Source organism: Pseudarthrobacter sp. PvP004, from assembly GCF_017876035.1.
GTDB classification, from domain to species: domain Bacteria; phylum Actinomycetota; class Actinomycetes; order Actinomycetales; family Micrococcaceae; genus Arthrobacter; species Arthrobacter aurescens_A.
In genome coordinates this window covers 459,059-572,612 of record NZ_JAGINL010000001.1, presented here as the reverse complement: position 1 = coordinate 572,612, position 113,554 = coordinate 459,059, and the positions used below count along the sequence as shown (strand labels likewise).

The following is a 113,554-nucleotide window of genomic DNA, read 5'->3' as shown; positions in this document are numbered from 1 at the left end:
CATCGCCTTGAGCCGACGCAGCCGGTCCTGCCACAGGTCCGGGTGCACACGGAAGTAGTGGATGGCTCCGGCGAGGATGCGATACGGTTCACCCGAACGGTAAAGGACGGCGTCGTGGTAGCTCAGCAGGGCGTTGTTCACGTGGAACAGATTAGCTCAATTTCCAACATTTATGCACAGGTGATGATCACATGACCAATCTAGATACTTCCCCCGCCCAGGAAGTATGCCCCGCGGCGCCGGAAGGTCAAGGTCCTTGCGTTCAGCTGTGGCCCGAGCGTGAGGTTCCTTTGGGCGGGGTGCGCGCCATGAACGTCATGAGGACGCTGCCCCAGCGTGGACTGCCCACCGTGGGTGCCTGGTGCTTCCTGGACAGCTTCGGCCCGGACCGGGTGGCCATGAGCGTACTCCCCCATCCGCATTGCGGACTGCAAACGGTCACCTGGCCCATGGAAGGCGCCGTGCGGCACCGCGACAGCGTGGGCAGCGATGTAGTGGTCCGCCCTGGCGAGTTGAACATCATGACTGCAGGCCACGGGATTTCCCACTCCGAGTTCTCCGTCCTCCCGGCAACCACCGATGCCGGGTCGAGTCCGTTGGTTGAGGAAATTCCCGTGTCCCGCGGACTCCAGTTGTGGGTTGCCCTGCCGGAAGAGCACCGGCACCGTGCGCCGTCATTCGAACAAGTGAAAGACTTGCCGGTAGCAGTCGGTGAAGGTTTTACCGCCACCGTGATGGTGGGCGAGTTCGCGGGCCAGCGCTCCCCCGCCACGATGTTCAGCCCTATCGTTGGAGCCGACATCACGGGTACGGGGTCCCTTGAGCTTCCGCTGCGGCCGGACTTTGAGCACGCCGTACTGGTCCTGGATGGCCATGTAGTCATCGATGGCCAGGACATCGAAGCCGGTCCACTGGCCTACTTGGGCGCCGGAAGATCCAGCCTTTTGGTGGAAGCGCAGCCGGACACCCGCTTCATGCTCCTCGGCGGCGAACCGTTCGGAGAAGACTTGCTCATGTGGTGGAACTTCGTGGGCAGGACGCACGAGGAAGTGGAAAAGGCGCGCGAGGAGTGGGAAGCCGAAGGATTGCTCGACGACGACGCTGCCGCGACCTCGCGCTTCGGCTTCGTGCCAGGCCATGGTCCTGATGCGGGACCGGAGGCCGGCCGCATTCCCGCCCCGCCGCTGCCGGGAGTCAAGCTGCGCCCACGAACTCGAGGCTAAGTTCTAGAGTCGCTGTTCCGCTACAAGCCGGGGGACGCCGAACACGGGGTCCTGCTGAAGAATACGCACATCAGTGATGCCGCTTTCGGCCAACTTGGCTTTGAACGCTTCCTGCAGCCGCGGGACATTCATGCCGAGTCCACTGCCGAGTATCACCGGACCGTCGAGGCCAAGTTGGCGGACGGCCTGTTCGGCGAGGTCAGCCAGGTCACGACCCGCCTGGTCCACCAATGCCCGGCAGGTTTCGTCACCGGCGTCGGCGGCTTCCACCACCAACCGGGCCTGCTGTGCCCAATAGCGGCGGCCCGTATCCGGGGAGTGGAACAGTGCGATCAGCTTGCCGGGTTCGTCCACACCGACGGAGTCCAACAATGCCCGGCTGAGCCGATCAGGCTCCTTGCCTTGGTTCATCCGGCGCAGGCTGTGCCGGACAGCCTCGCGCCCCAGCCAGTAACCGCTACCCTCATCCCCCAGGAGGTAGCCCCAGCCACCGGCCCGGGCTTCCTCGCCGGCGTCGTTCTTGCCCCACGCGGCTGAGCCGGTGCCGGCAATTACTGCGACGCCTGTGTTCGCTCCCCCGGCTGCCAAAAGCAGGCGTGAATCGTGAACCACCGTAATGCGGGCACCGGGAGCATGGGGTGCGATGAGGTCGGCGAGCGCCTGTGCGTCTTCATCGGTGTCTATCCCACCGGAGCCTGCGTACACCTGGTCGATCTGACCGCCACCGATTTTGCCGAACAATTCAGCCAGGTTGGCTGCGGCTTGCTCCCGGCTGACGTTCTGGACGTTGGAACTGCCTGCATTCTCATCACGGACCGGCGTGCCGTTTTCGAACCGAACGCCGCGGGTTTTTGTGCCGCCGATGTCGAGGCCGATGACGGTACCGCTCACGGCTTCCGCGGAAGCTTGGGAATGCTGGACCGAGTCAAGATTGTTCACCGTGAAAGACTAGCTTGGAGCGTCCGGAGGAGAAACCGCACATGCCTGAATCCCTGTTTGGTACACCGTTTATTGCAGCTCCCATGGCCGGGGGAACGTCTACACCGGCGTTGGTGCAAGCAGTTCATGCGGGTGGCGGGCTGGGTTTCATCGCCGCCGGTTACAAGAGCCCCGAAGCCATGACTGCCGAAATCGCTGCCACGCGGGCACTCGACATTCCGTTTGGCATGAACGTGTTCGTACCGGACCCACGTCAGCTCCCGCCTAGCCCGGAGGCCCGGGCGCATCTGGAGGCGTACCGGGCCGAACTTGAACCGGAGGCAGCCCGCTACGGCGTGACCCTGCCTCCACTTCGGCTTGATGACGATGATGCGTGGCAGGACAAGATCGACGCCCTGCTGGCCTACCCGGTGGAGTTTGTAAGCTTCGCGTTTGGCCTCCCGGGAAAGCCTGTGGTCCGGGCCCTTCAAAAAGCCGGCAGCCAGGTCATCTCCAGTGTCACCAGTGTGGAGGAAGCTCTTGCTGCTGCTGAGGAAGGCCCTGATGCCATCGCAGTGCAACATAGCTCTGCGGGCGGACACACGGCAGCCTTTCTGCCTGGCGGACGGGAGCCTTCAGCCCGTACGACGGCGGAACTGGTAACCCAGGTGCGTGCCGCCGTCGGACTTCCGCTGATAGCGGCGGGCGCCATCATGGATAGCGCCGCGCTGCGTGATGTGCTCGCGGCCGGCGCGGCGGCCGCGCAAGTGGGTACCGCCTTGGTTCGCACGGACGAGAGCGGTGCACGGAAGCCGCACAAGGATGCCCTGGGCGACCCTGCCTTCACGGACACGGCAATGACCCGGGCTTTCACAGGACGATGGGCTCGTTCGCTGGTTAACGAGTTCCTCCGCGATCATCGTGACGCTCCGGAGGGCTATCCCGCCATCCACCACCTGACGAGCCCCGTTCGGGCTGCGTCATCCGCGGCGGGAGATCCCCACCGCCTCAACCTGTGGGCAGGGACCGGCTGGCAGCAGGCCAGGGAGGGCTCGGCAAAGGACGTGGTCAGGGAGTTCCTGAACGGGCTCTGACAAGTTCGGCGAGCAGATTCCCGCCCTCATTGACCACGAGTTCCCTGAACAGTCTGACGGCGTCCGGCTCGAAGCTTCGCTCCCGCCAGGCGATGCCGATCTGCCGGAACGCCAGGTCCGATTCGATGGCCACTTCAACGAGGCCAAGTTCGGCCTCCGGAAGGAACTGGCCCGTCCCCGATCCTGGCCCCGCCGGCGGCAGGATGCTGAACCCCAACCCGGCGGAGACCAATCCGCGCGCGGACGTGGACTCTTGGACTTCAAAGGCGATCCGGGGCCGGAAGCCGGCTTCCCGCAAGAGCGCCTCACCCAGCGCCCGCAGGCCCACCCCCTCCGGAAGTGTGATGTAGGGGTCCTGCCGGAGTTCGGAGAGGTGAACGCTTGACCTGTGCGCCAGAGGATGGCGGTAGTGCAACACTGCGCGCAAGGGTTCGCGGTACAGCGGCAGGGCGTGAATACCCCGCCCCTCCGGCGCAATCGGTGCTGTCAAAGCGAAATCCATGCTGCCGTCGGCCAGTTGCTTCAGACAATCGTCGCGGGGACCCTGCCAGAGGTCGAACACCGCGTGCGGGTGGCGGCCGCGAAAGGCGCTGATGAGCAGAGGGAGGGTCGCTTCACCGAAAGTGTGTTGAAACGAAACCCCAATGCGACCCCGGACAACGTCCGACTCATGCCGCACCCTGTCCAGCCCGGCTTGGAAATCCTCCAGCGCTGCCTCGATGTAGGGCAATAGAGTCCGGGCTGCAGGCGTAAGCCGGATCCCCCGGCCGTCGCGGATCAGCAAGTCCATCCCGACGATGGCACTGGCCCGGGCCACTGCCCGGCTCACGGTCGACTGTGGAATGCCGAGGATCTCAGCGGTTTCAGTCATGTGTTCCGTTCGGCCGAGCTCAGCAAGGACGGGCAGCAGGGGAAGAAGCTGTACGAGTTGCTGGTGGTCGGGTTCCATGAGGCTCCATTGTTCGCAGGAAGTATTCATGCACTGACGCATCAATCGTAGATGACCTATGCATTGGAACGCAGGGTCAGCTTGGTCCTAGTCTGGCTCGGTGAGCAAAGCTACCTCCATGGCCAGCACCGATTCCTGGGATGGACACGTCAAAGGATCCCGCGGCTACAGCCGCGTCCTGGCCGCTCTGGCGCTTGCCGGCGTCGCGACCTTCGCCCAGCTGTATTCCACGCAGGCCGTGCTTCCGCTCATGGCCGCCGACCTCCGGATCACGGCAGCTGAAGCTGCCCTGAGCATCTCCCTGGCCACTGTGGGCCTGGCTGTCACCGTACTTCCATGGTCCTTTGTGGCCGACAGGATAGGCCGGGTCCGTGCCATGGCCATCGGCATAGCCGCCGCAACGCTTCTGGGCCTGCTGGTTCCACTTGCGCCAACCGTGCCCGTGTTGCTGGGGCTCCGAGCCTTGGAAGGCATGGCCCTGGGCGGCATTCCCGCGATCGCTATCGCCTACCTCAATGAGGAAGTCACCAAGATTCACACTGCCCTCGCAGCCGGCACCTACGTTGCCGGAACCACACTGGGCGGTTTGGCCGGGCGGTTGGTGGCCGGCCCCGTTGGAGAACTCTGGGGATGGCGTGCCGCAGCCTTCGCTGTCTCCCTGCTGGCCACCGTATCCGCTGTCTTGTTCCTGGTCCTTGTTCCCAAGCAGCGGCGTTTCAGTCCGGCACCGGCCATAGGTTTTCGCGGGGCCCTCCGAACTTTGGGCGGGCACTCCAGCAACCCCAAGCTGTTGTCGCTGTATTTGCAGGCATTCCTGCTCATGGGTGGCTTCGTTGCCGTTTACAACTACCTCGGCTTCCGGCTGCATGCCGAACCATTTGGCCTACCCGCCACGGTTGTCAGCCTGATCTTCCTGGCGTACTTGTCCGGAACCGTCAGCTCACGTTGGGCGGCCGGGCTGACCGCCAAGTTTGGCCGGCGGAACGTCCTGCTGGCTGGTATCGCCGTCATGTCGGCAGGTTTGGCCATGACGTTGGTGGAGAACCTGACAGCCACCTTGGCCGGGCTGGTGATCTTTACGGGTGGCTTCTTCGCCGCCCATAGCGTCGGCTCCGGGTGGACCGGTGCCATTGCAACCACAGGCCGCGCTCAAGCAGCATCCCTGTACAACCTGTCCTACTACCTGGGTTCCAGCGTTATCGGTTGGGCAGGCGGCCTGGCCTTTCAGGCATTTGGCTGGCCGGCTTTGGCGTTGAGTGTCATTGCGCTGTCCATCACGACGGCGGCAGTCACTTTGATTGTTCACCGCCCACCGCGCCACTCCCGCTGATTCAAGGCGGTCTGCCCCTACAATCGGAGGCATGACACAGGTCACGAAAAACCGGGAGCTGTCGTCACCGGAGCGTTTGCAGGCGTTTACGGATGCCGTGGTGGCGATTGCATTGACGTTGTTGATCTTGCCGCTCATGGAGAGCGTGGGTGAACTGGCGGACCATGACGGCACTACGGCTGAGTGGTTGGCGGAGGAACAATACGCCCTTCTCGGTTTTGCCCTGAGCTTCATCCTCATCGCAGTTTTTTGGGTGCACCACCATAAGCTCTTTCGCAGCGTCAAGCAGGTGGACGCGGGTTTGTTGTGGTTGACCGTGGCATGGATGTTCACCATTGTGGTGATGCCCGTTGCGACGTCACTATCCACCCAGATGGAGTCTGATTGGGCACAGCCACTGGTCTATATAGGAACCTTGTTCGCCACCAGCCTGTTGCTTCTTCTGGCCCGCATCTACCTCCGGTCCCACCCTGACCTCCACGACATGGCTGACGACGACGCCGTGATGGGCATTCGAGCAAGTTGGATCGTGTCCGGGCTCTTCCTTGCAGCACTCGTTCTGGCCGTTGTCATTCCCGGCGCCGGAAACTGGCCCCTGCTGTTGATGCTGCTCAGTGAGCCGCTCCAGCGGTTGGACCGGCGGCGAGGTCGTCGCTCGCCCGCGAAGCGATAGTCACCTGAAGATTTCACGGATTAGGATGGACGAAAGGCAATTTCAGGAGGATCCGTGAGCAACCCCACGAAGAATGTTCGGTCAAGCACGGGCAGCGCAGAGCCGCTGGATGCGATCGATGAACGAATCCTCGCAGCATTGGTGGACGACGCACGGATCTCCAACAAGCAGTTGGCTGAACTCGTGGGAATCGCGCCGTCCACGGCCCTGATGCGCACCAGGGCGCTCTCTGAACGCGGAATCATCGAGGGCTTCGAAGCTGTGTTGAGCCTGCCGGCCATCGGCCGCTCTGTTCAGGCTCTCATCGCTGTTCGGCTGCGTGCCCATGACCGTGACCAAATTGACCGCTTCACTGCGCGGGTCCCCAAGCTCCCGGCGGTCATCTCCACTTTTCACACCACCGGCTCAGTGGACTACCTTCTCCACATTGCCGTCGCCAACACCGACGACCTCCGTAACTGGCTCCTGGACAACCTCGCCACGGACCCCGTGGTCGGCCACACGGAAACCACTATGGTGTTCCAGCACATCCCCGGCAACCGGGGACCGTTGCCCGAGTAAGAGCCGGGGCATCGGGTTTCAGTCCCGCAAGGCCTTCCGAAGAGACACAGCCGCGAGCGCCAGGGCTGCCGCGCCACACAAAGCCGTGAAACCCACGACGGCGGTCTGCAGGCCGAGCGCCGAGACTGCCAGTCCGAGCCCAATCACCGGAACAGCGCTCCCCAGGTACGTGATGACGTACACGGTGCTGATGACTTGTGCATGGCGGGCAGCTTCCACCTTCCCGGCCACCTCGTTGAAGACCTGCCTGAAGGCAATTCCTTGGCCCACTCCCGCTGTGATGCTGGCAGCTACCAGCAGCCAAGGGCTTGACCACGCCGCCGCAGCTCCCACCAAAACCACCGAGGCGCCCAGCACGGCAAGTGCCACGGGGACGACGAACTTTCCGCGTGCACCCAGCAACTGGCTCAAGGCCGAGGCACCCAAAGTGACACCGGCAAGCAGACCGATCAGGGGCCGTGAATCGGCGTGAACCACGCTGGCGAAGTATCCGGGTGCCAGGGAAAGGCAGAAACCGAACACCGCGAAACTCAGGAATCCGGTGGCCGCTGCCATCCAGAATGCTCCGCGTGCGTCTTGCGAGATGGACGGCTTCCGCGGGGCAAGGACCTTGAGGGGCTTGGGCCCTTCCGCGGGCGCGATGGCGGGCCTGGCTTTCAGCAACCTCAACGGAATGAGCGCTGCTATCAATACCGCCGAGTGGATGTAGTACGGAGTTCGTGTGGGGTCGGGCAAGAGCGACAAGACGCCACCGATTGCGGGACCTGCAGCAACGCCCCCGGCAGAGGAAAGCAGAGTAAAGCGGGAAGCCCAGTCGGGCCGCTGTGGCAGCAGTTCGCGCAAGGCCGCCGAACTGGCTCCGGTTGCGAGTCCTACGGCCACGCCCTGCAGCGCCCGGCCCAGGGACAACGTGACAAGCGAGTCCGCATTCGCGAAAATCACGCCACCCACCAAACCAACCAGCACGGCCAGCACCAGCGCTGCCCTCCGCCCAATGTGGTCCGACCAATGACCCGCCACCATGAGAACCCCCACCAGCGCGAGTACATAGCTCGAGAAGGCAACCGTCACTCCCAGCGAAGACATGCCGAGCCTGGCTTGCAGCAAGGGATACAAAGGCGTGGCGATGTTGGCGCCAACCAGCAGCGTAAAGATCACAACCCCGGCCAAGACCAGCCTGGCGGTGGTGGAGGCATCCCATCCCCAGCGCTCGGCTGTGGCCGGGCGCATGCGGAGTTCGCTCAAGACAGTCATTTCCATGCCTTCGGACTCGGTGGCCGGGCTGTTGGTTTCCTTGTGGGAAGCGCAGCCCGGCTAAGTATTGATGGCAATAGAATGCAGTAACTCTGATCTCAGAGAACCTTAAGGATGCGAAGATTGAGCAAAACACGCAAAGTAACACGATCCAAGTGAGCTGGAGTGACCATTTGAACACCCTTGACCCCATGGACTTGAAGATCCTCTTGGAACTCATCAAAGATCCCCGCATCCAGATCGCCGAGTTGAGCGACGAACTGGGCATCGCACGCAACACGGCCCAAAGCAGGGTCAAGCGCCTTCTCCGTTCCGGCGTGCTGCAAGCCGCCGGCCGGGAGGTAGATCTCGAAAAGGTGGGGTACGACGTCGTCGCCTTTGTGACCATTGAAGTCACCCACCGGGAACTCGACGGCGTCATCGGCGCCTTGCGCCTGATCCCCCAGGTGTTGGAGGTTCATGAAATCTCCGGCCGCGGCGATCTGTGGTGCCGGGTGGTAGCAACGGACACTCACAACCTGCAGTCTGCGTTGCGCTCGGTGCTCCGCACCAAGGGAGTCATCAGGACCGAAACAGTGCTTGCCCTGCACACCCATATCCCGTACCGCACGGAGCCACTCATCGGGAGGATGGCGGCAACACCAACACGGCCCCGGCAAGAGGGGCGGAGCACCGGCTCGGAGGCTTGAACGGACTAGGATTTTAGGCATGGATTGGCTCTCACACATTTCCCAGATCAACTGGCTCGCCATACTTCTGGCCTTTGTTGCAAGCATGGTGATCGGCTTCGTCTGGTACATGCCGGCCGTACTCGGTCGCAGGTGGATGCAGGCAATCGGCAAGACCGAAGAGGACCTCAAGAACATCGAAGGCGGCGCAAGCATTTGGCTTCCCATGATGGTGGCAGCAGCACTGACCAGCATTCTCCTCGCTGTCCTCATCAGCGCGTTGGACCTCAATACCTTCCTGGCCGGCGGTTTCTTCGCGCTGATCCTGGCCGTGATATTCCGTGCCGGCGGCCATGTGATTCACAACGGCTTCGCCGGGCGCCCATCAGCGGTAACCGTGATCGATTCCGGCCACGACATCGTGGCAATGACCATCGCGGGCGCCATCATCGGAGCCATGCAGTAGCGTTCAACCAGTGACCATTATCGACAACGCCGTATATGTAGACGGCGTCCGCACTGCCACCCCGCATAACCTCGAACAGACGTTTGAGATGCTCGCGGAACACGGCGGCATGGCCTGGATCGGGCTGTATCGTCCCACCAAGGAGGAGATGGCCGCCGTGGCCCAAGAGTTCGGGCTCCACGAACTCGCCGTGGAAGACGCCGTCTCGGCGCACCAGCGACCCAAACTTGAACGCTACGACCACAACCTGTTCACGGTACTGCGGCCGGCCCGCTACCTGGACGAAACCGAAACTGTTGAGTTCGGCGAACTGCACGTCTTCACCGGACCAAACTTCGTAGTGACCATCCGGCACGCCGAAACCGGCGGAGTTGCCCGTGTGCGCAAGCGGCTTGAGGAGCGCCCGGACCTTCTCCGCCACGGCCCGGAAGCAGTGCTCTACGCCCTCCTGGACCAAGTGGTGGACGACTATGCTCCAGTAGTTGCAGGCCTCGAAAACGACATCGACGAAATTGAAGACCAACTCTTCAGCGGCGACAGCGCCGTTTCACGCCGTATCTATGAGCTCGCCCGCGAAGTCATCCAGTTCCAGCGTGCCATTCATCCCCTGCCGGACATGATGGTGTTGCTGGAGAAGGGCTTCGAAAAGTACGGCGTCGACATCGAGCTGCAGCGCTCGCTCCGGGACGTCGAGGACCACGTCCAACGCGTGATCTCCAGGGCCAACTCATTCCGGGATCTCCTTCAGAACGCCCTCACCCTCGATGGCACACTGACTGCCAACCGCCAGAACGAGGCCAGCGCTGCCCAAAACGAGCAGGTCAAGAAGATCTCTTCCTGGGCTGCCATCCTCTTCGCTCCATCCTTCGTGGCGGGCGTCTACGGAATGAACTTCGACCATATGCCTGAGCTGCACTGGGAGTTCGGCTATCCCTTGGCTGTTGGCCTCATGTTCGGCGCCGCCTTGCTCATGTATGTCATCTTCAAACGCAAAGGTTGGCTGTGACGCCCACCTTTAAGCCCGCCTCGCGCATCTCGCGGAACCCTGCGAGGACTTTGATTGAGGGCATGGCGCACGACGCCGTGCGGTCGGGTTTTGAGCTTGAACCCAGTCAGCGGCAAGCAGCCGAGCGGTTGGCGGCCTTTGGTGCGCAGGTTACCGGCCGCCGTCGGGCGCTTCCGCGGAAGTCACCACGAAGCCTCTACCTCCACGGACCTGTGGGCCGCGGTAAAACGTGGCTGATGGACAGTTTCTACGGACGGCTGGATGCGCGGAAACGGCGGGTCCACTTCCACGATTTCTTCCGCAAGCTCCACAGCGGCACACATGGCCCGGAGGCCGGTAACGGAACAGCGATCCAGCAGTCAGTGGACGCGCTGCTGGACGGTGTGGAGGTGCTGTTTTTTGACGAGTTCCACGTGCACGACATCGGTGATGGCATGTTCATTTCCCGTCTGCTGCGGACCGCCGCGCAGCGTCGTGTCCTCCTGGTGGTTACGTCCAACTACGCCCCGGATGATTTGCTGCCCAATCCCCTGTGGCATGACCATTTCCTGCCCACCATCGAGGCCATCAAGGAGATGATGGACCTCGTGGAGATCAATGGCGCCTCGGATTTTCGTCGCTATCCGGTGAGTGATACCGGCCCGGGTCATGGTGCTTTCCGGTCGGGACGCATCGTCTCCCCCGGTACACCGCGGCAGCTGGGACGTCTCGGCCTCTTCCGGCCCCCGCCCTCACAAAGCCGGGTGTTGAATCCCACCACCCAACCAATCGTGGTCAAGAACTCGGACCCGGAGCTCCTGTGGGTCGGTTTTGAGGAGCTGTGCAGCGGGCTGACCTCGACGGCGGACTTTCTGGCGTTGGCCGAAACGCACAAAACGTGGGTCATTGACGACGTCCCCGTCCCAGCGGAAGGTGATGCTGCATCCGCGCCGGCCTGGCAGCGGTTCAGCAACGTGGTGGATGTGCTCTACGACCAGGACATCACCTTGTTCCTGATAGGAGAGGGACCACTCGACTGGGACATTGACGCAAGCGACGGCGTCCTGCCGGTGGATCTGGCACGCATCGCCAGCCGTTTATCCCTGCTAGGCCGCTCCGATGCGGACACAAGCATGGAAAGCGAAGAGGCCGCCGGAAGCTAAGCATCCAGCGGCCTCTTGTAGTGAAGTGCCCGAGGCGGGCAGTTAGATGACGCCGCCCGCGGCGGATGGGGCGCCTGCGTCGTGTCCGCCGTCGCCTACGGTTTCGCGGGCAACGTAGTTCTCAATGTCGAAAAGGTTCTCTGCCCGTTCGGTGATGTTCAGCAGCGTAGTCATGGAAGCGACTTCCTCAACCTGCTCCTTCAGGAACCACAGCATGAACTGCTCACCCAAGGCATCGCCCTCTGCGCGGGCAACGCGGAACATTTCCTCGATGTTCCGGGTAACTTCTTTTTCCTGCTCCAAAGCGAGCGCGATGGGTTCCTTGGCATTGGCGAAGTTGTTGCGGACCGGATTGATGCCCGGAATCTCCACGTGCACGTTCCGGTCCAGCATGTACTGGACCATCATCATGGCGTGGTTGCGCTCTTCGAGTGACTGGCGATAGAAGTGACGGGCCAGCTGCGGCAAATCTTCGCCATCAAAATACACAGCCACGGCGATGTATTGCTGGGAGGCCGCAAACTCATTGGCGACCTGGGCGGACAACAGCTCATTGAAAGTCTTCTTAGCCATGGCTCGATCCTACAGCCGGCCCATGACACTTTTGGTGGTGAGGTTGGCCACTGCTCACGGCAGCAGAAGGCTGATCCCCACACCGGCCGCAGCGGAAAGAACGCTTGCTGCCATGGATCCCAATCCATTGATGAGCGCCAGGCCAGTCCTTCCACTTTGAATCAGCCGGATGGTCTCCAGGCTCGCCGTACTGAACGTGGTGTATCCGCCCAGGAAGCCTGTGCCCAGGATCAAGAACAGGGATTCGGCCGCTTGGCCGCGCATCACCAGTCCGGCGAGGAACCCAAGCGCCAACGAACCTGTGACATTGATCAGGATGGTTCCCCACGGGAGGGCAGTCTTGAGGCGTTGCCTGACAAAACCGTCCACCATGAACCTGACCGCTGCGCCGACTCCGCCCGCGAGTGCAAGGAGTATGACGGTCACGACTTGCCCGTTGCGCGGCGATGATGCCACGCCCCCAACCATATGCCCGCGGTAGTGGCCGCGGCTCCGCCGAGCAAGCTCGCTGCCAGGTAGCCGGCAGCTCCAAGTGCTTCATCCGCCGTGAAAAGGTGGACTGCGTCCAGAGCCAGGGTGCTGTACGTCGTGTAAGCGCCCAGGAACCCCGTACCCAAGGCGAGCCGCAGAACCCGGCGACTGCCGACGTCGAGCCCTCTGCGGGAGAGTCCCTCCAGTAAGGCGCCCAGCGCCAGCGCGCCGGAGAGATTGATGGCCAAGGTAGGAAGCGGCCAGGCATTCGGCGCTGGTATCACCAGTCCAAGGCCGTACCGGGCGAGCGCTCCAAACACCCCGCCGGCCGCCACTATGCCGATGAAACCCCAGTGAAGATGGATCGGTTTCTTTGCCTCAGTCGTCGTCATCGTCGTCCGGGACCCGAGGGTTCACGGGGACAACGAGCACAGGCACCTCTTGGCGATGGAACAGGTGCCGGGCCACGGAACCCGACGTCAGCTCTTTGAGCGCGGCCGTCAGCTTATGCTCCCGTGTTCCCACCACGATCATGGAGGCACCAATTTCCGCGGCCAGACGTGCCAAGGCGCGTGCGGGCTCGCCCGCAAGCGGCACGATGGACCAACCTATGTCTTGGCCAGCCAGTTGCTCGGCAATGGTGCCCGTCAGTGAATCCGGTATCCCTTGTGCTCCGGCAACGCCATCCGGATCAATCGGGGCTGCCTGCCCGCCAGTTGTCCCATCGACGGGGTACACCGTGACATCCGAATATGCGCAGACCAGCGGCAAGCGCGCGCGGGCGGCCACGTGTGCTGCCTGCTCGACGACCACAGGCTGTTGCCCGGGCATCACGCCTACCAGGATGGGGCCGGACATGCTGCCGGAGGCCTCGGGACGTGGTGCGGGGATCTCAGTCACAGGGCAATTCTACGTCGCCTCTTGTCAGCGGCTCCGGCGCCCGGACCACAAGCCGTAGAGCAAAGGAACCACTGACGCGATCATCAATACATTTCCGAGCACGGTGTCGTCGGTGCGGATCACGGAGCCGGCAATCAGCATCGCTCCGAAGATCACAGCACCCACGGCTCGCCGCGCTATGCGAATGAGCCGCGCAATCTGTCGCTCCAAGCGCCGGTTGTCTACCTGAAGTGACCCTTCCTCGAGTCGGGTGACCAGCCCGTCCAGCCGTTTCGGCAGGCGCAAGGCGACCGCGGCGGCGTCGAACGCCTGGGATGCCACATCATTGATGAGATTACCGCGCTCGTCGCGCAGCAACTGTGCTGCATAAGGTTCCACCGAGTCCCACAGGTTGAATCGGGCGTCCAGTGAGCTGCACACCCCCGACGTCAGCGACATGGCGCGGATGATGAGCAGGAAATTCTCCGGCAACTGAAACGGAAGCGACCTGATCACGCTGCCGAACTCTGCCCCAAAGTCACGGAACTCCCGCGGGTCCACATCGCGAAGTTCGGCAAAGCCCATGCCCCCAAAGCGAGCGAAGAGTTGCGTCATGGCCCGCTCCAACTCAGCGGTGTCAGCCGAAGGCATGAGGACGCCAACATCGCTGATAGCGGCTACGAGACCTTTTCCATCCCTCGAAGCAGCCGCAATCAGTAGCTTCCGCAGTCCCCTTCTGGTCTTCGCAGGGACCTCACCCATCATTCCAAAGTCAATGAACGTCAGTTTCCATGGACGTTCGGATGAGCCGGCATGAGGTGTGACAAAGATATTGCCGGGATGCGGATCGGCATGGAAGAAGCCGTTGGTGAACAACTGGTCAAACATCACCGAAGCGAAGACAGGGGCAACCGACGCCGGGTCAATCCCGGCCATCCGAAGCGACTCCGCATCTGTAATCTTGATGGCTGTGACATCTTCCAGCGTGAGCACCCGGCGCGTGGTCCGTTCCCAGACCACCCCCGGCACCGTCACCCTGGCGTCATCGACAAAGTCAGCAGCAAAGCGCTCCGAATTTGCTGCCTCGTTCAGGTAGTCGATCTCCTCCAGGCTGGTCTGCGCAAACTCCTTGATCAGAGCGGGCACATCTGCGCGGTGCGAAACGATGCGAATACGGCTCAGCCAGCCTCCCACGCGTCGCAGGGCGGCCAGATCGACGTCCACGATGGTATCGATGCCCGGCCTTTGCACCTTGAAAACCACGCTGCTGAGGCCCGTGTCCTCCGCGTTGCCGGGGAGGAGTTTCGCTCGGTGGGCCTGCCCGAGGGATGCTGCTGCGATGGGCGTTTCCTCGACCGACGCGAACACAGCTTCCAAGGGAGCCCCCAACTCCGCCTCGGCGAGAGCGCGTATGGCAGGGAACGGAACCGGCGGCACTTCGTCCTGAAGGCCCTCCAGTTCGGCAGTAATCTCCGGCGGGAGCACATCCAACCGGGACGACATGAACTGGCCCACTTTGATCATCAGGCCACCAAGCTCCACGGCGAGCCCGTGGAAACGCTGCGCGAAGCGTCGCATCCTCGCGGGTCGATTGCGTTCGGTAAGCCTGCGCAAACCCAGCCGAGGCAGAAACAGCTCAAACCACCACGTCTGGGCCAACTGCCACGCCGCAAATCGTAGGATTCGACGGTAACGGGCTCGGGCTTCCCCTGCCAGGGGATCCGTCCGGTCGCGTTGTACCGACGTCACCCCTTTCAGTCCTGGGCGAGGATCGAGTACAGCCGGCGGCGGGCGTCTTCCAACACTGTCACAGCCTCCTGCACCTGCTTAGGCGTTCCCGTGCGCCCCACCTGGGCCGCGGCCTGGGCAAGCTCCACCCCGGCCTTCGGCAGCGCAGCGAAACCGTGGGTGCCGGCTCCGGACTCCCATGGCGCTGCCGTTTCGGCACTTGCAACATCCTCTCGGCCCGCTTCCGTCAGGGAGTAGATTTTGCGGCCATTGGATTCCTCCGTGCTGACAAAACCCTCATCTGCCAGCAGCTGAAGGGTGGGATAGACAGAGCCTGCGCTTGGCTTCCAACTTCCACCGCTCCGCTCCTCAATTTCACGGATGATCTGATAGCCGTGCATGGGGCGCTCAGCGAGGAGGGCCAGAATTGCTGTCCTCAGCTCGCCCCGGCCGGCCCGGGTGCCGGAGCGCTTCTCGAACCGTGACCTAAACTCCTCCACGGCCTGCCACATGCCGTCAAGGTTGTTTCCCATAAATCCGTTTGCGGGGAATGAATTATGCATCAGGCTCACCTCGGTATGTCGCGAACGATACTGAACGATAGTTAACGATATACAGGCTCGAGCCAGGAAACAATGGACGCTGGACTCGCGGGCGGCGGCTAGTCAAAGGCAGCTATTAATGTTTCACTAATACTATGTCCAGAATTCAGGCACAGCAGGATGCGCAGATGGTGCGTTCGGTCCTGCCACTACTTACGCTCACCTTGATCGCCGAGGAGGAATCCTATGGGTATCAACTGGTCGAGCGGCTTGCCGACCTGGGCCTGGATGTCACAACCGGTTTGGTCTATCCAGTCCTCAGCAGGCTTCAGCGCGACGGCTTGGTCAGCACCAGGATGGTCGCATCAACCAACGGTCCGCCACGGAAGTACTTTGCCCTGACAGGCAACGGAAAAGCATCACAAGCATCCGCCCGGAAGCAGTGGCAGCTCGTAGCGTCTGCCGTCCAGAAAGCCACAGAAAAGGATTCCCCCACGACATGAAAAACTTGGTATCTGCCGCATCGCCCCGCAGGTCACTCCGCGACCGGATACAAACCGATATGTACCTCACCCGCCTCGACTGGCACCTTGAAGCAGTCTTAACAGGCAAGGAACGCCGGGCAACGGTCAAGGAATTGCGGCAGGCACTAGCCGGTGACCCCCGGGATACACCATCCAGCCTTCGAGATCTGGGGTCGCCCAAAACGCTCGCCCGGCAATACGCCGTCGACGATGACCGCCGGCCGTTGTGGTCCATCGGCATCATCACCGCCGGGTTGGCCCTGCTTGTCTATTCCGCCCTGTTCCTGGCTTTCACCTTCGGCATGGTTGCCGCCGTCGATGCGAATACGCCCATGGAAGCCCATGCCACATTCTTTTTCGTCGACGTCACCGCTTTCTCCTCACCCGATTCTGTAGGCATGGGATGGACAAGCAGCTGGGCTTGGCTCATCGTCCCCGCCATCATCGGCGTCGTCGCGCTTCTCCTCGGTGCACGATCCTGGCGGATTTTCAATCGTCGATGATTCTGATCAGTTCAAAGAACCGGAATCAGACCCGTTAGTTGATGATTTCGCCGCGTTCGTCCGCAACGATTGCCGCTAGGCGCTCCCGCCACTCTTGAAGCGCCTCAGGAGTCAAACGAGTCCAGTCGGTCACTTCACCAATGACCTTCAGCGGGGCGCTGCTGCGAAATGACCGGGTAGGGTTGCCCGGGAATTTCTTGTCGGTCACGTTAGGGTCGTCCTCGAATGAGCCGGTGGGCTCAACCGCGTAGACACGCGGTTCCCCGTCACCGGCCGCAAGCTCGGCAGCCAGTCCCGCACCGTCCCGAAGAGCGGTGAAGTAGATATGGTTCATCACGACCTCGGGACGGTAGTTCGACCTGAAGCCTGGCCTCAGCAGTTCGCCGTCCCGAAGATCAGCTTTAGTGCCGTGAAAGAACGGGCCCTCGTCCACTGGTTGACTCACGGCTACAGCCTACTTCCAGGACAGCGGGTATTGGCGGGGGCATCCTTTCAGATCCGGGTGATTTTCCAGGCCCTGACGTAGAGCCACATCGCCACTGTTGCAGCCGTTACCAGGAAAGGCAGCCACAGAAAGAACATACCGGCTCCTGTACTGACGCCGACGATCGCGATCCACCAACTGAGTGCTGCTGTGAAGCTCATGAGGATCAGCACGGACTTGCTCTGCGCTCTCAGAGCACTCCTGCCGTTCGGAGCCGGCATGCCGAGGTGGCGGGCCGGCGTACGTCTGCGCCGTTTGGCCACGACAACAACAACTCCGAGGGATACCAGCGCCGGGACTGTCAAGAAAATAACACCAGCGGGACTGTTGACGATTCCGAGGAGTGCGATGCACCAACTGAGTGCGGCTGTGAATACCGTAAGGATGAGGACGCTTGAGCGCAGCGAATTCCGCCGTGGTGTCAGTGGTTCACTATGACTGCTCACGGCCGCTCCCCCGGGCTAAATCCTCGACTCCCTGAGTCTTCCATGAGAGCACATTCCACAGTTTTTTAGGAGAGTTCAGAACAGGATTCTGCCGGTGCGGGAGTCTTGAGGGTTTCCTGAGGAACTGTTGACCGAACACAGGATTGGTTCTTGATCCGGGCCCGGCACAGTAGTTCTTGTCAGCCAGAGAGGCTGAAAATGAACGGCCGGCCGGACCCGCGGTGGCCTCCCGAAAGGACCATACTCAGATGGCCATCAGCCTCAAGACCACCTCCGGCAAGATCCTCGCTTCCGTCGCACTGGTCGGCACCGCAGCCGCCGTCGCCGGCATGGGCACCTACGGCGCGTTCACCTCCTCCACCTCCGCCTCCCAGGCCGTCACCGCAGGCACCGTCACCATCGCCCTGGGCGCACCCGGCCCCGCGAACACCCTCAACGTCCCCGTCACGGGCCTGCTGCCCGGCGACAAAGTCGAAAAGCTCGTCACCCTGGCCAACACCGGCAACTCGGACCTGAACAACGTCACCCTCACCACCTCCGCCGGCGCCACCGCCTCCCTGCTCACCACCGATGTGACCAACGGCCTGCAGCTGACCATCGAAAACTGCTCCGTAGCCTGGACCGGCGCCGCTGCACCCTACAACTGCACCGGAACCAAAACCACCGTCCTGGCCTCCGGCCCGGTCATCGCAGCGAACAAGGTCCTGAACAACCTCACCTCCCTGACCTCGGCCAAAACCGACAACCTCAAAGTCACCACCGCGTTCCCCACCACCGCGAACAACGACTTCCAAGGCGCCGCATCCACCATCGCCTTCGCCTTCACCGGCACCCAACGCACCGAAACCACCAAGTAAGCACTGCCGCAGAAACAGAAGGAGCCCTGGAGCTCCTCCAAGGCCCCGGGGGCCGGCCTGTTTGCCCTTCAGGCCGGTCCTCGGTCCATTTCCTGAGCAAGTCTTGAGACCCTACCGCAGCTTCCCTTGAGCCGAACCGCACAAACTAAAAGCACAACGAAATTGAAAGGAACGCCAGGCATGAGCGCACTGAGCACCATCTCAACTCCCGCAGTCCATGGCCGGCGTTCCGCCGGGAAGGTTACTGCCGCCGTCGTGATCCCTACGGAAGCTGCGGCCGCAACAACAGCCAACGGCAAACCGGGTGCATTCCGGCGGGTCGCCGGCAAGGTAGCCAGGGGAATTGGTGCGGGCATGCTGATCCTGGGCGCAATGGTGTTCCTGTTCCTGGCGATCGGACCACGGATCCTGGGCTACCAAACCTCAACCATGCTCACCGGCTCCATGGCGCCGCTGATCAACCCCGGCGACGTCGTCGTGACCGTCCCCGCCCCCGTCACGGACATCAAGGTGGGCGACGTCATCACCTACCACATCCCCGTCGAAGACCAGCGGGTGGAAACCCACCGCGTCACCGAGATCACCACCACCGCCGACGGCGGAGTAGCAGTCCAAACCAAAGGCGACGCCAACAACGGCATCGACCCCTGGATCGCCACCCTCCAAGGCAAAACCGTGGACAAACAAATCGCCACCATCCCCTACGTCGGCAACGCCATCCGCACCCTCCGCGAACCCATCGTCATGAACACCCTCATGTACGGCGCACCCGCCATCCTGGTCATCGGAATGCTCGCCTCCATCTGGACCAAAGACCCCAGCAAGTCAGCGCCGGAAAGCACGTTAGGGGCCAGGGATGAAGCCACCGCGTAAGCTCGCCCCCAGCGAATGGGACTTGAGCAGAATCCAGTCCCTCGCCGACGAGCTAGGAAACCCGCAACCTGCACTGCGGTTCTTGGCGAAGTACCTTTCGATGCTCCCGCAACGGGTGGAACGGATCGTGCACGCACTGGACGATCGAGACGCGGCAGAGACCACAACGGCGCTTCTCAGCCTGAAGATCAGCTCCGCCATGGTCGGCGCCCTGGAAACAGAGCACCAATGCCGTGCCATCGAATCAATGATCCGGGAAGACCACTTCGACGACGCCACCCAAGCGCTCCCTGCCCTGCAACAGACAACCGACCGGTGTTTGGCATCACGGTCCAACCTCATCCGCGCAGCGCATGTTTCGCTCAGCCGACATGGTGGATACTTCCGCGGATTCTAGGGCCTAAAAGTGTGGAGCTAAGGGGATTCGAACCCCTGACCTCTTCGATGCGAACGAAGCGCTCTACCAACTGAGCTATAGCCCCTGAACCGAGCCTCAACTGCCCGACCAGTGTCCCTAGGCTACAAACTTTCCCTGCGCTTTTCCAACCACGACACGAACGTCTCCTTGCCGTACGGCGGCTCTGAAGTTAGGTTGTGGCCAGCGCGAAGGAAATCACCCATCGGCCCGGGCAAGGGCAGCTCAACGATCATGCCCCGCTCGCCCGTTACCATCTTCCAGGACTCCGCCATCTGCCGCATGGTGAGGGCTTCCGGACCCGCTATTGTCACCACGCGATGCTGCTCGGCGTGCCCATCACCCGCGGCTGCCTCAAGTAACGCCGCTGCAACATCTACAGGCGAGATCGACTGAAACCTGGCCCCGTTGAAAGTGGGGACCAGCCGCACCTTTGCACCGGCCGCGAAGATCATCGCCACCAGGCTATGGAACTGCGTCGCCCGGACCACCACGGTTTGCAATGACGACTCGTCGTATTTCCGTTCCTTGCCAGCTTTGGAGGCGTAGTAGGCAGAGGAGCTCAGGTCACAGTTGATGATGGACAGCGCCACAGCCTTACGAACACCAGCGAGATGGGCTGCAGCAAGGAGCCTGGCGCCACCACCAGCGAATTGCTTCCGGGCTTTACCGAGCTGCCCCTCAAGGCAATCAATGACGACGTCGGCACCCGCCACCGCGGCAGCCAAACCGTCTCCCGTGGTGACGTCGCCCGCAAAGTAAGTGACGCCGTCGTTATGCTTCGCGGAGCCGACAGGCGGCACATGACGGCTAAGGACCGAAACCGGGTGCCCTGCAGCTAAGGCAAGCCGGACAACCTCACGGCCTACCTGGCCCGTGCCACCTGCTACGCATAGCGCAGTCATGGGTTGTTAGGCGCGGCGACGCTGGAGGACATCGTCCAAGTTGCTCAGGGCACTGTGGCCCTTTGCGGATGCCACCACAGCAGTTGAAGTCTCCGCCTGGTCAACGTTTTGCTTCAAGACAGGTTTGCCCACCGGCTTTGGTGCCTCGGGCAGATCCAGGGGCTCAGGAGCTGGACGGGGCGCTTTGGCTGCAGCGACGTACGTGGGTTTCGGGACCTCGACGGGTTGCCAACTGGCACCCTTCGAATCCTTGGCAGCTTCAGCGGATTTGTCTCCCGCGGCAACGGCAACGGCCAGCGCTGCTTGCCGTAGTTCCACCGCGGACAAGCGAGCAGCCTCACGGCTGGTGGCTTCGGCGTCGAAAACCGTAGTTTCCTTCGATTCCACGGCAGGTTCCTTCGGCAAGTACCGCGCAGGAGTCGGGATGGGCGAGGCTTGCGCAGCACGACGCGCCCGCCGTTCACGAAGATCCCTCAGGGCAAGCTTCCGCAAAGTCACGACGGCGAGTACCGCACCAATGATGGACACCAGCGGCAACCAGACTGAACCGATCCCAAGAATTCTGAGAACGCCGGAAACCGCTGCAGTGATCAACAACGCAAGGCCTGCCAATGCCAGCGTGACCCGGGCGTAACGGATAGTAAAGGGAGTCGTTGGCGCATTCGCCAAGGAAGGCTCGGCCGCACGGGATTCCTGGGGCGACGCCGGTGCTTTGCTGTGCATGGTCTCCATCGGTTTCTCCTGCTGAGGTGCCAAAGTCAGTACCACCCCTGCCTGCGTTTCGTCTGGTTCGTCATCAAATGCCTCTGCTGGAACAGCGGCCGTTTGGACTTGTTGCCGCCTGTTCCGCAAAACGTAGGGCGCCACCCAGACCATCCACAGCGCGACAGTGACCACTAGTATCACCGAGCTGCTGAGAGGGAAGTCCACATTCAAAACCGTAGAAGCAAATCGCCGGGTGCAGCGGCATTGCGGCCGGTGTGTCGTCGGCGAGTCCGCAAATGACTGGAGATACGTGCAAAAAGGCCGATGACCTGCCGGTTTATCCTCGGAGCCACCTGCGCAGGAGTCCCTCTGGAACTTCATCGGCGGTCAGTGCAAAGGAGCGGTGATCAGCCCATTCGCCGTTGATGTGCAAGTAGCGCTCCCGGTAGCCTTCGTCGCGGAATCCAAGCTTCTCCACCACCCTCAAACTCGGTGAGTTCTCCGGACGGATGTTGATTTCCATTCGGTGCAATCCCAGCACCCTGAAGCAATGGTCCGTTGCCATCGCAACCGCAGTTGGAGCAATGCCGTGCCCGGCGCGGTCCTTGTCGACCCAATAACCCAGGGTGGCCATCATGGCCGATCCCCAGACGATGGAGGACACCGTAAGTTGCCCGACGATCCTTGGTTCCCGAAAGCCCTCGGTCCGCTCAACAATGAGAAAGGGCAGTGCGGATGACTGACGGGCCTGTTCATTCAGGGAACCCACCATTTGGCGGTAGCTGGGGAGGCGCCCACCCGGAGCCGGGTTGGACGCCTCCCACGGCGCAAGCCATTCACTGTTCCGCGAACGGACCTCGGACCACTCCCGCTTGTCGCGGTAACGGATAGGCCGAAGCAGCAGGTCTCCGCTTTCCAGCGTCACCGGCCAGATCGCAGAGCCGTACATCGTGGGTTATTTGGGAAGTGCGGCGGTGAAGTTGGGCAGCCACTCACGAAGTTCAGGACCGAGGTCTTCACGTTCGCAGGCAAGCTCGATGCAGGCCTTGAGGTAGCTGAGCTTGTCACCGGTGTCGTAGCGGCGGCCGCGGAAGACAACGCCGTAGACGCCATAGCCTTCGCCTTCCCCGGCGGCAAGCACCTCAAGGGCGTCCGTCAGCTGGATCTCTCCACCGCGACCGGGGGCGGTCTTCTCCAAGACTTCGAACACGGCCGGGTGCAGGACGTAGCGTCCGATCACGGCAAGGTTTGACGGTGCTTCTTCGGGGGAAGGCTTCTCAACGAGCTGCTTGATGCGGACGTAGCCGTCCTCGCCGTTGTCCTCAACATCGGCGCAACCATAAGCGCTGATCTTGGAGGGCTCCACCTCGATGAGGGCAACCACGGAACCGCCGGTCTTCTGTTGAACGGCGATCATTTCGCTCAGCAGGTCTTCGCGGGCGTCGATCAGGTCATCGCCAAGCAGGACGGCAAAGGGCTCGTAACCTACGTGCTGCTTCGCACGAAGGACAGCGTGGCCAAGACCATTCGGGTCGCCTTGCCGGACGTAGTGAATGTCACCGAGGTTGGTGGCGGACTGAATGGCTTCAAGCTTGGCGGTATCGCCCTTTTCCGCCAAGGTGGCCTCAAGAGCCGGGACACGGTCAAAGTGGTCTTCCAGTGCTCGCTTGCTGCGTCCTGTGATCATCAGGACGTCATGCAGGCCTACCTTGACCGCTTCTTCGACGACATACTGGATGGCAGGCTTGTCCACTACGGGCAGCATTTCCTTCGGCATCGCCTTCGTGGCGGGAAGGAACCGGGTGCCAAGGCCCGCTGCGGGAATGACGGCCTTACGGACAGCGTTGTTTTCTAGAGTCACCGGACTAATGTAACGGACGGAACACATCAACCGCTAAACCCCTCGCCGCGCTGATAGCACTTTTGATTTCCGGAATGGACAGCCTCCGCTGATTAGCTGTTATGCAAAGACCTTACGAATGGACACAGATGCCCTCCAAGGAAGACATCCGGAGCAGCCGGCGGCTGCACAGGCGAACCCTCACTCCGGAGCACATAGCAAGTGCAGGTGAGTCCCTTGCGCGGCACGGGATAACCTGGGCAGCAAGGGTCTCCCCGGGCACTGCCGCGACCTTCGCCGTGTATCTGGGTGTAGCTTTCGAGCCACCCACCCTCCCCCTCATCCGATCGCTGCACGAGGCAGGGCACAGGGTTTTGTTGCCCGTTTGCGAGCCCGGCCGGCAATTGAGTTGGGTTTACTGGACACCTTCCACGGCATTTGTCAGGTCCTCTTATGCGCCCATAGACGAGCCCGAGGGTGAACGCCTTGAAAGTTCAGTGATAGCCGGAGCCGCGGGAATCTTCATGCCCGCCACGGCCGTGGACCGGGACGGCAACCGGATTGGCCAAGGCGGCGGTTACTACGACCGCCTTCTTCAAGGCCTCGACGCTTCCGGCGGGCGGCCTCCCACCATTGCGGTACTTTACGACGACGATTTGTTACCTTCGGGATCCATTCCCGCCGAGGCGTTTGATCGCCCCGTGCGGCAGGTGTTGACCCCGTCGGGCATCGTCCAACTCCACGACGCCGCGAAGCCCGGCTGACGCTCCGGCCCGCCATGTGAACCTTGGCACATCCGCTGGTACGTGCCGCCTGGACCGATGATAGAATTGGCACTCAGGCCCTGCGACTGCTAAAGAGGAACTTCTCCGCTGATGCTGCACAGGACCTGAACTTTGTCCTAAAGGAGGAACTCAGTGCCCACATACGCATACGCCTGCAAAGACTGTGACCATGCCTTTGACATCGTCCAGTCCTTTTCTGACAGCTCCTTGACGGAGTGCCCCGAATGCAATGGTGCGCTTCGTAAGAAGTTCAATAGCGTCGGCGTCGTTTTCAAGGGCTCCGGGTTCTACCGGACAGACTCGCGCGACGCCAAGGGCAGTACGGTTTCGGCCGCACCAGCCGCCCCGGCTGCCACCGCAGCAGCACCGGCAACCGCAGCCGCAGCCAGCTAGGCGCTTTTCCACATAGCGCACCGGACCACTGTTTGCGGGTCCGGGAAGCTGGCTAACGTGGCGGCATGCCATCTACGTCACGCAGCGCTCTTCTCTCCCGCGCCGAGCGTTCAGCAGCAGCCGGCAATTGGCCACCACTGAACCGTTCGCCCAACCGCCTGTCCCGGGCCCGTGCCGGGAATACTGCGCGCTTCAGCCGCAATCGTCCCGGAGATCGTGCTGGTCAACGGGGCCAGCGGGCCGGATTTGGCTCCTGGATCACACGAAACCGCCGTTTGGCAGTAGCGCTTCTGCTGTGCGTGGCTGCCGGCATCGCAGTCCAGCAGCTCACTCCCGCATCGGAGCAGCGTGTGAGCGTCGTAGTCGCAGCTCGCGACCTCCCAACGGGTACCAGCCTCACTGAATCCGATCTCACCAGCATTGGGGTGCCACCTGACCTCGCACTTAGCGGAGCTTTGAATAGCATCGGCACTCTTGTCGGCCGCCAGCTAGCCTCCCCTCTCGGCAAGGGGCAGATACCTACGGAGTCGAGCCTGCTGGGTCCGGGCCTCCTGACGGGAGCTCCTGTGGGCACGGCAGCGGTCCCACTCCGGATGGCCGACCCCTCGTCCATCCAGCTCCTCTCTCCCGGCCAGTTGGTCACGGTGGTCCTCACCGCAGCGGGCTCCTACGACGAGTCCAGGCAAAGCCAAGTCCTCGCAGGCCCGGTGCCCGTCCTCTGGACATCGGCACAGGGCGGCAAGCCGGGCGAATGGCTGGGGACAGGTGACACCGATGGCCTGGTAGTGGTGGCGGCCGATCCCCAACAAGCAGAAAAGCTCGCCGGCGCATCAACGCAAGGCAAGCTCTTCTTTGTTTTGGTCAGCCCCTCATGAGCTGCTCAGTCATGGCCAGCTGTTCAGCCCCAGTGTGGCGGTTTCTGTTCCTTCAGCCACTGCTCATGGTCGTAGCCGGAATCGTCACCCCATCGCCGAGGATCATCCTCAGCGGCCTTTGTAGGAAGAATGCCGCTGGAGCCCGTCTTGGCTGCCGTGGTCTTTGGATCCGCAGCCTCTTCGGCTTCAGTATTGCCCGGCTCACCGGATTCCTGCGAAGCACGGTCTTCTGTGCCTGTGTCTTGATCCATCAGTGGTGCTTCTTTCACATCTTCTGCAGAGCTGTTTATCTCGGCAACGTCATTTGCCTCACGGACATCGGCCTGAAATTCGCCGTCTGCACGGTCCACCGAACCGGAAGGAAACGGCAGCTGTGCATCGCCCGCATTCAATTGTTCACCATCGGAGTGCAGGAAACCATGCTGGGCGGAGGCCGACTGGGCGATGTGGTTCTCCAGCCCCAGGTACGAACCAATCCTGTCCGCGCAAGACGAAGGATCCGTGAAGACCTCAATCGTCCAGAGCGACATGTAGCGCCAGCCCATGCGCTCCAGCAGTTGCGGCCGCAACCGGCTCCGTTCACGGACGCTCATCCGCCGGTAGCGTTCAGTACCATCGGATTCGATGGCAACGGGGGTGGGGATTTCAGCACCCTCCCGGCCAATGGTATGGACGGGGTCGGCCGCCGCTGCTATATCCAGCACGCCGTCGTAGAGATGCCAGACTCGGGCTCCGCGGGCACGCAGGCGTTCTCCAAGGTCGGCCACCAACGGATCCTCACCAAGCGCCTGCTCACTGGCTACAGCGCGGGAGGCGGGTGTTCCGAGGTTGCTGTTCCCGGAGAGCTCCCGGTCCAGGAGTTCATAGAAGTCCACTGCACCATGGGCCAAGCGATCAAGGTCGAGATCCTCGGGCCGGAAGCACGTCAGGACGTGCATGGAGCGCCGGGCCCTGGTCATCGCCAGGGCAAAGCGGTTCCGCCCCCCATCGGTGGACAGCGGGCCGAAGGAATGAAGCGCACGGCCGTGCGGAGTGCGTCCATAACCCAGCGAGAAGATCACGTGGTCACGCACCAAGCCCTGGGCGCGCTCAAGGTCCACCACGCGGAAGGACTCGGGTCCGGCTCCGAAGAAGGTGGACAACAGAGGGTGGTTGGGCAGCTGGAGCCTGATGGCCTCGCCAATCCTGGCAGCATGGCGCAAGCTTGCGGTCACTACGGCCAAGGAAGTACGGGGCCGGAGCCTGGCATGTTCGAACACAAGGTCCACTACGCGGTTAACCTCGGCGGTGACCGACTCGACACCCTCGTGATCCGCCCCGGGAAGCCCCGTACCATCCGGTATGTACTCGACGTGGATCGAACGGTCCAGGCCGGTGACCGAGTTGCCGTCGGGCAGTCGCCGCAGACCGCCGTCGTAGTAGTTCTTGCTCAACTGGAGGATCAAATCCTCGTCCACCGCGCGATAAACCCAATTCAGCTGCCAAGTGGGAAGGACCCTGGCCAAGGCTTTGAACGCACTGTCCACGTTCTCGTGGCTGGCCACCCCGGCAACCGGCGGTTCCACGGCGACGCTGAAAGTGCGCGCATTGGCAATTTTCGCATCACCGAAGGCAATCACCTGCTGTGCTCGGGCAATCGCAGGGAGAACAGCTTGCAGAGAAGTGGATTCGGCGTCGATAACCACCACAGCGTCGAATTTCTGCTCGGCCGGAAGAACGCCGGTGAGCAGGTACGGGCTGACGGACCAAACAGGGACCAACAAGGGCACGAGATCCGGCGCTTGGGCGCTCAGGGCCGGCAAGGTCACACGTCCGTCCTTCAACAGGGCACGGAGCAACTCCGCCTGCCTTGGGTGCTCAAGAAGCCCTTGACGCCATTTTTCGGCCAGCTGCCAACGAAGGCGGGCGGCGCCGCTGGCAATGTGTGCCTGATCGGCAAGGCGGTATTCCGCTTCGAGGCGGCGCAACGAATCACCGTCAGACATGGCGAGGTAGTCATCACCGCTGATCATGGCTTCCAAGGCCGACTGCCACCAGGCCAGGTCCAGTTCAGCGGCTACGGACGACGCCGGGACTTCCCTGGCAGCAAGGTCGGCCAGCAACTCGCCGAGTCCGTGCTCGCGCATTTCCTCAACCAAGAGCGTCCGCTCGGGAAGGGTTTCCAGTGTGGCAGTATCTGCGACGAGCCGCTCGAGCCGTTCCATGAGTTGCAGATACGGTGTCTCGTGCAACGAACCGGCATCGGAGGTGTGCTTGAGCGCATCGCCAAGGCGGCGGAGCTCGCCATCAAGCTCCCGGTAGAGCGCACCGAGGTCGGCAAGGCCGGAGGGCACCGCCGGGTGTCGCTGGGTTGTTGCGTAGCCTGCCCACAGAGCCCGCTGCTCCTGGACCAGGACCAAGGAACTGTGGAGGTCCGCGATGTGGACACCGGGCCGGACGTACTCCTTGGCCACACGCCGCAGTCGGGAGCGCTGCATGGAAGGCATCTCAAGGTTCCGCTCACGGCGCCAGGCAGAGCTGGCCGTGGCGGAGATGAGGTCATGCACCGGCCGGTCGAAGATGTCCGGAGTGAACTTGTCCAAGCTTCCGCGCACGGCGATCAGCAGTTCAAGCTGGGAACCCCACTCGGTGAAGGTTTCGCCCAATCGAATCTCGGCGTGGTCGGAAACCTGCTTCATTCGATCCCGCAGGACCGGGAGTTTCTCCTCGGCCGAGCGGGCCAGCTGCTGCGCTTCCTCGGTCTCCTTGCGGGTGACCAGGCGGGCGCCATACCAAGGGCTGGAGGTGGAGGCCCGGCTGAAGCTGCCAAGCTCGGCAGCGCGGCGCAGGCGGCCCGCGAGCTCTTCACGGTCCTTGATGTTGTCCAGGACGCTTCGCTTCAAGCGCACCGTCGTGGAGGGCGCCGGGTGGATGGATGTCAGCTCAGCGAGCGATTGCATTGCCTGGTAGGGCGAGCAGCCCCAGCGTTCACGGACATTGTGCAGCGAGGCCACATGGTCCATCAGGGCATGACGGTGTCCGGTCAATGTCTGGTGAAGGTTGCCAAGCTGCGGTTCAAGCGCCTTCTCATTGCGCATGATGGCCCTGACCAGCTGACCCTTGAGTTGCTGGGGAGTGGTGCCGTTACCAGGCTTGAAGAGCATCGACTCGAGGCCAAGCGATTCGAGGTGGGCGGAAAGACCCGCGAGACTGGATTGCCTGTCCCCCACCACCAGCACGGACTTGCCTTCACTGACCAACGCGCCGATGGCATTGATGGCGGTCTGCGTCTGCCCGCTCCCGGGCGGAGTGCTGACAACCAGTGAGTCCCCGGCGCGAACGGCGTCCACCACGTACTGCTGGTCCGTATCGGCATCGAGCAAAAGAAGTTCATCCGCCGGATCGCGAAGGTCCAGGCTGGGGAACCTGCCCGCCTTGATGGGCTCCGGCTCAATGTCGCCGCCGTTGGCAGCAGTGGAGAGGGCCGCGACCGTGGGGTTGTTCATATTGATCCACGGATCATCAAGGTTGCCTGAAAGGTCAGCCAGCGTAGTGACCAGCAGGTTGAACTCCACCTCTGCACCATGAATCGGCTGAATCAGCGTGGACAAACGGTCCAGAACCGGCTGGGGATCAAGCCGGGCGGTGTTGTACGCCATGCGAGCCACAGCGTTGACGTCAAAGACGATGCCATGAACTGTCTTCAGATGGCGCACCAGAGCGGGGTTCATGCGTGCCTGCTCTGTCAGCTGCAGTTCAAAGTCGTCTTCGCCCGGCCTGACCGTGAGGACGATGGACGTGAGCATCACAGGAGCGGAGACGCGCTGCGGCTTGCCTCCCACGGCCGAGGTCCACACCACAGTTCCGGCGGACAGGTACCCGGCCTCGATGCCGCGGTCGTTGCTGAGCTCAAAGATTTTGGAACGGATGTTGCGGGCAGCCCTGGCGGCCACCAAGTACTGTTGGCGGTCCCTGATGAGCGTGGACAGGCGTGTTCGGCGCCCTGCCAGCAACTGTGCCAGCCCGGAAGGGTGAGCGTTGCTGAGATCGATGGCGCCTTCAGGCGTCTTGACGAAGCGCAGCATCGTGTCTGCCCCGGTGACCGGTTTGAGACCAGACAGCCATTTGCGGAGCTCTTCGGAGCCCTCTTCCTGGCCTTGACCTACTGACACGACTTCTGCCTTCTTTTCTGTACTAGCTTTAGACGCCTTGGACCATACCGGCATACTTTCGAGGGTAGCGGGAATCCTCGGTCAGGCTGCTCCGCAACGCTGTTCCAACGCGAAATTCGCCGTCATTTCACAGGTGGCCGCAGTTGCGTCCAAGAAGTATCCCAGGTTCAAACACAGTGGCCGGCCTCCCGAAGGAAGCCGGCCACTCAAAATGCTATTCCCACTCGATGGTTCCCGGGGGCTTGCTGGTGACGTCCAGTACCACGCGGTTAACTCCGTCCACCTCATTGGTGATCCTGTTGGAGATCCGGGCAAGCAGGTCATACGGCAACCGCGACCAGTCTGCTGTCATGGCGTCCTCGGAGGAGACCGGACGCAGCACGATCGGGTGACCATAGGTCCGACCGTCGCCCTGAACACCTACGCTGCGGACATCAGCCAGAAGGACTACCGGCATCTGCCATACGTCATTGTCCAGACCGGCAGCTGTCAGCTCGGCGCGGGCGATGGCATCGGCCTTGCGCAGCAGGTCCAGGCGCTCCTTGGTCACTTCACCCACAATGCGGATTCCCAAACCGGGGCCGGGGAATGGCTGGCGGCCAACGATTTCCTGCGGGAGGCCGAGTTGGGCACCAACAGCACGAACTTCGTCCTTGAACAGAGCCCGCAGCGGCTCAACGAGCTCGAACTGCAGGTCTTCCGGGAGCCCGCCCACATTGTGGTGGCTCTTGATGTTTGCAGCGCCCTCGCCGCCGCCGGACTCGACGACGTCCGGGTACAGCGTGCCTTGGACAAGGAACTTGATCTTTTCACCCTCGGCAGCGGCCTGGGCGATGATGGCCCGTTCCGCTTCTTCGAAGGCGCGAATGAATTCCCGGCCAATGATCTTGCGCTTGGTCTCGGGATCGCTGACACCGGCCAATGCGGACTGGAAACGTTCCTGCTCGTTGGCAACGTACAGGTTGACACCCGTGGCTGCCACAAAGTCGCGCTCAACCTGCTCGGCTTCGCCTTCACGCAGGAGGCCGTGGTCCACGAAGACACAGGTCAACTGGTCGCCGACGGCGCGCTGGACGAGAGCGGCGGCCACTGCGGAGTCGACACCACCGGAGAGACCGCAGATGACCTTGGAGTCGCCGATCTGCTGGCGGATACGGTCCACCTGCTCTTCGAGGATGTTGCCGGTGGTCCAGTTGGGGCTCAGGCCCGCACCCTTGAACAGGAAGTTCTCCAGGACGTGTTGGCCGTGTACGGAGTGCTTGACCTCGGGGTGCCACTGCACACCGTAGAGGCGCTTCTCGTCATTGGCGAAAGCAGCCACCGGCGCACCAGCTGTGGAGGCAAGCACCTCGAAGCCCTCAGGGGCTTCGTGAACGGAGTCGCCATGGCTCATCCAGGTGTTCTGGGAAGAGGGAACGCCATCCAGAATGGAGCGGGCGTCGCCTACAACCAGTGCTTCGGTTGCGCCGTACTCCCGGAGACCCGTCTGGGCCACCTTGCCACCCAAGGCATTTGCCATGGCCTGGAAGCCGTAGCAGATGCCGAAAACGGGCACCCCGGCTTCGAAAAGATCTGCGCCGACGCTCGGAGCGCCCTCGGCGTAGACGCTGGAGGGCCCTCCGGAGAGAATGATGGCTGCCGGGTTCTTGGCCAGAAGCTGCTCGGTGGTGAAGGTATGCGGAACGATTTCCGAATACACATTCGCTTCGCGGACGCGGCGGGCAATCAGCTGCGCGTACTGGGCACCGTAGTCAACAACCAGCACCGGCTTCTGGGAAGTTTGGGGTGCGGTGGGAGTAGTCACCAGACAAGACTACTTTGCCGAGCCGCCCCGGTGCACGTTGGCAGAGGCGTCAGAGGGGCAAAACGGCCCCGCCGTTAGGCATCTCACAGCGGGACGCCGTGACGGCTAGTAACGCTTGGACGCCTGCGGATTGGCTGCGAGTTCCGCTTCCACCTGCGCGTGGAATTTCTTCTCCACGATGAAGGACAGCAACGGGATGACTCCGCCCAGGGCCAAAAGGATCATTTTGGAGAACGGCCAGCGCATGAGCGACCACAAGCGGAAGTTGGAGACCAGGTAAACCACGTACATCCAACCGTGCACAATCAGAATCGAGGTAGAGATGTTGAAGCCGCCAATGACGCCCTTGGGTTCGGACTCAGCAAAGCCGAAGCCAAACGGCTGGCCCGTAACTGCGTTCGTGCCGCCGGCGAAGAGCGAGACGCCAAAGCCGTAGCGGGCGATCAATTCAGCGCACAGCAGGAGAAGCATGGCACCCGTGAGGTACGCCATGACTTTGTAGAACTTCAACGCCGAACGAATTTGCGCTTCCGTCCCGCCGAAGCGCCGCTTCTTGGGCTTGGGTCCGGACTGTTCGGGCTGGATAGCCGGTTTTGGCTCAATCATTGCTGCACCTTTTGTTCTGGCTCTGGGTTTGTAGGTTCTGTGGTTGCCTCGGGGTGGTCTGCCCGGTCCAAGTCGTCATCGTCTAAGTCGTCGTCAAACTCGTCCTCTTCCAAGTCGCGCCGGTAGTCGTCCTTCACCAGGCGCCACCAGATGAAGATCGAGAACCCGGCAAAGACAACCCATTCCACCGCATAGAAGAGGTTCAGCCAGTTGACCTGCTCTGCAGGGGGCTGGGGCGGGATGTTGAGTGCCTTGACGTCATCACCGAGAGGAATTTGCACGCCTCCGGAGACTTCCGAAGTCGCTGCGATAAAACCTTGGTAACTGGAAACTTCCCACTTATTAATGAGTTCCGCCGTTGAGACTGCGGACGCGCGGTCCGGGCCGGCGTCGACGTTTGGAAGCGGCGCTTCGGACGGGATGAGGCGACCCGTCACCGTGATGGTTCCCGACGGCGGCGGGCCGGCTTGGGCGGCGTCAGCCACCCAGCCGCGGGCGACCGGGATCCACGTCTGCGGCGAGGCACCGGCACCCTTGAGGGTGGGAGCGTTGTTGACGGCAAAGGCGGAGACGATCCAGAAGCCCTTTTGGTTGTTGTAGAGGCGGCCTTCGACGAGGACCTGCTTGCCGGGATCGTAGGTTCCTGTGGCGGTGACCATCTGGTCCGAGACCGAACCGGGGAAGAACTGGCCTGGCCGGAGGACGTCCACCAGCGGCTTCACTTCTTCGATGCTGGACGGCGCAGGGGGCTCGTGCTGGGCGGACCGGCTGAGCTGCCATTGACTGAGCAGCACAAACACCCCGGACAACAGAAGCGCAAAGACCAGTCCTGCGATCCAGCGGGGTTTCAACGCGGTTTTCAACACCCCTTAACCGTACTTCGTCCGCCTGTAGAACAACGAAACGACGTGTAGGGCCTGCCCTAGAGTGGGGCGGCAGGGTCCCTACGTGGCGACGGAGTCGACACGAAAGGGCCTGCCCTAGAGTGGGGCGGCAGGGTCCCTACGTGGCGACGGAGTCGACACGAAAGGGCCTGCCCTAGAGTGGGGCAGCAGGGTCCCTACGTGGCGACGGAGTCGACACAAAAGGGCCTGCCCTAGAGTGGGGCAGCAGGGTCCCTACGTGGCGACGGAGTCGACACAAAAGGGCCTGCCCCAATCTCTAGTGGTCGAAAAACACCAGGCTGGAGTTGATGAGCTCGGAGATGACCTCGGGATCGTGTGCCCGGCGCAGGGATTCCCGGAACGACTCCTTGGAAAGGGAACGCGCCAGGGTGGCAAGAACCTCGAGGTGGTCGGAGAAGGAACTGGCCGGTGTCGCGATAAGGAGCACCAGGGTGGCCGGTCCGTCGGTGGCGCCGAAGTCCAAGGCGTGGCCAAACTTGGTCACGCCAACCGCAATGGAGATCCTGTCCACGAATTCGCTGCGTGCATGCGGTAGTCCGATGCCTCCCGGAAGGCCGGTGGCAAGCTGGTGCTCCCGTGAATGCACTTGCTCCAGAAAGCCCTGAAGATTGGAAATCCTGCCTGCCGCGTGGAGCCTTTCAGCCAGTTGTGCTGCGGCATCGATCTTGTCCTGGGCAACAAGTTCAAGGATGACCGTATCCGGGGTGGTTAGTTCCGCGTCGTACCGGTCAAGTGGTTCAGCCAAGTTGTGTTCCCTCCATGTGGCCTCCCGGCCTCAATTCCTTGAGCTGGTCAGCGCAGGGGAACGATGTCATCCACTCCCATGCGCGCGGCATCAGCCGATTCGTCATCGGGTTGCTGCTGACTGAGTCGTTCAGCTTCCACACGCGCCAGGTAGTGCTTGATTTCGCTCTCGCGCTGAGTCTCGCTCCAGCCAAGGATTTCTCCCATCAGCTTAGCTACTACGGGCGCGGCAGACACACCCCGGTCCCATGCTTCGATGGAGATCCGGGTGCGGCGGGTCAGAACGTCGTCAACGTGACGTGCGCCCTCGTGGGTGGTTGCGTAGACGACTTCTGCGGCCAAGTAGTCATCCGCTCCGGGAAGGGGCTCCCCCAGTTCCGGCCGGCCGGCAATGATATCCAGGACTTCCGGTGTCATGGATCCGAAGCGGTTGAGCAGGTGCTCCACGCGTGCAACGTGCACGCCAGCCTGTTCGGCCGACCTCCCGCGTCGGTTCCACGCCGCCTTGAATCCCTCGGCTCCCAGGAGCGGAATGGTTTCAGTGCAGCTGGACGGAACACGCTCGTCCATGGCCCGGGTTGCCTCGTCCACGGCGTCTTTGGCCATGACGCGGTAGGTGGTGTACTTCCCGCCGGCCACGACGACGAGTCCCGGCACCGGGTGCGCCACAACATGCTCGCGGGACAGCTTGGCAGTGGAGTCGTTGTCACCGGCCAGCAGCGGGCGTAGGCCTGCATACACGCCTTCCACGTCCTCACGGGTCAGCGGACGCTTGAGGACCTTGTTGACATGCTCAAGCACGTAATCAATGTCCTTGCTGGAAGCTGCCGGGTGTGCCTTATCCAGCGTCCAGTCGGTATCTGTAGTGCCGATGATCCAGTGCCGGCCCCAGGGGATCACAAAGAGCACTGACTTTTCGGTGCGCAGAATCAATCCCACCGTGGACTGGAAGCGGTCCCGCGGCACCACCAGGTGGATTCCTTTGGATGCGCGGACCTTCAGCTGGCCACGGTCCGTCACCATTGCCTGCGTTTCGTCGGTCCATACGCCGGTAGCGTTGACCACTTGCTTGGCCCTGATTTCGAAGACGCTGCCGTCTTCCTGGTTTTCAACCTTTGCCCCGACGACGCGTTCCCCTTCGCGGAGGAAATCCACCACGCGGACACGGTTCGCTGCGTGGGCACCGTAGTGCGCCGCAGTCCTTACGAGGTTGACCACCAGGCGGGCATCATCCACCTGGGCATCGTAGTAACGGATGGACCCAACGAAGGCATCTTCTTTGAGGCTAGGAGCTGCGCGCAGGGTTCCTCGCCGGAACAGGTGCTTATGCATGGGGACGCCCCGGCTGTGGCCGGAGGTCAGACCCAAGGTGTCGTACAGCATGATGCCTGCGCCCACATACGGACGCTCCCAAATACGGCGCGTCAGCGGATACAGGAAGGGGACCGGGCGCACCAGGTGCGGTGCGATCTGTTGGATCAGCAGCCCCCGCTCTTGTAGTGCTTCCTGGACGAGGCCAAAATCAAGCATCTCCAAGTACCGCAGTCCACCGTGGATGAGCTTGGACGATCGGGACGAGGTGCCCGATGCCCAGTCCCGGGCCTCGACGATGCCCACTGTGAGGCCACGCGTCACGGCATCCAGGGCTGCGCCGGCTCCCACTACGCCTCCCCCGACAATCAGGATGTCGAGCTCTTTGCCCGCCTGGGCAGTGGCTTTCAGGACTTCGATCGATGCGGCACGGGATTCCGGGCTCAGTGCTCCCGGAGAATTCACCTGCGGACCGCCTGCGACATTGCTCATCGGACCCCTCCTCAAACGCAACCAGCTGGTAGTCCCTTACCCTACTTGTTGCTTGCCGCCTTGGGCAGAGCACTCCGGGAGAGCGCCTTGGACAGAGCGCTATGTCCGGAGCGCTGTGGCCCGAGCGGGGTCTGGGATCAGAGTGGCCCGAACGGCCTGTTGCCCGCAGGATCGCGCCACGTCAGGGACATCGCTTCAAGGGATCGCCGGAGCTCCGGGTCGGCCCCGATCCTCGCCCGGAAGTGTTCCCGGGCGTGTTGGGAGAAATAAGCCGGCGCGGCGAACAGGCTCACGGTCGCCAGCAGCAAGAGGGCATAAGCCGCAATGAAACCAAGCACGTGGCCGGGCCCTCTTTCAAGCAACGGACTCACAACGGGGAAAAGCCCAATTCCAAAGATCAGCGACAGGAAGGCTGCAAACCAAAGGCCGGAGGAGAACTTACCGGGGGCCCGCGAGCCCAACACAGGACGGATCCGGGGCACCTTGTTCAGCGTGCTTCGAAGTCCCGCGGCGATGCATACCAGTAGAAGGCCCACGCAAGCGAAAGCGATAACAACGCCGATGTTCCCTGCGAGCAGCAGCACCAGGAGGGCGGCCCCCAGCATGCTGCCTGCAGCGCCGAGGCAGGCAACGGCAAGCCCAAGGTACTGACCCCTGTTCCATGCCATGTCCCTCAGGACCGACGGAGCAGAGTTGGGCGCCATCAGGGCAGGACCGGAGGCGATCCAATAGTCCAAAGGGACGTGGTGGGGTGTTTGTTCTGGATACGGGAACTGCTGGCTCATGCGAAGGTCAAGGCCGCCGCGAATTCGTCGAAGGCTTGGTCTGCCGGCACAGGACGGTGAGGAGGGTTTTCCTCGTCGCCTGTGGCAAGGGTCCAGCTGCCGTCCACACCCGCTTTCAGGTGCGCAGTAACAGGCTTACCATCGGCGCGGTGGTGCTTGATCATGGCCGCGGCCGGCAAACCATCCGGGCCATCCACCAAGTAGTGCCGGGCAATCTCGATCCCCAGCGGGAGCATTCCCGAGCGCGAATCGATGGGCTGGACCTCGTGTACGCCATAGCGGCTGAGGTTCAGGAGAACGGAGCCCTGGTCTGAGCCCGCCGTGAACAACACGTGATCCGTGCTAGGGGTCACCAAAGCCATTTCCAACCATTCATCAGCACTGGAGACTACTGCCGCCACGATGGCACCACGGTCAACGGGCACGATGTCATCGCCGTCCACTTCAGCCAGCCCCCGCACCAACAGAGTGGTGATCCCGGCCTGTTCCAGCACGTCTTTGTCCGCCACCCCCGAGAGACGGAACAGCTCGCGTGTTTTCTCCGCGCCCCGGGTGGGGCGCATGGCCAGCAACGCCAAAAGCTCGTGGTCCGTCAGCCGCAGGGTTTCCAGGTTCGCCGTCTCTGTCATGCCGTCCTCATGTTGGTTGTCTGATTCCACGCTATCTTAGGAAGCCCGGTCAACCGCCGAGCCAGCCCCAGACCTTCTTTGCACCATCCGCTACCGCCTTGGCGCCGTCTTCCACGGCCCCGGCAACGGCTTTGGCGCCGTCTACCACCATTTCCGAGGTGGAATCGTAGCCGAGACCCTTGGCCAGGAAGCCCATGCCTGCCCAGGCAAGGCTGGCACCGGCAAAGAACGGGCCAACTACGGGTATAAAGCTTCCGGCCGCCAGTACGGTTGTGATGCCGCCGTCAGCCATGGCATAGCCGTCGCCGCGCATGTAGCCGTCAGCAAACTGTGCCACTCCCCCGATGACGCTTAAGACGCCGGCCGCGCGTCCCACCATGGATAGGCCGTTGAGGAGCTGGGTGCCCTTCAGATAACCGACACCCGGCATCTGTCCGAACTGTGCGCCCAACAGGCTCCACGGCTGACGCACAAGGAGGTTCGCCTTGCTCATCTTGTTCAAGAGCAGGTCACTGACGAATCCCGCCCCGGAGGCTGTGAAGTTCAGCGCTTGGTAGACAGTGTTGCCGTTGGCATCCACAACGGGCGAAAACGGAGTGGACGTTTGACCTGGCCCCGTGCCCGAACCTGAACCTGAACCAGAGGCAGATGAGCCTGTGGATCCGTGGCTTGCCTGCTCCTGCTCATCAGCTTGGGCAAGGAGTGCCTTGGCCTGCGTCCGGAGTGACTCGCTGGCCCCATGGAGCATTGGCCGCATCTTTCCGGACCATTCGGACCGGAAGCGCTCACCGTCGGCGCCCCGCCAGGCAGTGGAGGCGACGACGCCATTGATGTTCAGCTCAAGGTTGGACAGGGTGTTACCCGATGCCCCCATCACTTTGGACAGTGACCTTAGCTGGGCAACGTCTGCCCCATAAATGCCCGGCGCCATTCTCTCCCCAACTTTCTGCCAGCAAAAACTTCTTCGGCGTCAGACTACGGGGCAATGAAGGGCGCCGCGATGGGGAGAACTGCCCCGATGAAGAAAGCCCCCGTTGGCTCCGACGGGAATCGGTAGTCAACAGGGGCTTTCAGCGCCTGGTATCAGTTGCCTGCGTAGGGCGAAACTACGACGTCCACACGCTGGAACTCTTTGAGGTCCGAATAGCCGGTGGTCGCCATGGAACGGCGCAAGGCGCCAATCAGGTTGGACGTTCCGTTGGTGTGGTGGCCGGGCCCGAAGAGGACCTCTTCCAGCGGGCCAACCGTTCCAACGTTGACGCGATCGCCGCGGGGCGATTCAAGGTGGTGTGCTTCAGGACCCCAGTGCCAGCCCCGGCCCGGCGCCTCTTCGGCACGCGCCAGTGCACTGCCAAGCATGACGGCGTCGGCGCCCATGGCGATCGCCTTGACGATGTCGCCGGAGCTGCCCATGCCGCCGTCGGCAATGACGTGGACATAGCGTCCGCCGGACTCATCCATGTAATCGCGGCGTGCTGCAGCCACATCGGAGATAGCCGAAGCCATGGGCGAGTGGATACCCAGGGCGCGGCGCGTAGTGGTGGTTGCACCGCCGCCGAAGCCCACCAGGACGCCGGCAGCGCCCGTGCGCATGAGGTGAAGGGCAGGGGTGTAGCCGGCTGCTCCGCCAACAATCACGGGAACATCGAGTTCGTAGATGAACTGCTTCAGGTTCAGGGGTTCGTGATTCTTGGAGACGTGTTCGGCTGAAACCGTGGTTCCACGGATGACAAAGATGTCGACGCCGGCAGCCACTACGGTCTTGTAGTGCTCTTGCGTGCGCTGCGGGGTCAAGGACCCGGCTACGGTCACTCCGGCGGCGCGGATCTCGGCCAAGCGGGAGCTGATGAGTTCAGGTTGGATGGGTGCCTGGTACAGGTCCTGCATGCGCCGCGTGACGGCGGGGCTGTTGGTTTCATCGGCCAGGTCTGCGATCTCGTCGAGTATCTTCTGGGGATCCTCGTAACGTGTCCAGAGACCTTCGAGGTCAAGGACTCCCAGGCCGCCGAGGCGACCAAAAGCGATGGCTGTATCCGGGGACATCACTGAGTCCATGGGAGCAGCAATTACGGGGGTGTCGAACTTGTAGGCGTCGATCTGCCACGAGACAGAGACGTCCTTCGGGTCACGCGTCCGGCGGTTCGGGACGATCGCGATGTCATCCAGGGAGTAGGCACGACGCCCACGCTTGCCACGGCCAATCTCAATCTCATAAGTCACTGCTCGAGTTTATCCCACCTCAACCAAGGCCCCGGTTTTGCCCCACCGTGCACGGGCACAGCGGACGCGGGCACAGCGGACGCCTACACAGCGCAGATGGGCGCTCAGGGACTGTTCTGGCTGGTCTCATCCACCGAAAGCTGGGATTCGAACATCCGGAAGTACCGGCCCCTCAATGCCACGAGTTCCTTGTGTGTTCCTTGCTCCGCAATGCGCCCGTCCTCCAGCATGTACACGATGTCCGCCTTCTCGATGGTGGCCAGGCGATGGCTGATGGCGATGATGGTGCTGCTACGGTCCGCGAACAGCCGGGTGAAGATGCGGTGCTCCGCCAAAGCGTCGATGGCTGATGTGGGTTCATCCATGACCATGAACGAGGCATCGCGGTAGAAGTTACGTGCCATTGCGAGCCGTTGCCATTGGCCGCCTGACAGCCCGCTTCCCTTGCGTCCGCGGGGGTCCTCCATCCAGTTGCTGACATGGTTCTCCAAGCCGTTTGGCAGCTTGTTGATGAACTCCATCGCTTCAGCGTCCGAGGCCGCACGCCGGATGCGGTCATCGTCCCGGGGCTGGTCCACATCGCCGAGGTAGATGTTCTCCGCCGCGGTGGCGAACTCATATTTCAGGAACTCCTGGCTCAGCACTGCGAGGTGCCGGTGCCAGCTGGTGACGTCAATCGTGGTGAGGTCAACGCCGTCGAGCAGAACCTGGCCTGAATCGGGCCGGTACAGTCCCGCCAAAATTCGGATCAGCGTGGATTTACCGGCGCCGTTCTCCCCCACAATCGCGATGTGCTGACCTGCCCTGATGGTCATGGAAATGCCTTTGATGACCTCAATGTCGCTCCCCGTGTAGCTGAACCGGATGTCCCGCAGCTCCACGGTGTTGGGCGACGCGGGCAGAGGCTTTTCTTTCCCGCTGGGCACAGGAAGGGCCGTGAAAAGCTCGTAGTCCTTGAGGTTTGCGAGGTCCTCATCGATTGAACTCAGCGACGAGACAAGGCTGTTGGCGGTGGAGAGCGCGCGGCTCACAATCTGTTGGACATAGAGGAACTGGCCCACCGGCTGTGCCCTGGCGATGATCTGGCCAACCACCCAGATCAGGGACACAACTTCGGCTCCGTACTGCAGGGAGTCTGCGGCCAGCTGCTTGGGAATGTACCGCTTTTGGAAGTCCAGGCGCCTGCGTTCATCAGCATCCCGCAGCCTCGACCTGAGGTCCATGAGGTACCCCACGATCCCGTAAAGGCGCATCTCCGCAATGTGCTGGGGCCGAAGCAGGTTTTGCTCGATCATCCGGCGTTGCCGCCGCGAATCAACCTGTGTGTTCCAGTGCGCGATCTGTTCCCGGGACAGCTTGAACTGGAGGTAGACACTGGGCACGATAGCCACCAGCACAATGACTGCGATCCACCAACTGACCAGCAGCAGGGCACCGATGGCCAGGACCACGGAGACGAACTGCGTGAAGATGGCCGCTATCCGGTCCAGAACGCGCGCATACGAATCGGAGAACCGCTTGGCGCGGTCGTAAAGATCCACCGTTTCCTTGTCGTCGTAGCGCCAGAACTCCAGCGCCAGAAACCGCTGGTACATCATGTCGCCAACGATGGCACCCACTTTGAAGCTCATCAGCTGCTGGATGTAGCGGTCAACGCTGCTGAAGGCCCCCCAGAACAAGCCCAGCGCCGCAGTGATGATGACGTACAGGATGGCCCGGGGGCCGGCGTCGGAGTCTCCCGCGTAACCGGCGGCCAGCGCTGTGGTGGTCAGCGCAGCGAAATAGGTGGTGACCAGCGGCAGCGTGGCCGAAATCAGCGATCCGGCCACCTTCATGATGACCGCCCCAGGTGAGGCTTTGAAGCTCACTTTCAGGACCTGTCCGACGGCGCGTGCGTACGGCCGCAGAGCCAGCTTGCGGGGCGGCGCCTTGCCCGGTTGGCTTGAATTCAGCCGGATCGATTCCGGGTGCCGCGGTTGCGCGGGCTTTTCTGACATGTGCCCAGCCTATTCTTAGGGACCGACAATGATGCGGCGTCCTGTTAAACAACTGTTCCCCGTGGAAACTTCCACGGGGAACAGCCAAGGTAATTGATCAGCGGGAACCGTAGTTAGGTGCCTCGACAGTCATCTGGATGTCATGCGGGTGGGACTCCTTGAGTCCCGCGGGCGTGATCCGGACGAACTTGCCGCGTGCCTTCAGCTCCGGAATGGTGGGAGCGCCGGTGTAGAACATGGTCTGGCGGAGGCCGCCAACCAGCTGGTAAGCCACCGAAGCCAGCGGGCCGCGGAAGGCAACGCGGCCTTCGATACCTTCCGGGATGAGCTTGTCGTCGCCGGAAACGTCCGCTTGGAAGTAGCGGTCCTTGGAGTAGGAGGTGTTCTTGCCACGGGACTGCATGGCGCCCAGGGAGCCCATGCCGCGGTAGCTCTTGAACTGCTTGCCGTTGACGAAGATGAGCTCGCCCGGGGACTCCTCACAGCCTGCGAGGAGGGAGCCCAGCATCACGGTGTCGGCTCCGGCAACCAGTGCCTTGCCAATGTCGCCCGAGTACTGGAGGCCGCCGTCGGCAATCAACGGAACGCCGGCAGGGATTGCTGCCTTCGCGGACTCGTAAATGGCGGTGATCTGCGGCACGCCCACGCCGGCAACCACGCGGGTGGTGCAAATGGATCCCGGGCCCACGCCCACTTTGATGCCGTCGGCGCCGGCGTCGATCAGTGCCTGGGCGCCTTCACGGGTGGCAGCCTGGCCGCCGATGATGTCAACGTGCGCAGCGATGGGATCCGACTTCAGGCGGCGGATCATGTCCAGCACGCCCTGGGAGTGGCCGTTGGCGGTATCGACGAACAGTGCGTCAACGCCGGCGTCGATGAGCTTCATGGCGCGCTCCCAGCCGTCACCGAAGAAACCGATGGCGGCACCCACGCGGAGGCGGCCTTCGTCGTCCTTGGTGGCCAATGGGTACTGCTCTGCCTTGGTGAAGTCCTTGGTGGTGATGAGGCCCATCAGGCGGCCTTGCTCATCAACCAGCGGGAGCTTCTCGATCTTGTTGGTGGCCAGCTTGTGCGAGGCTTCCTCGCGGCTGATGCCCACATGACCGGTGATGAGCGGCATCTTGGTCATGGCGTCGCTGACGCTGCGCAGCGGGAATTCCGATTCCGGGATGAAGCGGGTGTCGCGGTTGGTGACGATACCCAACAGGCGTCCATCGGTGTCCACTACGGGAAGGCCTGAAACGCGGTAGCGGGAACACAGCTCGTCCAGTTCCTGCAGCGTTGCCTGCGGGCCAATGGTCAGCGGGTTGGTGATCATGCCTGATTCGCTGCGCTTGACGCGGTCAACGTGCTCGGCTTGGTCGTCGATGGACAGGTTGCGGTGAACCACGCCCAAACCACCTTGGCGGGCCATGGCGATGGCCATGCGGGACTCGGTGACGGTGTCCATGGCTGCGGACAGCAACGGAGTCTGTACCGAGATGCGCTTGGAAATGCGTGATGAGGTGTCCGCGTCGGACGGGATGACATCCGTGTGGCCGGGGAGCAACAGGACGTCGTCGTAGGTCAGGCCGACAAAGCCAAAGGGATCGTGTTCGGGCTGGGTCATGAGTGTGCGCCTCTTACCTGGGTTCCGGGGGCTTAACTGGTAGGGGTTGCAACTGATGACCAGCCCGTCATTACGGGACTGGCCTGTGCATGAGGTACCTGTGCAGAAGTTACCTGTGCAGAAGGTATTGGATAAATACTAGAACCTCCGCGCCTATCGCCATATTCCGCGACGCCTGACTGTGAGCAATCCCACTGGCGGCAGGCCGGCGTCGTGCGTTTGAAACCGCCGGAGAGCGGGAACCTAGCTGGCTGACCAACCGGTGGCGGCCAGCAGCCGTTCTTCAAACATCGGGATCATGGTTTGCACGTAGGTCTTGGTGAGGTGGTTGTCGTCCTTGTAGACATAGATGTTCCCAACCACAGCCGGACACGTCCCTTGCTCGCAGATGAAGTCGCTCATGTCCATCAGGTAGAGCCGCTCCACCTTGCCGACGTAATCGTCCAACGGTGACGACGCCGCCAGGGACTCTTCAAGCGGCACATTGCAGTCGGGCGAATCTTTGCCCTTCTTCTGGACGCATTCAGGCATGTTGAAGCCGAAACGCGGGTTGTCCCGGACGCCCACTACATCGATTCCTGCGTCTGTGAACGGCTTGATGCCTTCGAGGTACCCGGGCACTTCGGTCTCGAACGGGGCCTCGACGTGCGTCAGCGAAGCTACGGTGAACACGGCATCAGGCTTGTGCTCCATGACGTAAGCGGCACTAGCCTTGTTGAACTCGTTGCAAAAATCGGGCCTCTCCGGAGATTGGGCACCGAAACGGCAGCCACCCTTGAGCAACGTCACCACTTCCCAACCGTGTTCCTTGGCGATCGGACCAAGGGCAGCCGTGTACTGCTGGGAGTGCGAATCACCGAGCACCACAATTCTCTTGGTGACCACATCGGGTTCCTCATTCTGCAGGCAGCCCTCCAGCAGAGGATCGCCGGGCACGTTGTCCCCGGTGCACGGCCCATCGACGTTCGCCCACTCATCCTTCATGGCTGCAGGCGCCGGGATGATCAGGGCCTCTTCGCTCGGCCGACCGGAGTAGTCCGGGGACAACGCGGCAGCACCCGGCGTCAATTCCTGGGGCTGACCAGCAATCGCTGCAGCTTCCGCGGTGATGGCGCTTTGCCAAGCCGTGACCGGCAGTGCCAGCAGCGCACCGCAGGAGACAATCACGACGGCGGCCCGCCAGGACCGCACGTCTGGCCACTTCCAGCTGCGCAGGGGTACTTCCACATACCTTGTGGTGGCAACCGCGAGCAGCAGGGAACCCGCCATGATTCCCAGACCTTGGAGGAGGCTCGGCTGCTTGGTGCCGGAGGCCAGGAGGAAGAACACCAGCATTGGCCAGTGCCACAGGTACAGGGCGTACGAATTGTCTCCCAGCATGACCAGCGGACGCGAGCTCAGGAGACGGTCGGCACCGAACCGGCTCCCGCTTTGCCCGGCGACGATCACGGCGGCGGCTGCGAGGGTGGGCCAAAGGGCTACGAACCCCGGGAACGAGCGGTCCACGGTGAGCATGAGCCCACAGGCGAGCATCGCTGCAATACCGGCCCATCCCAGAAAAACGCGGAGCCTCCGTTTTGGTTTCAGATACGGGATGGCCAGGGCCAGCAGTGAGCCCAAGGCGAACTCCCACAGGCGGGCACGGGTATCAAAGTAGGCGTACGCCTGGTTGGTGGCGGTCTGCTCGATGGAGAACACGAGCGAAGCCACGAAGACGGCACCGAAGGCGATGAACAGCATTTGCCGGTGGGCTACGGCCTTCCGCTGCGGGAACAGCCTGGCCAGCTGCGGCTGCAGAAGGGCGACTCCGGCGAAGATCAGCGGCCACAGAATAAACACCTGGCCCTGCACGGACAGCGACCAAAAATGTTGCAGGGGGCTGGCGTCCACGTGCTGCTGGGCGTAGTAATCCACGGCGAACGCGGCAAGCTGCCAGTTTTGCCGGTACATGAGGGATGCCCACGCCTCCGTGAGCACATCAGGCCACCGGCTCTGCGGGATCAGCGCCCAAGTGCCGGCCAAGACCGCCAGCAGGACGACGACGACGGCAGGCAGCAGCCGCTTGAACACGTGGAGCCAGTGCCGCAAGAGTCTGAGTGGCTTATGACTTTCAAGCTTGCGCGTGAAGGACAACGTCAGCAGGAAAGCCGAGATGAGCAGGAAGACGTCCACGCCGCCCGAAACTTTGCCGAGCCAGATATGGTATGCCGCAACCATGAGCACTGCCAGTGCACGCAAGCCCTGGACCTCCGGACGGAAGCCGGGTTTCGCCGTCGTGCCTTCCTTGCCCGCCGCCGGGGACGTGGCGCTTGCGCGTGTATCCATCATTGTTGCCACCCTGTCGCGGCAAACCACCTTTCATCGAGCATGCCCGCCATGCTCTTGACGTAGGTTTTGGTCAGGTGGTTGTCGTCCAGGTAGACGAACGTATTACCGATGATGGGCGGACAGTAGATTCCCAGGCAGATCAGGTCCGTCATGTCCAAGAGGAACAGGTTCTGGTACTTACCCCTCACGGCGTCAAAGGGGCTGGGTTCGGCCAGGACGTCTGACTTCAGCGGGCGGCAATCAGGGCTGTCCACGCCTTTGGCGAGCGTGCAGTCCGTGAGGCTGTAAGTAAACCGTGGGTTATCCCGCACCGCCACCACCTGGATGCCCAGCCCCGTGACCTCAGGAATGAGGTCCTCGAAACCGTGGGTCAGTCGCTCGTCGGGCAAGGATGACACAGCCGCCGTGCCCACCATGAAGATGGCATCCGGCGCATGGTCCCGGATGTGGCTGCGCACTTCACTGTTGAACTCGTTGCAGCCCGGCTCGGACTCGGGGTCTTCTGTCATGAAGGGACAGGCTCCGGCGAGCAACGAGTAGACGCGCCAATGATGCTGCTCCGCCAACACTTCCAGGGCGGCAAGCCACTGCTGGGAGTGGGAGCTGCCAACTACCAGGACTGTCTTGGTGGCGTCGGCCCCGACGCCGTTCTGCTGGCAGTTGTCCTGAAGCAGCTGCGATTCCGGCTTAATGTCGCCCGAACATCCGTCGGACAGGTTGGCCCAGTCACTCCCAATCCTTTCCGCGGTGGGCTGGGTGAGCGCATTCGGAGCCACTTCATTCACATATGTGGGAAGGAGGGCTTTTGCACCGGGGTTATCGAAGACCATCCGCGCCTCCGCAGCTTGCTGGTCCACGTCCAACCTGTACTGGAAAGCGAGGAGGGGCGCGGACACCACTGCCAGGCAGGCCACGATCGCGATGACCGAGCGGCGGCGCTTCATCTCCGGCCACTTCCACTCACGGAAGGGCTTCTCTATGTACTTGGTGGTCAGGAAAGCCAAGACAAGTGACAGCGCAATAATGGCCGTGCCCGAAAGCCAGCCGGCGTGATCCTTGCCGCTCCAAGCCAAGGCAATCACCAGAATGGGCCAGTGCCAGAGGTAGAGGGCGTAGGAGTTGTCACCGAGCCGGACCAGGAATTTGGAACTCAGGATCCTGTCCACGCCGAAACGGCTCCCCGTCTGACCGGCTGCGATAACCGCGACGGCAGCCAGCGTGGGCCACAAGGCCACGAATCCAGGGAACGCAGTCTGCACCTGCAGAAGGATGCCGCAGGTGAGCATCGCTGCCACCCCAATCCAGCCCAAGGCCACACGGACAGGTTTGGAGAAGTTCAGGGCCGGCAGGATCAAGGCCACCAACGTGCCCAAAGCAAACTCCCACAAACGGGCAAAGGTATCGAAGTACGCCACTGCCTGGTTGTTGGCAGTGAAGATGATGGAGTAAATGAACGAGACCAGGAAAATGATCGCGAAGACGTACACCAGCGTGGCGCGGTAGCGGAGGGCAAAGCGGCGGCACACCAGCGCGACCGTTGCAAAGATGATGGGCCACAAAATGAACACCTGGCCCTGGATGGACAAGGACCAGAAGTGCTGCACAGGGCTCGCCATGCTGTGGTCGGTGGCGTAGTAATCAACTGCCAACTCCTGCAACAGCCTGTTCTCAAAGTAAAACAGCGAAGCCCAGGTTTGCTGGACGATTTCAACCCAGCGCGTGGCCGGCAGGAACGCGAAGGTTGCTGCGAGCGTGCCCACCAGAACTACGACGACGGCGGGCAGGAGCCGCCTGAACAGGTGCAGCCAGTGCCGCAGGAGGTCCATGGGGCGGCCCTGTTTGTAACGTCCCGTGAACTGCAGGGTCATGAGGAACGCTGAGATCAGGAGGAAGACATCAACGCCTCCGGAGACCCTGCCGATCCAGATGTGGTAACTGACCACCATGAGGACTGCGAGGGATCGAAGGCCTTGGATTTCGGGGCGGAACTTAGACTTCGCAACGGGTCCGGTAGCCCGCTTACCGTGGTGGGCAGGGGCTGGAATCGTTGGCGTCGTCACGTTAGGCAGTTCCTCAAAGCTTGTGGCACAAAGCATCAATATTACGCGGATTTAGCCGCGCAACCCATGGTGGAGGGTGTCCCTGGCCGCCATACGAAGCCCCATCAGCACAGGTCCAGCCATACATTCTGCCAGCCCAACCTGAGCGTGACCTGTGCTGATACTTCTTTGCCTCGTTAGCGTTGCCGTTCGGCGCGCCCCCTCCAACGTGACCCATTACACGTTTTATGAGGCTGCCTGGCCCGCTGCGTTTTGCTTCAATACTGGTTCCGTTGCACGGCCTGGATTCCGTTCAGCGAGCCGGCTGGCAAGGTAGCGGGCATCCCTGGTGACTCCGGGAAGCGTTGCCGAGGCTGCCGCGAAAAGGAACTCCTGACCGATGAAATAAACGCCCGGAACGTCGTGGGCCACTCCCCGTGTCTGTTGGGGCTCACCGAGGGCATCGAAGACCGGGAGTTTCACCCACGAGTAGTCCTCGTGGTAACCGGTGCACCAAATGACATTCGAAGCTTCCACACGACTCCCATCGTCCAGGACCGGCCGGCCCTCCGAAACCCCGGCCAGCCTCGGTACCAGGTGCACCCCCGCAGCAACCAGGTCCTTGGTCTTGGTCCGGATTAGTGGTGCCGCCATCGACTTGAATCCGGGAGCCGCCTTGCGACCGATGGGTGTGTTGAGATTCAGGACATGCAAACCGAGGAACCGCACCATGGGAAGGGCGAAGCGTGCAGCCGTCCGGCCATGCCGCATAGGCATCTCACCGCTGGGGCGTCCCGCCAGTTGAGTGGCATGGGATTTGCCAACTTCAAGGGCTATTTCAGCTCCTGAATTGCCCAGCCCCACCACCAGGACGGGGCCATCCTTCAACTGCCCGGGATTCCTGTAGTCCTCTGAATGCAGTTGCAGTATCTCCGAATCCAAATCTCCTGCGAACTGCGGCTTCTTGGGCAGATGGTGTCCTCCTGTAGCAATCACCACGTTGTTGCAGCGCCAGCTGCGATCTCCCGCTGCCACGGTAAACACGTCTCCGACACGATTGATCTGGTCCACGAGGACGTTTGGGACGAAGGGGAGGTCAAAGCGGCGCACATAGTCCTCCAGATAGTCAGCCAGTTGATCCTTTGTGGGGAACGCAAGGTGGTCACCGGGGAAAGGCGCTCCTGGGAGGCCGTCATACTTGGCGGGCGTAAAGAGCCGCAGCGAGTCCCAGCGTTGGCGCCAGGCTTCCCCCGGCCTCCCGTTCTGATCCAGTATCAGGAAGGTCCTGCCTTCCTGGGCCAAGAAGTATCCCAGCGCGAGCCCTGCCTGCCCACCTCCCACGATGATCGTGTCCACTGTCGATTCCAGGTTGGCGTTCATTGTTCTGTCCCTTCAGTTACTGGTTCTCCGATTGGTTCATTGAGAGCGTCGTCAGGGACCTTCCGGTAGCGCAGGCACCACAAGAGCATGAGGGCGGAAGCAACAATGTAGAAGGAGTGCAGCAGCCAAACGGGGCCCGCCGGGAGGTCAAAGACATAGAACGAATGCACTGCATTGGCCACGTTGGTGGTGGCGATGTTGCCGACGCTGTAGGACTCAAGGTCCTTGGTGCGCACAGCTTTGAGAAGCATGGGCAGCATGCTGGCTGCAAAAAGCACTGTGGATACGGTGCCGGCAAGCAGTGGAATGTTCATAACGCCAAGCTATGAGTCCAGCCCCTTACGCCGCGTCGGCAGAATGACGCATTTCAGTACACGCTGCATGGGTATTTCTGCGCAGGAGATGACTGAGGGTCAGTGGATCAGGCCGTGCTCAAAGGCGTAGCCGGTCGCGGCCGCCCTGGAGGGCACCGCGAGCTTGGAAAGAATGTTGCTGACGTGCCGGGCTACCGTCTTTTCGCTGAGGTAAAGCTCGCGGGCGATGGTCCGGTTGGCATTGCCGCCCGCGATCAGGCGCAGGACTTCCAGTTCCCTGCTGGTCAACGGAGATGCGTCCACGCTCGTTTCGCCAGTCAATTCCAAAACATCTGCTGCTGCCGGAGTTGCCCCGAGATCGGCGAACTCTGCTTTTGCGGCTTCAAACTCCATCGCAGCAGAGTCCTGGTCGCCCAGCAAGTTGCAGGCACGGCCCGCCAGCACCCTGCAGCTGGCGGCGCCAAAGGGGGCCTCTAGGCTGTACCAAAGACGCCAAGCTTTCCTCGCCGCGGCCAGGGCCGCATGGGGATTTCCTTCGGCGAGCAGCACGTTGGCTTCAGCCTGGGCAGCGATAGCCTGTTCCAAGGGCCTGCGCGCGTCCCTGACCGGTGCCGCGAATTCGTCGGCCGCTGCGCGTGCCGCTTCAAGATCGCCGGCGGCAAGCTCGATGTCCACCACCGCAGGGAGCAGTCGACGGCGGTTGGCAGGATCCGCGCCGGACATCGCTCGGCGCACCATGGATTGGGCTTGTGCTGCCTTGTGCTGCCTGACGAGCATGAGGGCCAACCCCGGCAGTGCTTCGAAGCCGGTCTCGGCGGCTTTGGCATAGGCCGAGGCCGCTTCTTCATCAAGGCCGGTCAGGCGAAAGAGCTCGCCTTGAAAGTACCAGGCGCCCCAAGTCGCTTCGGGGTCGCCGTGTCGAGAACGGTCTTGGGCGATCTTGAGTGCCGCCATGGCTTCCTCCCAAGCTCCATGGAGGATGAACAACTCGGCCCTGTGCGTTTGGCATTGCCCGCTGAACATGACCATGTCAGGCTGCTGCCCGCACCAGCGTGCCAGCGCAGCCGTCCACTCGTGCGCGCGCTGCACGTCCAAGGTCAGGCGGCAGCTTCCGATCACAGCGCAGTAGATGATGCCCGAGGGGATGGGCGAGACTTCCCCGGCGCTTACGGCGACCATCGCTTCGTCCAGGAAACCGAGGCCTTCATCGGGGAATCCCAAGTTGATCCGGGCAGTCCCAACGCCCAACTGCCCCAACGCCGTCAGGTCACGGTCGTGGAACCGCTGTCCCAAGGCCAAAGCGCGGCTGAAGAGCTCGTTGCTGGTCTCCGGATTCCCTCCATACAGTGCTCCCAGTGCTGTCGGGATCAGGACGTAGCCCTCGGCTTCCGTGGGGTCTACCATTCCGTCCAGCATGCGCTTGGCACGGGACAACCAGCCGGAACCCCGCGCCTGTTCCCCGAGGTTCATGAGGTAGAGGACCAGCCACGCTGCACAGCGGGCCGCCCCTGCCATATCCCCCACGGTCACGTACTCGTCATGGGCTCTCGTCAGGTAGGCGACGCCCTCCGATTCCTTACCCAGGAGCATCGCCACGGATGCCACCAGCTCAATGTCTTGGGGAGGCAGACCACCCTCTGCGTCCGCGCGGGCAAGGCAATCCAGAGCATCGCTCCAGCGATGCTCGGAGAACGCCGAGCGTCCCAGGTCCAAGGCTGTGGCAGGCATCGTCATGGCTCACCTTGCGGCGACGATGCACCCCGGTGACGCACCCAAGCCGCCGTATTAGCGTCAGGTTACCGCCGCCGTCGTACGCTCACAATAGCCGCCCCGCGCAAAGCCGCAGACAACAAAAGCCCCGGTCAACGTGACCGGGGCTTTTGTAAAACAGGCCGTTAGTGCTGGTGGCCTGCGTGTGCGTCTTCTTCCTCAGCCGGCTTCTCGGCAACCAGGGTCTCGGTGGTGAGAACCAGGGCAGCGATGGAAGCGGCGTTGCGGAGAGCCGAACGGGTGACCTTGACGGGGTCGATCACGCCAGCGGCGATCAGGTCCTCGTACTCGCCGGACTTGGCGTTGAAGCCGTGGTTGGCTTCGAGCTCGGAAACCTTGGCAACAACAACAAAGCCGTCGAAGCCTGCGTTCTGGGCGATCCAGCGCAGCGGCTGAACCAGGGCGCGGCGGACGATGCCCACAGCAGCTGCTGCGTCGCCTTCGAGCGCCTTCACGGCCGGGGACTCGTCCAGTGCCTTGAGGGCGTGGATGAGAGCGGAACCGCCACCGGAAACGATGCCTTCTTCGAGGGCTGCACGCGTGGAGGAAACTGCGTCCTCGATGCGGTGCTTCTTTTCCTTCAGCTCAACCTCGGTGGCTGCGCCAACCTTGATCACGCCGATGCCGCCGGCCAGCTTGGCCAGGCGTTCCTGCAGCTTTTCCTTGTCCCAGTCGGAGTCCGTCCGGGTGAGCTCAGCACGCAACTGTGCAACGCGGTCGGCAACGTCCTGGGCCGTGCCGGCGCCGTCAACGATGGTGGTGTTGTCCTTGGTCACCGTGATGCGGCGCGCAGTACCAAGCACCTCCAGGCCAACGGTGTCCAAGGTCAGGCCGAGGTCCGGGGAAACAACCTGGGCGCCCGTGAGCGTGGCGATGTCCTGGAGCATGGCCTTGCGGCGGTCGCCGAAGCCCGGAGCCTTGACGGCAACAACGTTGAGCGTGCCGCGGATGCGGTTGACGATCAGCGTGGAAAGGGCTTCGCCTTCGATGTCTTCAGCGATGATGAAGAGCGGCTTGTTTGCCTGCAGGGCCTTCTCCAGCAGCGGCAGGAAGTCCTGCAGCGAGGAGATCTTGCCCTGGTTGATCAGGATGAGGGCGTCCTCAAGGACGGCTTCCTGGCGCTCAGCGTCGGTGACGAAGTACGGGGAAAGGTAGCCCTTGTCGAACTGCATGCCCTCGGTGAGGACCAGTTCGGTCTGGGTGGTGGAGGACTCTTCAATGGTGATCACACCATCCTTGCCAACCTTGCCGAATGCTTCAGCCAGCAGTTCGCCAACTTCGTCGCTCTGCGCGGAGATGGCTGCAACGCTGGCAACCTGGGTGCCTTCAACTTCGCGGGCGTTCTCCAGGAGGCGGGCGGCGACGGCTTCGACGGATACCTCGATGCCGCGCTTGATCTCGCCCGGAGCTGCGCCGGCAGCAACGTTGCGGAGGCCTTCCTTGACCAGCGCCTGTGCCAGCACGGTAGCCGTGGTGGTGCCGTCACCGGCGACGTCGTTGGTCTTGGTGGCTACTTCCTTGGCCAGCTGTGCGCCAAGGTTCTCGTAGGGGTCGTCAAGCTCAACTTCGCGGGCGATGGTCACGCCGTCGTTGGTGATCGTGGGAGCGCCCCACTTCTTGTCCAGCACGACGTTGCGGCCGCGCGGGCCAAGCGTCACCTTGACAGTGTTGGCGAGCTTGTCGATACCGGCCTCAAGAGACCGGCGGGCAGCATCGTTAAAAGCAAGCTGCTTTGCCATGGTTGTGTCCTTTCAAGACAGAAAACCCGCACCGCTGACGGGTTGGAATGATTCCAACGCGGCGGCGGTGCGGGGCTCCGGGAAGTTACTTTACGACGATCGCAAGGACGTCGCGGGCGGACAGAACGAGGTACTCGTTGCCGCCGGTCTTGACTTCGGTTCCACCGTACTTGGAGTAGATGACGACGTCGCCAACAGCTACGTCAACCGGTACGCGGTTGCCGTTGTCATCGAAGCGGCCGGGGCCGATTGCAACAACTTCGCCTTCCTGCGGCTTCTCCTGTGCGGAGTCCGGAATTACCAGGCCGGAAGCCGTGGTCTGCTCTGCTTCGAGCGGGCGAACAACAATACGATCCTCAAGAGGCTTAATCGAGACCGACACTCGGACTCTCCTTTTCATGAGCTGATTCATGGACTAAGAACTAGGGTGCCGGAGCGTACAACCGTCGTCGCGGTGCCGGAAGACGCTTGGCGTGATTAGCACCCTCCGGGGGAGAGTGCTAACAAGACTCTATGTAAGCGTTAGCACTCGGTCAAGGTGAGTGCCAGCATTTCGTCATGGGTGAACGTCCGTCACCTGCCGGTGAGGTCGTCCAGATCGTAGTCTTCGCCGTCATCGTCTTCGTCCAGCAGAGCGTTGCCACGGTTCAGATACAGCACCACGGCGGCGGCAACGGCCACGACGCCGGAGATCACCAGCGTGATGATTCCACCGGTCCTGGCTCCGCTGTAAAGTTCGCGGATGCCTCGCGCTTCATCCGTGGCGTCATTGACGCTTTTGCCAGCGACGGAGTAGGTGGCGGCATTGAAGGAATCCAACGCGAAGATAATGACGAGCAGGCCGATGCACACCACCGCGATCACTCCCCCTGCTATGAGGGCGGGGCGCGCGAATTTTGCCATGGTTGAGGGGTGCGGGGCTGCGTTGTCTTCCATGAAAACAACCTTATCGGGCTGATTAGCCGGTCACGCTGTCAAGTGCCGCGCCGTTAGGCTTGATCCCATGCCTCACGCACCGCAGGAACAGATCGCCCCCTTGCTGACCACTGAAGGATGGGAACTTCTTGCCTCCCTGGGGCCCTACCGGGAGGCCGATTCGTTCAGCGTCAACGCGCACCTTCGGAAGGCCGGTCACTCCCCCGAACTCGTGGCCGCGGTGCTCACGCAATCCCGGCTGCGGACACGCGCAGAGGCAAAGTTCGGCGAGTTTGCCCGGCAGATGCTGTTCACCCAAGCCGGTTTGGAACAGGCCACGCGATTGAACGTCGCAGCCCGGCACGCGGAGCGCTTTGCGAAGGCCGGCATCTCGCACGTTGCAGACCTCGGCTGCGGCCTTGGCGCCGATTCCATGGCGATGGCGTCAATGGACATTTCCGTGACCGCCGTTGAGATGGATGAAACCACTGCCGCCTGCGCCACCATCAATCTCATGCCCTTCCCGCATGCCACCGTGGTGCATGCGGATGCAACCTCCGTAGAGTTGGACGGGATGGACGGGGTATGGCTGGATCCTGCCCGCCGAACCACGTCCACGTCCGGAACCAAGCGGATTTGGGATCCTGAAGCCTTCTCTCCCCCGCTGTCCTTCGTAGAACGTCTGGCGGCGACCGGCCGCGCTATCGGCGTCAAGATGGGTCCCGGCATTCCCCACGACTCCGTGCCCCCAGGCTGTGAAGCCCAGTGGGTCTCAGTGGGCGGAGACGTCACCGAAGTGACCCTCTGGTTCAACGCTGTGGCGCGCCCCGGCGTGCGTCGGGCCGCGCTGGTGATCGGCAACCAGGGCGCCGCTGAAATCACCAGCGGCGCGGATTTCGACGGCGGTCCGGTAGCCGTCGTCGGGCCCGTTGAGGGCTTCCTCTACGAACCGGATGGTGCGGTGATCCGCGCAGGACTGGTGGCCGACGTCGCCGAAAGGCTGGGCGGGCACCTCGTGGACGAGCACATCGCCTACATCTGCGCCCCCGAGCTTCACGACACCCCTTTCGCCCGCGCCTTCAAGGTGCTTGAGGTGATGCCGTACAACGTCAAGGCCCTGAAGGCCTGGGTGAAAAACCAGGGCATCACTGTGCTGGACATCAAGAAGCGCGGCACTGCCGTGACGCCGGAAGAACTTCGGAAGCAATTGCTGCCTGCCAAGCCCGTCAAAGGCAAGGATGCGAAAACAGCCACCCTGGTCCTCACCAGGATCGGCGAGGAAAGAGTGGCTGTTGTCGTGGAGCCGGTGACGGCCTAGAGCGTCAGCGGCGCGAGAACTCCGAGGCTTCCCGGACCTGCTCGGCGCTAGGTCGCACACCCGTGTACAGGACAAACTGCTCCTCAGCCTGGATGGCGATGACCTCGGCACCCGTGATCACAGGCTTACCGGCGGAGCGTGCGGCGGAGATAAGGGGCGTCTCCGAAGGCAAGGCGACGACGTCGAACACCACCTGTGCAGCGGCGATCGTGGCGTCGTCGAAGGACTGGGCGGTTTCATCCGCACCTGCCATTCCCAGCGGCGTGACGTTAATGATGAGATCGGCTGTGGAGCCGTTGACGTCATCCTGCCAAGCGAAGCCGTAGAGATCTGCCAGCGCGCGGCCGGTGTCCTCGTTGCGGGCCACGATGGTGACGGCGGTGAACCCGGCGTCCCGAAGTGCTGCGGCTACGGCCTTCGCCATGCCGCCTGCACCGCGGAGGAGCACGCTGTGGCTGTTGGGAACCTGATGGTCCTTCAGCAGCCGGGCAATGGCGATGTAGTCCGTGTTGTAGGCAGTCAGCACGCCATTGTCGTTGACGATGGTGTTCACCGAATCGATGGCCTTGGCCGACGGGTCCATGACGTCAACCAGCGGGATGACGGCTTCCTTGTACGGCATGGACACCGCGGCGCCCCGGATCGGGAGGCCGCGGATGCCAGCCACTGCAAGGGCGATGTCCGCCGGGGCGAATGCCTTGTAGACAAAGTTCAGGCCGAGCAGATCGTACAAATAATTGTGGAACCTGGTCCCGATATTGCTGGGCCGGGCCGCAAGCGAAATGCACAGGGACATGTCTTTGTTCAGGATTGGCATTCCCCCATTAAACACGCCCATTTATCAGCGACGTGCGGTTAGCCCTGCCGCGCCTTCATCCGCGGGTTGTTCTTGTTGATGACGAACGTCCGTCCACGCCTGCGGACAATTTGCGCACCGGGGATCTTCTTGAGGGCACGCAGCGAATTCCTGACCTTCATGGTGTTTCTCCTTTGGTTGGGTGTTTGGTTTAGAGGGCGTCGCTGAGTTCCACGGGGTCGTCCCAGACGCCGAAGTCCTGCTTCATTTCAGCCTGGGTGAGTTGGCAACTGTCCAGGAGGTCGCGAAATTCCCGGGCGTCGATGTCCTCCGAACGGCCGGTGATCGCCAGCACAGTTCCACGGTCGCCGTGGCTGGGGTGCCAGTCCAGGACAGAGTCGACGTCGGCACCCGTCTTTCCGGGGTGTGCCTGGCCAGGTTCGGCCGAGTCCGCCAGCCATTTCCCGGTACTTTCGAGCCAGACCCGCGGCCCAATACCTTGGACGGCGATCCGCGTTTTCGGCGCGGATGCGATCCAAAGACGGCCACGCAGCCAGTGCGTTCCAGCCGCCAATTGGGGCAGTGCTTCACGGAAACGTCCCGGATGCAGCGGACGGCCCGCCCTGTGCAGCACCGTGCGGAAGGAACCCTCCGCTTCAATGACGGGCACCCGCACCACGCCGGGCCGGTTACGGGCCGCTGCCTCGGCGTCGTCGAAGCAGCCCGGCCGGTATTCGTCAGCGGCGCCAACAACGCCGGCATGGGACGCCAGCTGGCCGAGTAGTTCGACACCGAGCAGCCACTGCGCGGAACCTTCGCGAGGATCACCGGTGAGCACAGCCCCCAATCCAGGGTGCACCATGACGGTGTCCACCTGCCCGAACTCGCCGATCAGAAATTCTCCGCTGGTGCGCTCATCAGTGGGCATGGAGGTGAAACCGGATTCGAACAGCGTGTGACGGTCCCATATATGGTCGTCCAGGTCTACCGGGTCCAGGGCCAGCACGGCGTTGTCGATCACAGCCGGGCGACTCAGGCCACGCCGCAGCTCGGTAACGGCCATCCCTGCCGCAACGCCGGGCGGGAGGCCCAGCACTACGTGGTCGAAACCGCATGAGGCGAGACGTTCCGCCGTCGGGACTACGTCCAACCTGACAGTGCAGCTGAGGCAACCATGCTCCAGCTGTGTGGTTTCGCGCTCGAACAGCTGACCGTCCCGGTAGACGCGACGCAGGACCAAGGAGCCATCCAGCAGATCGTGAAGGACCACCACGGAGTTGGTGTGGGTTTGGCCGAGCCTGGCAGCGGCTGACTCCCGGCATTGACTGTCCAGTGAACTGACGACTGTGAGATGCATGCGCTTATTCTATTGAGAAGCATTCTCAATAGCAAATGACCGGCCCTCTCCCGTAAGGCCCCAGCAGCAACCTGTGTTCCCGCTGCATTAGACTTGATCCGACCGCTGGCGGCCCCACAGCGGGGAACCGTGCCCGGCAGAGACAAGACAATGAGGGGACTACGTGCAGATTGATTTTGCGCCATCCAGGCAATCGACACTGGGTGTGGAATGGGAGTTGGCGCTCGTCAATGCACGCACCGGGGAATTGGTATCAGTGGCCAACGACGTCCTGAAGGGCGTCGCAGCGAACCACCCCGACCTCAACGAGGACGACGAACACCCCCATATCAAGCGCGAGCTGCTCCTCAACACGGTGGAACTGGTCACCGGCATTTGCGAGACCGTCAAGGACGCCAAAGAGGACCTCAGCCGATCCCTCGCCGCCGTCCGTGAAGTCACCGATCCCATGGGCGTGGAAGTATTCTGCGCAGGCAGCCACCCGTTCAGCCCTCCCCTGCTCCAGCCCGTAACGGACAAGGAGCGCTACGCCAAACTGATCGAGCGGACCCAATGGTGGGGACGCCAAATGGTGATCTACGGCGTTCACGTCCACGTGGGCATCGACCACCGAGACAAGGTCCTTCCCATTCTGGACGGCTTGGTCAACTACTTCCCGCACTTCCAAGCCCTGTCCGCCTCCAGCCCTTACTGGGCTGGAGAAGAAACCGGCTACGCGTCACAGCGCGCACTCATGTTCCAGCAGCTTCCCACTGCCGGGCTTCCCTTCCAGTTCGAAACATGGGAAGCCTACGAGTCCTACGTCCAGGACATGTTCACCACAGGTGTCATTGATGCGACGTCGGAAATCCGTTGGGATATCCGGCCGGTGGCGAACCTGGGCACTATTGAAATGCGCATCTGCGACGGCTTGGCCACCCTTGAAGAAGTAGGCGCCATCGCTGCGCTGACGCAATGCCTGGTGGACGAGTTCTCCTCCATCCTCGACGCCGGCGGCAGCATCCCCACCATGCCCCCATGGCATGTGCAGGAGAACAAATGGCGTGCCGCACGCTACGGCATGGAAGCGATCATCATCCTCGACGCCGAGGGCAACGAGCAGTTGGTCACGGAGCACCTCGCGGAAACCGTCTCGCGGCTGGAACCCGTGGCAGCCAAGCTCGGCTGCTCGGAAGAACTGGCCGACGTCTTGAAGATCATCCAGCGCGGAGCAAGCTACCAGCGCCAGCGCCGCGTCGCCGCAGAACACAACGGAGACCTGCAAGCAGTGGTGATGGACCTCGTGCAACAGATGCGCAAGGGGCCTGACGCTTAGGCGAATTGCCACAGAGGCAGGTGACGCGATTGACGAGACTTACGGGGACTGCACTTTGCAGGACGCCTTCGACGGGTCTCGTTTCGTCCTAGGCGCCGAAGAGCTTCTTGCTGATGAAGTTGTTTCGCCTGGTCGATTTCGTTGGGTGTGCCGGCTTTGCGATTCTGCCATTCGTGCTGAGGGAAAACACCTGCGCCTTCACCGATGAACCCCAGAGCGGACGGTGCTGCATGCCCGCCGTCGTAGCCGGGGCCGCCGAGCCAACCGGCTTTGCGCTGCTGATAGCCGTTACGGTTCGCGTCGCCGACGAGGGTTGAGACGACATGGCCCTTGGCCGATACGGGGTGCCCGTCACTGTCCATCTTGATAGTGAACGTGTTCTGCAGACCACCGTCGACCTGGACAACGACGTTGTAGGTGACGTTGGGCATGGGCTTGTTCAGCTCCACGGACCAGGCACCTCTGACTCCGGCGTAAGTGTTAGCTGAACTTAGCCGTCCACCCATGACTGGTGTCGTTCGTACTATGCTCCGAAGAGCTTTTTGCTGATCCTGGCGAAGATGCCGGAAGTGGGCCATCGGAAACGACGCTGATCCACTGGTGGCAGACCTTCGGGTTGCGACAAAGAGGACTGCAAAGGCCGCAACGTCGTCAAGCGCAAGTTCAACACCTTCAAGCAGTGCCAGGCTCGGACTGTGCAGTAGGACATTCCCCCCACTCACCAGCCGCAGCGGCACGGTCCGCAGAGCCGATCGAGCATCCGGCTGCGAGCTCGAGGGGTCGGTCCCGACGACTAGTTTCGGCCATGGCGCCTGCCCTGATGGAGAAGCTCAGGCGGGCACTGACACCGTAGTCACCGGCATGGAGGAATCCGGCGCGAAGGAAACTCCACTGGGACTGATGCCGGCCATGATCAGCTGGGCACCAAGCGCAGCAACCATAGCCCCGTTATCCGTGCACAGGCCCAGCGGCGGAACATGCAGCGTGATCCCGGCGGAGGCACAACGCTGCCCAGTCAACTCGCGGAGCCTCGAGTTCGCTGCCACACCCCCACCGAGCAGGACGTCCGTGATGCCGTGCTCTTTGCAAGCCAGGACTGCCTTCGAACTGATGACGTCCACCACGGCTTCCTGGAACGCTGCTGCAATGTCTGCCACGGGGACTTCCTCGCCACGGGCTTCGAACTGCTCAACACACCGGGCCACCGCTGTTTTCAGGCCGCTGAAAGACCAGTCGTAGCGGTGCGGCCCCTTCTCCTCCGCCGTACCCATGTACTTGGGCTGAGTGAGTCCGCGCGGGAAACGGATGGACTTGGGGTTTCCTTGGCGCGCCAGCTTGTCGATTGCAGGCCCACCCGGGTAGCCGAGGCCAAGGATGCGGGCCACTTTGTCATAGGCTTCACCGGCGGCGTCGTCGATGGTTGACCCCAGGAGTTCCACGTCATCCGTGATGCTCCGGATGCGCAGGATTTCCGTGTGCCCACCCGATACCAGCAATGCCCCGAGGTTCTCCGGGAGCTTGCCTGCACCCAAGCCGGCGGCAGCAACGGCGTCGTGCTTTCCTTCCGAAACCCGGTTGCCGTCCAGCAGTCCCACCCCAACGTGTGCCACCAAATGGTTGATCGCGTACAGCGGCTTGCCGGTGGCAACGGCCAGCGCCTTCGCGGCACAAACACCCACCATGAGCGCACCGGCCAGGCCCGGGCCGGACGTGACGGCTATGGCGTCGATGTCCTCCAAGGTGACACCGGCCTCTTGCAGTGACTCCTGCAAGGTGGGCACAAAGGCGTCCAAGTGCGCGCGCGAAGCGATCTCCGGGATGACCCCGCCAAAGCGGACATGCTCATCCATTGACGAGGACACGGTGTTGGTCAAAAGGGTGGTACCCCGCACGATTCCAACACCGGTCTCGTCGCAGGATGACTCGATGCCAAGCACCAGCGGCTGCTTCTGCTGTTCCGGAAATGGCCGGCTCACGCTGTGGCTCCTTCTTGGGACTCATGTTTGTTCAGTTCAAGACGCATGATCAGGGCATCAGTACCGTCCCGGTAATAGCGGGGACGCACGTGGATCTGCTCGAAGCCGAAGCGCAAGTACAGTTGCTGGGCGCGGGGGTTATCCGCCCGGACTTCCAGCAGGACGTCTGCCGCACGGCGGCGCCGCGCTTCATCAATCAGTTCCGTCAGGATGGCCGAGCCGATTCCCTTGCCTTCGAATTCAGGCACGACGGCGATCGTCTGGACGTCCGCGATCGGCTCGATGCACATCAATCCGGCGTAGGCCACGATCTCCCCTGCAACCTCGGCCACCACATAGCGCCGGGTCTCGGGCTGGGCCAACTCATCGAAGAACATCTGCAGGGGCCACGCGTCCACGGGGAACAACCGGCGCTCCAAGGCCTCCACCGCCGGGATGTCGGCCTCCGTCATGTCGCGCAAGGAAACCCCGGCGAGTTCCAGCTTGGGTGACAGTTTCACAGTGCCCCTCCCATCACAACGCACGCTTCCTGGGTCCGGGCACCTGGGCGTCCGATTCGCGCAAGTACAGCGGAGTGGAGTCCAACAACGCCTGTCCGGCCGTGAGCTTGGCCAAAGCGAACTGGCCCAGCGACGCCGCATCCGGCTGCGTGGTGGCGAAATCTTCATCCGCTTTCAAGACATCGGAATACAAGCCTGCGCCTGCGCCGAACACCGGCAAGTCCGGAAGCTCGGAGGCGAAACCAACATGGGGGCCGTCCACAAGTTCCGGAAGCTGGCCGTCGTCCAATGTATAACGGGCCCAGTACACCTCTTTGCGCCGGGCATCCGTAGCAACAAGGAATTCGGGGGTGGCCGCCGTGGACTCCGCAACTTCCAACGCGATGGCATCCAGGCTCATCAGCCCGTACAAGGGCTTGTTCCACACGAAAGCGAGGGTGCGGGCGGTCGCAATGCCGGAGCGGAGTCCGGTGAAAGGGCCAGGTCCCACGCCGGTGACGATCGCGTCGATGTCCGAGCCCGTGACCCCCGCGCCAGCCAGAAGCTTCTGGATCCCGGGAGCCAGCACTTCGGCGTGGCTGCGGGTGTCCTCCGTGGCAAAGGATTCCACCACGCTTTCCATGGCATCGTCCGAAATCAGGGCCGCGCTGGCAACCGCTGAAGTATCAATAGCCAGGATCAGCATCAATTGCCTTCCACCAGGGCAGTAGTTTCAAGGAGTTGCGGCGTTATGGCCCAACGGGGACCGAATCCCCGGAAAACGATAGTGCGGGGCTCGTCGTCGTCATCGGTATCGAAGTCCAACACGTCGCCGTCCGTAGCCGCTGCCGTGCTTTCCCCACCGACAGCTCTGAGCAGGTCAACCTCTAAACGGCTGTCCGAGAGGTGCTCCACACGGTCCCGGCCCCACTCCACAACGGTGACCGCTGTGTCCATGGTGTTCTCAAGATCGATGTCATCGATCTCCGCTGCCGAGTCCAACCGGTACGCGTCAACATGGACCAGGTCCGGACCACCCGGCCTGGGGCCATCGGCAAGATTGGGGTGGATCCTGACCAGCACGAACGTGGGCGAAATGATGCCGGCACGGACGCCCAGACCCTCGCCGAGTCCCTGGGTGAACGTCGTCTTGCCCGCACCCAGTTCGCCGGTCAGGACCAGAAGATCCCCGGCCTCCAGCACCTCACCTAGAGCTGCTGCGAGCGCGTGCGTCTGTTCCGCCGTCGTGACCTTCAGCGTTCGCTCCCACTGTGGATTGCTCACAGCGCTGCCGTTTCGGCTTGGCCGCTGACGACCGCCGGTGCGTGCGGCTGTGCGGGCATTTCGTTGACGTAGCTGCGAGGGACCCGGGGGCTGATGCGCGTCACGATTTCGTAGTTGTTGGTTCCGGCGGCGGCCGCCCAATCATCCGCGGTGGGGCCGCCGTCGGCACCGTTGCCGAACATCACGGCCTCCGCGCCCTTGAGGCCTGCCGCCGCTTCAGGGGACAGCGGTCCCAAGTCGATGACCATCTGGTCCATGGCAATCCTGCCGACTACCGGGTAGTTGATGCCGTTCACCCGCACGGGGCCCCCGGTGGCAATCCTGGGGACGCCGTCAGCATAGCCCAGCGGCACCAGGCCCAGCGTGCTTTCCTCGATGGTCCGGTAGTTGAGTCCGTAGGAAACACCCTGGCCTTCGGGCACCTTCTTGCAGTTGGACAGTAGTGTCCGGACGGTCATGGCGGGATGCAGGCCAAGTTCAGCAGACGTTGCACCGTCAAAGGGCGACAATCCGTAAATGCCCAGGCCCACGCGGACCAGGTCGAAGTGGGAGTCCGGGCGGGACAGGGCTGCGGGCGTGTTGGCAATGTGCCGGACCTCGGTATCCACGCCGGCGTCCTCCGCCATGGCAAGGGCTTCGCGGAAAACGGCCAGTTGCTCATCGGTTTCCGGGCGTTCCGGCTCGTCAGCAACTGCGAGGTGCGAGAAAACGCCCACCACCCGCAGGAGGCCTTGGTCCTGGTATTCCATGGCCTGGCCCAACAACTGGTCCCAATCGGCGATGGTGCACCCGTTGCGGCCCAGACCTGTGTCCACTTTGAGGTGCACACGCGCCGGGCGCTCCTGTTCCCGGGCTGCAGCCACCACGGCTTCCAGCTCCCAGCCGGAAATTCCGACGTCGATGCCGGCGGCGACTGCCGCTTGGAAGTTGCTTTCGCGGGTGTGCAACCAGGCGAGCAGCGGGGCTTCGACACCGGCGGCGCGCAAGGCGAGCGCTTCGGAAATGTGGGCGACGCCCAGCCAGGCAGCTCCGGCGTCGAGGGCTGCCCGGGCAACCTGTACAGCACCGTGGCCGTAAGCGTCTGCCTTCACCACGGCCATAACAGCGGCCGGGGAGGCAATACCGACGAACTGACGAACGTTGTGCCGCACGGCGTCGAGGTCGATCACGGCGGAGCGTTCCAGCACCGCTGACTTTGCTATGGAGGCCTTCGACCCGATACCGATATCTGCAGCTGCTTCGTAAGTCACCCTAGAGATTCTAGTGCTGTCAGTGAACTCGGGTTAACTGCGGGCACCCCGCGCCCCTACTGTGCGTCCGACAAATGCGCGATGGTGGCCCGGGCTCGTCGTTGGGCCTCCGCCGGGATGTCCTTCACGATCGGTTCCAAAAAGGCGAAGCGCCGCAACCATTGACTCGACTGACGTTCCTTCCGCGCGTTCGCCCGTTGCCACCAGTCGGCGATGTCGCCCCACCCCGGTGCTGCCAGTGAGCCACCAACTTCCTGGACCGCCAAGGAGGCGCAAAGGTTCGCGAACCGTAGCCTGTCCCCCAATCTCCAGCCTGCCAGGCATCCCACAATGAAGGCCGCCCCGAAACAGTCCCCCGCACCGGTGGGATCGGAAGCCGATACGGGCAGTGACGGCACCCATTCCTCTTCCCCGGTTTCCGAATCCACTGCCACCGCGCCTTGAGGGCCAAGAGTTACCACGGCCACCGGGACGCGGTCAGCCAGCGAATACAACGCCGCCCACGGGTCAGCTTTTCCGGTGAACGCCATCGCTTCGGGAGCATTGGGCAGGAAGGCATGGAAGTTGGCCAGCTGGTCCAGCCGCCGCTCCGACCACTGCCCGGTGGGGTCCCAGCCCACCACGCCAAAGAGTTTGGTGCCTGCATCCTTCGCTGCGAGCATCCACGGTTCCATCTCCTCGCCTAAATCGGCGACGGCGGCGAGCGCCTTGGGTGGCTTCCCAATCAGTTCCGAGGAACTGATCGGGGCGGGGTGGCCGTGCGTGACCATGGACCTGTCCTGGTTGACGCACATGGATACCGTCACTGGTGAGTGCCAGCCGGGAACTCTTTGCGAGAGCGAGAGGTCAACGTGTTCCTGGCTTTCCAGGATCTGCCAGTTGTAATCGCCGTAGCCGTCGTCCCCGAAGGTTGCCGCGAGGTTGGTCCGCAAGCCCAGCCGGGAAGCGGCAATGGCCTGATTAGCAACACCTCCCGGGCAACTGCCCATGCCTTCGCTCCACACCTCCGTGCCGGGTTCGGGAGCGTGCGGAAGTCCGGTAAAAATGATGTCCTGGAAAACCGTTCCTGTCAGGAGGAGATCGCACTGGTGGTCCCCGTCCGACCGCACGGCAGCCAAGGGGTCGAATCGTCGCTGGGGCATAGCGTCCATGCACGGCAGACTACGCTGCACGTGCTGGGCTGCATAGACTCGGATCATGCGGCTCATGATCGCCGGCGGCGGCGGATTCCGGGTTCCCCTTGTGTACCGCGCCTTGTGTGCGGGTCCCTTTGCCGGGTTGGTAGATGAACTCGTCCTCTTTGACGTGGACGGCTCACGGCTCGCTGCCATGGAGGCGGTACTCCGCGACATGCCCGCCGACGAAGGTTCCGCTCCCGCCGTCGTGGTTTCCACGGACCTCGGGCAGGCACTCACCGGGACGGACATGGTGTTCGCCGCGATCCGTCCGGGCGGCACCGCCGGGCGGATCACTGACGAACAGATTCCCTTGGGATTGGGGTTGCTGGGTCAGGAGACGACAGGCGCAGGAGGCATCTCGTACGCTCTCCGCTCCATTCCCCACATGTTGGAACTCGCTGCGGCGATGCGTCGCCACTGCCCCGACGCGTGGCTCATCAACTTCACCAATCCGGCTGGCATGGTCACCGAAGCGCTGGTTCCCATCCTGGGGCGCCGGGTGATCGGCATCTGCGACTCGGCCGGTGGCTTGGTCCAGCGCGCTGCCCGCGCTGCCGGTGCGCCCCTCAACGAAGGAACCCTCGACGGCGTGGGCTACTACGGCCTGAACCACCTCGGGTGGCTTTATCGGTTGGCACCTGCTGGACGGGACCTGTTGCCGGGTCTGCTGTCCGACCGCGTTGCCCTGGAGACCATGGAGGAAGGGCGGTTGTTCGGGCAGCACACTCTGGAAAAACTCGGCTGCCTGCCCAACGAATACCTTTACTACTACTACCAAACGGCACAGGCCACCGAAGCCATCGGACAGCAAAGCGAAACCCGTGGAACGTCTATCCACCAACAGCAAAATTCGCTGTACCCAAGCCTTCTTCAGGATCCGCATCCGTACCGGCTGTGGGATGCCGCCCGACGCTCCCGCGAGGAAGGCTACCTGGCCGAAGCCCGGACGCACGGGGAGCAACGCGACGAGTCTGATCTCGCAGGCGGCGGCTACGAACGCGTTGCCCTGTCCGTCATGCGGGCGCTGTCCGGCGGCGGGACCGCCCAGCTGATTCTCAACGTGCCCAACTCACCGGTGTCTGCTCCTGGGCCAGCGGCGGAGGTGGCCGTTCCCGGATTGCCGGCGGACGCCGTCGTCGAGGTTCCTTGCCAGGTAACGCCCGACGGCGCATTGCCGCTTCCGCAGGAACGGCCGGACGGGCCGTTCCTCACCCTGATGCAGCACGTCAAGGAGGTGGAACGGCTAACCATCCGTGCGGTTGTTGCCGGCGATCGCGAGGCTGCCGTTCAAGCATTTGCCGCGCACCCGCTGGTGGGTTCGGTCTCCTTGGGCCGGCAACTGCTGGAGGGGTACGAGGCCGCTTTTCCTGAGTTAAGCCAGTTGTGGACCTAGAGCTTTCTGTACATGACGTGCAGGCCCACGTAGCCGATTTCCGGGTGGTCGAAGGCTTCAGGAACCGTGGCCAGGATCTTGAACCCCATGGATTGCCATAGCCACACCGCTCTTACATTGCTCTCCACCACGGCGTTGTACTGCATGGAATGGAACCCTGCGGCCTTGGCTTCGCTCAGCGAGTAGGCACACAACGCCCTGGCAATTCCCTGGCCCGAGTTGTTGGCCCCCACCATGTACCCGGCGTTAGCAACGTGGCTTCCACCGCCCGCTTGGTTAGCGTGGAACTCCCCTGTTCCCAGGATCTCGCCTGTGTCCCGGTTCACCGCCACGAAGGTCTGGCCGGGAGCGACCTTGATCCATTTGGTCCTGGCTGTTGCTTCGCTGGTATCGCGGTCCCAGGTAAAGGTCTCGCCCTCACGGATCACGGGCTCCAGGATGGACCAGATGCCTGCCCAGTCGTCAGGCGTTGCTTTGCGGATGTGGAAGGTTTGTTCTTGGCTCACAGCCGCCACGCTAGCAGCCTTGTCCACATAGCGGAGTTTGCCGGAATGGGAACTCGGGGGCAGGAGTAGTGTTTTCTGCAGGGCAAAGCTGATTTTTGTTGTGATCGTGAGGAGGACCGGGTGCCGTTGATCCGTCGTGTGGCGTTCCTGTCGTTGCACACCTCCCCCATGGAGCAGCCCGGCGCGGGTGATGCCGGGGGCATGAACGTCTACGTACGGGCGCTGGCCATGGCGCTTGCCGAGTCCGGCGTGGAGGTAGAGATCTTCACCCGTTCCACCAAAGCCGGCCAGCCCGCCGTCGAACACCCCGGACCGGGCGTTTGCGTCCATAACGTCATGGCAGGTCCGCGCCGCAAACTGCCCAAGGAAGAACTGCCGGAGCTCCTGCACCACATGGTGGAGGAAATCGACAGAATCCGCCTCCAACAGCTCCACGGCCGTTACGACGCCATCCATTCCCACTACTGGGTTTCCGGCGTCGCAGGGCTTGAACTGTCAGAGTTATGGGGCGTTCCGCTGGTCCACACCATGCACACCATGGCAAAGGTCAAAAACCTCGTCCTGGAGTCCGGGGAAAGGCCTGAGCCACGGCGCCGGGAAGAAGGCGAACAACATATTGTGGACGGCGCTGCCCGGTTGGTGGCCAACACCCCCGCGGAGGCCGACGAACTGGTTTCCCACTACGGGGCAGACCTTGACCGGATTGACGTTGCCCCGCCCGGGGTGGACCTGAAGGTGTTCACGCCATCGTTTCGGCGGAAGTCCCGTTCCTTGCGAGGTGTCAGGCCGGACAGCTTCCATATTCTCTTCGCCGGCAGGATCCAGCGGCTCAAAGGCCCCCAGGTTTTTGTGAAGGCAGCCGGTATCCTTCGAAAACGCCGGCCGGACATCGATCTGGAAATGACAATCCTGGGTTCGCTCAGCGGCGCCAAGGACTTCAACCTCCAACACTTTATTGAAGACGCCGGACTGGCCGACGTCGTCACTCACCGGCCGCCTGTTGTGGCACCGGAGCTGGCCAGTTGGTTCCGGTCCGCAGACGTCGTGGTAATGCCGTCCTTCAGCGAATCCTTCGGTTTGGTGGCGTTGGAAGCACAGGCGTGCGGTACCCCCGTTGTGGCTACCAACGTTGGTGGTCTTTCCCGCGCCATCTCAGACGGACGAACGGGCATACTGGTGGACGGGCACCACCCCTCCGACTGGGCGGACGCCCTGGAAGACCTCTACGACGACGTCCAAACCCGGGAGGACATGGGCCGCCTGGCTGCCACCCACGCCGAGTCCTTTGGGTGGCAGCGCACAGCCGCCATCACCTTGGAAAGCTACCGGGAGGCCGTCAGCGGCCTGTTGGTTCCCAGGCGCTGAGTCTTCGCCAGGATCCGCTCCAGGGCTGATAGATTGTCGCGCACAGCGTAAGAACCCCAGCAGCAGCATCCCCGCTGCGGGCAGAGCCGAAGGACAACGATGTCTGAAAACAAGGTCCTGAGCGATCTTGAAATTGCCCACAACGCCACCATGCTTCCCGTTGAAGCAATCGCCGAACGCGCGGGCATCAATGTGGATGCCCTTGAGCTGTATGGGCCGTACAAGGCCAAGATCAATACGGCCAAGCTGGTGCTCCCCCGGGGAAAGGCGCCCGGCAAGGTGGTGCTGGTCTCTGCCATGTCCCCCACCCCGGCAGGCGAGGGCAAGTCCACCACCACTGTGGGACTCGCGGACTCCCTGGCCCGCGCTGGCCACAAAGTGATGATTGCCCTGCGCGAGCCCTCCCTGGGCCCCATCCTCGGCATGAAGGGCGGGGCTACGGGCGGGGGCTATTCCCAGGTGTTGCCCATGGATGACATCAACCTGCACTTCACCGGCGACTTCCACGCCATCACGTCCGCAAACAACGCCCTCATGGCACTCGTGGATAACCACATCTTCCAGGGCAACCAACTCGGAATCGATCCACGCCGCATGACGTTCAAGCGCGTGCTGGACATGAACGACCGTGCATTGCGGGAAGTCGTCATCGGACTCGGCGGGCCCATGCAGGGAGTGCCCCGGCAAGACGGCTTCGATATCACGGTGGCTTCGGAAATCATGGCGGTCTTCTGCCTCGCCACAGACCTCGACGACCTCCGGGAACGGCTGGGACGCATCACCTTCGGGTACACCTACGATCGCACCCCGGTCACCGTTTCGGACCTCGGCGTGGAGGGGGCCTTGACCATGCTTTTGAAGGACGCCATCAAGCCGAATCTCGTCCAAACCATCGCAGGCACCCCCGCCTTGGTCCACGGCGGTCCCTTCGCGAACATTGCGCACGGCTGCAATTCGTTGATCGCCACCAGCACCGCCATGCAGCTTGCCGACATCGTGGTTACTGAGGCCGGCTTCGGCGCAGATCTCGGTGCCGAGAAGTACATGGACATCAAAGCGCGCATCGCCGAGGTGGCACCATCCGCCGTCGTGGTGGTTGCCACAATCCGCGCCCTCAAGATGCAGGGCGGCGTTCCCAAGGAGAAACTCAACGAGCCAAATGTCGAGGCTGTCGCCGCCGGCGTCGAGAATTTGAAAAGGCACGTGGGAAACGTGGCGAAGTTCGGTATCTCCCCCGTTGTTTCCATCAACAAGTTTGGATCAGACACTCCCGAGGAACTTGAGTGGCTCCTCGCTTGGTGCGCTGCAGAAGGCGTGGAAGCGGCCGTCGCTGATGTCTGGGGCCGAGGGGGTGGAGGCGATGGCGGTGACGAGCTGGCGGCCAAAGTCGCAGCAGCTTTGGAAGCCCCGTCCAACTTCCACCACCTGTACCCGCTGGAACTCGGTGTTGAGGACAAGATCCGCACGATTGTGCAGGAGATCTACGGAGCCGACGGAGTGGAGTTTTCAGTCCCCGCGCTCAAGCGTCTCGCCGAGATCGAGAAGAACGGCTGGTCAGGACTCCCGGTGTGCATGGCCAAGACACAGTACTCGTTTACTGACGATGCCTCGAGGCTTGGCGCGCCCAAGGGATTCCGCGTGCACGTCCGCGAACTGATTCCCAAGACGGGTGCCGGTTTCATCGTTGCGTTGACCGGCGCGGTGATGACCATGCCCGGCCTCCCCAAGGAACCGGCCGCGATGCGCATGGACGTCGACGCGGACGGCAACCCTACGGGCCTTTTCTAACCCTCTCTCACATCCCACCCCCTTCCGGCCAACCCTCTCCCACATCCCACCCCTTCCGGCCAACCCTCTCTCACTCTTTCTAGGAAAGTGATAGAGCGTCCGGCTCAAACCCGAGGGATGTGAGAGAGCGTCCGGGAACGACAGACGCCCTCCCACATCAGTGGAAGGGCGTCTGTTCAAACCGTGGTGGTTTAGCGCTCGATGTCGCCGCGGATGAAGGCTTCAACCTTGTCGCGGGCGAGGTCGTCGTTGAACTGCTCCGGCGGCGACTTCATGAAGTAGCTCGAGGCGGAAAGCAGCGGACCGCCGATGCCGCGATCCAAGCCGATCTTCGCAGCGCGGATGGCGTCGATGATCACGCCGGCAGAGTTCGGGGAGTCCCACACTTCGAGTTTGTACTCGAGGGAAACCGGAGCGTCACCGAAGTTGCGGCCCTCAAGGCGGACGAAGGCCCACTTGCGGTCATCGAGCCAGGCAACGTAGTCGGACGGTCCGATGTGGACGTCGTCGGCGTGCAGCTCGGCTTCTACGTTCGAGGTCACGGCCTGGGTCTTGGAGATCTTCTTGGACTCGAGGCGGTCGCGCTCCAGCATGTTCTTGAAGTCCATGTTGCCGCCGACGTTCAGCTGGTATGTGCGGTCCAGCGTGACGCCGCGGTCTTCGAAGAGCTTGGCCATGACGCGGTGCGTGATGGTGGCACCGATCTGGCTCTTGATGTCGTCGCCAACGATCGGGACACCGGCTTCGGTGAACTTGTCAGCCCACTCCTTGGTGCCGGCGATGAAGACCGGGAGGGCGTTGACAAAAGCAACTCCGGCGTCGATGGCGCACTGGGCGTAGAACTTGGCTGCCTGGTCCGAACCGACGGGCAGGTAGCAGACCATGACGTCGGCTTTGGCTTCGCGGAGCGCAGCGACGATGTCAACGGCTTCATCCGGAGCCTCGACGATCGTTTCGCGGTAGTACTTGCCAAGACCGTCAAGGGTGTGGCCGCGCTGAACAGTCACACCGGTTGCGGGAACGTCGGCAATCTTGATGGTGTTGTTTTCGCTGGCGCCGATGGCGTCTGCGAGGTCCAGTCCAACCTTTTTGCTATCGACGTCGAAAGCAGCAACGAAGTGGACGTCGTTGACGTGGTACTGGCCGAACTCGACGTGCATCAGACCCGGGATCGTGGCCTTGGGGTCAGCGTCGCGATAGTACTGAACACCTTGGACCAGCGATGCGGCGCAGTTACCTACACCGACAATGGCAACACGAATCGGATGTGAAGACACGGAACTCCTTTTGAGAAATAACCTCAGGTGCCAGGCGCATCCCTGACTGAGTCCAGGGCACGGCTAATTGGCACGGCGCCATTCGGCGCACACTTGCATTGTAACCAACACAGCGGAAGCCGGTTTTGTTCCCTACCGGCTTCCGCTGTTTATGTCAGTTCTTGAAGGTTACTTCTGAGCCCACAGATTGATGTCCGACTCGACGGCGAACTCGTCAATCGCAGTCAGCTCATCTGTAGTGAACTTCAGGTTGTTGATCGCGCTGAGAGTGTCCTCAAGCTGGGCCACGCTGGAGGCACCAACAAGCGCGGATGTCACCGGCGAACCCTTGGGCTGATCGCGAAGGATCCACGCAATGGCCATCTGCGCGAGGGTCTGCCCCCGACCCTCGGCAATGGCGTTCAGGCCGCGCACGCGGTCCAGCTTGTCTTCCGTCAGCGCGGACTCGGACAGGAAGCGTTCCTTGGCTGCGCGGGAGTCCGCCGGAACGCCGTTGAGGTACCGGTTGGTGAGCATGCCTTGCGCGAGCGGTGAGAAGGCGATGGATCCTGCGCCCACCTGGTCCAGTGCCTCGTAGAGGTTGGGTGAGCCGTTCTCGGTCCACCGGTTCAGCATGGAGTAGCTGGGCTGGTGGATCAGCAGCGGGGTGCCAAGCTCCTTCAGGATCCGTGCGGCTTCGAGGGTCTGCTCCGGGGTGTAGGAGGAGATGCCCGCGTAAAGTGCTTTGCCGGACCGGACTGCGTAGTCCAAGGCGCCCATGGTCTCTTCCAGCGGCGTCTCGGGGTCGGGACGGTGGCTGTAGAAGATGTCCACATAGTCCAGGCCCATGCGCTCCAGCGACTGGTCCAGGCTGGAGATCAGGTATTTGCGGGATCCCCACTCGCCGTAAGGGCCGGGCCACATGTAGTAACCGGCTTTGGTGGAGATGACCAGTTCGTCACGGTACGGCTTGAAGTCGTCTTTCAGGTGACGCCCGAAGTTGGTCTCGGCCGATCCGTCCGGCGGTCCGTAGTTGTTGGCGAGGTCGAAGTGGTTCACGCCGAGGTCGAATGCACGGCGAAGGATGGCGCGCTGTTCGTCGAAACGTTTGTCGTCGCCGAAGTTGTGCCAAAGGCCCAGCGAGATAGCGGGTAGCTTGAGCCCGCTGCGTCCGACGCGGCGGTAGGGCATGGTTTCGTAGCGGTTTTCCGCAGCCGAATAAGTCATACGTACCATCCTGCCACTGCATAAACCGGGGTGACGGCGCTGTCCGCATTGTGGGCGCCGTCACCCTCGATCCATGGACTTACTGGACGCGCACGACGGCGGCGCTAGCGCCGGGAAGCGTCAGCGTCCCGGCTTCCAGGGCTGCTTCGCCGTCGGTGGCCAGCAGCACGGAGCCGCTCAGTGGCGTTTCGAGTGCGTCGTCCCCGAAGTTGCATACCACCCGGACGGTGCCGCGGGTGAACTGCAGCCAGTGTTCGTCGTCGTCGAACTCAACGGAAGTCTCACCGAAGCCGCCCTCCACCAATTCCGGGGTGTTACGGCGCAGCTGTGCCAAATCCTTGTAGAGCTGCAGCAAGCGTGCGTGGTCCCCATCGCCGATTTCATCCCACTTGAGCTTGGAACGCTGGAACGTCTCCGGGTCCTGCGGATCAGGAACAACTGCCGGATCCCATCCCATGCGTTCAAACTCCTTGATCCGTCCCTCGGCTGTTGCCTTGCCCAGCTCTGGTTCTGGGTGGGACGTGAAAAACTGCCACGGGGTGGAGGCCCCAAACTCCTCACCCATGAACAACATGGGCGTGAAGGGGGATGTCATGGTCAGCACAGCGCCGATGGCCAACTGTCCGTAGGACAACGTAGCCGTGAGCCTGTCACCGATGGCGCGGTTGCCGATTTGGTCGTGGTTCTGGAGGCAGACCACCAGTGCCGACGGGTGGGCCAAGTCACGCCGAATGGGCCTTCCATGGTGTCGTCCTCTGAAACTGGAGTAGCTTCCGTCGTGGAGGAATCCGTGTTCAAGGACTTTTGCCAGCACTGCCAGAGAGTCGAAGTCCGAGTAGTAGCCGGTGGTCTCCCCGCTGAGATTGACGTGGACGGCGTGGTGGAAGTCATCGCTCCATTGGCCTTCCAAACCGTAGCCGTTGTCCTGGCTCGGGTAGATGAGCCGAGGGTTGTTCAGATCGGATTCAGCGATCAAGGTCCTGGGTATACCTGTTTCGGCCTCAATCTGGTCTCCCAGCGCCCCGAACTCTTCGAGGATGTGCACGGCGCGCTCGTCCCGAAAAGCATGCACAGCGTCGAGTCGGAGTCCGTCCACATGGTAGTCCCGGAGCCACATCGCTGCATTGTCCAGAATGTAGCGGCGAACGTCGTCCGAGCCGGGGCCGTCAAGGTTTACGGAATCACCCCAGGTGTTGCCCTCTCCCGATTTCAGGTACGGGCCGAACTTGGGCAGATAGTTGCCGCTCGGCCCGAGGTGGTTGTAAACAACGTCCTGGATGATACCAAGGCCCGCTGCATGCGCCGCGTCCACAAAGCGCTGGTACGCGGCCGGACCGCCGTAAGGCTCGTGAACGGCATACCAAAGGACGCCGTCGTAGCCCCAGTTGTGAACCCCGTTGAACCCGTTGACCGGCAGCAGTTCAATGAAATCGACGCCGAGGTCCACCAGGTAGTCCAGTTTCCCGGCGGCGGCATCCAGCGTGCCTTCAGGAGTGAAGGTGCCCAGATGTAGTTCGTAGATCACGGAACCCTTGAGGTTCCGCCCTTTCCACTCGCTGTCCTTCCATTCATGGACGGAGGGATCGAAGGTCGCGGACAGCTGATGAACCCCGTCCGGCTGCCTCCGTGAGCGCGGATCGGGGAACGGACCCTCCCCGTCCAGTACGTAGCCGTACCGAACCCCGTCGGTTTCCTCTGCCACCACATCAGCCGGCGCGCGCCACCATCCGGAGGCGGCGCCGTCGTGATGCTTTTCCATGGCGTATTCCCGGTCGTCGGCGAGCAGCCGAACAGAACCAGCGTTCGGCGCCCAGACGTCGTAACGGTTTTTTCCAGCAGCGTGCTCCAGCATCAAGCTCCCCTGTACGTGTTTAAGCGTGCTTTGCAGTGACGATGTTGCCAGTCCAGCGATCAGGCCAGTCCAGCGATCAGGCCAGTCCAGCGATCAGGCCGTGGGCACCAACAGGGCCACCGGGTAATGCTCCAGCAAGGTGGCCACCGGAACAGCACCGGCCCCGTATGTAGCTCCCGTGAGTTCATCCCGGCAGTTCACAGTCAATTCAATGGTCGTGTCCCGCCAGCCGCCTTCGCTTGCGAGCCGCTTGGGCAGGCGTGTGGCAACGGTGAGGGCTCCGCGACGGTCCGCCCCGCGGTCGAAAGCCACCACGTGTCCCGCTGCAGCGCCTTGGGCCGCGACCGGTAGGTAACCGGCGAACAGCTCAGGCCTGTCACGGCGCAGCCTTAGTGCGCGGGAAACCACCAGGAGTTTGGCGGATTCATCCGTGAACGCGGGCTTGGCGCCATCATCCAGCTCCCCCAAGGCAGCGATGCGGGCTTGGAAGTCCACCGGCCGCCGGTTGTCGGGGTCCGTCAGTGAACCGTCCCTGAATTCCGTCCCTTGGTAGACGTCCGGGACGCCGGGCATGGTCAGCTGGATCAGCTTGGCGGACAGCGAGTTGGACGTTCCGTAGGGTTCGAGTTCTTCCACGAAGTTCGTCAGCGCGGCGGCAACCTCGGGGACGTCGAAAACGGCGTCGACGGCGGTAGCCAACTTAGGCTCGAACTCCTGGTTGGGGTCGGTCCAGTTGGTGGAGTTCCCGGCTTCGCGGGCCGCTTTCAAGGCGTAGGACTGCAGTCGTTGGCGATCTGCAGGCCACGCGCCGACGATTGACTGCCAGACCAAGGCGGAGAGGGGTCCGTCCGGGATGGGGGCGAGCTCCTGAACGGTGCCAAGGAACAGCTCCCATTCCGGTACTGCCTCGGAGATGACCGAGATCCTGGCCCGTGCATCCTCGCTCCGCTTGGTGTCGTGCGTGCTCAGGGTGGTCATGGAGAGCGGCAAGAGCTGCTGCCTTCGGGCCATGCGCTCATGGAAGACTCCGCTGGGGATGGAGAATTCCGTGGGATCAGCGCCCACTTCCGTCAGTGATCCAAGCCGCGTGTAGCGGAAGAACGCGGTGTCCTCCACGCCCTTGGCCATCACCATGCCGGATGTCTGCTGGAAACGCTGGGCCAGCAGGCTGGATTCATCCAACAGGAGAGGCTGAAGCTGGCTGAGGACAGTTGCCAGGTCGGGGCGCTCCCTGGCGGCGTTTTCCACGGACTCTACGAGGGTCTTCCCGCCATAGGGCAGATATGTCCTGTAGATAGGGAAGCAGCAGATGACTTCAGCCAGGGCGTCGGCCACCTTGGCGAACGGCAGTTCCAAGGATTCAGGCACAAGGCGGGCAAGACGCAGGATCTCCGAGCGCAAGATGCCATCCGCGATCCGACGCTTGGTCGCATGAATCATGGCGTGGTAATCCGCTGGGGCGTCCGCGTTCCGCAGACGGGCATCAAGGGAGTTCAGGTACTCTTCAGCCGCTGGGTCCACAAAAAGACGGTCAACGTCGGCCAAGGCGTCATACCCGGTGGTGCCTTCGCAGTCGAAGGTCTCCGGCAACTGCTCCCCCGGTTCCAGGATCTTTTCCACCAAAAGGTAAGCGCCCGCCGTCGCTTCGCGCAGCCTTGCGAGGTATCCCTCGGGATCGGCGAGCCCATCCGGGTGGTCGATCCTCAGCCCGTCCACCAGGCCTTCACGGAACCAGCGAACAATCTCTTTATGGGACTCGTCAAAGACCCAGGGAACCTCAACGCGCACTCCGGCCAAGGTGTTAACAGCAAAGAACCGGCGGTAGTTCAGGTCAGCGTCGGCCCGGCGCCAGCCGACCAACTCATAGTGCTGCCGCTCATGGACCTCGCGCGGGCTATCCCCGGACGCGTACGTTCCTTCGGCCAACGGGAAACTGTGATCGTAGTACCGCAGTTCGTCGTCCACCACCTTCAGCTCGTCAAGGTCGTCGTCACTGCCCAGGACAGGGATGCGGATCTTCCCGCCGCCGAAGTCCCAGTCGACGTCGAAAGCCTCGGCGTATTTTGAACCGCGGCCTTCCTTCAGCAGCTGCCACCACCACGCATTCTGCTTGGGCGAAGCAACACCCATGTGGTTGGGCACGATGTCGGCCAGGATGCCCAGACCCTTGTCCTTCGCTGCCGCGGACAGTGCGGAAAGCCCCTCGGGCCCTCCCCTTGAGGGATCCACAGTGGAGGGATCGGTGACGTCATAGCCGTGATCCGAACCCTTCTCCGCGGTGAGGATCGGTGAGACGTAGACCCAATCGATTCCCAGGGTGCGCAAGTATCCGGTGAGCTCAGCCGCATCCTGCAACGTGAAGCTCGGGCGAATTTGGAGCCGGTACGTCGAAACGGGGGTTTTCACGAGTCCGCCTTCTTCGGGTCGCCGGCGTCCTTGGACTCAGCCGGCGCGTCCGCCTTGTAGTCGAACGGCAAGGACGTCACTGCAGGGGCGGTGATGGATGCCGTTTCCGGAGTGCTTGTCTGCGTAAGAGCTGCAAGGGAGGCTGCCACCGAGTGATCGGGTTCAATCTCAGGAGTGCTGTGGGCGCGAAGTACCACCAAGGACTTGCCGCCTACCATGAGGATCTGATCGGGCTTGATGACGCCGGCTTCAGCACCTTCTCCAGCGGTATCGATCATGACATCCCAAGCAGGCGCATACTCATCGGAAGGAATCCGGAAGCCTACTTCGTCCTGGTCGGCGTTGAAGTACAACAGGAAATTGACGTCGGTGATGCGTCGCCCCTGTGTATCCCGGCCATGGATACCGTCTCCATTGAGGAACACGCCCACGGAGCGTCCCAAAGCTTCGTCCCAATCGGACGGCGTCATAGTGCTCGCGTCAGCGTCCAGCCATACGATGTCCGGCAGACGCTCGCCTTCTCCACGGAGCACCGGGCGCCCATCGAAGAATCGGCTGCGACGCAGGCTGGGGTGTTTGGCCCGGAGTGCGCTAACCGCCGCCGTGAACTCGATCAGGGGTTGGTCAACGTTGTCCCAGTTGATCCACGTCAACTCTGAGTCCTGGCAGTAACCGTTGTTGTTGCCGTTTTGGGTCCTGCCGAGTTCGTCTCCGTGCAGAAGCATGGGAACGCCCTGGGACAGGAACAGCGAGGCTATGAAGTTGCGCTGCTGACGCGCCCTCAGGCCAAGGACCGTGGGATCATCCGTGGGCCCTTCCGCACCGCAGTTCCAGGAACGGTTGTGGGATTCGCCGTCGTTGTTGTCTTCACCGTTGGCCTCGTTGTGCTTCTCGTTGTAGGAGACGAGGTCGGCCAGGGTAAAGCCATCGTGTGCGGTGACGAAGTTAATCGACGCCACAGGGCGACGCCCGGAATGTTCGTAGAGGTCCGCCGAGCCGGTGAGCCGGGAAGCGAACTCGCCCAAGGTGGAAGGTTCCCCGCGCCAGAAGTCGCGGACGGTGTCGCGGTATTGGCCGTTCCACTCCGTCCATTGCGGAGGGAAGTTACCCACCTGATACCCACCAGGTCCAACGTCCCACGGCTCAGCAATGAGCTTGACTTGGGACACTACCGGGTCCTGCTGGATGAGTTCGAAGAAGGTGGACAGCTTGTCCACATCGTAGAACTCACGGGCCAGCGTGGAGGCGAGGTCGAAACGGAATCCGTCAACGTGCATCTCGGTGACCCAGTAACGCAGCGAATCCATGAGCAGCTGGAGCGAGTGCGGGCTGCGGACGTTGAGCGAGTTGCCCGTGCCGGTGTAATCCATGTAGTACTTCTGGTCGTCTTCCACCAGGCGGTAGTACGCGGAGTTGTCAATGCCCTTGAAAGACAGGGTGGGTCCAAGGTGGTTTCCCTCGGCGGTGTGGTTGTACACGACGTCGAGGATGACCTCGATACCAGCGGTGTGCAGCGCCCGCACCATGGCCTTGAAGTCCTGGACCTGCTGGCCGGTATCACCCTTGGAGCTGTAACTGTTGTGGGGCGCGAAGAAACCGATGGTGTTGTAGCCCCAGTAGTTGTTCAGGCCCTTGTCCTGCAGGATGCCGTCGTTGACGAACTGGTGCACCGGCATGAGTTCGATGGCCGTGATCCCCAGCTTCTGCAGATGGGAAATAACAGCCGGGTGGGCGACGCCGGCATACGTGCCGCGTTGCTCCTCGGGCACTTCCGGATGCATCTGGGTGAGGCCCTTGACATGTGCCTCGTAGATCACGGACTTGTGGTACGGAATCCGCAAGAGCTTGTCGCCGTCCCAGTCGAAGAACGGGTTGATGACCACGCCCAGCATCATGTGCGGCGCGGAGTCCTCGTCATTGCGGGAATCCGGGTCCCCCATGTTGTACGAGAACAGGGAAGGGTCCCAGTCGATCTGCCGGTGGATGGCCTTGGCGTAAGGATCCAGCAGCAGCTTGTTGGGGTTGAAGCGCTGGCCCGCGTCGGGGTCGTAAGGCCCGTGTACACGGTAGCCGTACTTCTGCCCGGGCTGAACCTGCGGCAGGTAACAGTGCCACACATAACCGTCTACCTCGGTAACAGCGACGCGAACCTCCGCGCCGTCGTCGTCGAAGAGGCAAAGCTCTACTTTTTCGGCCTTCTCGCTAAACAGCGCGAAGTTGGTTCCGGTGCCGTCAAAGGTGGCACCCAGCGGATAAGCCGATCCAGGCCAGACTTCCATGCGTTCTCCTCTTGATGATGCGAACAACTGTTGCAAGCCTACTCATGCCCCCAGACACCGACAGCAACCTTACGGTCTTGTTCGGTCGTATTCCGCGTTGAGCGAACCAATGACGCGTGGTACAGCTGCCATGATCGCCGACGCGGTAAGGGGTCCTCCGTCAAAATTTGCGGACGCCAGGGCTCCTGCCCGGCCGTGGACGCTCGCCGCCACCGCGGCGAGGGCGGCCCAGCGGTCCTCGAGCTTCAAGCCCAAGCGGGCATACGCGCCGTCGTCATCATTGATCGATTCAGCCGCCTGCGCCAGCAACGCGCCCAGAACGCCGGCCAGAACATCGCCGCTGCCTGCTGTCGCCATCCAAGCGGTGCCATCCGATTGACTGAAGACAACGCCCGACGGCGAGGACACCAGAGTGGTGGCACCCTTCAGGAGCACGGTGGCTCCGGTTTGTTCGGCGGCCTGACGCACAAAGTGCAGGGGCCGGGATTCGACGTCGTCGCGGGTGACTTTTACCTCGCCCGTAGAAGGAAGCGAACCCAGCAACGTGGCCAGCTCACCGGCGTGGGGAGTCAAAATCCAATGGGGCGGGCAACGATCCGGCAGGAGGCTCAAAGCTCCTGCATCCACAATCACCGGCAACCCGTCGGCGAGGGCCGACGATCCGGCATCCCTCGCCCGCTCCAGCTGTTCCTCGCCGGCGACCCCGGACCCTAGTAACCATGCTTGGACGCGGCCGGGATCATCCGTTTCCCAGAGGGCTTCCGGGGTTCGGGCCAGAACCAGTTGAGCTGCTGCTTGGGGTCCGAGGTAGCGCACCATGCCCGAGCCGGCGAGGGCAGCCGCGTGCACGCTCAAGACAGCCGCTCCGGCAAAACGCGCCGAACCCGCTACTACACCAAGGACGCCCCGGGAGTATTTGTGGGCGCGCCGGCCGGGGTTGGGCAGCAAAGCGCCGATGTCCGAGGCAGTGAGCCTCCGAAGCTCGGGGCTGTTGTGTTCCAGCTGTTTCTCGATACCGATCGGAACCCGCTCCACGCGTCCGGCACAGCCTTCACCCGGATCTGCCATGAGCCCGGCCTTGATGCCGCCGAATGTCACGGTGACATCCGCATCCAGCACCGGCCAATGCACTTCGCCGGTGTTTGCGTCCAGTCCGCTGGGGAGGTCGCAAGCCACTACCAAGCGAGGACGCAGCTCTTGAAGCGAGGCCACCAGTTCGGCAGAGGCGTCCCGCAGCCCACCGCGCGCGCCGGTCCCGAGCAGGGCATCAATAATGACGTCATCCCCGGCGCACAGGACTGCGAGCTCTTCCGCGTTCGCGGCCTCCAGCCGCACAACACGCCCTCCGGCCGCAACAAAGGCAGCCAGCGCCTCCGCATGGACTTCAGCCGCGGCGAGGACCGCCGTCGTGCGCATTCCGCGTCGGGCCAGCAAAGCCGCAGCGAAGAGGCCATCGCCGCCGTTGTTGCCCTTGCCGACCAGCACCGTGACGCTCGCACCCGCAAGCTTTCGCCTCTTTTTGACCTCACGAGCCACCGCATGGGCCAACCCGTAAGCCGCCCGCTGCATAAGAACAGCGCCCTCACCGGAGGCCAGGAGCGGTTGTTCCGCATCCCTGATCTGTTGTCCGGTGAAGGCGCTGATCATTGCTTATAAGTCCGTTTAGCCCTCGGCGAGGACAGTCGCCGTGGCGATTCCCCCGTCGTGGCTCATGGACAGGTGCCAGCGCTTGACGCCCTTGGCCTCGGCCACGGCGAGCACCGTTCCCTTGACCTGGACGGTAGGTCCGTTCTCGTCGAGGCCGATCCAGCAATCCTGCCAGTTCATGCCCGCCGGAGCGCCCAGAACCTTGGCCACCGCTTCCTTGGCAGCAAAGCGTGCTGCCAAGGACCGGGTGTTGAGTTCCCGCTCGGCAGGAACAAACAGACGGTCCCGGAGTCCGGGTGTCCGTTCCAACTGCCGGCCGAACCGCTCGATGTCTACGACGTCTACGCCAATGCCAACAATCATGGCGTTATTCTACGGTCACGCTCTTGGCGAGGTTACGCGGCTGATCGACGTCGTAACCCTTGGCGCCAGCCAATTCAGCAGCAAAGATCTGCAGCGGAACGGTGGTGAGCAGCGGCATCAGCAGGGTGGGAGTCTCCGGTACGTAGAAGACGTGCTCTGCGTAATCCTTGACGGACTCGTCACCTTCTTCAGCGATGACCAAGGTACGGGCACCACGTGCGCGGACTTCCTGGATGTTGCTGACTACCTTGGAGTGCAGGGAGTCCCGGCCACGCGGAGACGGCACCACAACGAACACCGGCTGGCCGTCGTCGATCAGGGCGATCGGACCGTGCTTGAGCTCGCCGGCAGCGAAACCTTCAGCGTGGATGTAGGCGATTTCCTTGAGCTTCAAGGCACCCTCTAGGGCAACCGGGTAGCCAACGTGGCGACCCAGGAAGAGGACGGACTTCTCGTCCTTCATGCTCCGCGCGAGCTCGCGCAAGGGCCCTGCGTTGTCCAGGATTTTCTGGATCTTGGCCGGGATCTTGTTGAGGTCCGCCAGGACATCCTTGATCTGTCCGGAGAAGATGTTGCCGCGCAACTGGGCCAGATAGAGGCCCAGCAGGTAGGCAGCAGTGATCTGCGCCAGGAATGCCTTGGTGGACGCAACGGCGATTTCCGGGCCTGCGTGTGTGTAAAGCACGGCGTCGGATTCGCGCGGGATGGTCGAACCGTTGGTGTTGCAGATGGAGATGGTCTTGGCGCCCTGCTCGCGGGCGTAACGGACAGCCATCAGCGTGTCCATGGTTTCGCCCGACTGGCTGATGGAAACCACCAGCGTGTTGGAATCAACGATGGGGTCGCGGTAGCGGAACTCGTGGGCGAGCTCCACCTCGGTGGGGATCCGGCACCAATTCTCGATTGCGTACTTGGCCACGAGGCCGGCGTAGGCTGCGGTACCGCAAGCCAGCACGATGATCTTGTCCACCTGCTTGAGGAGCTCCGGATCGATGCGGACTTCGTCAAGAGTGAGTTTGCCGTTGAGGTCCGAGCGGCCCAGGAGGGTCTGCGCTACGGCGTCCGGCTGGTCGTGGATTTCCTTCTCCATGAAGGAGCTGAATCCACCCTTTTCGGCAGAAGCAGGGTCCCAGTCAACGTGGTATTCCTTGCCCTCGGCGGGAGCGCCGAAGAAGTCGGTGATCTCCACGGAGTCCGCGGTGATGGTGACAATCTGGTCCTGGCCCAGTTCCACTGCGCGGCGGGTGTAGTCGATGAATCCGGAAACGTCGGAGCCGAGGAAGTTCTCGCCATCGCCCAGGCCCACAACGAGCGGGGAGTTGCGGCGGGCAGCCACGACGACGTCGGGCTGGTCTGCGTGGACTGCGAGAAGGGTGAAAGCACCTTCGAGTCGCTGGCAGGCCAGGCGCATCGCCTCGGTGAGGTTGCCGCCGTCGCCATTGAGTTGGTTGCGGAAGATGTCACCGATGAGGGCGGCAGCAACTTCGGTGTCGGTTTCCGATTCGAAGGTGACGCCTTTGCCCAGCAGTTCCTGCTTGAGCTCAGCGAAGTTTTCAATGATGCCGTTGTGAATGACCGCGAGCTTGCCACCGTCGGAGAGGTGCGGGTGCGCGTTACGGTCGGTGGGTCCGCCGTGGGTAGCCCACCGCGTGTGGCCAATGCCGGTCATGGACTCGGGAACGGGACTTGCTTCCAGTTCTGCGATCAGGTTGCTCAGCTTGCCGGACTTTTTACGGGACGAGATGGTCCCATCAGCCACTACTGCGACGCCGGCGGAGTCATAGCCGCGGTATTCCAGACGGCGCAGCCCTTCCACCACAACGTCAAGAGCGCTGTATCCAGCTGCCTTGCGAGACGAATTGCCAACATAGCCTACGATTCCACACATGGGTACAAGCCTAGCGGCTAGTGCAAACAACTGATGTGGGACATCCCAGCTCCTTGACCGCCCCAGCGCATTCCATCACTCACAATTCACCTGCCGGTCGTCGCGCATTTCCTGATCAGCCCCGCGGAGGGCAGAATCATGAGCGTGACTTTGCAACGCACCGAAGCTAATGGCGACGGCGCTTCCCCGTTTGTAGAGCTGGACCGTCAAACGTGGTCCCGGCTTGCAGCGCAGATGGAGCAGCCCCTCAACGAAGAGGACATTTTCCGCCTCCGCGGCCTCGGCGACCCTTTGGACATGAAGGAAGTCCGGGAGGTCTACCTCCCCCTGTCACGCCTCCTGCATCTGTACGTCGAGGCGTCGCATCAGCTCCACGCAGCCACCACCACGTTCCTGGGCGAACAAACCCAGCGCACGCCGTTCGTGATCGGTGTGGCCGGTTCGGTTGCTGTTGGCAAGTCCACCATCGCCCGTGTGCTCCGGGAAATGCTCAGGCGCTGGCCAGGGACTCCCAACGTGGAGCTCATCACCACTGATGGCTTTCTGTACCCCTTGGCGGAGCTTAAGCGTCGGCACCTGCTGGAGCGAAAGGGATTTCCGGAGTCCTACGACCGCCGAGGCCTTCTCCGCTTCGTCTCGGAAGTCAAAGGCGGCGCCGAGGAAGTCCGCGCCCCGTGGTACTCCCACGTTACGTACGACATCGTGCCCGGGAAGGAAGTTGTGGTCCGGCGCCCCGATGTGCTGATCGTTGAAGGCCTCAACGTCCTGGCCCCCGCCCGTCCGCGAATGGATGGCAAACAGGGGCTCGCAGTCAGCGACTTCTTCGATTTCTCCATCTACGTCGACGCCAAAACCTCCTACATTGAGGAATGGTACGTGGACCGCTTCCGGAAGCTGAGAACCACAGCCTTCGCCCAGCCCGAGTCCTACTTCCACCGCTACGCCACACTGTCGGACGACGACGCTGAGTCCACGGCACGCGGCATTTGGAAGCGCATCAACGAGCCGAACCTTGAGGAGAATGTTCTGCCGACCCGCGGACGTGCGCAGTTGGTACTCACCAAGGACGCAGACCACTCCATCCGCCGCATGCTCCTGAGGAAGGTCTAGCGTGGCCAACAATCCTCAGCCGATGCCGAGCCGTCGCGCTTTCGCGAGCCTGCTGACCGCAGGTGCAGGAATGGCGGCCCTCGCCGCCTGCGCACCGGACAACACTGCACCCTCCCCTGTTGCGGCCAACGCCGCCAGCGGGGTTCCCTCGGCCTCCGAAACGCCTTCCGCCGCCACCCCCGGTGCCACAGCCACCGAGCCTGCACCCGTCGAACCCGCGCCCAGCGCTGAACCGTCCAGCACCGCCCCGTCGAGTTCCGTTGCCCCGCAGCACTCGCTGACGGACCCCACGAGTCCCTGGGTTGTGGTCAACAAGCACCGGCCCTTGGCTCCCCAGGACTTCGTTCCGGCAGATTTGGTCCAGCCGAACATACAGCTCGCCGTCAGCGGCGAAGCGGCTTTGCTTAACAGCACGACGGCGGCCGCGGCAGAGAAGATGTTCGGGGCAGCAGCCTCGGAGGGCATCATCATGACGTTGGCCTCCGGCTACCGTTCCTATTCCACCCAAGTGGCCACGTACAACGGGTACGTAGCGAGCACCGGGCAGGCGGCAGCGGACCGCGCCTCCGCCCGCCCAGGGCACTCCGAGCATCAGACGGGGTGGTCCTTCGACATTGGCGATGGTGGCGGAGCGTGCAGCTTCCAACCATGCTTCGCCGAACAACCCGCCGCAGTGTGGGCGAAAGCCAATGCCCACAAGTTCGGCTTTGTGGTCCGCTATCCGTGGATGTTCCACGACACTACCGGGTACTTCTACGAGTCCTGGCACCTGCGCTACATCGGCGTGGAGGCGGCAACCGACATGGCCACGCGGGGCATCGCGACCCTGGAAGAGTACTTCGGGCTCGAAGCAGCGCCGGACTACCTCTAGAACCTTAAACACTGAGGCCCGCTGTCCTGCTTCTACTCAAGCAGGACAGCGGGCCAAAAAAGTGAGCTTTCCTAGACTGCCAATTCGCTGGGAGCGCCCAAACGCTCCTTGACCACGGCAGCAAGGCCCTTGCAGATGCGCTCGGCCGTCTCCATGTCAGCGGCTTCCACCATGACACGTACCAGTGCCTCAGTGCCTGAAGGGCGGAGCAGCACACGGCCCGTCTCACCGAGTTCGAGCTCCGCTGCGGCAACGGCCTCGGCAACGCCTTCATCGGTGGCGGCCCGGGCCTTGTCAACGTCTTTGACGTTGATCATGAGCTGCGGAAGCTTTGTCATGGCGCTGGACAGGTCCTTGAGGCTGCGGCCCGTCAGGGCGACCTGCGCGGCGAGCTGAAGCCCGGTCAGGACACCATCACCTGTAGTTGCGAAGTCCGAGAAGATCACATGGCCGGACTGTTCGCCGCCAAGGTTGTACCCGCCGTCACGCATTTCCTCCAAGACGTAACGGTCACCAACACCGGTCTCCCGGATAGTGATGCCGGCATCGCGAAGGGCGATCTTGAGGCCGAGGTTACTCATGACCGTGGCCACGAGAATGTTGTCCTTGAGCTTTCCGGCTTCCTTCAGTGCCAGCGCCAGGATCGCCATGATCTGGTCGCCGTCCACTTCGTTGCCTTCATGGTCAACTGCCAGGCAGCGGTCGGCATCGCCGTCATGGGCTACGCCAAGGTCCGCGCCGTGTTTAACCACAGCTTCTTTCAGCGGACCCAAGTGGGTGGAACCTACACCGTCGTTGATGTTGAGGCCGTCGGGCTCTGCTCCGATAACTACGACGTCAGCCCCGGCGTCCTTGAACACCTGGGGTGAACAGCCGCTCGCTGCACCATGGGCGCAGTCGAGGACCACCTTCAAGCCTTCCAAGCGCTTGGGCAGCGTGCCGAGCAGGTGCACGATGTACCTGTCCTCGGCGTCTGAGAACCGTTGGATGCGTCCGACGTCGGCGCCTACCGGGCGCTGCGGCTCTTTACCCAGCTGCGCCTCGATGGCGTCCTCAACATCGTCCGGGAGCTTCTGACCGCCCCGTGCAAAGAACTTAATACCGTTGTCCGGCGCCGGGTTGTGGGAGGCCGACAACATGACGCCGAAATCGGCGTCGAGATCCGCAACGAGGTAAGCCGCAGCAGGGGTGGGGAGCACACCGGCGTCGTAGACGTCGATGCCGGAGCTGGAAAGCCCAGCCTCCACGGCCGCAGCAAGGAACTCGCCGCTGGCTCTGGGATCCCTTGCGACGACGGCGCGCGGCCGCTTGCCATCAGTTGTGCGGTCATGGCCGAGTACGACGGCGGCCGCCTGCGCGAGCTGCATAGCCAGTTCAGCGGTGAGCAATCCGTTCGCGAGACCGCGGACGCCATCTGTTCCAAATAATCTAGACATCGGGTCAAGTTTAGACGACGACAGGACACCACCGGTTCAACAGGTCACTTGCGGTGCGTTTCCTGACTCCCTGCCTGGGTTGTTAAACGACGAAAGCCCGCCCCGCCGAAACGGCGGAACGGGCTTTCGAGTAAGCGCTGAAAGCGCTTGTAAGCGTGTTTAGCGCTTGGAGTACTGCTGAGCCTTACGTGCCTTCTTGAGACCAGCCTTCTTGCGCTCGATGACGCGGGCGTCACGGCTCAAGTAACCGGCCTTCTTGAGGGTGGCGCGGTTGTTGTCGACGTCGATCTCGTTCAGCGAGCGAGCAACACCGAGGCGCAGTGCACCGGCCTGGCCGGAGATGCCACCGCCGTGGATACGGGCGATGACGTCGTAGGCGCCTTCGAGATCGAGGATCTTGAAGGGCTCGTTGACGTCCTGCTGGTGCAGCTTGTTCGGGAAGTAGTTGTCCAGCGTGCGGCCGTTGATGGTCCACTTGCCGGAACCCGGCACAACGCGAACGCGTGCAACGGCTTCCTTGCGGCGGCCAACAGCTGCACCGGCAACGGTCAGTGCCGGGCGCTCCTTCTTGGGCGCATCTTCAGCAGATGTGCTTTCAGAGGTGTAGCTGGTGAGGGTTTCCTCAGCCTCGACGGCTTCGGCGGTCAGTTCTTCGTTCTGAGCCACGGTTCTCCTTGTAATGAAAAGTTGGTTGGTGGCCAGGACTACTGGGCGACCTGGGTGATTTCGAAAGTCTTCGGCTGCTGTGCAGCGTGGGGGTGCTCCGGGCCTGCGTAGACCTTGAGCTTGCCCAGCTGCTGAGCTGCGAGGGAGTTCTTGGGGAGCATGCCCTTGATGGCCTTCTCAACAGCGCGAACCGGGTTGGATTCCAACAGCTCGGCGTAGTTGACGGAGGTCAGGCCGCCCGGGTAACCGGAGTGGCGGTATGCGCGCTTCTGCTCCAGCTTGGCGCCGGTGAGGGCAACCTTTTCAGCGTTGATGATGATGACGAAGTCGCCCATGTCCATGTGGGACGCAAAGGTCGGCTTGTGCTTTCCGCGCAGCAGTGTTGCGGTCTGGCTGGCAAGACGACCAAGGACAACGTCGGTGGCGTCAATGACGTGCCACTGGCGGTTGATATCGCCGGGCTTCGGGGTGTACGTACGCACGGTTTTGCCTCGTTCTTGTTCTGGCGTTCATGTTTTAGGCGGCACGCAATAAGGCGTGCACCTACTATGTATGCGCTACCGGAGCAGAGGTGAGGGCTCTATGTACCAGTTATCCCAAGATCTCGAAATGCCTCAGGAGTTAGCGATCCTGCAACTGGATCCCCCGGAAGGCATGTGTCATCGAGATAGGACACGCACAACGACTCTAAACAATACCGTCACTAGGGCGTCCGGGTCAAAATGGGGTAACCGCCCCCAGGGGTAGCGCACTTTTACTAAGGGAGAAACATGAACGATGGCCCCGGCGTCCCACTCCTCATTGCGCTCCTCGGGTTGCTGCTCAGCCCTACTGCCGAGCTAGTGATCGCCCGCACGCTGCCGCGACTCGGCGGCGCGCCTGCCCTCAAGGTCCGGATCACGACGGCGGGGGTCACCGCGCTGCTTTTTGGCTTACTGGCGTGGCGTTTTGGGTTTTCTCCGGAGTTGCCGGCATTTCTTTTATTGGCATTGCTTGGCGTTCAGCTTTCGCGGATTGATTTCACCGTCCACTTGCTGCCGAACGCACTGGTTTTACTTTTGTTTGGGGGCGGATTGGTCCTGCTCCTTGCCTCCGCTGCCCTCACGCCAGGATGGGCGGACTTGATTCGAGCTCTCGCCGGAGGAGCGATCCTGTTCGCCGGCTACTTAATTCTGGGACTTTTTTCGCCGGGAAGCCTCGGAATGGGCGATGTGAAGCTCGCGGCACCCCTCGGCTTGTACTTGGGCTACTTGGGTTGGCAGCAAGTACTCATTGGCGGGCTACTGGGATTCGTGGTGGGCGGGGTGCTGACGGTGCTGATGTTGCGCCTGCGATCTACCGAAAAGCCCGTAGAAACAGCTCACGGACCCGCAATGTTCATCGCCGCGCTGGGCGTAGCCCTGTTCATGAACTAGCGCTGGCTTAGTACGCACTTACCCCCCCTTCAGTGCGCGCCTTGATTAATAAGGCTCCTGCTAAAAGCAAGTAGTTTTCGCGTGTTTTGCGGCCCTGACCTGAGTACTTACCTCCCCCACGGCACGCTGGCAGGTAACCGATGCCCGGATAAATCGAGTACGACTACGCATTGTGGCTTCTGCATGTCCTGGTGAATTCTTATCTCATCGAATTCCGAACCGCTAAAGGCATCATGGGGGCAGTTCGACATTCGGGCGAATTTAGATAATTTGCCGCCTGTTATGCATCATTCATCATTTGCCAAAACAACTTTTATTCTGGGAAGGATTTTCCAATGTCATCTCTCATGGTTTCCGTTATCTCGTTCATCGCCGGCGTCAAGGACCGCTTCACCAACGAGGAGAAGGGCGCGACGGCTGTTGAATACGGACTGCTCGTGGCTCTGATCGCTGCTGTCATCGTTGGCACCGTGCTCACACTGGGCACTGAGGTACTAAAGGGCTTCACCACGGTCGTCAACACCCTTCCGTAGCTCGGAACTGGCCGGCTTCATATCGAAACCCGGGCCGGCTGCTCCGATACACTCATCGGCTGCAGCCGGCCCGGAATCGTTTTCTGGGAGTTGCTATGAGATCCAAAGGTAGGAAGAGTAAAACGCTCTTTAACAGAAAGCCCTCTACCGCTAATAGCCAGTCTGGTGCGGTAGCAGTTGAATTTGCACTTGTACTGCCGATATTCCTCGTCTTGGTACTGGGGATTTTTGAGTTCGGCCGGGCATTCAACATCCAGATTTCCTTGTCTGAGGCCGCTCGCGAAGCAGCCCGCTACGCAGCTATTCATCAATCAGATTCCACCTACAGCGTCGGCGACGCGCAGGCGGCTGGTGTGGCCGCCGCGCCCACCGTGGACTTGGCTCCGGGCGACATCACCGTCACGTCGTCGGGCACAAGCCCGTGCAACGTGGAGGTCAATATCTCCTACAGCACGCCGTGGATGACTGGATTTCCAGGACTGGTGCCCGGGATGCCGGCCGAACTGGATATCTCCGGGACAGGAGTCATGCGATGCGGCGGCTGAAACACGATGATCGCGAGCGCGGCGCTGTTGCTCCCATGACCGCCATGCTGATGGTGGCCCTCCTGGGCATGACTGCTTTCGCCGTAGATGTTGCCATGATGTACTCCGAGCACGCTCAGTTGCAGAACGGTGCCGACTCATCAGCAATAGGCATCGCCCAGGCTTGTGCACAGAACGCCGCTTCAGCCGACTGTGCTGCACCCACATCAGCAGCAACCTCCTTGGCGGGCCTGAATGCACTCGACGGTGTCAGCAATGCGCCACAAGCCTCGGTAAATCTGGGCACCGGGACCGTTGATGTCACGACCCAATCCCGCAACACCTCCGGCGACAATCACTTCACTCTGGTGTTCGCGCGAGCCTTGGGCGTCGAGACAGCCAACATCCAGGCCTCGGCCCAAGCTAAATTCGGCGGATTCTCAGCTACCGATGCCATCCCGCTGACGTTCTCCCAATGCGAGGCGGACCCGAGCTTCACCAAAGGCCTGCAGTTCTTCCCGGTTCACGGCACCACGCTTTCCGACAACCCGGACTACGCATGCCAGCACCAGTCTTCATCGGGATTCGAGCTTCCCGGTGGATTCGGCTGGCTCAAACACCCAGGCTCCACCTGCACGGTGCACATAGACATTGACGATCCCTGGTTGGAGGCCAACGAGGGCAATGATTTCGATTCGACGTGCGCTGCCGCCTTCGCGTCCTGGGAGACCAAGCTCAAAGCCGGCAAGCCTGTGGAACTTCTCATTCCGATTTTCGAAACAGCCTGCCCAGTGAAGAAGGGTACGGGAACCAACCCCTGCGCTTCCTCACCCTACAAGAAGTCCTTCAAGATCGAGGCCTTCGCGCAGATCTCTCTCCGGGGGTGGCATCTCACGGGCGGCGGATCCAGCTACATGACCTCCGATGCCTCTGCGCTTCAGAAGTCCCTGGGTCTCAAGAACAGCGACACAGGTTTGTACGGCACCTTCATCAAGAAAGTAAGTCTGACGGAGGCCGCAACTCTGGGCGGCCCAACCACGTACGGCGCCTTGGGCGTCCAACTCACCGAGTAGTAACCAATCTGGGAGAAAACTCCATTGCACTAAGGAGAATCAAAGTGAAAACTCGCCTACTGGGAGGCATAGTCGCAGTCGTGCTGGCAATAGTCGGCACGCTGCTACTGGTCACATACGTTCAAGCAGCAGACGCGCGGGCACAAAAGGACCTCCAGCCCGTTGATGTCCTTGTTATCCAAAGTCAGGTTCCCGAGGGAGCCGATCTTCAGCAGATCAAGTCTGCTGTAAAGCTTGCTTCGCTACCCGCGGCTTCAGTACCCAATGGTGCCCTCAAGAGCCTCTCCGGAATGGAGGGCAAAGTCGCGGGGGCAGAACTCATGCCTGGTGAAGCCCTGCTGGGAAACCGCCTGGTGGATCCCAACAGCCTGGCGGCCCCCGGGTCAGTCCCTGTCCCCGACGGACTTCAAGAAGTTTCAGTACAACTTGATGCGCAGCGCGTTGTAGGCGGGCGACTGGCCGCCGGCGACACCGTAGGCGTCGTGGTGCTGGTGGGCGAGAACGGGCAATCCGACACTGACGCTTCAGCCCAGCTCGTCTTCCATAAAGTGCTCGTTACCAGCGTTCAGCGGGCCACAGCCAGGAACTCGAACACCGCGCAAGCAAGCTCGGAGCAGGCCAACACACAGCTGCCGGAGGGTTCATTCATCGTGACACTCGCCCGCAGCGATGTGGACGCCACCAAGATCGTTTACGGAGCAAAGTACGGGGATATCTGGCTGACGAAAGAACCCGCCGAGGCCCAGGAAAGCGCACGCGTCACCATCAAGAAGGCAGAGGTACTCCAATGAGCCGCTTTCTAGTCATCACGGCTGATGTAGATTTCGAAAAGCGCGTCCGCCACGCCGCTTCCGGCATGCATGGCGATGTGCAGTCCATCATTGCCGACTACTTGCCGCAGGGCCCGGACGACGTCCTCCGGGTGCTGTCCGGACAACTGCTGGAAGTCCTTGTCCTGGGGCCCGGGCTACAGGCTGACGACGCAATCCGATTGGCAAGCCTGTTCGATCTTCAGTATCCGGAGATCAGCGTAGTGCTCGCTTCGACGGATGCAGCGGAAGTCGCACTCCCGGCAATGCGCGCAGGCATCCGTGACTTGTTGGAGCCTTCCGCGGATCCGGGCACCATTCGGGCGCTGTTGGAGCGTGCCAGCCTCGCGGCTGCCGGGCGTCGCAGGGGCTTGGGTGCACAAGTAGACGCAGGGCCACAGGGAGGGCGGATTATCGCCGTCATGTCGCCCAAGGGCGGCGTGGGCAAGACGACTATCTCAACCAACCTCGCTATTGGGCTGGGGCGAATCTCTCCCATGAGGGTTGTCATCGCCGATTTGGATCTCCAGTTCGGCGACGTCGCATCCGGGCTCCTCATAGACCCGGATAGGACAATCGCGGATGCGGTTACCGGTGCGGCAGTCCAGGACAGCATGGTGCTGAAGTCATATCTCTCAGTTCATCCCGCCGGTATTTATGCCCTCTGTGCGCCCCGTAACCCCTCCCAAATCGAGCAGATTTCCGCGGAACAGGTGGGGCATCTCCTTGAACAACTGGCCAGGGAATTCGACTACGTGATTGTGGATACCGCACCGGGTCTTGGTGAGCACGTCCTGGCGACCCTAGAACGTGCCTCCGACGTCGTGTGGGTATGTGGAATGGATATCCCGAGCATCAGAGGACTTCGGAACGGTCTCGAAATACTTGACGAGATCGGGCTGGTCCCCGAACAGCGCCACGTTGTCCTGAACTTCGCGGACAAGCGCAGCGGGCTGACCTTGATTGATGTGGAAGCCACCATAGGGTGCCCGGTGGATGTCACTTTGCCGCGGTCCCGTTCACTCCCCTACTCAACCAATAGGGGCATCCCCGTACTTCAAGACGGGACGAAGGATGTCACGCTCCGCGGTCTCCGTCAGCTCGTTGATCGCTTCAAGCCGGGCTGGGAAGAACGGCCGCACAAGCAGCTGCACCGAAGGGCGGTAGTCAAGTGAACCTCGCAAAGCGCCTTCAGACCGCTCGGGGGCTGGAAGTTGAGACCCCGGGCACGTCAACATTGGGAGATCCATGGGCCGGGCCAGCAACCCACACCCCTGACTACATCGCCGATTCAACGGGAGCAGGAGGAACTACCGAGGACTCAAGCCAAGCGTTGTCAGCAGTCAAAGAACGCACCAGTTCAGCGTTGTTTGATCGTATGGGTTCCCGAATTTCAGACACCACACTGGATGAGGCGGAACTCCACCGCTACGTCAAAGAGGAACTCCGTGCCGTTATTGACGAAGACGACATTCCGCTGACATCCCAGGAGAGACAACGACTGGTCCAGGAGATCGCTGACGACGTTCTTGGTCTTGGGCCGCTTCAACGGTTCCTTGACGACAAGGACGTCACAGAGATCATGGTGAACGGTGCCGACAAGGTCTACGTGGAGATTGCCGGAAGACTTCACTTAACCAATGTTCATTTCAGCTCCGAAGAGCATCTTCGCCGAATCATTGAGCGGATTGTCTCCAAGGTTGGCCGCCGCATTGACGAGTCCTCTCCACTGGTGGACGCAAGGCTCTCGGACGGATCCCGAGTCAATGCGATTATTCCTCCGCTCGCTGTCAATGGATCGTCGCTCACGATTCGAAAGTTTGGCCGTGTGCCGCTAACGGCCCAGAATCTCATCCAATTGGGAACCATGAGCCCCGAGATCACCGAACTGCTTCACGCGTGCGTACAGGCCCGGCTGAACATCATCGTCTCGGGCGGTACAGGAACAGGAAAGACAACGCTCTTGAACGTCCTGTCATCGTTTCTTCCTTCCGATGAACGCATCGTCACCATCGAAGACGCCGTGGAACTGCAGCTCCAGCAATCGCACGTTGTCCGGTTGGAAAGCCGACCCAGCAACATCGAAGGAAAGGGTGAGATCGCCATCCGGGATCTCGTGCGAAATTCCCTGCGCATGCGCCCGGACCGGATCGTAGTGGGCGAAGTTCGCGGCGGGGAAGCACTCGACATGCTTCAAGCGATGAATACCGGCCATGATGGATCCATCTCCACTGTCCATGCAAACTCGCCCCGCGATGCCATCGCGCGCCTCGAGACGTTGGTGCTTATGGCCGGAATGGATTTGCCCCTCAGGGCGATTCGGGAGCAGATCTCGTCCGCCGTGAACCTGGTGGTTCAGATCTCGCGGCTGCGGGATGGCACCCGGCGTATCACGCATGTGACGGAAGTGCAGGGCATGGAAGGTGACGTTGTTACCTTGCAGGATGCTTTCACCTTCGACTACTCGGCAGGCATGGATGCCAATGGGCGGTTCCTCGGGAAGCCCGTTCCTACAGGAGTGCGGCCACGGTTCGTGGACCACTTCGCGGACCTTGGAATCTACTTGTCCCCGGGTGTCTTTGGAACTGTGCACACTGGCGGTGGGCAGCGATGACCGCCACCAACCCCCTCCTGCTCATAGCCGGAGTGATTCTCGGATTCGCAGCCTTGGCGATCGGGCTATTCCTTATCCCCAGGTCGAGGAACTCAACGATTGCATTGTCCCGGCGGCGTCCAAACGCCGGCACCCAGGACTCAGTGCTGACCCGGATGACAAATTCTGCTGTCGCATTGGTAGATGGGTCAGTTTCGGCCAGCAGGGCTTCCGGAACCAGGCTTCTCCTTGAGCAGGCCGGCTCCAGGATGCGGCCGGCGGACTACGTACTCTTGGTCATCTGCGCCACCTTCACTGGCGCCGTCGTAGGCTTCATCCTCGGCGGTCTCTTGGTGGCAATACTCTTCGGAATCTTAGTGCCCATCGGCGCACGCATGGTTCTGAGCGTCATGACGTCCCGACGCCGGGCGCAGTTCGAAGCTCAACTGGGCGACACGCTGCAAATGCTGTCCGGCAGCATGCGGGCCGGTCATAGCTTGCTGCGGGCAGTCGATGCTGTGGCTCTGGAGGCACAGTCACCTACCAAGGAAGAATTCGCCAGGATCGTAGGAGAAGTCCGTCTGGGACGTGACCTCCGCGATGCACTCCTGGACGCAGCAAACCGTCTACACAGCGAGGATTTCCTCTGGGCCACCCAGGCCATCGAAATTCACCGTGAAGTGGGCGGCGACTTGGCTGAAGTACTGGACCACGTGGCTGAAACGATCCGCGAGCGATCACAAATCAAAGGCCAAGTGCGGGCCCTCAGCGCTGAAGGTCGGCTGTCAGCGTATGTGCTCATAGCACTGCCGACCGGCATGTTTCTGTACCTCAGCCTCGCCAACGGGACGTACATCCAGCCTCTCTTCACGCACCCCGTGGGTTGGATCATGCTCGTGGTAGCCGTCGTCCTTCTTGCGTTGGGGTCCTTCTGGCTCAGCCGCGTCGTCAAGATCAAGTTCTAGGGAGTGACCATGAACGTTATTGCATGGGCGTCCGTCGCCTTGATCGTAGTTCCCATCGCCTTTATGGCATGGGCGTTCATTTCAGTAGACCGTACTGGCCTCGCAACCGTCCGTACCAACTTGAGTCGAAGCGCAGGAATGGCCACTGACTTGGGGGCACAGCCGTCAGCATTCAACCTGCATCGTCTGGGTGCAAAGCTCACCCCAAAGGGCTACACCATCTGGCTGGACAAGTTGCTGGCCAAATTGGGCCGACCAGCGGGAATGCCCCTGGGACGCCTCCTGATCCTCAAACCAGCGTTGGCCTTGGCAGCAGGCCTCGTGGGTCTGTTGTTCTTCCTGAGAGCCCCTTCGGGCCAGGGTTTCCTGCTGTACCTGGCCGCAGTGTTGCTGGTGTACTTCATCCCGGACCTGATCATCCACGGCCGCGCTGCCGAACGGCAAAAGGCAATCCAAACTGAGCTACCCAACACCCTGGACCAGATGCTCATCTCCGTTGAAGCCGGCCTTGGTTTTGAAGGGGCCATGGCCCGGGCCGGGCAGAATGGTTCGGGACCGCTGGCCATGGAAATGCTCCGAACACTGCAGGACATGCAGGCGGGACGCAGCCGCAAGGAAGCATACGTGGCTTTGGCCGAACGTGTGGATGTCCACGACCTCAGGGCATTCGTCGGGGCCATAGTGCAGGCCGATACCTATGGGATCGCCATAGCCAACGTCCTGCGGACCCAAGCCAAGCAAATGCGTATCAAACGCCGCCAAAGGGCGGAGGAGCAGGCAATGAAGCTGCCTGTGAAGGTCCTGTTCCCTTTGATGTTCTGCATCCTGCCAGTGCTGTTCATCGTCATCATGGGTCCGGCCGTCCTCAATGTGATGACTAATCTGGCCGGCACTTTTTAGGGTTCTGGTGTTATTGCCCTAAATACCGGCCGTTCGCGGATCCCAGACCACGGGCGGCCACATCGGCCCCCTTCCGGTACCCAGAGCCGGGAGGGGGTCCTCCAACAGACCCATTCAGCCAGTAGCCACTTCTGGGCAAACGAGTACCTGCCGGAGGGTTCAAGTAGCACTCCTCACGGAAGTCGAGTACGCCCTACTCGTGCCAAGCACTGAACCACTCTTCTACACTCCACGTACAGCCTGGGATCCGCCCAACGTCTGCCCATATCAAAGCCTAGGGAATGATCATGAAAAGGTCAGAGACGGTCAAGAAGCCGGAGAAGAAACTCGCTATACCGGCTTGCTTGGCGGCACTGCTAACAGCACCGATTCTGGCCGCGTCGCCTGCAGCAGCCGAGATCAACGCGGACACCATCGACAAGTCCATTGTGTGGGTGGACACTGCGTGGAGCGCTTCCGTTCAGGTGCCCTTCAAGGACGGAACCACCGAAACGTACCGGACCACCGTCTACGCGTACTGCACGGGATGGTTCGTCAGCGACACAGGGCACGTGGCAACTGCCGGCCACTGCGTCGAGGCTGACGACGGACTTCGTGTGAGCGTCTACTCGAACGTCATTGAAGAGCAGGGCTTGACGGGGGTCAGGGCTGAGGACGTTGACTGGCCCATGAGCCTGGGCGAGCCATCCATCAAGATTGATCAGCCCTCGGGCATCGACGGCGGAGTTCTCAGCGGGAAAACCGCCATTACAGCGCAGCTGATCGCCAAACAAGGTTTTGAGAAGGGCGACAACGCCCTCTTGCGTATTGCCGATATGAAAGACACCCCCGCTTTGTCGATAGGCCCGGAGGCACCCAAAGTCCGCGAGAAGGTCACCTCTATTGGCTTTCCTGATCTCGTTGGCTCAACCTCGGATGTGGAACGGCAAAAGCCGTCGTACCGATCCGGAGCCGTGAGCTCACGCAGTTATTCAACGCAAGGTGTTCCCCGCACGGAGATCGACACCGACATCACCCCGGGGATGTCCGGAGGGCCTTCAGTCAACGAGGAGGGACAAGTCATTGGCATCAATTCCGCCTACGTGTACCAAGGGGCTGGACAAGCTAACTACATCACCGACACGGAAACGCTCCGGGAATTCCTGACAGCAAATGGAGTCAAGTTGGCTGAGCCGGCGTCACAGTCCGCAGCCCCTGCGGCTGCCGTTGAGAACCCGACCGCCGTCACGTCGACCGGTCCTGAGATTCCGCTGTGGATGATCGTAACACTGGCAGGCCTCGTGCTCGCCCTCGCCGTCATGGCTATCTTCCTCACCCGGGCGATGCGCCAACGGCCCAAGCCGGCCGCCGCAGCCGCTATGCCTGCCGGTCCACAGATGCCTTGGGTGCAAGAACCGCCTCGCCCCGAGAATGGACCGCGCCCTGAGAACGGACCGCGCCGTGAGGACGGTCAGCCTCTGTAGTTCTTCGACGGTATGGTCTACTCTCGCCGGGCCCGCGTCAGCTCGGCCCGCGCCAGCAACTCGCTATCGGACGGGTAGGCGACTTGCTCCAGCACCAAGGGATGCGGAGCAGCAAGCACAGATTTGGCATCGCGTTTGCGTTCGAGAAGACGTGAGTGCAACCAACCCGGAGTTTCCAACCCCTCCCCCACGCGGAGCGCAGAACCAACCAAGGACCGCACCATGTTGTGGCAGAACGCATCGGCCTGCACGGTGGCAACAATAACGTCGTCGCTTCCACGAACAAACGAGAACTGCTGCAGCTCACGGATGGTGGTGGCTCCCTCGCGGGGTTTGCAGTAAGAACGGAAATCCTGGAGGCCCAGCAGGGAATGGGCACCGTGATTCATGAGCTCAACATCCAAAGGCGCTTTATGCCACAAAGTGATTCCCCGCAGCACAGGGTCCCAACGTTCCGGACCGTCGGCAATCCGGTAACTGTACCTCCGCCACAACGCTGAGAAGCGGGCGTCGAAACCTTCCGGCGCCAGACCGGCGTCGTGCACTTCAATGGACCCCGTCAGATCGCCGAGAATGCGGCTCAAAGCGCCGCGGAGTCGGCGTAAAAGCGCGACGGCGGGATCGAGCTCATGCCCGCGCGGCAGTGACAGCCACTCGGCTTCCGTCAGGTCCAGGTGAACCACTTGACCGCGGGCGTGGACGCCGGCGTCCGTCCGGCCTGCAACCGTCACACGAACCGGTCGCTGCAGGAGGAGCGCCAAAGCTTCCTCAAGGGATCCTTGCACGGTCCGGAGACCTGGCTGCAGAGCCCACCCGCTGAAAGGGCCGCCGTCGTAGGAAAGATCAAGCCGGACACGCAAAAACCCGCCGCCCCCCATAACGGGGGCAGCGGGTTTTCGTTCGTTCATAGACTTAAGTCTACTGTGAAGAATTCAGTGAATTACTTCTTGTCCTCAGCGGCCGGAGCCTCTTCGGTTTCAGCAGCTTCAGCTTCAGCAGCTTCTGCCTCAGCGGCCGGAGCCTCTTCGGTTTCAGCAGCCTCTGCCTCAACGGCAGGAGCCTCTTCGGTCTCAACGACCTCTTCCTCGGCAGCCGGAGCAGCCTTGGCAGCGGCAGCGGTTGCTTCAGCAACAACGGCCTGCTTCGGGGAAACCGGCTCGAGAACGAGCTCGATGACAGCCATGGGAGCGTTATCGCCCTTGCGGTTGCCGATCTTGGTGATGCGGGTGTAGCCACCATCGCGGTTAGCAACGGCGCCGGCGATGTCGGTGAACAGCTCGTGGACAACGCCCTTGTCGCTGATCAGGCCGAGAACGCGGCGGCGGGAAGCGAGGTCGCCACGCTTGGCGAAGGTGACCAGACGCTCTGCGTACGGCTTCAGGCGCTTGGCCTTGGTGACCGTGGTGGTGATGCGCTTGTGCTCAAAGAGAGCAGCTGCCAGGTTCGCGAGCATCAGGCGCTCGTGAGCCGGGCCGCCTCCGAGGCGCGGACCCTTAGTGGGGGTAGGCATAGTTATTTCTCCTGTTATGTAAGCCGGTCAGGTCCATCACTGGACCCGGCGGCCAAGATCTGCTGTTTAGAGCTCGTCGTCGCTGAACGCGGCGTCGTCCTCTTCGATGGCTGCGGCGCGGGCTGCGAGATCGAAACCGGGAGGGGAGTCCTTGAGGGACAGACCCAGTTCCACGAGCTTTGCCTTGACCTCGTCAATGGACTTCGCACCGAAGTTACGGATGTCCATCAGGTCAGCCTCGGAGCGGGCAACGAGTTCACCCACGGTGTGGATGCCCTCACGCTTGAGGCAGTTGTAGGAACGGACGGTGAGGTCCAGATCCTCGATCGGCAGAGCCATGTCCGCTGCCAGGGCAGCGTCCGTCGGCGACGGGCCAATCTCGATACCTTCAGCTGCGGTGTTCAGCTCACGAGCCAGACCGAACAGTTCCACCAAGGTGGTGCCTGCGGAAGCAACAGCATCGCGCGGGGCGATGGCCTGCTTGGTCTCGACGTCGACAATGAGCTTGTCGAAGTCGGTGCGCTGCTCAACACGGGTAGCTTCCACGCGGAAAGTTACCTTCATGACCGGCGAGTAGATCGAGTCAACCGGAATACGGCCGATCTCGGAGTCGCCGGACTTGTTCTGAGCTGCCGAAACGTAGCCACGGCCGCGCTCGATGGTCAGCTCGAGTTCGAACTTGCCCTTCGAGTTCAGAGTGGCAATGTGCAGATCCGGGTTGTGGAATTCGACGCCGGCCGGCGGAGCGATGTCCGCGGCGGTGACGACTCCGGGGCCCTGCTTGCGCAGGTAAGCAACAACCGGCTCATCGTGCTCTGAGGAAACCGAAAGGTTCTTGATGTTCAGGATGATCTCGGTGACATCTTCCTTGACACCCGGAACCGTGGTGAACTCGTGCAGCACGCCATCGATCCGGATGCTGGTTACAGCGGCACCGGGGATGGAGGAGAGCAGGGTACGGCGGAGGGAGTTTCCGAGGGTGTAGCCGAAGCCCGGTTCCAGCGGTTCAATGATGAAACGGGAGCGGTTCTCGGATACAACTTCTTCAGACAGGGTGGGGCGCTGTGCAATGAGCACTTAGGTTTCCTTTCGGCGAGCATCCGCTATATGACGCAACACAGGTGGTGGAAATCGGCTTCGGTTTCCAGCCTGACCAGCCGGGCCATGCTGATGGATGATCGAAACCATCCATAGCAGGCCCGGCCGGTCAGGCAGGGAAGACCTAATTAGACGCGGCGGCGCTTCGGCGGGCGGCAACCGTTGTGGGCGCTGGGGGTGACGTCCTGAATGGAGCCAACCTCGAGGCCAGCAGCCTGAAGCGAACGGATTGCGGTTTCGCGTCCGGATCCCGGGCCCTTAACGAATACGTCAACCTTGCGCAGACCGTGCTCCTGAGCGCGCTTTGCAGCAGCTTCGGCAGCCATCTGGGCAGCGAACGGGGTGGACTTACGTGAGCCCTTGAAGCCAACCTCACCGGCGGAAGCCCATGAGATTACAGCACCGTTCGGGTCCGTGATGGACACGATGGTGTTGTTAAAGGTGCTCTTGATGTGCGCCTGGCCAAGCGCAATATTCTTCTTATCCTTGCGACGCGGCTTACGAACCGCTCCACGAGTCTTCGGGGGCATTGTTTCTCCTACAGAAAGTTATCGGGGGAAAACCGGATCAATCCCGAGGGATTAACGTCCGGCCTTCTTCTTGCCGGCGACGGTGCGCTTCGGGCCCTTGCGGGTACGAGCGTTGGTCTTCGTACGCTGTCCGCGTACGGGCAGGCCCTTGCGGTGGCGCAGGCCTTCGTAGCTGCCGATCTCTACCTTGCGGCGGATGTCAGCGGCTACCTCGCGGCGAAGGTCACCCTCAACCTTGTAGTTGCCTTCAATGTAGTCACGCAGCTGGACCAGCTCGGCGTCAGTCAGGTCCTTGACGCGAACGTCAGCGCTGATGCCGGTGGCAGCCAGGGTTTCGTGTGCACGGGTCTTGCCCACGCCGTAGATGTAAGTAAGCGCAATTTCCAACCGCTTTTCGCGGGGAATGTCTACGCCAGCGAGACGAGCCATAGTGGCAGTACTCCTTGAATAAACCGGAGGTCGTAGGCAGTACACCCACACGTTCAGTGTGGCCCCAGCCTCCGACCGGGGGTTCGCTGACCAGGCTCTGTAATGCAGTCCTGGCACAGCTTGTGCTGCCTTTATTTACTTGCGTGGGCTAGCAGCCCAGGTTTGTCCTTGCGGACGCAGATTCCCGGAAGGGGAATTAGCCCTGGCGCTGCTTGTGGCGCGGGTTCTCGCAGATCACCATGACCCGGCCGTTACGGCGGATCACTTTGCACTTGTCGCAGATCTGCTTGACGCTCGGCTTGACCTTCATGGCGTTCCTTTGCGTGTTTTGCAGTTGATCTGCTGGAGCGGCTTAGGCACTATTGCCTTGCCGCCCAGCAATTTACTTGTAGCGGTAGACGATACGACCACGTGTGAGGTCGTATGGGCTCAGCTCAACCACTACCCGGTCCTCGGGGAGGATTCGAATGTAGTGCTGTCGCATCTTCCCAGAGATGTGTGCGAGAACGACGTGCTTATTGGTGAGCTCAACACGAAACATCGCATTGGGCAGCGCCTCAGTCACAACGCCCTCGATCTCAATGACCCCGTCCTTCTTGGCCATATCCTCCGCTAACTGTTGTTTGCCGCCGTCCTCCAGTTAGGCACCGAAGATCCAGCGGACGTTTTTTGTTTGCTTGGCCCTCTTGGAACCACGACACTAAAAAGGGCGTGGCTGCACAGACAACCAACAAATAACTCTACGCCAATGTGGCCGGAAAGTTAAATCCGTCTATGGTAGCGCACGTACCTCCAGCCGTCACTCCCCCGCTTGCCGATAGGCGGGGAAGTCACCGGCCTCCGTCGACACGCTTTCGGCCGCCAGGATGCCATCCAGGATGGCCAGCCGGACGGCTTCCGCCGCGGCGCTTTGGAGCGTTATCAGCGACACCTGCCGTGCCTGCTCAGTGCTACGGTCAAGCCCGACGGCGCCAGTCGCCAAAGCGAACACGGTATCTCCGTCCGCCAACGTATGGGACGGATCCAAGGCCCGGGCCAGCCCCGCATGCCCGGCAGATGCAGTCCGCTTGCACTCGGCCACATCGAGTACGGCATTCGTCGCAATCACCACCAACGTGGTGTTGAGCCCCTGCGGCGGTGTCGCGAACGGCACACCCGGCTGATCCTGCGGGCCTGGGGCCCGGCGGCGCGCGTCTAAGGGAGGCACGACCGAGCGCGCAGAGGGCTGCAGGTCCGCAGGGCCAAACACCGGCGCCCCCATCGCGTTCACCACGGCAATGGCTCCGACGATCACCCCGCCATCGAGAGTGATGGACGACGTACCGACCCCGCCCTTGTAGTGGCCATGCGCAACAACGGCCCCCGTACCGGCACCCACGTTTCCACGTTCGACGGCGGCGTGGTCGCCTGAGGCGAAGGCTGCGGCGGCTGCCTGGTAGCCCATGTCCGCACCGGGTCGGGCCTTCACGTCGCCGCCCCGTCCGACGTCGAAGATGGCGGCCGCCGGCACAATCGGCACCACAGTCCCGGGAACAGCGAATCCCCTCCCCTGCTCCTCACACCACAACTGCGCCCCGGTAGCCGAGGCCAAGCCGAACGCGCTGCCACCTGTTAGCACCACGGCATCCACAGTGGAAACCAATGTGGTCGGATCCAGCGCATCGGTCTCATGCGTCCCGGGTCCACCCCCGCGCACGTCGACAGACCCCACAGTCCCCGGCGGAGGAAGCACCACAGTAACCCCGGACAACCACCCCTCCCCCACCCTCTGCACATGCCCAACCCGTATGCCAGCAACATCGGTGATCGAATTCATGGCTCCATTCTCCACCTTCGGCCCCCACAGGACTGCTGGCGGGCTGGACCCCGGCAGCGCGCGTCCAAGGGAGGCACGACCGAGCGCGCAGAGGGGTCCAGTTCGCCCGCAGGGCACGGACCCGACCACGAAGTGGGAGCCGAGCCTCAAATACGAACGGGCGAGTAACGCTGAGTAAACGGGTTAGGAAGTGTAAGCCAACTATCGCTACGGCTCCCCGTTTTGGTCCGGAGGGCCTCTGTGGGTGTGGTGAGCTAGCCCTGTCTTCGCTGCCCCGCTCCGGGAGGCGGCGCTCCACATTCGCCCAAAACCGATAGTGACTCATGACTACCCGACAGATTCACAGCAGCAACACCGTGCCTGCAGACAGGCCGGGCATCGAACCTCCGGCCCCACCCGCCGCGCCTGCAAAGCCCGGACCGGACCGAAAGCGCTGGTCCGCCCGCAGTCGCCGGGAATTCTTGGTGTTCCTTGCCATGGCCTTGCCGAACTTGGTGTTGATCGGCACCTTCACCTATTGGCCGCTGATCAACAACATTTACTACTCCACTCTGGATTGGACGCTCGGTTCGGCTTCGGCCACGGTGGTGGGCTTGCAGAACTATGTCACGTTCTTCACAGGTGAGGACGCGTCCAAAGTCCTTGGGACTACTGCGATTTTCACACTGGTGACGGTTGGCGGTTCGATGGTCCTTGGCCTGTTGGTTGCCTTGGCCTTGAACTCCAAGGTCCGCGGCACCACGTTCGCCCGATCGGCCGTGTTCGCGCCGTACGTGTTGTCCGGCGTGGGTGTTGGCCTGGTGTGGCTGTTCATTTTTGACCCCGGCTATGGAGTACTCGCTTGGGTCCTGCGCGGCCTTGGCCAACAGAGCCCGCAGTGGATCAATGATCCTCAGCTCTCTTTGGTGATGGTGATCATCGTGTACGTCTGGAAGAACTTGGGCTATTGCGCGGTGGTGTACCTGGCCGGTTTGCAGTCCCTGCCCCGCGATGTGATGGAAGCTGCGGCTCTGGATGGGGCCAACAGTGCACGGAGGTTCTTCAATATCTCCTTGCCGTTGCTTTCCCCCACCACATTCTTCCTGCTGATCACCACCATGCTCAGCTCTTTGCAGGCTTTCGACCTTATCCGCATCATGACTCCGCTCGGCAACGGCACCAGCACGTTGATCTACGAGGCCTATCTGCAGGCGTTCGGGGCTTACAACAGGGCGGGCTATTCGGCCGCGATATCGGTGATTCTCTTCGCCATCCTGTTGATCATCACTGTTCTTCAACTGCGGTTCGTTGAGCGAAAGGTCCACTATTCATGAGCGCGCCTCCACCCGCCGTCGTCGTTGGTTCTCCACAGGAGACCATGCAGGAGATGGCGCCGCATGAGCCGCCGCGACCATTCTCCAAAGCCAACCTCATCCGGACCGTGGCAACCGGTTACGTGCCCCTGATCATCGCCACGCTTGTGGTCTTCCTGCCGTTGCTTTGGATGGTGTTGAGTTCCTTCAAGCAACCGGGCGAGATTGTCACGATGGATCTGAAGATCCTGCCGGAGTCCCTGAACCTGGAGAATTACGCCACGGCGATGACCACGGTTCCGTTCGCGCAGTTCTTCGCCAACAGCTTGATCGTTACGGTGGTGGGTTCGTCCATCAAGGTCATCCTGGCGATCCTGACGGCTTACGCGTTGGTGTTCGTTCGTTTCCCGTTCAAGAACGTGATCTTCGTGCTGATTCTGGTGGCGCTCATGGTTCCGGCGCAGGTGTCCATCCTGCCCAACTACATCCTCATCGCGGGCGTGGGCGGCAAGAACACTCTGTGGGGCATCATCCTTCCGGGCCTGGGGACGGCGTTTGGCACGTTCTTGCTGCGCCAGCACTTCCTCACGTTGCCGCCGTCGATTCTTGAAGCAGCTGAAATCGACGGCGCCGGCCACTGGCGCCGGCTGTGGCAGATCATTGTCCCGGTGTCTGTTCCTTCCATCGCGACGGTGGCGCTGGTGACCGTGGTCAGTGAATGGAACGACTACATTTGGCCGCTCATCATCACTGACCGCCCTGAAACCATGACGCTTCCCGTGGGCCTCACGTTGCTGCAGAACTCTGAGGGGAACGGCGCCGGGTGGGGCATCCTCATGGCGGGCGCTGTGCTGGTGATCGTTCCCATCCTGCTGGTGTTCGCAGCACTCCAGCGATACATCGTTGCCGGGCTGACCCAAGGCAGTGTCACCGGCTGATTTTCTCCAACCGCACCATTCGCATCGAAGTAAGTTATTGAGAGGAAACACCATGCGCACCAACCTTGACCGCCGACATTTCCTGGGCCTGGCGGGCCTCGGCGCCGGAGCTGCGGCTCTCGCCGCTTGCGGCGGACCGTCGACGGCGGGCACGGCAGACGCCGTCGACACCGCAACTATCGACTTCAGCGGCGTAAAGCCCGCCGCATCCATCGACTTCTGGACCAACCACCCTGGTAAGTCCCAGGATGTGGAGAAGGCGATCATCGAGAAGTTCCATGCCAAGTTCCCTGACATCAAGGTGAACCTGGTGACGGCCGGCGCCAACTACGAAGAGATCGCCCAGAAGTTCCAGACGTCCCAGGCAGCCAAGACGGGCCTCCCCGGATTGGTGGTGCTCTCGGATGTCTGGTGGTTCCGCTACTACTCGAACGGCAGCATCATCCCCATCGATGGCCTGGTGAAGCAACTGGACATCAAGATCGACGACTTCCAGAAGTCGTTGGTGGATGACTACAAGTACGAGGACAAGCAGTGGGCGCTCCCCTACGGCCGTTCCACCCCGCTGTTTTACTACAACAAGGACCACTTCAAGGCCGCCGGCCTTCCGGACCGGGCCCCGGCCACGTGGCAGGAATTTGCCGAGTGGGCACCCAAGTTGAAGGCGACGTCGGGTGCGCAGTACGCCTACATCTACCCGGCCCTGGCTGGCTACGCGGGCTGGACCTTGCAGAACAACCTGTGGGGCTGGGGCGGAAGCTGGTCAAAGGACTGGGATATCACGTGCGATTCTCCTCAGTCCGTCGCCGCGCTGCAGTGGGCGCAGGACTCCATCTATAAGGATGGTTGGGCCGGCGTCTCGTCCAAGGAGGCAGCGGACGACTTTGCCGCGGGGATCACCTCGTCCACGATTTCCTCCACTGGCTCACTGCTTGGCGTCCTGAAGGCAGCCAAGTTCAACGTGGGCGTCGGGTTCCTGCCCGGCGGCCCGGAGGCACCCAGCAGCGTTTGCCCCACAGGCGGTGCGGGCCTGGGCATCCCCAGCGGCATCAGCAAGGAAGAGCAGCTGGCTGCTGCGACGTTCCTCAAGTTCATGACCGAACCTGAGAACACTGCAGCATTCTCGGCAGCCACCGGCTACATGCCCACCAGGCTTTCCGCTGACATGTCGGCCGTTCTTGCAGCCACGCCGCAGATCAAGACCGCCATGGACCAGCTCGCCGCCACCAAGGTTCAAGACAATGCCCGCGTGTTCCTGCCCGGAGCTGACCAGGAGATGGCCAAGTCAGCGGCCAAGATCCTGACGCAACAAGGAGACGTCCAAGCAACCATGAACGAGCTGAAGAAGACCCTCGAGGGCATTTACACCAAGGATGTAAAGCCCAAGCTGAAGGCCTAACAGCCTTTCCGGGGATAAGAAGAGCTGGGCTACTTCAGTAGCCCAGCTCTTCTTTTGCAATTCTTACGGGATAGGGACAGGCACGACGCCGAGCGGCGCCAATTGCTCGGCTCCTCCATCCGGGGCTGACAAGACCCAGATGCCCTTTTCGTGAACAGCTACCGAGTGCTCCCACTGGCAGGATCGCTTGCCGTCGGTGGTGACCACGGTCCAGTCGTCGTCGAGGGTGGCGGTCTCGATGCCGCCACGAACCAACATTGGTTCAATGGCCAGGCACAGGCCGGGCCGGATCTTGGGGCCGCGGTGGCTGGTCCGGTAGTTCAAGACGTCGGGCGCCATGTGCATCTCCGAGCCAATCCCGTGGCCCACGTAGTCCTCCAGGATGCCCAAAGGCTTTCCGGGGACGGATGACACGTAGTCATCGATCGCGTTTCCGATGTCCCCCACAAACTTGCCTTTAGCGAGGCCTGCTATGCCCCGCCACATTGCTGCCTCGGTGACGTCGGAAAGACGCTGGTCTTCCGGGTCGGCGTTGCCTACGATCACGGTCCTGGCTGAGTCGGAATGCCAGCCATCAACGATGCAGCCGCCATCGATGGAGATGATGTCGCCGTCGTTGAGGACCCTGCCACCCGGGATGCCGTGGACCACTTCCTCATTGACCGAGGTGCAGATGGTTGCAGGAAAGCCGTGATAGCCGAGGAAGTTCGACTTCGCCCCGGCGTCGTTCAAGACTGCAGCAAAGACGTCGTCCAGGTCCTTGGTGGTGACGCCCGGTTTGGCCGCCGCAACGGCAGCGTCGAGTGCACGGCTCAGGACCAGGCCGGCCTGGTGCATGGTGCGCATCTGCTCGTTGGTTTTGTATTCAATGCGGGGCTGACCGAACGCCATGATCTCCTCTGGAAGGTTTGCTGTAGAGGCCGATCGGGCCCCCTGCTCCGACCATTTTCCCGCACCGGGGAGCGTGGCCGAAATTGGAATGCATCGTGGAAACGAAGAAGGGTGTGTCCCGCACTCACGGTACGGGACACACCCCTTGCTCCGCATAGCTGGTCTCCCGGCTATGTGGAGAACGAACTAAACGGCCTTGGCCGACTCGATCGCCGTCAGCACACGGTCGGTAACTTCGTCGATACCGCCGATGCCATCAACCTGCGTGAGGATGCCACGCTCGGCGTACTTGGCCACAACGGCTTCGGTCTGCTCGTGGTAGAGATCCAGGCGGTGACGAATCACGGCTTCGTTGTCATCCGAACGGCCCGTTTCCTTGGCACGGCCGAGGAGGCGGGTTACCAGCTCTTCGTCGTCGGCGGTCAGCTGGAGCACGACGTCGAGCTCCTGCTCACCCTCGGCGAGGATCTGGTCAAGGTAATCAACCTGCGCGGTGGTGCGCGGGTAGCCATCCAGGAGGAAGCCGTTCTCCACGTCGCTCTGGCCCAGGCGATCGCGAACCATGTTGTTCGTGACGCTGTCCGGAACAAAGTCGCCGGCATCCATGTACTTCTTCGCTTCAATGCCCAAAGGGGTTTCGCCCTTTACGTTGGCACGGAAGATGTCGCCGGTGGAGATGGCGACTACGCCGAGGCGCTCGGAAATCCGCTCAGCCTGCGTACCCTTGCCCGAACCGGGAGGTCCAATGATCAGCATTCTCGTCATCGCAAAAGCCCTTCGTAGTGACGTTGTTGTAGCTGCGCATCAATCTGCTTGACGGTCTCCAGGCCGACACCCACCATGATCAGAATTGACGTGCCACCGAACGGGAAGTTCTGGTTGGCGTTGATCAGGACGAGTGCAACCAAAGGAATCAACGCGACGAAGCCCAGGTAGAGGGCTCCAGGCAAGGTGATCCTGGAAAGCACGTACTGCAGGTAGTCCGCGGTCGGTTTACCCGCCCGGATGCCCGGAATAAACCCGCCGTACTTCTTCATGTTGTCCGACACTTCTTCAGGGTTGAAGGTGATGGCTACATAGAAGTAGGTGAAGAAAACGATCATGGCGAAATAGAGCGCCATGTAGATGGGGTGGTCGCCACGGGTGAGGTTGTTGTTGATCCACTCAACCCACGGCGCCATCTGCTCCCCTGGAGCCGGCTGGTTGAACTGCGAGATCAGCCCGGGCAGGTAGAGCATGGAGGACGCGAAGATGACAGGCACGACGCCGGCCATGTTCACCTTGATGGGGATGTAGGTGCTGGTGCCACCCACTGTGCGGCGGCCGATCATACGCTTGGCGTACTGAACCGGAACGCGGCGCTGTGACTGCTCCACGAAGACCACCAAGGCCACCGTAAGAAGGCCGACGGCAAGGACAGTGAAGAACGTGCCCGGACCCTTTGACTCCCAGATGGAGCCCAGCGAGCCGGGGAAGCTTGCAGCGATGGAGGTGAAGATCAGCAGCGACATGCCGTTGCCCACACCCTTTTCGGTGACCAGCTCGCCCATCCACATGATGAGGCCGGTGCCGGCCGTCAACGTGATGATGATGAGGATGGTGGTCATGATGCTCTCATCAGGAATGATGGGCAGCGCACAGCCCGGCAGCAACTGGCCGGATCGGGCCAAGGACACCAAGGTGGTGGCGTTAAGCAGGCCCAGGGCGATGGTGAGGTACCGGGTGTACTGCGTCAACTTTGACTGACCGGAGGAACCCTCTTCGTAGAGCTGCTGGAACCGGGGAATGACTACCCGGAGCAGCTGCACGATGATGCTCGCCGTGATGTAGGGCATGATGCCCAAGGCAAACACTGAGACCTGCAGCAACGCGCCGCCGCTGAACAAGTTCACCAGCTGGTAGATGCCCTGCGAGGTGTCACCGGTGTTCAAGCATTGCTGGACATTCTGGTAGTTCACACCAGGCGAGGGGATGAAAGCTCCCAAGCGGAAGATTGTGATGATTCCCAGCGTGAACAACAACTTGCGTCGCAAATCAGGCGTCCGAAACGCCCGGCCGAATGCGCTTAGCAAGCGTCCTCCTGAGTAGAAAGTACAAGGATGTGGATGGGATCAATGAAACCCAACAACCGAGTCTAACCGCTTGTGACGCCGTCGGAATAATCGAGAGTCCACAATCACGCAAAAAATCCCGGTATACAGGGCCGAAGCCCCGCATACCGGGATCCTTTACAACGGGCATTTGCCCCACTGACTCTTAGAGAGCAGTGGTGCTTCCGCCTGCTGCAGCAATCTTTTCCGCAGCGCTGGAAGAGAATGCGTGGGCGGTGACGTCAACCTTGACGGTGATGTCGCCGGTGCCCAGCACCTTGACGGGCTGGTTCTTGCGAACGGCACCCTTCTCAACCAAGGACTCGACGGTGACTACGCCACCTTCGGGGAACAGCTCGTTGAGCTTCTCCAGGTTAACAACCTGGAACTCAACCCGGAACGGGTTCTTGAAGCCGCGCAGCTTCGGCAGGCGCATGTGCAGCGGCAGCTGGCCGCCGGCAAAGCCAGCCTTTACCTGGTAGCGGGCCTTCGTACCCTTGGTACCGCGACCAGCGGTCTTACCCTTGGAGCCTTCACCACGACCAACACGGGTCTTGGCGGTCTTGGCACCCGGGGCGGGGCGCAGGTGGTGGACCTTCAGAGCGTGCTGCTTCTCAGCAGTCTCTTCGGCGGTCTTGTTCTCTGCCATTACTTCGCCTCCTCTACATTCACGAGGTGCGGAACCGTGTTCAGCATTCCAACGGTCACGGCGTCAGCGTTACGGACAACAGTGTGTCCGATGCGCTTCAGGCCGAGGGACCGAAGGGTGGCCTTCTGGTTCTGCTTGGCGCCAATGACGCCCTTGATCTGGGTGATCTCCAACTTGGCGTCGGAGGGAGTCAGGTTCTTAGCCATGACTAAACACCTGCCTTCTGGTTCTGGAGCGCGCGCACCAGAGCAGCAGGAGCAACCTCGTCCAGCGGCAGGCCACGGCGGGCAGCCACGGAAGCGGGCTCTTCGAGCTGCTTCAGAGCGGCAACAGTCGCGTGAACGATGTTGATCGCGTTTGAGGAACCGAGCGACTTGGAGAGGATGTCGTGGATACCCACGCACTCCAATACCGCGCGGACCGGACCACCGGCGATAACACCGGTACCGGCGGAAGCCGGACGCAGCAGGACTACACCTGCAGCGGCCTCACCCTGCACACGGTGCGGGATGGTGCTGCCAACGCGGGGAACGCGGAAGAAGGACTTCTTGGCCTCTTCAACGCCCTTTGCGATAGCCGCGGGAACTTCCTTGGCCTTGCCGTAGCCGACGCCGACCATACCGTTGCCGTCACCGACGACGACGAGAGCGGTGAAGCTGAAGCGACGACCACCCTTGACGACCTTGGCAACGCGGTTGATGGTGACAACGCGCTCTACGAACTGGCTCTTCTCAGCCTCACGACCGCCGTCGCGGCCACCACGGCCACCACGGTCGCCGCGGCCCTGGCCACGGTCGCCGCGCTCGCCACGACGTCCGCCGCGGCGGTCATCGGTAGCGGGTGCGGTCTCAGTTGCTTCAGCAGCTACAGCTTCAGTCACCTGGGTGTCCTTTTCGTTATTTTCAACGGTCACAGTGCCAGCCCACCTTCGCGAGCACCGTCAGCGACGGCGGCGATACGGCCGTGGTACTTGTTACCGCCACGGTCGAAGACAACAGCTTCGACGCCTGCAGCCTTGGCACGCTCGGCAACGAGCTCGCCGACGCGCTTGGCCTTGGCAGTCTTGTCTCCGTCAAATGCGCGGAGGTCAGCTTCCAGGGTGGAAGCGTAAGCCACGGTTACACCCTTGCTGTCATCGACAACCTGGACGAATACGTGACGTGCCGAACGGTTGACGACCAGACGAGGACGTACAGCCGTGCCGGTGATGCGCTTGCGGATACGAAGCTGGCGACGGCTGCGTGCAGCAGACTTGCTCTTGTTCGAACGCTTCTTGTTAATTGCGATGGCCATGGTTTACTTACCAGCCTTTCCGACCTTGCGGCGGATGACTTCGCCGGCGTAACGGACACCCTTGCCCTTGTAGGGGTCGGGCTTGCGCAGCTTGCGAATGTTGGCAGCAACCTCGCCGACCTGCTGCTTGTTGATACCCGCAACAGAGAGCTTGGTCGGACCCTCTACTACGAAGGTGATGCCTTCGGGTGCAGAGACGTTGACCGGGTGGCTGTAGCCCAGAGCGAACTCCAGGTCAGAACCCTTGGCCTGAACGCGGTAACCAGTACCAACGATTTCAAGCTTCTTCTCGTAGCCCTCGGTAACGCCCTGGATCATGTTGGCGATCAGGGTGCGGGTCAGGCCGTGCAGCGAACGCGAGTTGCGCTCGTCGTTCGGGCGGGTGACCGTGAGAGTGTTCTCTTCCTGGGTAACCTCGATCGGGCTGGCCACAGTGTGGCTCAGCTCGCCTTTGGCACCTTTGACGCTGATGACGGAGCCATCGAGCTTGACCTCAACTCCGGCAGGAACGGTGATGGGGAGACGTCCAATACGTGACATTATTCTCTTCCTTTCCCGTTACCAGACGTACGCGAGGACTTCGCCGCCCACGCCCTTCTTGCCGGCCTGCTTGTCAGTCAGGAGGCCGGAAGAGGTGGACAGGATTGCGATACCCAGGCCACCCAGCACGTGCGGCAGGTTGGTGGACTTCGCGTAAACGCGGAGGCCCGGCTTGGAGATGCGGCGGACGCCAGCGATGGAACGCTCGCGGTTCGGACCGAACTTCAGGTCGATGGTCAGCTTCTTGCCAACCTCGGCGTCTTCTTCCTTCCAGCCGGCAATGTAGCCTTCTGCCTTCAGGATGTCAGCAACGCGTGCCTTCAGTTTGCTGTACGGCATGGACACGGTGTCGTGGTATGCCGAGTTTGCATTGCGCAGACGCGTGAGCATGTCTGCGACAGGATCTGTCATAGTCATTTGGGCTATAGCCCTTCCTCGTACCGGTTTCCGCTGCGCTTGCTCCTAAGAGCCTGCGCGGACGGACCTGTCACGTAGTTAGTTTTCGGTCTTGAACGGGAAACCAAGCGCCTTGAGCAGCGCGCGGCCTTCGTCATCGGTCTTGGCGGTGGTAACAACCGTGATGTCCATACCGCGAACGCGGTCAATGGAGTCCTGGTCGATTTCGTGGAACATAACCTGCTCGGTCAGACCGAAGGTGTAGTTGCCGTTACCGTCGAACTGCTTGCCGTTGAGGCCGCGGAAGTCGCGGATACGCGGCAGTGCCAGCGAAACAAGACGGTCCACGAATTCCCACATGCGGTCTCCACGCAGAGTTGCGTGTGCACCGATGGGCATGCCTTCGCGCAGCTTGAACTGTGCGATCGACTTGCGGGCCTTGGTTACCTGCGGCTTCTGGCCGGTGATCAGGGTGAGGTCGCGGACAGCGCCGTCGATCAGCTTGGAGTCCTTAGCGGCATCTCCAACACCCATGTTCACTACAACCTTCACCAGGCGGGGAACCTGGTTGACGTTCGCGTAGCTGAATTCGTCCTGCAGTGACTTTTTGATGGTCTCTGCGTACTTCGTCTTCAGACGCGGAACGATCTTTACCGGAGTCTCGAGAGTCTCAGTCATTAGATGTCCTTCCCGGTGGCCTTGGACACGCGGATACGGACGGTCTTGGTAGCGCCATCCTTCTCAACGGTGTCGAGACGGAAACCAACACGGGTCGGCTTCTTGGTGGACGGGTCAACCAAAGCAACGTTGGAAACGTGGATCGGGGCTTCAACAACCTCGATGCCACCGGTCTTGGTGCCGCGCTGCGACTGACCGACCTTGGAGTGCTTGGTGACGCGGTTGATTCCCTCTACCAGCACGCGGTTGGTGTCCGGGAATACGCGCAGGACCTTGCCCTGCTTGCCGCGGTCGCCGCCACGTTCCTGCTTGGCGCCAGTGATGACCTGAACGAGGTCACCCTTCTTGATCTTAGCCATGGACTAAAGCACCTCCGGGGCCAGCGAAACGATCTTCATGAACTTCTTGTCGCGAAGTTCACGACCAACCGGGCCGAAGATACGGGTACCGCGGGGGTCACCGTCGTTCTTCAGGATCACAGCTGCGTTTTCGTCAAACTTGATGTAGGAACCATCCGCACGGCGGCGTTCCTTCTTGGTACGAACGATGACAGCCTTGACGACGTCACCCTTCTTTACGTTGCCGCCAGGGATAGCGTCCTTGACGGTGGCGACGATGACGTCGCCGATGCCTGCGTAGCGACGACCGGATCCACCGAGAACGCGAATGGTAAGGATTTCCTTAGCACCCGTGTTGTCGGCGACCTTGAGTCGCGACTCCTGCTGAATCAATTTTTACTCCTTGCGTCGCGCCGGTTCTCAGACCGAAATCATGCATACGGAATGAGCCTTGCGGAACGGTTGATCGGGGTGTCTCTTGACCTGCCTGGATTTTGCCAGAACAGGCCTAAACGCCCGTGCCACAAGCATCAGCTTCCCTTGCAGAAAACTCTGCGCGGGGCAGTATGCAGCGGCACGATTGTTTACGAGGTAGTGGACGACGCACAAGTGGCGCCATACAAACTCAATATCCTAGCACGTCAGCGGCCTAAAACCGAAACGGCGGGAGAAGCGGAAAGGCCCGCATTCCCAAGGGAATGCGGGCCTCTCCAGTGAATCACTGCCAGGCGAGCCCGGCGTTGGATTTACTTGGCCTTTTCGAGGATCTCCACCAGACGCCACCGCTTGGTAGCGGAGAGCGGGCGGGTCTCAGAGATGAGAACGAGGTCGCCGATGCCGGCGGTGTTCTCTTCGTCGTGAGCCTTGATCTTCGAGGTGCGGCGAATAACCTTGCCGTACAGAGCGTGCTTCACGCGGTCTTCAACCTGAACAACGATGGTCTTTTCCATCTTGTCAGAGACAACGTAGCCGCGACGCGTCTTACGGTAACCGCGCTGTTCAGCGCTGGCTGCTGCTTCCGTCACAGTTTCCTTCTCGCTCACTTGGCGTCCTCTCCAGCTTCAACCTCGGCCTTTTCAGCCTTGGCAGCCTTCTTGGACTTCTTTTCTTCCTTGGCTTCCACAACCGGTGCGGCAACCTCGGCACGAATGCCCAGCTCGCGCTCACGGAGAACGGTGTAGATGCGTGCGATGTCCTTCTTTACCGCGCGCAGGCGACCGTGGTTCTCCAGCTGTCCGGTGGCGGACTGGAAACGCAGGTTGAACAGCTCTTCCTTGGACTTGCGGAGTTCTTCAACGAGACGCTCGTTGTCGAAACCGTCCAGCTGTGCGGGTGCGAGATCCTTCGACCCTACTGCCATTTCTATTCACCACCTTCGCGACGCACAATGCGTGCCTTCAACGGGAGCTTGTGGATTGCCAGGCGCAGGGCCTCGCGAGCTACCTCTTCATTGACACCGGAGAGTTCGAAGAGAACCCGGCCCGGCTTGACGTTTGCGACCCACCATTCCGGAGAACCCTTACCGGAACCCATGCGGGTTTCGGCAGGCTTCTTCGTCAGCGGACG

At 61.9% G+C, this 113,554-nt stretch carries 118 protein-coding genes and 1 tRNA gene (2 of these 119 cut by a window edge); 37 read left to right on the top strand and 82 right to left on the bottom strand.

Annotated features, from left to right (window positions below):
* Positions 1–141: the start of a beta-galactosidase family protein gene (locus tag J3A64_RS02610; protein ID WP_210063578.1), read on the bottom strand. Its footprint begins 1,656 nt before the window's first position; the window shows 141 of its 1,797 coding nt (coding positions 1–141); the start codon lies at positions 139–141; its stop codon lies beyond the left edge, outside the window.
* 50 nt (positions 142–191) lie between these two features.
* On the opposite strand from J3A64_RS02610, the gene J3A64_RS02605 reads away from it, so the two are divergent.
* Complete coding sequence (locus tag J3A64_RS02605; RefSeq protein ID WP_014922321.1) at positions 192–1,223, top strand: pirin family protein; 1,032 nt, start codon at positions 192–194, stop codon at positions 1,221–1,223.
* Positions 1,224–1,226: 3 nt separating this feature from the next.
* Here J3A64_RS02605 and J3A64_RS02600 read toward each other — a convergent pair whose 3' ends face one another.
* Entirely contained in the window at positions 1,227–2,162 is a 936-nt protein-coding gene (locus J3A64_RS02600) for an N-acetylglucosamine kinase (RefSeq protein WP_011775474.1), read from the bottom strand.
* A gap of 41 nt (positions 2,163–2,203) precedes the next feature.
* Here J3A64_RS02600 and J3A64_RS02595 point away from each other — a divergent pair, with 41 nt between their 5' ends.
* Positions 2,204–3,235: a nitronate monooxygenase gene (locus J3A64_RS02595; protein ID WP_210063577.1), complete on the top strand. Its 1,032-nt coding sequence runs from the start codon at positions 2,204–2,206 to the stop codon at positions 3,233–3,235.
* Here J3A64_RS02595 and J3A64_RS02590 read toward each other — a convergent pair.
* Positions 3,210–4,184: a LysR family transcriptional regulator gene (locus J3A64_RS02590; RefSeq protein WP_011775476.1), complete on the bottom strand. Its 975-nt coding sequence runs from the start codon at positions 4,182–4,184 to the stop codon at positions 3,210–3,212. The genes J3A64_RS02595 and J3A64_RS02590 overlap by 26 nt on opposite strands.
* Before the next feature lie 100 nt (positions 4,185–4,284).
* On the opposite strand from J3A64_RS02590, the gene J3A64_RS02585 reads away from it, so the two are divergent.
* From J3A64_RS02585 to J3A64_RS02575, 3 genes are read left to right on the top strand one after another with little or no spacing between them, the layout of a single operon-like run.
* Positions 4,285–5,514, top strand: a complete 1,230-nt coding sequence (locus J3A64_RS02585; RefSeq protein ID WP_014922324.1) for an MFS transporter — start codon at positions 4,285–4,287, stop codon at positions 5,512–5,514.
* A 31-nt stretch (positions 5,515–5,545) separates the two neighbouring features.
* Positions 5,546–6,187 (top strand): TMEM175 family protein, encoded by a 642-nt coding sequence (locus J3A64_RS02580; protein WP_210063576.1) that lies wholly within the window; start codon positions 5,546–5,548, stop codon positions 6,185–6,187.
* A 54-nt stretch (positions 6,188–6,241) separates the two neighbouring features.
* Complete coding sequence (locus tag J3A64_RS02575) at positions 6,242–6,748, top strand: Lrp/AsnC family transcriptional regulator (RefSeq protein ID WP_011775479.1); 507 nt, start codon at positions 6,242–6,244, stop codon at positions 6,746–6,748.
* Between the two features lie 18 nt (positions 6,749–6,766).
* On the opposite strand, the gene J3A64_RS02570 is transcribed toward J3A64_RS02575, so the two are convergent.
* Positions 6,767–8,002, bottom strand: a complete 1,236-nt coding sequence (locus J3A64_RS02570; protein ID WP_210063575.1) for an MFS transporter — start codon at positions 8,000–8,002, stop codon at positions 6,767–6,769.
* 173 nt (positions 8,003–8,175) lie between these two features.
* Between J3A64_RS02570 and J3A64_RS02565 the strand changes: the two genes are divergently transcribed.
* The 4 genes from J3A64_RS02565 to zapE are packed head-to-tail and all read left to right on the top strand — an operon-like array spanning position 8,176 to position 11,284.
* Positions 8,176–8,691 (top strand): Lrp/AsnC family transcriptional regulator, encoded by a 516-nt coding sequence (locus J3A64_RS02565; protein ID WP_014922326.1) that lies wholly within the window; start codon positions 8,176–8,178, stop codon positions 8,689–8,691.
* 19 nt (positions 8,692–8,710) lie between these two features.
* The gene (locus J3A64_RS02560; RefSeq protein ID WP_011775482.1) at positions 8,711–9,136 is read left to right on the top strand and encodes a DUF1761 domain-containing protein; all 426 of its coding nucleotides are present in this window, start codon (positions 8,711–8,713) and stop codon (positions 9,134–9,136) included.
* Positions 9,137–9,146: 10 nt separating this feature from the next.
* On the top strand, positions 9,147–10,142 hold the full coding sequence (corA, locus tag J3A64_RS02555) for a magnesium/cobalt transporter CorA (protein WP_011775483.1): 996 nt from the start codon (positions 9,147–9,149) through the stop codon (positions 10,140–10,142).
* On the top strand, positions 10,139–11,284 hold the full coding sequence (zapE, locus tag J3A64_RS02550) for a cell division protein ZapE (RefSeq protein WP_238324339.1): 1,146 nt from the start codon (positions 10,139–10,141) through the stop codon (positions 11,282–11,284). The genes corA and zapE overlap by 4 nt, the downstream gene beginning before the upstream one ends.
* Positions 11,285–11,326: 42 nt before the next feature.
* On the opposite strand, the gene J3A64_RS02545 is transcribed toward zapE, so the two are convergent.
* Genes J3A64_RS02545 through J3A64_RS02520 form a run of 6 tightly spaced genes read right to left on the bottom strand, consistent with a single transcriptional unit; the run spans position 11,327 to position 15,498 of the window.
* A complete protein-coding gene (locus J3A64_RS02545) occupies positions 11,327–11,857 on the bottom strand; it encodes a ferritin (protein ID WP_011775485.1) in 531 nt (176 codons plus the stop codon).
* Positions 11,858–11,911: 54 nt separating this feature from the next.
* Entirely contained in the window at positions 11,912–12,283 is a 372-nt protein-coding gene (gene crcB / locus J3A64_RS02540; RefSeq protein ID WP_011775486.1) for a fluoride efflux transporter CrcB, read from the bottom strand.
* Entirely contained in the window at positions 12,280–12,720 is a 441-nt protein-coding gene (locus tag J3A64_RS02535; RefSeq protein ID WP_162486166.1) for a CrcB family protein, read from the bottom strand. Before J3A64_RS02535 ends, crcB begins: the two co-directional genes overlap by 4 nt.
* A complete protein-coding gene (locus tag J3A64_RS02530) occupies positions 12,707–13,228 on the bottom strand; it encodes a universal stress protein (protein WP_014922331.1) in 522 nt (173 codons plus the stop codon). The genes J3A64_RS02535 and J3A64_RS02530 overlap by 14 nt, the downstream gene beginning before the upstream one ends.
* 24 nt (positions 13,229–13,252) lie before the next feature.
* Positions 13,253–14,956 carry an AarF/ABC1/UbiB kinase family protein gene (locus J3A64_RS02525; protein ID WP_210063574.1) on the bottom strand — a complete coding sequence of 568 codons (1,704 nt, stop codon included), beginning with the start codon at positions 14,954–14,956 and terminating at the stop codon, positions 13,253–13,255.
* A gap of 5 nt (positions 14,957–14,961) precedes the next feature.
* The gene (locus tag J3A64_RS02520; RefSeq protein WP_011775490.1) at positions 14,962–15,498 is read right to left on the bottom strand and encodes a helix-turn-helix transcriptional regulator; all 537 of its coding nucleotides are present in this window, start codon (positions 15,496–15,498) and stop codon (positions 14,962–14,964) included.
* A 134-nt stretch (positions 15,499–15,632) separates the two neighbouring features.
* Between J3A64_RS02520 and J3A64_RS02515 the strand changes: the two genes are divergently transcribed.
* Together J3A64_RS02515 and J3A64_RS02510 are read left to right on the top strand one after the other, a co-directional pair.
* Positions 15,633–15,980 carry a PadR family transcriptional regulator gene (locus tag J3A64_RS02515; RefSeq protein ID WP_014922334.1) on the top strand — a complete coding sequence of 116 codons (348 nt, stop codon included), beginning with the start codon at positions 15,633–15,635 and terminating at the stop codon, positions 15,978–15,980.
* On the top strand, positions 15,977–16,504 hold the full coding sequence (locus tag J3A64_RS02510; RefSeq protein ID WP_210063573.1) for a hypothetical protein: 528 nt from the start codon (positions 15,977–15,979) through the stop codon (positions 16,502–16,504). Before J3A64_RS02515 ends, J3A64_RS02510 begins: the two co-directional genes overlap by 4 nt.
* Before the next feature lie 34 nt (positions 16,505–16,538).
* Here the strand turns inward: J3A64_RS02510 and arr are convergent, their stop codons facing one another.
* Entirely contained in the window at positions 16,539–16,949 is a 411-nt protein-coding gene (gene arr / locus J3A64_RS02505; protein ID WP_210063572.1) for an NAD(+)--rifampin ADP-ribosyltransferase, read from the bottom strand.
* Between the two features lie 47 nt (positions 16,950–16,996).
* On the bottom strand, positions 16,997–17,434 hold the full coding sequence (locus J3A64_RS02500) for a hypothetical protein (RefSeq protein ID WP_210063571.1): 438 nt from the start codon (positions 17,432–17,434) through the stop codon (positions 16,997–16,999).
* A 248-nt stretch (positions 17,435–17,682) separates the two neighbouring features.
* On the opposite strand from J3A64_RS02500, the gene J3A64_RS02495 reads away from it, so the two are divergent.
* From J3A64_RS02495 to J3A64_RS02485, 3 genes are all read left to right on the top strand, one after another.
* Entirely contained in the window at positions 17,683–18,291 is a 609-nt protein-coding gene (locus J3A64_RS02495; RefSeq protein WP_286176140.1) for a TasA family protein, read from the top strand.
* 180 nt (positions 18,292–18,471) lie between these two features.
* The gene (locus J3A64_RS02490; RefSeq protein ID WP_210063570.1) at positions 18,472–19,164 is read left to right on the top strand and encodes a signal peptidase I; all 693 of its coding nucleotides are present in this window, start codon (positions 18,472–18,474) and stop codon (positions 19,162–19,164) included.
* The gene (locus J3A64_RS02485; protein ID WP_051024995.1) at positions 19,148–19,561 is read left to right on the top strand and encodes an Hpt domain-containing protein; all 414 of its coding nucleotides are present in this window, start codon (positions 19,148–19,150) and stop codon (positions 19,559–19,561) included. The genes J3A64_RS02490 and J3A64_RS02485 overlap by 17 nt, the downstream gene beginning before the upstream one ends.
* 12 nt (positions 19,562–19,573) lie before the next feature.
* On the opposite strand, the gene J3A64_RS02480 is transcribed toward J3A64_RS02485, so the two are convergent.
* The 5 genes from J3A64_RS02480 to galU form a co-directional block, all read right to left on the bottom strand.
* Positions 19,574–19,646: transfer RNA gene (locus tag J3A64_RS02480), tRNA-Ala, on the bottom strand.
* Between the two features lie 37 nt (positions 19,647–19,683).
* The gene (locus tag J3A64_RS02475) at positions 19,684–20,484 is read right to left on the bottom strand and encodes an SDR family oxidoreductase (RefSeq protein ID WP_014922341.1); all 801 of its coding nucleotides are present in this window, start codon (positions 20,482–20,484) and stop codon (positions 19,684–19,686) included.
* Between the two features lie 6 nt (positions 20,485–20,490).
* The gene (locus tag J3A64_RS02470; RefSeq protein WP_014922342.1) at positions 20,491–21,381 is read right to left on the bottom strand and encodes a hypothetical protein; all 891 of its coding nucleotides are present in this window, start codon (positions 21,379–21,381) and stop codon (positions 20,491–20,493) included.
* 145 nt (positions 21,382–21,526) lie between these two features.
* Positions 21,527–22,138: a GNAT family N-acetyltransferase gene (locus tag J3A64_RS02465; protein WP_011775500.1), complete on the bottom strand. Its 612-nt coding sequence runs from the start codon at positions 22,136–22,138 to the stop codon at positions 21,527–21,529.
* A 6-nt stretch (positions 22,139–22,144) separates the two neighbouring features.
* Positions 22,145–23,077, bottom strand: a complete 933-nt coding sequence (galU, locus tag J3A64_RS02460) for a UTP--glucose-1-phosphate uridylyltransferase GalU (RefSeq protein ID WP_011775501.1) — start codon at positions 23,075–23,077, stop codon at positions 22,145–22,147.
* Positions 23,078–23,178: 101 nt separating this feature from the next.
* Here galU and J3A64_RS02455 point away from each other — a divergent pair, with 101 nt between their 5' ends.
* The 3 genes from J3A64_RS02455 to cpaB (J3A64_RS02445) all read left to right on the top strand — a co-directional run bounded on the left by J3A64_RS02455 (position 23,179) and on the right by cpaB (J3A64_RS02445) (position 25,082).
* Complete coding sequence (locus J3A64_RS02455; protein WP_286176139.1) at positions 23,179–23,793, top strand: 5-formyltetrahydrofolate cyclo-ligase; 615 nt, start codon at positions 23,179–23,181, stop codon at positions 23,791–23,793.
* 153 nt (positions 23,794–23,946) lie between these two features.
* Positions 23,947–24,207 (top strand): FmdB family zinc ribbon protein, encoded by a 261-nt coding sequence (locus J3A64_RS02450; RefSeq protein ID WP_011775503.1) that lies wholly within the window; start codon positions 23,947–23,949, stop codon positions 24,205–24,207.
* Between the two features lie 65 nt (positions 24,208–24,272).
* Positions 24,273–25,082 (top strand): Flp pilus assembly protein CpaB, encoded by an 810-nt coding sequence (gene cpaB / locus J3A64_RS02445; RefSeq protein WP_210063568.1) that lies wholly within the window; start codon positions 24,273–24,275, stop codon positions 25,080–25,082.
* A 23-nt stretch (positions 25,083–25,105) separates the two neighbouring features.
* On the opposite strand, the gene J3A64_RS02440 is transcribed toward cpaB (J3A64_RS02445), so the two are convergent.
* The 20 genes from J3A64_RS02440 to J3A64_RS02345 form a co-directional block, all read right to left on the bottom strand.
* Positions 25,106–29,287 (bottom strand): DUF4011 domain-containing protein, encoded by a 4,182-nt coding sequence (locus J3A64_RS02440; protein WP_210063567.1) that lies wholly within the window; start codon positions 29,285–29,287, stop codon positions 25,106–25,108.
* 160 nt (positions 29,288–29,447) lie between these two features.
* Positions 29,448–31,037, bottom strand: a complete 1,590-nt coding sequence (gene guaA / locus J3A64_RS02435) for a glutamine-hydrolyzing GMP synthase (RefSeq protein ID WP_011775506.1) — start codon at positions 31,035–31,037, stop codon at positions 29,448–29,450.
* A gap of 105 nt (positions 31,038–31,142) precedes the next feature.
* The gene (locus J3A64_RS02430) at positions 31,143–31,643 is read right to left on the bottom strand and encodes a DUF3817 domain-containing protein (RefSeq protein WP_011775507.1); all 501 of its coding nucleotides are present in this window, start codon (positions 31,641–31,643) and stop codon (positions 31,143–31,145) included.
* A complete protein-coding gene (locus J3A64_RS02425; protein ID WP_210063566.1) occupies positions 31,640–32,509 on the bottom strand; it encodes an SURF1 family protein in 870 nt (289 codons plus the stop codon). Before J3A64_RS02425 ends, J3A64_RS02430 begins: the two co-directional genes overlap by 4 nt.
* Positions 32,510–32,804: 295 nt before the next feature.
* Positions 32,805–33,293, bottom strand: coding sequence for a PTS sugar transporter subunit IIA (locus J3A64_RS02420; RefSeq protein WP_011775509.1), 489 nt, complete (start codon positions 33,291–33,293; stop codon positions 32,805–32,807).
* A 47-nt stretch (positions 33,294–33,340) separates the two neighbouring features.
* A complete protein-coding gene (locus J3A64_RS02415) occupies positions 33,341–35,095 on the bottom strand; it encodes a glycerol-3-phosphate dehydrogenase/oxidase (RefSeq protein ID WP_011775510.1) in 1,755 nt (584 codons plus the stop codon).
* A 137-nt stretch (positions 35,096–35,232) separates the two neighbouring features.
* Positions 35,233–35,880, bottom strand: coding sequence for a hypothetical protein (locus J3A64_RS02410; protein ID WP_011775511.1), 648 nt, complete (start codon positions 35,878–35,880; stop codon positions 35,233–35,235).
* Entirely contained in the window at positions 35,877–36,509 is a 633-nt protein-coding gene (locus J3A64_RS02405; RefSeq protein ID WP_011775512.1) for a hypothetical protein, read from the bottom strand. Before J3A64_RS02405 ends, J3A64_RS02410 begins: the two co-directional genes overlap by 4 nt.
* A gap of 49 nt (positions 36,510–36,558) precedes the next feature.
* A complete protein-coding gene (locus J3A64_RS02400) occupies positions 36,559–37,440 on the bottom strand; it encodes a hypothetical protein (protein WP_210063565.1) in 882 nt (293 codons plus the stop codon).
* Between the two features lie 152 nt (positions 37,441–37,592).
* On the bottom strand, positions 37,593–38,729 hold the full coding sequence (locus J3A64_RS02395; RefSeq protein ID WP_011775514.1) for a GuaB3 family IMP dehydrogenase-related protein: 1,137 nt from the start codon (positions 38,727–38,729) through the stop codon (positions 37,593–37,595).
* A gap of 104 nt (positions 38,730–38,833) precedes the next feature.
* A complete protein-coding gene (locus J3A64_RS02390) occupies positions 38,834–40,726 on the bottom strand; it encodes an ABC transporter ATP-binding protein (protein WP_210063564.1) in 1,893 nt (630 codons plus the stop codon).
* 97 nt (positions 40,727–40,823) lie between these two features.
* Positions 40,824–42,335, bottom strand: coding sequence for an IMP dehydrogenase (gene guaB, locus J3A64_RS02385; RefSeq protein ID WP_011775516.1), 1,512 nt, complete (start codon positions 42,333–42,335; stop codon positions 40,824–40,826).
* Positions 42,336–42,578: 243 nt separating this feature from the next.
* Positions 42,579–44,663 (bottom strand): acyltransferase family protein, encoded by a 2,085-nt coding sequence (locus J3A64_RS02380; protein WP_014922351.1) that lies wholly within the window; start codon positions 44,661–44,663, stop codon positions 42,579–42,581.
* Entirely contained in the window at positions 44,660–46,759 is a 2,100-nt protein-coding gene (locus J3A64_RS02375) for an acyltransferase family protein (protein WP_210063563.1), read from the bottom strand. The genes J3A64_RS02380 and J3A64_RS02375 overlap by 4 nt, the downstream gene beginning before the upstream one ends.
* A 189-nt stretch (positions 46,760–46,948) precedes the next feature.
* Positions 46,949–48,082, bottom strand: coding sequence for an NAD(P)/FAD-dependent oxidoreductase (locus tag J3A64_RS02370; RefSeq protein WP_014922353.1), 1,134 nt, complete (start codon positions 48,080–48,082; stop codon positions 46,949–46,951).
* Positions 48,079–48,396, bottom strand: coding sequence for a hypothetical protein (locus J3A64_RS02365; protein WP_011775520.1), 318 nt, complete (start codon positions 48,394–48,396; stop codon positions 48,079–48,081). Before J3A64_RS02365 ends, J3A64_RS02370 begins: the two co-directional genes overlap by 4 nt.
* A gap of 99 nt (positions 48,397–48,495) precedes the next feature.
* On the bottom strand, positions 48,496–50,130 hold the full coding sequence (locus J3A64_RS02360) for a response regulator transcription factor (RefSeq protein WP_210063562.1): 1,635 nt from the start codon (positions 50,128–50,130) through the stop codon (positions 48,496–48,498).
* A 161-nt stretch (positions 50,131–50,291) separates the two neighbouring features.
* Positions 50,292–51,905: a chaperonin GroEL gene (gene groL / locus J3A64_RS02355; protein ID WP_011775523.1), complete on the bottom strand. Its 1,614-nt coding sequence runs from the start codon at positions 51,903–51,905 to the stop codon at positions 50,292–50,294.
* 85 nt (positions 51,906–51,990) lie between these two features.
* On the bottom strand, positions 51,991–52,287 hold the full coding sequence (groES, locus tag J3A64_RS02350; protein WP_011775524.1) for a co-chaperone GroES: 297 nt from the start codon (positions 52,285–52,287) through the stop codon (positions 51,991–51,993).
* A 191-nt stretch (positions 52,288–52,478) separates the two neighbouring features.
* Positions 52,479–52,841, bottom strand: a complete 363-nt coding sequence (locus J3A64_RS02345) for a hypothetical protein (RefSeq protein WP_210063561.1) — start codon at positions 52,839–52,841, stop codon at positions 52,479–52,481.
* Between the two features lie 67 nt (positions 52,842–52,908).
* Between J3A64_RS02345 and J3A64_RS02340 the strand changes: the two genes are divergently transcribed.
* Positions 52,909–54,138 (top strand): class I SAM-dependent methyltransferase, encoded by a 1,230-nt coding sequence (locus tag J3A64_RS02340; protein ID WP_014922356.1) that lies wholly within the window; start codon positions 52,909–52,911, stop codon positions 54,136–54,138.
* A gap of 4 nt (positions 54,139–54,142) precedes the next feature.
* Here J3A64_RS02340 and J3A64_RS02335 read toward each other — a convergent pair whose 3' ends face one another.
* Genes J3A64_RS02335 through J3A64_RS02325 form a run of 3 tightly spaced genes read right to left on the bottom strand, consistent with a single transcriptional unit; the run spans position 54,143 to position 56,291 of the window.
* Entirely contained in the window at positions 54,143–54,955 is an 813-nt protein-coding gene (locus J3A64_RS02335) for a shikimate 5-dehydrogenase (protein ID WP_083773647.1), read from the bottom strand.
* A 38-nt stretch (positions 54,956–54,993) separates the two neighbouring features.
* A complete protein-coding gene (ykgO, locus tag J3A64_RS02330) occupies positions 54,994–55,116 on the bottom strand; it encodes a type B 50S ribosomal protein L36 (RefSeq protein WP_011775528.1) in 123 nt (40 codons plus the stop codon).
* A gap of 29 nt (positions 55,117–55,145) precedes the next feature.
* Entirely contained in the window at positions 55,146–56,291 is a 1,146-nt protein-coding gene (locus J3A64_RS02325; RefSeq protein WP_210063560.1) for a GTP-binding protein, read from the bottom strand.
* Positions 56,292–56,454: 163 nt separating this feature from the next.
* On the opposite strand from J3A64_RS02325, the gene J3A64_RS02320 reads away from it, so the two are divergent.
* Positions 56,455–57,606, top strand: a complete 1,152-nt coding sequence (locus J3A64_RS02320; RefSeq protein ID WP_011775530.1) for a glutamate--cysteine ligase — start codon at positions 56,455–56,457, stop codon at positions 57,604–57,606.
* Here the strand turns inward: J3A64_RS02320 and J3A64_RS23580 are convergent.
* The 7 genes from J3A64_RS23580 to J3A64_RS02285 all read right to left on the bottom strand — a co-directional run bounded on the left by J3A64_RS23580 (position 57,603) and on the right by J3A64_RS02285 (position 63,746).
* Positions 57,603–58,055: a hypothetical protein gene (locus J3A64_RS23580; protein WP_286139763.1), complete on the bottom strand. Its 453-nt coding sequence runs from the start codon at positions 58,053–58,055 to the stop codon at positions 57,603–57,605. The two genes, J3A64_RS02320 and J3A64_RS23580, sit on opposite strands and share 4 nt — an antisense overlap.
* Before the next feature lie 381 nt (positions 58,056–58,436).
* Entirely contained in the window at positions 58,437–59,582 is a 1,146-nt protein-coding gene (gene tsaD, locus J3A64_RS02310; RefSeq protein WP_014922360.1) for a tRNA (adenosine(37)-N6)-threonylcarbamoyltransferase complex transferase subunit TsaD, read from the bottom strand.
* On the bottom strand, positions 59,579–60,082 hold the full coding sequence (gene rimI, locus J3A64_RS02305; protein ID WP_014922361.1) for a ribosomal protein S18-alanine N-acetyltransferase: 504 nt from the start codon (positions 60,080–60,082) through the stop codon (positions 59,579–59,581). The genes tsaD and rimI overlap by 4 nt, the downstream gene beginning before the upstream one ends.
* Positions 60,083–60,095: 13 nt before the next feature.
* Positions 60,096–60,767 carry a tRNA (adenosine(37)-N6)-threonylcarbamoyltransferase complex dimerization subunit type 1 TsaB gene (tsaB, locus tag J3A64_RS02300; protein WP_210063559.1) on the bottom strand — a complete coding sequence of 224 codons (672 nt, stop codon included), beginning with the start codon at positions 60,765–60,767 and terminating at the stop codon, positions 60,096–60,098.
* Positions 60,767–61,345, bottom strand: coding sequence for a tRNA (adenosine(37)-N6)-threonylcarbamoyltransferase complex ATPase subunit type 1 TsaE (gene tsaE / locus J3A64_RS02295; protein ID WP_210063558.1), 579 nt, complete (start codon positions 61,343–61,345; stop codon positions 60,767–60,769). The genes tsaB and tsaE overlap by 1 nt, the downstream gene beginning before the upstream one ends.
* Complete coding sequence (alr, locus tag J3A64_RS02290) at positions 61,342–62,595, bottom strand: alanine racemase (RefSeq protein WP_011775536.1); 1,254 nt, start codon at positions 62,593–62,595, stop codon at positions 61,342–61,344. The genes tsaE and alr overlap by 4 nt, the downstream gene beginning before the upstream one ends.
* Positions 62,596–62,651: 56 nt before the next feature.
* Positions 62,652–63,746 carry a carbohydrate kinase family protein gene (locus J3A64_RS02285; RefSeq protein WP_238324342.1) on the bottom strand — a complete coding sequence of 365 codons (1,095 nt, stop codon included), beginning with the start codon at positions 63,744–63,746 and terminating at the stop codon, positions 62,652–62,654.
* Positions 63,747–63,792: 46 nt separating this feature from the next.
* Between J3A64_RS02285 and J3A64_RS02280 the strand changes: the two genes are divergently transcribed.
* Complete coding sequence (locus tag J3A64_RS02280) at positions 63,793–65,166, top strand: 6-phospho-beta-glucosidase (RefSeq protein ID WP_210063557.1); 1,374 nt, start codon at positions 63,793–63,795, stop codon at positions 65,164–65,166.
* On the opposite strand, the gene J3A64_RS02275 is transcribed toward J3A64_RS02280, so the two are convergent.
* Positions 65,163–65,681, bottom strand: a complete 519-nt coding sequence (locus J3A64_RS02275; RefSeq protein WP_210066038.1) for a GNAT family N-acetyltransferase — start codon at positions 65,679–65,681, stop codon at positions 65,163–65,165. The genes J3A64_RS02280 and J3A64_RS02275 overlap by 4 nt on opposite strands.
* Positions 65,682–65,792: 111 nt before the next feature.
* On the opposite strand from J3A64_RS02275, the gene mshA reads away from it, so the two are divergent.
* Both mshA and J3A64_RS02265 read left to right on the top strand, forming a co-directional pair.
* On the top strand, positions 65,793–67,037 hold the full coding sequence (gene mshA / locus J3A64_RS02270; protein ID WP_210063556.1) for a D-inositol-3-phosphate glycosyltransferase: 1,245 nt from the start codon (positions 65,793–65,795) through the stop codon (positions 67,035–67,037).
* 99 nt (positions 67,038–67,136) lie between these two features.
* The gene (locus tag J3A64_RS02265) at positions 67,137–68,825 is read left to right on the top strand and encodes a formate--tetrahydrofolate ligase (RefSeq protein ID WP_011775541.1); all 1,689 of its coding nucleotides are present in this window, start codon (positions 67,137–67,139) and stop codon (positions 68,823–68,825) included.
* 191 nt (positions 68,826–69,016) lie between these two features.
* Here J3A64_RS02265 and J3A64_RS02260 read toward each other — a convergent pair whose 3' ends face one another.
* The 8 genes from J3A64_RS02260 to glmS form a co-directional block, all read right to left on the bottom strand.
* Positions 69,017–70,102, bottom strand: coding sequence for an inositol-3-phosphate synthase (locus J3A64_RS02260; protein ID WP_011775542.1), 1,086 nt, complete (start codon positions 70,100–70,102; stop codon positions 69,017–69,019).
* Between the two features lie 168 nt (positions 70,103–70,270).
* Entirely contained in the window at positions 70,271–71,308 is a 1,038-nt protein-coding gene (gene mgrA / locus J3A64_RS02255) for an L-glyceraldehyde 3-phosphate reductase (protein WP_014922368.1), read from the bottom strand.
* 79 nt (positions 71,309–71,387) lie between these two features.
* Positions 71,388–73,160, bottom strand: a complete 1,773-nt coding sequence (gene treZ, locus J3A64_RS02250) for a malto-oligosyltrehalose trehalohydrolase (RefSeq protein WP_210063555.1) — start codon at positions 73,158–73,160, stop codon at positions 71,388–71,390.
* A 93-nt stretch (positions 73,161–73,253) separates the two neighbouring features.
* Positions 73,254–75,566, bottom strand: a complete 2,313-nt coding sequence (gene treY, locus J3A64_RS02245) for a malto-oligosyltrehalose synthase (protein WP_210063554.1) — start codon at positions 75,564–75,566, stop codon at positions 73,254–73,256.
* A complete protein-coding gene (gene glgX, locus J3A64_RS02240; protein ID WP_011775546.1) occupies positions 75,563–77,845 on the bottom strand; it encodes a glycogen debranching protein GlgX in 2,283 nt (760 codons plus the stop codon). The genes treY and glgX overlap by 4 nt, the downstream gene beginning before the upstream one ends.
* A gap of 69 nt (positions 77,846–77,914) precedes the next feature.
* Complete coding sequence (locus J3A64_RS02235) at positions 77,915–79,492, bottom strand: NAD(P)H-hydrate epimerase (protein ID WP_210063553.1); 1,578 nt, start codon at positions 79,490–79,492, stop codon at positions 77,915–77,917.
* Positions 79,493–79,507: 15 nt separating this feature from the next.
* Complete coding sequence (locus tag J3A64_RS02230) at positions 79,508–79,855, bottom strand: holo-ACP synthase (protein WP_011775548.1); 348 nt, start codon at positions 79,853–79,855, stop codon at positions 79,508–79,510.
* Positions 79,856–79,859: 4 nt separating this feature from the next.
* The gene (gene glmS / locus J3A64_RS02225) at positions 79,860–81,743 is read right to left on the bottom strand and encodes a glutamine--fructose-6-phosphate transaminase (isomerizing) (RefSeq protein ID WP_043806225.1); all 1,884 of its coding nucleotides are present in this window, start codon (positions 81,741–81,743) and stop codon (positions 79,860–79,862) included.
* Positions 81,744–81,881: 138 nt separating this feature from the next.
* Between glmS and coaA the strand changes: the two genes are divergently transcribed.
* Both coaA and J3A64_RS02215 read left to right on the top strand, forming a co-directional pair.
* Entirely contained in the window at positions 81,882–82,853 is a 972-nt protein-coding gene (gene coaA / locus J3A64_RS02220; protein WP_011775550.1) for a type I pantothenate kinase, read from the top strand.
* Position 82,854: 1 nt separating this feature from the next.
* On the top strand, positions 82,855–83,724 hold the full coding sequence (locus tag J3A64_RS02215; RefSeq protein WP_014922372.1) for a D-alanyl-D-alanine carboxypeptidase family protein: 870 nt from the start codon (positions 82,855–82,857) through the stop codon (positions 83,722–83,724).
* A gap of 71 nt (positions 83,725–83,795) precedes the next feature.
* Here J3A64_RS02215 and glmM read toward each other — a convergent pair whose 3' ends face one another.
* From glmM to rplM, 3 genes are all read right to left on the bottom strand, one after another.
* Complete coding sequence (gene glmM / locus J3A64_RS02210; protein WP_210063552.1) at positions 83,796–85,160, bottom strand: phosphoglucosamine mutase; 1,365 nt, start codon at positions 85,158–85,160, stop codon at positions 83,796–83,798.
* A 159-nt stretch (positions 85,161–85,319) separates the two neighbouring features.
* Positions 85,320–85,826 carry a 30S ribosomal protein S9 gene (gene rpsI / locus J3A64_RS02205; RefSeq protein ID WP_011775553.1) on the bottom strand — a complete coding sequence of 169 codons (507 nt, stop codon included), beginning with the start codon at positions 85,824–85,826 and terminating at the stop codon, positions 85,320–85,322.
* 38 nt (positions 85,827–85,864) lie between these two features.
* The gene (gene rplM / locus J3A64_RS02200) at positions 85,865–86,308 is read right to left on the bottom strand and encodes a 50S ribosomal protein L13 (RefSeq protein ID WP_011775554.1); all 444 of its coding nucleotides are present in this window, start codon (positions 86,306–86,308) and stop codon (positions 85,865–85,867) included.
* Between the two features lie 288 nt (positions 86,309–86,596).
* Here rplM and J3A64_RS02195 point away from each other — a divergent pair, with 288 nt between their 5' ends.
* From J3A64_RS02195 to J3A64_RS02150, 10 genes are all read left to right on the top strand, one after another.
* Positions 86,597–87,241 (top strand): prepilin peptidase, encoded by a 645-nt coding sequence (locus tag J3A64_RS02195; protein WP_210063551.1) that lies wholly within the window; start codon positions 86,597–86,599, stop codon positions 87,239–87,241.
* Between the two features lie 335 nt (positions 87,242–87,576).
* On the top strand, positions 87,577–87,774 hold the full coding sequence (locus J3A64_RS02190; protein WP_210063550.1) for a Flp family type IVb pilin: 198 nt from the start codon (positions 87,577–87,579) through the stop codon (positions 87,772–87,774).
* Between the two features lie 95 nt (positions 87,775–87,869).
* Positions 87,870–88,319 (top strand): TadE family protein, encoded by a 450-nt coding sequence (locus J3A64_RS02185; protein ID WP_210063549.1) that lies wholly within the window; start codon positions 87,870–87,872, stop codon positions 88,317–88,319.
* A complete protein-coding gene (locus J3A64_RS02180; RefSeq protein WP_210063548.1) occupies positions 88,307–89,371 on the top strand; it encodes a TadE/TadG family type IV pilus assembly protein in 1,065 nt (354 codons plus the stop codon). The genes J3A64_RS02185 and J3A64_RS02180 overlap by 13 nt, the downstream gene beginning before the upstream one ends.
* A gap of 44 nt (positions 89,372–89,415) precedes the next feature.
* Positions 89,416–90,162 carry a Flp pilus assembly protein CpaB gene (gene cpaB, locus J3A64_RS02175; protein WP_011775559.1) on the top strand — a complete coding sequence of 249 codons (747 nt, stop codon included), beginning with the start codon at positions 89,416–89,418 and terminating at the stop codon, positions 90,160–90,162.
* On the top strand, positions 90,159–91,355 hold the full coding sequence (locus J3A64_RS02170) for an AAA family ATPase (protein WP_210063547.1): 1,197 nt from the start codon (positions 90,159–90,161) through the stop codon (positions 91,353–91,355). Before cpaB (J3A64_RS02175) ends, J3A64_RS02170 begins: the two co-directional genes overlap by 4 nt.
* Positions 91,352–92,794, top strand: coding sequence for a CpaF family protein (locus J3A64_RS02165; protein ID WP_210063546.1), 1,443 nt, complete (start codon positions 91,352–91,354; stop codon positions 92,792–92,794). Before J3A64_RS02170 ends, J3A64_RS02165 begins: the two co-directional genes overlap by 4 nt.
* Entirely contained in the window at positions 92,791–93,738 is a 948-nt protein-coding gene (locus J3A64_RS02160; protein ID WP_210063545.1) for a type II secretion system F family protein, read from the top strand. The genes J3A64_RS02165 and J3A64_RS02160 overlap by 4 nt, the downstream gene beginning before the upstream one ends.
* Positions 93,739–93,747: 9 nt before the next feature.
* Positions 93,748–94,638, top strand: coding sequence for a type II secretion system F family protein (locus tag J3A64_RS02155; RefSeq protein ID WP_011775563.1), 891 nt, complete (start codon positions 93,748–93,750; stop codon positions 94,636–94,638).
* Between the two features lie 287 nt (positions 94,639–94,925).
* The gene (locus J3A64_RS02150) at positions 94,926–96,101 is read left to right on the top strand and encodes a serine protease (RefSeq protein WP_011775564.1); all 1,176 of its coding nucleotides are present in this window, start codon (positions 94,926–94,928) and stop codon (positions 96,099–96,101) included.
* 17 nt (positions 96,102–96,118) lie between these two features.
* On the opposite strand, the gene J3A64_RS02145 is transcribed toward J3A64_RS02150, so the two are convergent.
* From J3A64_RS02145 to J3A64_RS02110, 8 genes are all read right to left on the bottom strand, one after another.
* On the bottom strand, positions 96,119–97,009 hold the full coding sequence (locus tag J3A64_RS02145) for a tRNA pseudouridine(38-40) synthase TruA (protein WP_286176137.1): 891 nt from the start codon (positions 97,007–97,009) through the stop codon (positions 96,119–96,121).
* A gap of 32 nt (positions 97,010–97,041) precedes the next feature.
* On the bottom strand, positions 97,042–97,611 hold the full coding sequence (gene rplQ, locus J3A64_RS02140) for a 50S ribosomal protein L17 (RefSeq protein ID WP_043470498.1): 570 nt from the start codon (positions 97,609–97,611) through the stop codon (positions 97,042–97,044).
* 66 nt (positions 97,612–97,677) lie between these two features.
* Positions 97,678–98,688 carry a DNA-directed RNA polymerase subunit alpha gene (locus tag J3A64_RS02135; protein ID WP_011775567.1) on the bottom strand — a complete coding sequence of 337 codons (1,011 nt, stop codon included), beginning with the start codon at positions 98,686–98,688 and terminating at the stop codon, positions 97,678–97,680.
* Between the two features lie 149 nt (positions 98,689–98,837).
* A complete protein-coding gene (gene rpsK, locus J3A64_RS02130) occupies positions 98,838–99,239 on the bottom strand; it encodes a 30S ribosomal protein S11 (RefSeq protein ID WP_014922380.1) in 402 nt (133 codons plus the stop codon).
* 51 nt (positions 99,240–99,290) lie between these two features.
* Entirely contained in the window at positions 99,291–99,668 is a 378-nt protein-coding gene (rpsM, locus tag J3A64_RS02125) for a 30S ribosomal protein S13 (protein ID WP_011775569.1), read from the bottom strand.
* 196 nt (positions 99,669–99,864) lie between these two features.
* The gene (gene rpmJ / locus J3A64_RS02120) at positions 99,865–99,978 is read right to left on the bottom strand and encodes a 50S ribosomal protein L36 (RefSeq protein ID WP_011775570.1); all 114 of its coding nucleotides are present in this window, start codon (positions 99,976–99,978) and stop codon (positions 99,865–99,867) included.
* Positions 99,979–100,050: 72 nt separating this feature from the next.
* A complete protein-coding gene (infA, locus tag J3A64_RS02115; protein WP_011775571.1) occupies positions 100,051–100,272 on the bottom strand; it encodes a translation initiation factor IF-1 in 222 nt (73 codons plus the stop codon).
* Positions 100,273–100,467: 195 nt separating this feature from the next.
* Positions 100,468–101,484 (bottom strand): P1 family peptidase, encoded by a 1,017-nt coding sequence (locus tag J3A64_RS02110; RefSeq protein WP_210063544.1) that lies wholly within the window; start codon positions 101,482–101,484, stop codon positions 100,468–100,470.
* A 323-nt stretch (positions 101,485–101,807) separates the two neighbouring features.
* Between J3A64_RS02110 and J3A64_RS02105 the strand changes: the two genes are divergently transcribed.
* From J3A64_RS02105 to J3A64_RS02095, 3 genes are read left to right on the top strand one after another with little or no spacing between them, the layout of a single operon-like run.
* Entirely contained in the window at positions 101,808–102,797 is a 990-nt protein-coding gene (locus tag J3A64_RS02105; protein WP_210063543.1) for a carbohydrate ABC transporter permease, read from the top strand.
* Positions 102,794–103,714: a carbohydrate ABC transporter permease gene (locus tag J3A64_RS02100; RefSeq protein WP_210063542.1), complete on the top strand. Its 921-nt coding sequence runs from the start codon at positions 102,794–102,796 to the stop codon at positions 103,712–103,714. Before J3A64_RS02105 ends, J3A64_RS02100 begins: the two co-directional genes overlap by 4 nt.
* A 52-nt stretch (positions 103,715–103,766) precedes the next feature.
* The gene (locus tag J3A64_RS02095; RefSeq protein ID WP_210063541.1) at positions 103,767–105,113 is read left to right on the top strand and encodes an ABC transporter substrate-binding protein; all 1,347 of its coding nucleotides are present in this window, start codon (positions 103,767–103,769) and stop codon (positions 105,111–105,113) included.
* Positions 105,114–105,176: 63 nt separating this feature from the next.
* Here J3A64_RS02095 and map read toward each other — a convergent pair whose 3' ends face one another.
* The 15 genes from map to rplP form a co-directional block, all read right to left on the bottom strand.
* Positions 105,177–106,004, bottom strand: coding sequence for a type I methionyl aminopeptidase (gene map, locus J3A64_RS02090; RefSeq protein WP_043470500.1), 828 nt, complete (start codon positions 106,002–106,004; stop codon positions 105,177–105,179).
* 186 nt (positions 106,005–106,190) lie between these two features.
* The gene (locus J3A64_RS02085; RefSeq protein ID WP_014922385.1) at positions 106,191–106,760 is read right to left on the bottom strand and encodes an adenylate kinase; all 570 of its coding nucleotides are present in this window, start codon (positions 106,758–106,760) and stop codon (positions 106,191–106,193) included.
* 5 nt (positions 106,761–106,765) lie between these two features.
* On the bottom strand, positions 106,766–108,076 hold the full coding sequence (gene secY / locus J3A64_RS02080; protein ID WP_011775578.1) for a preprotein translocase subunit SecY: 1,311 nt from the start codon (positions 108,074–108,076) through the stop codon (positions 106,766–106,768).
* 184 nt (positions 108,077–108,260) lie between these two features.
* Positions 108,261–108,743, bottom strand: coding sequence for a 50S ribosomal protein L15 (gene rplO, locus J3A64_RS02075; protein WP_011775579.1), 483 nt, complete (start codon positions 108,741–108,743; stop codon positions 108,261–108,263).
* Positions 108,743–108,949, bottom strand: a complete 207-nt coding sequence (rpmD, locus tag J3A64_RS02070; protein ID WP_011775580.1) for a 50S ribosomal protein L30 — start codon at positions 108,947–108,949, stop codon at positions 108,743–108,745. Before rpmD ends, rplO begins: the two co-directional genes overlap by 1 nt.
* Before the next feature lie 2 nt (positions 108,950–108,951).
* Positions 108,952–109,623, bottom strand: a complete 672-nt coding sequence (gene rpsE, locus J3A64_RS02065) for a 30S ribosomal protein S5 (RefSeq protein WP_011775581.1) — start codon at positions 109,621–109,623, stop codon at positions 108,952–108,954.
* A 29-nt stretch (positions 109,624–109,652) separates the two neighbouring features.
* A complete protein-coding gene (gene rplR / locus J3A64_RS02060; RefSeq protein WP_011775582.1) occupies positions 109,653–110,036 on the bottom strand; it encodes a 50S ribosomal protein L18 in 384 nt (127 codons plus the stop codon).
* A 3-nt stretch (positions 110,037–110,039) separates the two neighbouring features.
* Complete coding sequence (gene rplF / locus J3A64_RS02055) at positions 110,040–110,576, bottom strand: 50S ribosomal protein L6 (RefSeq protein WP_011775583.1); 537 nt, start codon at positions 110,574–110,576, stop codon at positions 110,040–110,042.
* Positions 110,577–110,594: 18 nt separating this feature from the next.
* Positions 110,595–110,993, bottom strand: coding sequence for a 30S ribosomal protein S8 (gene rpsH, locus J3A64_RS02050; RefSeq protein WP_011775584.1), 399 nt, complete (start codon positions 110,991–110,993; stop codon positions 110,595–110,597).
* A 78-nt stretch (positions 110,994–111,071) separates the two neighbouring features.
* The gene (gene rplE, locus J3A64_RS02045; RefSeq protein WP_011775585.1) at positions 111,072–111,650 is read right to left on the bottom strand and encodes a 50S ribosomal protein L5; all 579 of its coding nucleotides are present in this window, start codon (positions 111,648–111,650) and stop codon (positions 111,072–111,074) included.
* Complete coding sequence (gene rplX, locus J3A64_RS02040; RefSeq protein ID WP_011775586.1) at positions 111,650–112,009, bottom strand: 50S ribosomal protein L24; 360 nt, start codon at positions 112,007–112,009, stop codon at positions 111,650–111,652. Before rplX ends, rplE begins: the two co-directional genes overlap by 1 nt.
* Positions 112,010–112,012: 3 nt before the next feature.
* The gene (rplN, locus tag J3A64_RS02035) at positions 112,013–112,381 is read right to left on the bottom strand and encodes a 50S ribosomal protein L14 (protein ID WP_003803789.1); all 369 of its coding nucleotides are present in this window, start codon (positions 112,379–112,381) and stop codon (positions 112,013–112,015) included.
* A gap of 353 nt (positions 112,382–112,734) precedes the next feature.
* Positions 112,735–113,031 carry a 30S ribosomal protein S17 gene (gene rpsQ, locus J3A64_RS02030; RefSeq protein WP_011775587.1) on the bottom strand — a complete coding sequence of 99 codons (297 nt, stop codon included), beginning with the start codon at positions 113,029–113,031 and terminating at the stop codon, positions 112,735–112,737.
* Complete coding sequence (gene rpmC / locus J3A64_RS02025; protein ID WP_014922387.1) at positions 113,028–113,348, bottom strand: 50S ribosomal protein L29; 321 nt, start codon at positions 113,346–113,348, stop codon at positions 113,028–113,030. Before rpmC ends, rpsQ begins: the two co-directional genes overlap by 4 nt.
* Before the next feature lie 2 nt (positions 113,349–113,350).
* Positions 113,351–113,554 carry the 3' end of a 50S ribosomal protein L16 gene (gene rplP / locus J3A64_RS02020; protein WP_003803795.1) on the bottom strand. The gene runs 213 nt beyond the window's last position, so 204 of the gene's 417 nt are visible here — the last part of the coding sequence; the start codon falls outside the window, past its right edge; the stop codon is at positions 113,351–113,353.

Excerpts from the sequence above, each read along its gene's own strand:
- J3A64_RS02380 (WP_014922351.1), bottom strand. The coding sequence starts at position 44,663 with ATGATGGATACACGCGCAAGCGCCACGTCCCCGGCGGCGGGCAAGGAA.
- J3A64_RS02400 (WP_210063565.1), bottom strand. The coding sequence starts at position 37,440 with ATGGCGCCGGGCATTTATGGGGCAGACGTTGCCCAGCTAAGGTCACTG.
- groL (WP_011775523.1), bottom strand. The coding sequence starts at position 51,905 with ATGGCAAAGCAGCTTGCTTTTAACGATGCTGCCCGCCGGTCTCTTGAG.
- J3A64_RS02190 (WP_210063550.1), top strand. The coding sequence starts at position 87,577 with ATGTCATCTCTCATGGTTTCCGTTATCTCGTTCATCGCCGGCGTCAAG.
- J3A64_RS02180 (WP_210063548.1), top strand. The coding sequence starts at position 88,307 with ATGCGGCGGCTGAAACACGATGATCGCGAGCGCGGCGCTGTTGCTCCC.
- J3A64_RS02235 (WP_210063553.1), bottom strand. The coding sequence starts at position 79,492 with ATGATCAGCGCCTTCACCGGACAACAGATCAGGGATGCGGAACAACCG.
- infA (WP_011775571.1), bottom strand. The coding sequence starts at position 100,272 with ATGGCCAAGAAGGACGGGGTCATTGAGATCGAGGGCGTTGTGACTGAG.
- rplX (WP_011775586.1), bottom strand. The coding sequence starts at position 112,009 with ATGGCTAAGATCAAGAAGGGTGACCTCGTTCAGGTCATCACTGGCGCC.
- rpsM (WP_011775569.1), bottom strand. The coding sequence starts at position 99,668 with ATGGCTCGTCTCGCTGGCGTAGACATTCCCCGCGAAAAGCGGTTGGAA.
- J3A64_RS02195 (WP_210063551.1), top strand. The coding sequence starts at position 86,597 with ATGAACGATGGCCCCGGCGTCCCACTCCTCATTGCGCTCCTCGGGTTG.
- J3A64_RS02160 (WP_210063545.1), top strand. The coding sequence starts at position 92,791 with ATGACCGCCACCAACCCCCTCCTGCTCATAGCCGGAGTGATTCTCGGA.
- J3A64_RS02345 (WP_210063561.1), bottom strand. The coding sequence starts at position 52,841 with ATGGAAGACAACGCAGCCCCGCACCCCTCAACCATGGCAAAATTCGCG.
- J3A64_RS02465 (WP_011775500.1), bottom strand. The coding sequence starts at position 22,138 with ATGTACGGCTCTGCGATCTGGCCGGTGACGCTGGAAAGCGGAGACCTG.
- J3A64_RS02595 (WP_210063577.1), top strand. The coding sequence starts at position 2,204 with ATGCCTGAATCCCTGTTTGGTACACCGTTTATTGCAGCTCCCATGGCC.
- rplO (WP_011775579.1), bottom strand. The coding sequence starts at position 108,743 with ATGGCAGAGAACAAGACCGCCGAAGAGACTGCTGAGAAGCAGCACGCT.
- J3A64_RS02095 (WP_210063541.1), top strand. The coding sequence starts at position 103,767 with ATGCGCACCAACCTTGACCGCCGACATTTCCTGGGCCTGGCGGGCCTC.
- glmS (WP_043806225.1), bottom strand. The coding sequence starts at position 81,743 with ATGTGTGGAATCGTAGGCTATGTTGGCAATTCGTCTCGCAAGGCAGCT.
- J3A64_RS02150 (WP_011775564.1), top strand. The coding sequence starts at position 94,926 with ATGAAAAGGTCAGAGACGGTCAAGAAGCCGGAGAAGAAACTCGCTATA.
- rplQ (WP_043470498.1), bottom strand. The coding sequence starts at position 97,611 with ATGCCTACCCCCACTAAGGGTCCGCGCCTCGGAGGCGGCCCGGCTCAC.
- J3A64_RS02280 (WP_210063557.1), top strand. The coding sequence starts at position 63,793 with ATGCGGCTCATGATCGCCGGCGGCGGCGGATTCCGGGTTCCCCTTGTG.
- J3A64_RS02515 (WP_014922334.1), top strand. The coding sequence starts at position 15,633 with ATGTCCAGAATTCAGGCACAGCAGGATGCGCAGATGGTGCGTTCGGTC.
- J3A64_RS02105 (WP_210063543.1), top strand. The coding sequence starts at position 101,808 with ATGACTACCCGACAGATTCACAGCAGCAACACCGTGCCTGCAGACAGG.
- J3A64_RS02410 (WP_011775511.1), bottom strand. The coding sequence starts at position 35,880 with ATGAGCCAGCAGTTCCCGTATCCAGAACAAACACCCCACCACGTCCCT.
- rpmJ (WP_011775570.1), bottom strand. The coding sequence starts at position 99,978 with ATGAAGGTCAAGCCGAGCGTCAAGCAGATCTGCGACAAGTGCAAAGTG.
- J3A64_RS02560 (WP_011775482.1), top strand. The coding sequence starts at position 8,711 with ATGGATTGGCTCTCACACATTTCCCAGATCAACTGGCTCGCCATACTT.
- J3A64_RS02485 (WP_051024995.1), top strand. The coding sequence starts at position 19,148 with ATGAAGCCACCGCGTAAGCTCGCCCCCAGCGAATGGGACTTGAGCAGA.
- cpaB (WP_210063568.1), top strand. The coding sequence starts at position 24,273 with ATGCCATCTACGTCACGCAGCGCTCTTCTCTCCCGCGCCGAGCGTTCA.
- J3A64_RS02415 (WP_011775510.1), bottom strand. The coding sequence starts at position 35,095 with ATGAGCAATGTCGCAGGCGGTCCGCAGGTGAATTCTCCGGGAGCACTG.
- J3A64_RS02535 (WP_162486166.1), bottom strand. The coding sequence starts at position 12,720 with ATGACGACGACTGAGGCAAAGAAACCGATCCATCTTCACTGGGGTTTC.
- J3A64_RS02580 (WP_210063576.1), top strand. The coding sequence starts at position 5,546 with ATGACACAGGTCACGAAAAACCGGGAGCTGTCGTCACCGGAGCGTTTG.
- J3A64_RS02145 (WP_286176137.1), bottom strand. The coding sequence starts at position 97,009 with ATGAACGAACGAAAACCCGCTGCCCCCGTTATGGGGGGCGGCGGGTTT.
- J3A64_RS02510 (WP_210063573.1), top strand. The coding sequence starts at position 15,977 with ATGAAAAACTTGGTATCTGCCGCATCGCCCCGCAGGTCACTCCGCGAC.
- J3A64_RS02230 (WP_011775548.1), bottom strand. The coding sequence starts at position 79,855 with ATGATTGTTGGCATTGGCGTAGACGTCGTAGACATCGAGCGGTTCGGC.
- J3A64_RS02155 (WP_011775563.1), top strand. The coding sequence starts at position 93,748 with ATGAACGTTATTGCATGGGCGTCCGTCGCCTTGATCGTAGTTCCCATC.
- J3A64_RS02570 (WP_210063575.1), bottom strand. The coding sequence starts at position 8,002 with ATGACTGTCTTGAGCGAACTCCGCATGCGCCCGGCCACAGCCGAGCGC.
- coaA (WP_011775550.1), top strand. The coding sequence starts at position 81,882 with ATGAGCGTGACTTTGCAACGCACCGAAGCTAATGGCGACGGCGCTTCC.
- ykgO (WP_011775528.1), bottom strand. The coding sequence starts at position 55,116 with ATGAAGGTCAGGAATTCGCTGCGTGCCCTCAAGAAGATCCCCGGTGCG.
- J3A64_RS02185 (WP_210063549.1), top strand. The coding sequence starts at position 87,870 with ATGAGATCCAAAGGTAGGAAGAGTAAAACGCTCTTTAACAGAAAGCCC.
- treZ (WP_210063555.1), bottom strand. The coding sequence starts at position 73,160 with ATGCTGGAGCACGCTGCTGGAAAAAACCGTTACGACGTCTGGGCGCCG.
- J3A64_RS02085 (WP_014922385.1), bottom strand. The coding sequence starts at position 106,760 with ATGCTGATCATTGGACCTCCCGGTTCGGGCAAGGGTACGCAGGCTGAG.
- J3A64_RS02430 (WP_011775507.1), bottom strand. The coding sequence starts at position 31,643 with ATGATTGAGCCAAAACCGGCTATCCAGCCCGAACAGTCCGGACCCAAG.
- J3A64_RS02475 (WP_014922341.1), bottom strand. The coding sequence starts at position 20,484 with ATGACTGCGCTATGCGTAGCAGGTGGCACGGGCCAGGTAGGCCGTGAG.
- J3A64_RS02100 (WP_210063542.1), top strand. The coding sequence starts at position 102,794 with ATGAGCGCGCCTCCACCCGCCGTCGTCGTTGGTTCTCCACAGGAGACC.
- J3A64_RS02110 (WP_210063544.1), bottom strand. The coding sequence starts at position 101,484 with ATGAATTCGATCACCGATGTTGCTGGCATACGGGTTGGGCATGTGCAG.
- tsaB (WP_210063559.1), bottom strand. The coding sequence starts at position 60,767 with ATGCTGATCCTGGCTATTGATACTTCAGCGGTTGCCAGCGCGGCCCTG.
- rpmC (WP_014922387.1), bottom strand. The coding sequence starts at position 113,348 with ATGGCAGTAGGGTCGAAGGATCTCGCACCCGCACAGCTGGACGGTTTC.
- J3A64_RS02440 (WP_210063567.1), bottom strand. The coding sequence starts at position 29,287 with ATGCCGGTATGGTCCAAGGCGTCTAAAGCTAGTACAGAAAAGAAGGCA.
- rpsH (WP_011775584.1), bottom strand. The coding sequence starts at position 110,993 with ATGACTATGACAGATCCTGTCGCAGACATGCTCACGCGTCTGCGCAAT.
- J3A64_RS02590 (WP_011775476.1), bottom strand. The coding sequence starts at position 4,184 with ATGGAACCCGACCACCAGCAACTCGTACAGCTTCTTCCCCTGCTGCCC.
- J3A64_RS02170 (WP_210063547.1), top strand. The coding sequence starts at position 90,159 with ATGAGCCGCTTTCTAGTCATCACGGCTGATGTAGATTTCGAAAAGCGC.
- J3A64_RS02390 (WP_210063564.1), bottom strand. The coding sequence starts at position 40,726 with ATGTCAGAAAAGCCCGCGCAACCGCGGCACCCGGAATCGATCCGGCTG.
- J3A64_RS02405 (WP_011775512.1), bottom strand. The coding sequence starts at position 36,509 with ATGACAGAGACGGCGAACCTGGAAACCCTGCGGCTGACGGACCACGAG.
- guaB (WP_011775516.1), bottom strand. The coding sequence starts at position 42,335 with ATGACCCAGCCCGAACACGATCCCTTTGGCTTTGTCGGCCTGACCTAC.
- J3A64_RS02335 (WP_083773647.1), bottom strand. The coding sequence starts at position 54,955 with ATGCCAATCCTGAACAAAGACATGTCCCTGTGCATTTCGCTTGCGGCC.
- rpmD (WP_011775580.1), bottom strand. The coding sequence starts at position 108,949 with ATGGCTAAGAACCTGACTCCCTCCGACGCCAAGTTGGAGATCACCCAG.
- J3A64_RS02285 (WP_238324342.1), bottom strand. The coding sequence starts at position 63,746 with ATGGACGCTATGCCCCAGCGACGATTCGACCCCTTGGCTGCCGTGCGG.
- J3A64_RS02605 (WP_014922321.1), top strand. The coding sequence starts at position 192 with ATGACCAATCTAGATACTTCCCCCGCCCAGGAAGTATGCCCCGCGGCG.
- glgX (WP_011775546.1), bottom strand. The coding sequence starts at position 77,845 with ATGGAAGTCTGGCCTGGATCGGCTTATCCGCTGGGTGCCACCTTTGAC.
- J3A64_RS02495 (WP_286176140.1), top strand. The coding sequence starts at position 17,683 with ATGGCCATCAGCCTCAAGACCACCTCCGGCAAGATCCTCGCTTCCGTC.
- J3A64_RS02340 (WP_014922356.1), top strand. The coding sequence starts at position 52,909 with ATGCCTCACGCACCGCAGGAACAGATCGCCCCCTTGCTGACCACTGAA.
- J3A64_RS02375 (WP_210063563.1), bottom strand. The coding sequence starts at position 46,759 with ATGCTTTGTGCCACAAGCTTTGAGGAACTGCCTAACGTGACGACGCCA.
- rpsK (WP_014922380.1), bottom strand. The coding sequence starts at position 99,239 with ATGCCCCCGAAGACTCGTGGAGCGGTTCGTAAGCCGCGTCGCAAGGAT.
- J3A64_RS02265 (WP_011775541.1), top strand. The coding sequence starts at position 67,137 with ATGTCTGAAAACAAGGTCCTGAGCGATCTTGAAATTGCCCACAACGCC.
- glmM (WP_210063552.1), bottom strand. The coding sequence starts at position 85,160 with ATGTCTAGATTATTTGGAACAGATGGCGTCCGCGGTCTCGCGAACGGA.
- J3A64_RS02365 (WP_011775520.1), bottom strand. The coding sequence starts at position 48,396 with ATGAACATTCCACTGCTTGCCGGCACCGTATCCACAGTGCTTTTTGCA.
- J3A64_RS02370 (WP_014922353.1), bottom strand. The coding sequence starts at position 48,082 with ATGAACGCCAACCTGGAATCGACAGTGGACACGATCATCGTGGGAGGT.
- J3A64_RS02455 (WP_286176139.1), top strand. The coding sequence starts at position 23,179 with ATGCCCTCCAAGGAAGACATCCGGAGCAGCCGGCGGCTGCACAGGCGA.
- galU (WP_011775501.1), bottom strand. The coding sequence starts at position 23,077 with ATGTGTTCCGTCCGTTACATTAGTCCGGTGACTCTAGAAAACAACGCT.
- map (WP_043470500.1), bottom strand. The coding sequence starts at position 106,004 with ATGGCGTTCGGTCAGCCCCGCATTGAATACAAAACCAACGAGCAGATG.
- rplE (WP_011775585.1), bottom strand. The coding sequence starts at position 111,650 with ATGACTGAGACTCTCGAGACTCCGGTAAAGATCGTTCCGCGTCTGAAG.
- J3A64_RS02490 (WP_210063570.1), top strand. The coding sequence starts at position 18,472 with ATGAGCGCACTGAGCACCATCTCAACTCCCGCAGTCCATGGCCGGCGT.
- rplR (WP_011775582.1), bottom strand. The coding sequence starts at position 110,036 with ATGGCCATCGCAATTAACAAGAAGCGTTCGAACAAGAGCAAGTCTGCT.
- rplF (WP_011775583.1), bottom strand. The coding sequence starts at position 110,576 with ATGTCACGTATTGGACGTCTCCCCATCACCGTTCCTGCCGGAGTTGAG.
- J3A64_RS02360 (WP_210063562.1), bottom strand. The coding sequence starts at position 50,130 with ATGACGATGCCTGCCACAGCCTTGGACCTGGGACGCTCGGCGTTCTCC.
- J3A64_RS02325 (WP_210063560.1), bottom strand. The coding sequence starts at position 56,291 with ATGCATCTCACAGTCGTCAGTTCACTGGACAGTCAATGCCGGGAGTCA.
- J3A64_RS02520 (WP_011775490.1), bottom strand. The coding sequence starts at position 15,498 with ATGCATAATTCATTCCCCGCAAACGGATTTATGGGAAACAACCTTGAC.
- J3A64_RS02545 (WP_011775485.1), bottom strand. The coding sequence starts at position 11,857 with ATGGCTAAGAAGACTTTCAATGAGCTGTTGTCCGCCCAGGTCGCCAAT.
- mgrA (WP_014922368.1), bottom strand. The coding sequence starts at position 71,308 with ATGACTTATTCGGCTGCGGAAAACCGCTACGAAACCATGCCCTACCGC.